The sequence below is a fragment of the Virgibacillus sp. Bac330 genome, assembly GCF_003667845.1.
Taxonomy (GTDB): Bacteria; Bacillota; Bacilli; order Bacillales; family Amphibacillaceae; genus Virgibacillus; species Virgibacillus chiguensis.
The window spans coordinates 3,344,940-3,460,282 of record NZ_CP033048.1 but is presented as its reverse complement, the minus strand read 5'-3'; the positions used below and the strand labels follow the sequence as shown (position 1 = coordinate 3,460,282).

General features: G+C 37.7%; 104 protein-coding genes, 3 pseudogenes and 1 other annotated feature (2 of these 108 cut by a window edge). Of the genes and pseudogenes, 69 read left to right on the top strand and 38 right to left on the bottom strand.

All coding sequences use genetic code 11. The annotated features are described in order from the left end of the window. Nucleotides 1-366 carry the final stretch of a phospho-sugar mutase gene (locus D9780_RS16125; RefSeq protein ID WP_121640797.1) on the top strand. It extends 1,368 nt beyond the left edge of the window, so the window shows 366 of its 1,734 coding nt (coding positions 1,369-1,734); its start codon lies beyond the left edge, outside the window; its stop codon occupies nt 364-366. A gap of 376 nt (nt 367-742) precedes the next feature. Beyond that, complete coding sequence (locus tag D9780_RS16120; protein ID WP_073006924.1) at nt 743-1,531, top strand: TerC family protein; 789 nt, start codon at nt 743-745, stop codon at nt 1,529-1,531. Nucleotides 1,532-1,677: 146 nt separating this feature from the next. Here the strand turns inward: D9780_RS16120 and D9780_RS21210 are convergent, their stop codons facing one another. Next, nucleotides 1,678-1,842, bottom strand: coding sequence for a hypothetical protein (locus D9780_RS21210; RefSeq protein ID WP_162985905.1), 165 nt, complete (start codon nt 1,840-1,842; stop codon nt 1,678-1,680). A 528-nt stretch (nt 1,843-2,370) separates the two neighbouring features. Beyond that, nucleotides 2,371-3,069, bottom strand: coding sequence for a Na-translocating system protein MpsC family protein (locus tag D9780_RS16115; protein WP_240458711.1), 699 nt, complete (start codon nt 3,067-3,069; stop codon nt 2,371-2,373). A gap of 274 nt (nt 3,070-3,343) precedes the next feature. Between D9780_RS16115 and chrA the strand changes: the two genes are divergently transcribed. The 3 genes from chrA (at nt 3,344) to D9780_RS16100 (ending at nt 8,476) form a co-directional block, all read left to right on the top strand. Next, entirely contained in the window at nt 3,344-4,522 is a 1,179-nt protein-coding gene (gene chrA, locus D9780_RS16110; RefSeq protein ID WP_121640796.1) for a chromate efflux transporter, read from the top strand. Nucleotides 4,523-5,203: 681 nt separating this feature from the next. Next, nucleotides 5,204-6,595: an L-cystine transporter gene (locus D9780_RS16105; protein ID WP_077702335.1), complete on the top strand. Its 1,392-nt coding sequence runs from the start codon at nt 5,204-5,206 to the stop codon at nt 6,593-6,595. Nucleotides 6,596-7,435: 840 nt separating this feature from the next. After that, nucleotides 7,436-8,476, top strand: a complete 1,041-nt coding sequence (locus D9780_RS16100; protein ID WP_073006932.1) for an ion channel — start codon at nt 7,436-7,438, stop codon at nt 8,474-8,476. A 133-nt stretch (nt 8,477-8,609) separates the two neighbouring features. On the opposite strand, the gene ligD is transcribed toward D9780_RS16100, so the two are convergent. Then, nucleotides 8,610-10,409 (bottom strand): DNA ligase D, encoded by a 1,800-nt coding sequence (ligD, locus tag D9780_RS16095; RefSeq protein WP_121640795.1) that lies wholly within the window; start codon nt 10,407-10,409, stop codon nt 8,610-8,612. A gap of 300 nt (nt 10,410-10,709) precedes the next feature. Between ligD and D9780_RS16090 the strand changes: the two genes are divergently transcribed. The 25 genes from D9780_RS16090 (at nt 10,710) to D9780_RS15975 (ending at nt 36,331) form a co-directional block, all read left to right on the top strand. Beyond that, entirely contained in the window at nt 10,710-11,561 is an 852-nt protein-coding gene (locus tag D9780_RS16090) for a non-homologous end joining protein Ku (RefSeq protein WP_116277632.1), read from the top strand. A gap of 1,541 nt (nt 11,562-13,102) precedes the next feature. Next, on the top strand, nt 13,103-13,261 hold the full coding sequence (locus tag D9780_RS21205; RefSeq protein WP_162985904.1) for a hypothetical protein: 159 nt from the start codon (nt 13,103-13,105) through the stop codon (nt 13,259-13,261). A 111-nt stretch (nt 13,262-13,372) separates the two neighbouring features. After that, complete coding sequence (locus D9780_RS16085; RefSeq protein WP_073006937.1) at nt 13,373-13,846, top strand: GreA/GreB family elongation factor; 474 nt, start codon at nt 13,373-13,375, stop codon at nt 13,844-13,846. A 441-nt stretch (nt 13,847-14,287) separates the two neighbouring features. Next, complete coding sequence (locus D9780_RS16080; RefSeq protein WP_116277636.1) at nt 14,288-14,707, top strand: DUF5391 family protein; 420 nt, start codon at nt 14,288-14,290, stop codon at nt 14,705-14,707. A gap of 163 nt (nt 14,708-14,870) precedes the next feature. Beyond that, a complete protein-coding gene (locus D9780_RS16075; RefSeq protein WP_121640794.1) occupies nt 14,871-15,761 on the top strand; it encodes a LysR family transcriptional regulator in 891 nt (296 codons plus the stop codon). 796 nt (nt 15,762-16,557) lie between these two features. Next, nucleotides 16,558-17,286: a 3-oxoacyl-ACP reductase FabG gene (gene fabG / locus D9780_RS16070; protein WP_240458710.1), complete on the top strand. Its 729-nt coding sequence runs from the start codon at nt 16,558-16,560 to the stop codon at nt 17,284-17,286. Between the two features lie 17 nt (nt 17,287-17,303). Next, nucleotides 17,304-18,515 (top strand): acetyl-CoA C-acetyltransferase, encoded by a 1,212-nt coding sequence (locus tag D9780_RS16065; protein ID WP_121640793.1) that lies wholly within the window; start codon nt 17,304-17,306, stop codon nt 18,513-18,515. A 339-nt stretch (nt 18,516-18,854) separates the two neighbouring features. After that, complete coding sequence (locus tag D9780_RS16060) at nt 18,855-20,465, top strand: acyl CoA:acetate/3-ketoacid CoA transferase (protein WP_205601093.1); 1,611 nt, start codon at nt 18,855-18,857, stop codon at nt 20,463-20,465. Nucleotides 20,466-20,482: 17 nt separating this feature from the next. Then, nucleotides 20,483-21,703 (top strand): MFS transporter, encoded by a 1,221-nt coding sequence (locus D9780_RS16055; protein WP_205601092.1) that lies wholly within the window; start codon nt 20,483-20,485, stop codon nt 21,701-21,703. Nucleotides 21,704-21,735: 32 nt separating this feature from the next. Continuing rightward, nucleotides 21,736-22,848: an alpha/beta fold hydrolase gene (locus D9780_RS16050; RefSeq protein ID WP_121641525.1), complete on the top strand. Its 1,113-nt coding sequence runs from the start codon at nt 21,736-21,738 to the stop codon at nt 22,846-22,848. Between the two features lie 326 nt (nt 22,849-23,174). After that, nucleotides 23,175-24,176 (top strand): GTP 3',8-cyclase MoaA, encoded by a 1,002-nt coding sequence (gene moaA / locus D9780_RS16045; protein WP_240458837.1) that lies wholly within the window; start codon nt 23,175-23,177, stop codon nt 24,174-24,176. A gap of 119 nt (nt 24,177-24,295) precedes the next feature. Continuing rightward, the gene (gene moaD, locus D9780_RS16040; RefSeq protein ID WP_121640791.1) at nt 24,296-24,529 is read left to right on the top strand and encodes a molybdopterin converting factor subunit 1; all 234 of its coding nucleotides are present in this window, start codon (nt 24,296-24,298) and stop codon (nt 24,527-24,529) included. A 249-nt stretch (nt 24,530-24,778) separates the two neighbouring features. Further along, entirely contained in the window at nt 24,779-25,372 is a 594-nt protein-coding gene (locus D9780_RS16035) for a molybdenum cofactor guanylyltransferase (protein ID WP_121640790.1), read from the top strand. 13 nt (nt 25,373-25,385) lie between these two features. Next, a complete protein-coding gene (locus tag D9780_RS16030; RefSeq protein ID WP_121640789.1) occupies nt 25,386-25,898 on the top strand; it encodes a MogA/MoaB family molybdenum cofactor biosynthesis protein in 513 nt (170 codons plus the stop codon). Nucleotides 25,899-26,015: 117 nt separating this feature from the next. Then, complete coding sequence (gene modA, locus D9780_RS16025) at nt 26,016-26,822, top strand: molybdate ABC transporter substrate-binding protein (RefSeq protein WP_121640788.1); 807 nt, start codon at nt 26,016-26,018, stop codon at nt 26,820-26,822. Further along, a complete protein-coding gene (gene modB, locus D9780_RS16020; RefSeq protein ID WP_121640787.1) occupies nt 26,819-27,487 on the top strand; it encodes a molybdate ABC transporter permease subunit in 669 nt (222 codons plus the stop codon). Before modA ends, modB begins: the two co-directional genes overlap by 4 nt. A 267-nt stretch (nt 27,488-27,754) precedes the next feature. Then, entirely contained in the window at nt 27,755-28,822 is a 1,068-nt protein-coding gene (locus D9780_RS16015; protein WP_121640786.1) for an amidase, read from the top strand. Nucleotides 28,823-28,852: 30 nt separating this feature from the next. Continuing rightward, on the top strand, nt 28,853-29,785 hold the full coding sequence (yhfZ, locus tag D9780_RS16010; protein ID WP_073006964.1) for a GntR family transcriptional regulator YhfZ: 933 nt from the start codon (nt 28,853-28,855) through the stop codon (nt 29,783-29,785). Nucleotides 29,786-29,813: 28 nt separating this feature from the next. After that, nucleotides 29,814-30,191: a PRD domain-containing protein gene (locus D9780_RS16005; RefSeq protein WP_121640785.1), complete on the top strand. Its 378-nt coding sequence runs from the start codon at nt 29,814-29,816 to the stop codon at nt 30,189-30,191. Nucleotide 30,192: 1 nt separating this feature from the next. After that, complete coding sequence (locus tag D9780_RS16000; protein ID WP_121640784.1) at nt 30,193-30,549, top strand: DUF2620 domain-containing protein; 357 nt, start codon at nt 30,193-30,195, stop codon at nt 30,547-30,549. Nucleotides 30,550-30,571: 22 nt separating this feature from the next. After that, nucleotides 30,572-31,864, top strand: coding sequence for a YhfT family protein (locus tag D9780_RS15995; RefSeq protein WP_121640783.1), 1,293 nt, complete (start codon nt 30,572-30,574; stop codon nt 31,862-31,864). Nucleotides 31,865-31,891: 27 nt separating this feature from the next. Continuing rightward, the gene (locus tag D9780_RS15990; protein ID WP_121640782.1) at nt 31,892-32,809 is read left to right on the top strand and encodes a phosphotriesterase family protein; all 918 of its coding nucleotides are present in this window, start codon (nt 31,892-31,894) and stop codon (nt 32,807-32,809) included. Beyond that, the gene (locus D9780_RS15985; RefSeq protein ID WP_116278482.1) at nt 32,806-33,933 is read left to right on the top strand and encodes an aminotransferase class V-fold PLP-dependent enzyme; all 1,128 of its coding nucleotides are present in this window, start codon (nt 32,806-32,808) and stop codon (nt 33,931-33,933) included. Before D9780_RS15990 ends, D9780_RS15985 begins: the two co-directional genes overlap by 4 nt. 33 nt (nt 33,934-33,966) lie before the next feature. Then, nucleotides 33,967-35,127, top strand: coding sequence for a YhfX family PLP-dependent enzyme (locus D9780_RS15980; protein WP_121640781.1), 1,161 nt, complete (start codon nt 33,967-33,969; stop codon nt 35,125-35,127). Between the two features lie 4 nt (nt 35,128-35,131). Then, nucleotides 35,132-36,331, top strand: a complete 1,200-nt coding sequence (locus D9780_RS15975; RefSeq protein WP_121640780.1) for a phosphopentomutase — start codon at nt 35,132-35,134, stop codon at nt 36,329-36,331. A 403-nt stretch (nt 36,332-36,734) separates the two neighbouring features. On the opposite strand, the gene moaC is transcribed toward D9780_RS15975, so the two are convergent. Next, a complete protein-coding gene (gene moaC / locus D9780_RS15970; RefSeq protein WP_121640779.1) occupies nt 36,735-37,229 on the bottom strand; it encodes a cyclic pyranopterin monophosphate synthase MoaC in 495 nt (164 codons plus the stop codon). Between the two features lie 152 nt (nt 37,230-37,381). Here moaC and D9780_RS15965 point away from each other — a divergent pair, with 152 nt between their 5' ends. The 6 genes from D9780_RS15965 to D9780_RS15940 all read left to right on the top strand — a co-directional run bounded on the left by D9780_RS15965 (nt 37,382) and on the right by D9780_RS15940 (nt 42,820). After that, complete coding sequence (locus tag D9780_RS15965) at nt 37,382-38,146, top strand: MerR family transcriptional regulator (protein WP_121640778.1); 765 nt, start codon at nt 37,382-37,384, stop codon at nt 38,144-38,146. Next, entirely contained in the window at nt 38,140-38,799 is a 660-nt protein-coding gene (locus tag D9780_RS15960; protein ID WP_121640777.1) for a hypothetical protein, read from the top strand. Before D9780_RS15965 ends, D9780_RS15960 begins: the two co-directional genes overlap by 7 nt. Further along, complete coding sequence (locus D9780_RS15955) at nt 38,771-39,199, top strand: N-acetyltransferase (RefSeq protein ID WP_073006983.1); 429 nt, start codon at nt 38,771-38,773, stop codon at nt 39,197-39,199. The genes D9780_RS15960 and D9780_RS15955 overlap by 29 nt, the downstream gene beginning before the upstream one ends. A 322-nt stretch (nt 39,200-39,521) precedes the next feature. Then, nucleotides 39,522-40,805, top strand: a complete 1,284-nt coding sequence (locus D9780_RS15950; RefSeq protein ID WP_121639338.1) for an IS110 family RNA-guided transposase — start codon at nt 39,522-39,524, stop codon at nt 40,803-40,805. Nucleotides 40,806-41,403: 598 nt separating this feature from the next. Continuing rightward, entirely contained in the window at nt 41,404-42,153 is a 750-nt protein-coding gene (locus D9780_RS15945; protein ID WP_121640776.1) for a MerR family transcriptional regulator, read from the top strand. A gap of 199 nt (nt 42,154-42,352) precedes the next feature. Continuing rightward, on the top strand, nt 42,353-42,820 hold the full coding sequence (locus D9780_RS15940) for a hypothetical protein (RefSeq protein ID WP_371413750.1): 468 nt from the start codon (nt 42,353-42,355) through the stop codon (nt 42,818-42,820). 730 nt (nt 42,821-43,550) lie between these two features. On the opposite strand, the gene D9780_RS15935 is transcribed toward D9780_RS15940, so the two are convergent. From D9780_RS15935 to D9780_RS15920, 4 genes are all read right to left on the bottom strand, one after another. Continuing rightward, the gene (locus D9780_RS15935; protein WP_116278491.1) at nt 43,551-44,141 is read right to left on the bottom strand and encodes a cupin domain-containing protein; all 591 of its coding nucleotides are present in this window, start codon (nt 44,139-44,141) and stop codon (nt 43,551-43,553) included. Between the two features lie 423 nt (nt 44,142-44,564). Then, nucleotides 44,565-46,094 carry an alkyl hydroperoxide reductase subunit F gene (gene ahpF, locus D9780_RS15930; protein WP_121640774.1) on the bottom strand — a complete coding sequence of 510 codons (1,530 nt, stop codon included), beginning with the start codon at nt 46,092-46,094 and terminating at the stop codon, nt 44,565-44,567. Between the two features lie 12 nt (nt 46,095-46,106). Then, on the bottom strand, nt 46,107-46,670 hold the full coding sequence (gene ahpC, locus D9780_RS15925; RefSeq protein WP_073006991.1) for an alkyl hydroperoxide reductase subunit C: 564 nt from the start codon (nt 46,668-46,670) through the stop codon (nt 46,107-46,109). Nucleotides 46,671-47,194: 524 nt separating this feature from the next. Then, nucleotides 47,195-48,676 (bottom strand): alanine/glycine:cation symporter family protein, encoded by a 1,482-nt coding sequence (locus D9780_RS15920; protein ID WP_121640773.1) that lies wholly within the window; start codon nt 48,674-48,676, stop codon nt 47,195-47,197. Between the two features lie 313 nt (nt 48,677-48,989). Between D9780_RS15920 and D9780_RS15915 the strand changes: the two genes are divergently transcribed. After that, nucleotides 48,990-50,639, top strand: coding sequence for a M20/M25/M40 family metallo-hydrolase (locus D9780_RS15915; RefSeq protein ID WP_121640772.1), 1,650 nt, complete (start codon nt 48,990-48,992; stop codon nt 50,637-50,639). A gap of 118 nt (nt 50,640-50,757) precedes the next feature. On the opposite strand, the gene D9780_RS15910 is transcribed toward D9780_RS15915, so the two are convergent. The 7 genes from D9780_RS15910 to D9780_RS15880 form a co-directional block, all read right to left on the bottom strand. Further along, nucleotides 50,758-51,912, bottom strand: coding sequence for an iron-containing alcohol dehydrogenase (locus D9780_RS15910; protein ID WP_077702379.1), 1,155 nt, complete (start codon nt 51,910-51,912; stop codon nt 50,758-50,760). A gap of 464 nt (nt 51,913-52,376) precedes the next feature. Continuing rightward, nucleotides 52,377-53,777, bottom strand: coding sequence for a glycoside hydrolase family 1 protein (locus tag D9780_RS15905; protein ID WP_121640771.1), 1,401 nt, complete (start codon nt 53,775-53,777; stop codon nt 52,377-52,379). 15 nt (nt 53,778-53,792) lie between these two features. Then, entirely contained in the window at nt 53,793-54,689 is an 897-nt protein-coding gene (locus tag D9780_RS15900; protein ID WP_121640770.1) for an ROK family protein, read from the bottom strand. Nucleotides 54,690-54,958: 269 nt separating this feature from the next. Beyond that, complete coding sequence (locus D9780_RS15895) at nt 54,959-55,783, bottom strand: MurR/RpiR family transcriptional regulator (RefSeq protein WP_162985903.1); 825 nt, start codon at nt 55,781-55,783, stop codon at nt 54,959-54,961. A gap of 464 nt (nt 55,784-56,247) precedes the next feature. Continuing rightward, nucleotides 56,248-58,896, bottom strand: a complete 2,649-nt coding sequence (locus D9780_RS15890; protein WP_121640768.1) for a glycoside hydrolase family 38 N-terminal domain-containing protein — start codon at nt 58,894-58,896, stop codon at nt 56,248-56,250. 20 nt (nt 58,897-58,916) lie between these two features. Continuing rightward, complete coding sequence (locus D9780_RS15885) at nt 58,917-59,381, bottom strand: PTS sugar transporter subunit IIA (RefSeq protein WP_121640767.1); 465 nt, start codon at nt 59,379-59,381, stop codon at nt 58,917-58,919. Nucleotides 59,382-59,384: 3 nt separating this feature from the next. Beyond that, nucleotides 59,385-60,851 carry a PTS fructose transporter subunit IIC gene (locus D9780_RS15880; protein ID WP_116278504.1) on the bottom strand — a complete coding sequence of 489 codons (1,467 nt, stop codon included), beginning with the start codon at nt 60,849-60,851 and terminating at the stop codon, nt 59,385-59,387. Nucleotides 60,852-61,519: 668 nt separating this feature from the next. Here D9780_RS15880 and D9780_RS15875 point away from each other — a divergent pair. The 5 genes and pseudogenes from D9780_RS15875 to D9780_RS15855 all read left to right on the top strand — a co-directional run bounded on the left by D9780_RS15875 (nt 61,520) and on the right by D9780_RS15855 (nt 65,491). Next, on the top strand, nt 61,520-62,299 hold the full coding sequence (locus D9780_RS15875; RefSeq protein WP_205601091.1) for an ABC transporter ATP-binding protein: 780 nt from the start codon (nt 61,520-61,522) through the stop codon (nt 62,297-62,299). Next, the gene (locus D9780_RS15870; RefSeq protein ID WP_121640765.1) at nt 62,296-64,029 is read left to right on the top strand and encodes a putative ABC transporter permease subunit; all 1,734 of its coding nucleotides are present in this window, start codon (nt 62,296-62,298) and stop codon (nt 64,027-64,029) included. The genes D9780_RS15875 and D9780_RS15870 overlap by 4 nt, the downstream gene beginning before the upstream one ends. Before the next feature lie 73 nt (nt 64,030-64,102). After that, entirely contained in the window at nt 64,103-64,666 is a 564-nt protein-coding gene (locus tag D9780_RS15865; RefSeq protein WP_077701823.1) for a helix-turn-helix domain-containing protein, read from the top strand. Then, nucleotides 64,627-65,277, top strand: a pseudogene (locus D9780_RS15860) (IS3 family transposase); the annotation flags it as partial. The gene D9780_RS15865 and the pseudogene D9780_RS15860, both read left to right, overlap by 40 nt. After that, nucleotides 65,234-65,491: an IS3 family transposase gene (locus D9780_RS15855; protein WP_240458709.1), complete on the top strand. Its 258-nt coding sequence runs from the start codon at nt 65,234-65,236 to the stop codon at nt 65,489-65,491. The pseudogene D9780_RS15860 and the gene D9780_RS15855, both read left to right, overlap by 44 nt. Before the next feature lie 184 nt (nt 65,492-65,675). Here D9780_RS15855 and D9780_RS15850 read toward each other — a convergent pair whose 3' ends face one another. Continuing rightward, a complete protein-coding gene (locus tag D9780_RS15850) occupies nt 65,676-66,035 on the bottom strand; it encodes a winged helix-turn-helix transcriptional regulator (protein ID WP_121640762.1) in 360 nt (119 codons plus the stop codon). Between the two features lie 395 nt (nt 66,036-66,430). On the opposite strand from D9780_RS15850, the gene D9780_RS15845 reads away from it, so the two are divergent. Further along, entirely contained in the window at nt 66,431-67,456 is a 1,026-nt protein-coding gene (locus D9780_RS15845) for a zinc-binding alcohol dehydrogenase family protein (RefSeq protein ID WP_121640761.1), read from the top strand. Between the two features lie 503 nt (nt 67,457-67,959). Here D9780_RS15845 and D9780_RS15840 read toward each other — a convergent pair. Continuing rightward, a complete protein-coding gene (locus tag D9780_RS15840) occupies nt 67,960-68,550 on the bottom strand; it encodes an ankyrin repeat domain-containing protein (protein ID WP_073007199.1) in 591 nt (196 codons plus the stop codon). A gap of 358 nt (nt 68,551-68,908) precedes the next feature. Here D9780_RS15840 and D9780_RS15835 point away from each other — a divergent pair, with 358 nt between their 5' ends. Together D9780_RS15835 and D9780_RS15830 are read left to right on the top strand one after the other, a co-directional pair. Next, the gene (locus tag D9780_RS15835) at nt 68,909-69,364 is read left to right on the top strand and encodes a GNAT family N-acetyltransferase (protein WP_121640760.1); all 456 of its coding nucleotides are present in this window, start codon (nt 68,909-68,911) and stop codon (nt 69,362-69,364) included. A 96-nt stretch (nt 69,365-69,460) separates the two neighbouring features. After that, nucleotides 69,461-69,916: a nucleoside deaminase gene (locus D9780_RS15830; RefSeq protein WP_121640759.1), complete on the top strand. Its 456-nt coding sequence runs from the start codon at nt 69,461-69,463 to the stop codon at nt 69,914-69,916. Between the two features lie 191 nt (nt 69,917-70,107). On the opposite strand, the gene D9780_RS15825 is transcribed toward D9780_RS15830, so the two are convergent. The 9 genes from D9780_RS15825 to D9780_RS15785 all read right to left on the bottom strand — a co-directional run bounded on the left by D9780_RS15825 (nt 70,108) and on the right by D9780_RS15785 (nt 78,539). Continuing rightward, a complete protein-coding gene (locus tag D9780_RS15825; RefSeq protein WP_121640758.1) occupies nt 70,108-70,959 on the bottom strand; it encodes a class II fructose-bisphosphate aldolase in 852 nt (283 codons plus the stop codon). 88 nt (nt 70,960-71,047) lie between these two features. Next, entirely contained in the window at nt 71,048-71,581 is a 534-nt protein-coding gene (locus tag D9780_RS15820; protein WP_121640757.1) for a YjbQ family protein, read from the bottom strand. A 16-nt stretch (nt 71,582-71,597) separates the two neighbouring features. After that, entirely contained in the window at nt 71,598-72,272 is a 675-nt protein-coding gene (locus D9780_RS15815; protein WP_121640756.1) for a triose-phosphate isomerase, read from the bottom strand. 44 nt (nt 72,273-72,316) lie between these two features. Beyond that, nucleotides 72,317-72,604, bottom strand: a complete 288-nt coding sequence (locus D9780_RS15810; RefSeq protein WP_077702395.1) for a PTS sugar transporter subunit IIB — start codon at nt 72,602-72,604, stop codon at nt 72,317-72,319. 74 nt (nt 72,605-72,678) lie between these two features. After that, nucleotides 72,679-74,016: a PTS galactitol transporter subunit IIC gene (locus tag D9780_RS15805; protein WP_205601090.1), complete on the bottom strand. Its 1,338-nt coding sequence runs from the start codon at nt 74,014-74,016 to the stop codon at nt 72,679-72,681. 26 nt (nt 74,017-74,042) lie between these two features. After that, nucleotides 74,043-74,501 carry a PTS sugar transporter subunit IIA gene (locus D9780_RS15800; protein WP_121640755.1) on the bottom strand — a complete coding sequence of 153 codons (459 nt, stop codon included), beginning with the start codon at nt 74,499-74,501 and terminating at the stop codon, nt 74,043-74,045. 22 nt (nt 74,502-74,523) lie between these two features. Next, a complete protein-coding gene (locus D9780_RS15795; protein ID WP_240458836.1) occupies nt 74,524-74,955 on the bottom strand; it encodes a PTS sugar transporter subunit IIA in 432 nt (143 codons plus the stop codon). A 5-nt stretch (nt 74,956-74,960) separates the two neighbouring features. Next, nucleotides 74,961-76,439, bottom strand: coding sequence for a BglG family transcription antiterminator (locus D9780_RS15790; RefSeq protein WP_121640753.1), 1,479 nt, complete (start codon nt 76,437-76,439; stop codon nt 74,961-74,963). A gap of 504 nt (nt 76,440-76,943) precedes the next feature. Then, nucleotides 76,944-78,539, bottom strand: a complete 1,596-nt coding sequence (locus tag D9780_RS15785; RefSeq protein WP_121640752.1) for a fatty acyl-CoA synthetase — start codon at nt 78,537-78,539, stop codon at nt 76,944-76,946. A 396-nt stretch (nt 78,540-78,935) separates the two neighbouring features. On the opposite strand from D9780_RS15785, the gene D9780_RS15780 reads away from it, so the two are divergent. The 7 genes from D9780_RS15780 (at nt 78,936) to D9780_RS15750 (ending at nt 85,306) form a co-directional block, all read left to right on the top strand. Beyond that, nucleotides 78,936-79,361 (top strand): hypothetical protein, encoded by a 426-nt coding sequence (locus D9780_RS15780; RefSeq protein WP_121640751.1) that lies wholly within the window; start codon nt 78,936-78,938, stop codon nt 79,359-79,361. A gap of 52 nt (nt 79,362-79,413) precedes the next feature. After that, nucleotides 79,414-80,196, top strand: a complete 783-nt coding sequence (locus tag D9780_RS15775; RefSeq protein ID WP_121640750.1) for a hypothetical protein — start codon at nt 79,414-79,416, stop codon at nt 80,194-80,196. A 33-nt stretch (nt 80,197-80,229) separates the two neighbouring features. After that, nucleotides 80,230-80,730: a hypothetical protein gene (locus D9780_RS15770; RefSeq protein ID WP_121640749.1), complete on the top strand. Its 501-nt coding sequence runs from the start codon at nt 80,230-80,232 to the stop codon at nt 80,728-80,730. 388 nt (nt 80,731-81,118) lie between these two features. Further along, on the top strand, nt 81,119-82,018 hold the full coding sequence (locus tag D9780_RS15765) for a hypothetical protein (RefSeq protein WP_162985901.1): 900 nt from the start codon (nt 81,119-81,121) through the stop codon (nt 82,016-82,018). 16 nt (nt 82,019-82,034) lie between these two features. After that, on the top strand, nt 82,035-82,847 hold the full coding sequence (locus D9780_RS15760; RefSeq protein ID WP_121640747.1) for an ETX/MTX2 family pore-forming toxin: 813 nt from the start codon (nt 82,035-82,037) through the stop codon (nt 82,845-82,847). 431 nt (nt 82,848-83,278) lie between these two features. Next, complete coding sequence (locus D9780_RS15755) at nt 83,279-84,097, top strand: ETX/MTX2 family pore-forming toxin (RefSeq protein ID WP_121640746.1); 819 nt, start codon at nt 83,279-83,281, stop codon at nt 84,095-84,097. Between the two features lie 645 nt (nt 84,098-84,742). Beyond that, the gene (locus D9780_RS15750) at nt 84,743-85,306 is read left to right on the top strand and encodes a sigma-70 family RNA polymerase sigma factor (RefSeq protein ID WP_240458708.1); all 564 of its coding nucleotides are present in this window, start codon (nt 84,743-84,745) and stop codon (nt 85,304-85,306) included. Nucleotides 85,307-85,629: 323 nt separating this feature from the next. Here D9780_RS15750 and D9780_RS15745 read toward each other — a convergent pair whose 3' ends face one another. Next, entirely contained in the window at nt 85,630-86,049 is a 420-nt protein-coding gene (locus tag D9780_RS15745; protein ID WP_240458707.1) for a helix-turn-helix domain-containing protein, read from the bottom strand. Nucleotides 86,050-86,314: 265 nt separating this feature from the next. Here D9780_RS15745 and D9780_RS15740 point away from each other — a divergent pair, with 265 nt between their 5' ends. The 3 genes from D9780_RS15740 to D9780_RS15730 all read left to right on the top strand — a co-directional run bounded on the left by D9780_RS15740 (nt 86,315) and on the right by D9780_RS15730 (nt 87,908). Further along, on the top strand, nt 86,315-86,650 hold the full coding sequence (locus D9780_RS15740) for a hypothetical protein (RefSeq protein ID WP_121640744.1): 336 nt from the start codon (nt 86,315-86,317) through the stop codon (nt 86,648-86,650). A gap of 24 nt (nt 86,651-86,674) precedes the next feature. Then, on the top strand, nt 86,675-87,283 hold the full coding sequence (locus D9780_RS15735) for a hypothetical protein (protein ID WP_121640743.1): 609 nt from the start codon (nt 86,675-86,677) through the stop codon (nt 87,281-87,283). A gap of 112 nt (nt 87,284-87,395) precedes the next feature. Next, nucleotides 87,396-87,908, top strand: a complete 513-nt coding sequence (locus D9780_RS15730) for a hypothetical protein (RefSeq protein ID WP_121640742.1) — start codon at nt 87,396-87,398, stop codon at nt 87,906-87,908. 64 nt (nt 87,909-87,972) lie between these two features. Here D9780_RS15730 and ucpA read toward each other — a convergent pair whose 3' ends face one another. Then, nucleotides 87,973-88,755: an SDR family oxidoreductase UcpA gene (gene ucpA / locus D9780_RS15725; protein ID WP_240458835.1), complete on the bottom strand. Its 783-nt coding sequence runs from the start codon at nt 88,753-88,755 to the stop codon at nt 87,973-87,975. A 515-nt stretch (nt 88,756-89,270) separates the two neighbouring features. Between ucpA and cyoE the strand changes: the two genes are divergently transcribed. The 5 genes and pseudogenes from cyoE (at nt 89,271) to D9780_RS21460 (ending at nt 96,274) form a co-directional block, all read left to right on the top strand. Continuing rightward, a complete protein-coding gene (gene cyoE / locus D9780_RS15720; protein WP_121640740.1) occupies nt 89,271-90,191 on the top strand; it encodes a heme o synthase in 921 nt (306 codons plus the stop codon). A 425-nt stretch (nt 90,192-90,616) separates the two neighbouring features. Then, nucleotides 90,617-91,954, top strand: coding sequence for a hemolysin family protein (locus D9780_RS15715; protein WP_121640739.1), 1,338 nt, complete (start codon nt 90,617-90,619; stop codon nt 91,952-91,954). A 52-nt stretch (nt 91,955-92,006) separates the two neighbouring features. After that, the gene (locus D9780_RS15710) at nt 92,007-94,643 is read left to right on the top strand and encodes a cation-translocating P-type ATPase (RefSeq protein WP_121640738.1); all 2,637 of its coding nucleotides are present in this window, start codon (nt 92,007-92,009) and stop codon (nt 94,641-94,643) included. A 220-nt stretch (nt 94,644-94,863) separates the two neighbouring features. Further along, nucleotides 94,864-95,643, top strand: a pseudogene (locus tag D9780_RS15705) (MBL fold metallo-hydrolase); the annotation flags it as partial. Then, on the top strand, nt 95,615-96,274 hold the full coding sequence (locus tag D9780_RS21460; protein ID WP_240458846.1) for a hypothetical protein: 660 nt from the start codon (nt 95,615-95,617) through the stop codon (nt 96,272-96,274). The pseudogene D9780_RS15705 and the gene D9780_RS21460, both read left to right, overlap by 29 nt. Before the next feature lie 513 nt (nt 96,275-96,787). Here the strand turns inward: D9780_RS21460 and D9780_RS21690 are convergent. Beyond that, a complete protein-coding gene (locus tag D9780_RS21690; RefSeq protein ID WP_371413748.1) occupies nt 96,788-96,865 on the bottom strand; it encodes a putative holin-like toxin in 78 nt (25 codons plus the stop codon). Nucleotides 96,866-97,054: 189 nt separating this feature from the next. Between D9780_RS21690 and D9780_RS15700 the strand changes: the two genes are divergently transcribed. From D9780_RS15700 to D9780_RS15675, 6 genes are all read left to right on the top strand, one after another. Beyond that, nucleotides 97,055-97,834: a class I SAM-dependent methyltransferase gene (locus tag D9780_RS15700; RefSeq protein ID WP_121640736.1), complete on the top strand. Its 780-nt coding sequence runs from the start codon at nt 97,055-97,057 to the stop codon at nt 97,832-97,834. A 947-nt stretch (nt 97,835-98,781) separates the two neighbouring features. Further along, the gene (locus D9780_RS15695) at nt 98,782-100,659 is read left to right on the top strand and encodes an anaerobic ribonucleoside triphosphate reductase (protein WP_121640735.1); all 1,878 of its coding nucleotides are present in this window, start codon (nt 98,782-98,784) and stop codon (nt 100,657-100,659) included. After that, on the top strand, nt 100,659-101,144 hold the full coding sequence (gene nrdG / locus D9780_RS15690) for an anaerobic ribonucleoside-triphosphate reductase activating protein (protein ID WP_121640734.1): 486 nt from the start codon (nt 100,659-100,661) through the stop codon (nt 101,142-101,144). The genes D9780_RS15695 and nrdG overlap by 1 nt, the downstream gene beginning before the upstream one ends. 588 nt (nt 101,145-101,732) lie before the next feature. After that, nucleotides 101,733-101,918 (top strand): hypothetical protein, encoded by a 186-nt coding sequence (locus tag D9780_RS15685; RefSeq protein ID WP_073007055.1) that lies wholly within the window; start codon nt 101,733-101,735, stop codon nt 101,916-101,918. Between the two features lie 10 nt (nt 101,919-101,928). After that, complete coding sequence (locus D9780_RS15680; RefSeq protein WP_121640733.1) at nt 101,929-102,183, top strand: spore coat protein; 255 nt, start codon at nt 101,929-101,931, stop codon at nt 102,181-102,183. Nucleotides 102,184-102,432: 249 nt separating this feature from the next. Beyond that, nucleotides 102,433-103,290 (top strand): DUF72 domain-containing protein, encoded by an 858-nt coding sequence (locus D9780_RS15675; RefSeq protein ID WP_121640732.1) that lies wholly within the window; start codon nt 102,433-102,435, stop codon nt 103,288-103,290. A 109-nt stretch (nt 103,291-103,399) separates the two neighbouring features. On the opposite strand, the pseudogene D9780_RS15670 reads toward D9780_RS15675, so the two are convergent. The 3 genes and pseudogenes from D9780_RS15670 to D9780_RS21685 all read right to left on the bottom strand — a co-directional run. Beyond that, nucleotides 103,400-103,501, bottom strand: a pseudogene (locus D9780_RS15670) (transposase); the annotation flags it as partial. A gap of 250 nt (nt 103,502-103,751) precedes the next feature. Continuing rightward, on the bottom strand, nt 103,752-104,336 hold the full coding sequence (locus tag D9780_RS15665) for a sporulation delaying protein family toxin (protein WP_121640730.1): 585 nt from the start codon (nt 104,334-104,336) through the stop codon (nt 103,752-103,754). Between the two features lie 6 nt (nt 104,337-104,342). Next, nucleotides 104,343-104,663 (bottom strand): DUF3784 domain-containing protein, encoded by a 321-nt coding sequence (locus tag D9780_RS21685; protein ID WP_162985900.1) that lies wholly within the window; start codon nt 104,661-104,663, stop codon nt 104,343-104,345. Nucleotides 104,664-104,908: 245 nt separating this feature from the next. On the opposite strand from D9780_RS21685, the gene D9780_RS21200 reads away from it, so the two are divergent. Then, nucleotides 104,909-105,076, top strand: a complete 168-nt coding sequence (locus tag D9780_RS21200; RefSeq protein WP_162985899.1) for a hypothetical protein — start codon at nt 104,909-104,911, stop codon at nt 105,074-105,076. A 6-nt stretch (nt 105,077-105,082) separates the two neighbouring features. Here the strand turns inward: D9780_RS21200 and D9780_RS15655 are convergent, their stop codons facing one another. From D9780_RS15655 to D9780_RS15630, 6 genes are all read right to left on the bottom strand, one after another. Beyond that, nucleotides 105,083-105,814, bottom strand: coding sequence for a tryptophan-rich sensory protein (locus D9780_RS15655; RefSeq protein WP_121640728.1), 732 nt, complete (start codon nt 105,812-105,814; stop codon nt 105,083-105,085). Nucleotides 105,815-106,046: 232 nt separating this feature from the next. Next, nucleotides 106,047-106,865: a carbohydrate ABC transporter permease gene (locus D9780_RS15650; RefSeq protein ID WP_121640727.1), complete on the bottom strand. Its 819-nt coding sequence runs from the start codon at nt 106,863-106,865 to the stop codon at nt 106,047-106,049. Next, nucleotides 106,862-107,725, bottom strand: coding sequence for a carbohydrate ABC transporter permease (locus D9780_RS15645; protein WP_121640726.1), 864 nt, complete (start codon nt 107,723-107,725; stop codon nt 106,862-106,864). The genes D9780_RS15650 and D9780_RS15645 overlap by 4 nt, the downstream gene beginning before the upstream one ends. A 13-nt stretch (nt 107,726-107,738) precedes the next feature. After that, nucleotides 107,739-108,971, bottom strand: coding sequence for an ABC transporter substrate-binding protein (locus D9780_RS15640; RefSeq protein WP_121640725.1), 1,233 nt, complete (start codon nt 108,969-108,971; stop codon nt 107,739-107,741). 17 nt (nt 108,972-108,988) lie between these two features. Beyond that, nucleotides 108,989-110,668 (bottom strand): glycoside hydrolase family 13 protein, encoded by a 1,680-nt coding sequence (locus D9780_RS15635; protein WP_121640724.1) that lies wholly within the window; start codon nt 110,666-110,668, stop codon nt 108,989-108,991. Nucleotides 110,669-110,994: 326 nt separating this feature from the next. Further along, nucleotides 110,995-112,020 (bottom strand): substrate-binding domain-containing protein, encoded by a 1,026-nt coding sequence (locus tag D9780_RS15630; RefSeq protein ID WP_121640723.1) that lies wholly within the window; start codon nt 112,018-112,020, stop codon nt 110,995-110,997. A 1,065-nt stretch (nt 112,021-113,085) separates the two neighbouring features. Here D9780_RS15630 and D9780_RS15625 point away from each other — a divergent pair. Both D9780_RS15625 and thrS read left to right on the top strand, forming a co-directional pair. Continuing rightward, entirely contained in the window at nt 113,086-113,814 is a 729-nt protein-coding gene (locus D9780_RS15625) for a hypothetical protein (RefSeq protein ID WP_121640722.1), read from the top strand. Between the two features lie 237 nt (nt 113,815-114,051). Further along, nucleotides 114,052-114,277: a binding site (T-box leader), on the top strand. 294 nt (nt 114,278-114,571) lie between these two features. After that, nucleotides 114,572-115,343: the 5' end (the start) of a threonine--tRNA ligase gene (gene thrS / locus D9780_RS15620; RefSeq protein ID WP_121641522.1), read on the top strand. Its footprint extends 1,145 nt past the window's final position; only the first 772 of its 1,917 coding nucleotides appear in the window; its start codon is at nt 114,572-114,574; its stop codon lies beyond the right edge, outside the window.

Here is a 115,343-nt window from a genome sequence, read left to right as displayed (position 1 = left end):
CACATGCAATCGATTACTCTAAAAGGAAAAGAAGGCTCAGAAAAAATTGGTTTTATTATGGATGATGTTCGCAGAGAGCCTGTAGAGCAAATCGGTGGGTTGAAAGTAGTGCAAATGGAGGATTATCTAGCTGGTAAAAGAACATGTAGAGACGGGAATGTTGAAACAATCGAGCTACCAAAAGAGAATATGGTGAAATATAAGTTGGAACAGGATTGTTGGATTTGTTTACGCCCTTCTGGAACGGAACCAAAAATTAAATGTTATTTTGGTGTTCGCGGTACGAGTGAAGAGGATAGTAAAAATAAATTAGCCACTCTACAGGAATCAATGAATCAAATTTTACAAGGAACGATAGAAGTATAGCATATAAAGTGGTTGACATTTTTCTCTGAAACATGTTTAATTAAATAGTAATTTTGTTCCTATAATCAAATGTCATAAAAACAATAGCTTCTATACTAGAGGAAATCGTTTTTATGGACATGCTTTTATAAAGGGGAGTAGCTGTACAATTTTAGTCGTCATTACGAGATCATTCTCCGGCTGAATTGGCAACGATCGTTGTTAGCGAGACCTTTACCAAACTTGGTAAGGGTCTATTTCTTTTTTGATTCTTACCAATTGGTAGGAATCTTTTTTCATTGTTAAGAAGACCTGCTACATTGTTTTGTAAAACATTGGAAACTGTTTTCTGAACAAAAAAATTTCGATCGCCATAAGCGGAAGGAGAAGATAAGGAATGGGCGTTGATTTACTCATCGAATATTTATGGGTTTTAGTTGTGCTTATTGGTTTAGAGGGATTGTTAGCGGCAGATAATGCACTTGTGCTAGCAATTATGGTCCGACATTTGCCAGAAAAACAACGTAAAAGAGCGTTGTTTTATGGATTAGCTGGTGCTTTTGTTCTGCGGTTTGGGTCCTTATTTGTTATCTCGTTTTTAGTAGATGTTTGGCAGGTACAAGCCCTTGGTGCGCTGTACTTACTATTTATATGTGGGAAACATTTATATGATCGATTTAAACCGAGAAAAGAAGTAGAAGAAGGAGCGAACGTAACAGAAAAAAAGGGAAGCGGCTTTTGGATGACTGTGTTAAAAGTAGAGTTTGCTGACCTTGCATTTGCGGTTGACTCTATTTTAGCTGCTGTAGCATTAGCAGTTGCATTGCCAGCAACAGGGTTAGGCCATATAGGAAGCCTCGATACGGGACAGTTTTTCGTCGTGTTTGCTGGTGGAATGATCGGTCTCATTGTTATGCGATTTGCTGCAAATATATTTGTAGAATTGTTAAATAAACGACCTGGGCTTGAAGTCGCGGCTTTCGTTATTGTTGGTTGGGTTGGCGTGAAGCTAAGTTTAATTGTACTTGCCCATGAGGATATCGCATTCATACCACATGATTTTCCACATTCTACGTTATGGAAGATTATCTTCTATGTAGTGCTTGTGGGAATTGCTGTCACTGGTTGGTTCTCATCCAGTAAGAATGAAATAGAGGATGTAAAAGTAAACAAATTAGAAGGTTAACCTAAATATAAAAGTAAAGCTATTTTGCTTTTGCCCTATGCTTCCATTCCATTCAAAATGAATGGAATGGAAGCATTTTATGTATATGGTTATCATGCAAAGTAAACTTCAATTAGAGGGATTTTCAAAAGATAATTTCTAAACAGTTATTGTTTCTCAATCTTTAAATTGTAGTTGTCAGGCAAAATCAATATATCTTTTGCTTCTAGAAGATATTTTTCTGCTTCTTGGTAAGTATCAAAAATCATCTCCTGTTCATTCATGGCTATAATTGCCCGTACATTATTGCTAATTGCAACGATTCGGTACATCTGATCTCTCCTTTTTCTTGTTGACACAGCTTCAATTCACTTTAGCTTCTCTGACATATATAGACAGTAATCGATTTTTATACACTTTAGGAAAGTGCAGAATGATATGTTATATCGCCATAAGACTTGGCGACAAGTCAAGTTTTTCTAACACTATAGGAAAGTATAAAGCTTATTGCTATGACGTAACCAAACAACTGAACGGGCTCCGTCCGGCTTCAGCGCCCAGCAACTAGGCGACTTCACTTCATTGCCCTAAGCTAAGTCATCATCGGTTCCGTTCTAAATAGGAAGGCCGACTAAAAACGGCTTGCTGGAGGACGCCGGTATACTCCTGTTGCAGGAGCATGATTCCTAAAACTTTCGTTGATTCGTTCCAGTTGCTACGTTACTAAACGGGCGCCCCGAGCCTTTGTTCAAATCTTACATATATAGGGCTCGTGAATGAAACTGTTAATAAAAAAGCCGAAAAGGGTTCATCCTTTTCGGCTTATGTCTTAGCGCTATTGTCCAGACATTCCTACCAATTTATTTTTCGGCTTGCAGTATGAATACGACATAACCGATGTCTTGTTGAAAATCCCAATCCACGAACAGATCTTCAATCCCTTGCTTTAAAATGGATTCTAAATACGACCTGTTGATAATGTTTTTCTCTAATTTTCTTTTAGAAAGCCTTAATTGCTCTTCAAAGCCAGAAGAAATAAGTTCTTTTTCAATGCTAACGAGAATGTCCTCTCGCTTTGATATAATGGTTCGTTCATTTAATCGAACAGACGCTATATTACGAGGAGCTTTTTGTGCTTTTTCAGTAAATCGTTTTATTTCTTGATGAATCTTTGCTTCCTGTTCGCTAGAAAGAGCGCTGAAATGCTTTGTTAATTGTGCTCCCTTTAAGTCAGCAAATATAACACCTGTCTTATTTGCTAAGTTCCAATCATAATAAATATGTTGTGCCTGTATTCCAAACTCGTTATGCCACATTGCTTTTAGTTCAGGCATACATTTTTCCATGACGATGTCTCGTGTTTCTTCTATTTTCAAAGCTTGTTTTTGCTTAAGTAAGACACTTTCCATCGGTGTAATAAAGTCTTTCAAATAGATGATTAAATAAGAATGGGCTAAAGATACATATAATGCTCCAGGCCCTTTACCAAAATAGCTTCTTAATAGTTTACCAGTTGCACTAGCAATGGAAGCTTCGGTTGATTTGGCTTTCGCTTTCACGTTTTCATTCATCCTTTTTTGAAGGAACACACCTAGTATTGCATTCCCTTTTTTTAGTATATCATTACCCCATAAACAGTGACAAGAAACATCTCTATTACAGTTATGTAAAAAACATTAACATACGATGCAAATTATGATACATTATCAGTAATCTTGCGTAGAAGCTCTTATTTCTAGATTGTGAGCGACTTTGCTTGATTTGTTCACCGAACAAGACCGTAGGGAGGGAAGCCCCCTTGATAGATATAGATTTACTTATTAGGAGGCGATTATGACTAAGAATCAATCCTTATTAGACATATTACGAACTTCATTAAAGTTGGGGTTAACATCGTTTGGTGGCCCAGTGGCTCATTTAGGGTATTTTAAAACGGAGTATGTTGATAAGCGTAAATGGTTAGATGATAAAACATATGCCGATATTATTGCTTTGTGCCAATTTTTACCGGGGCCTGCTAGTTCACAAGTAGGAATAGCTATTGGTATGTTACGAGGTGGATTTTTAGGTGGTGTTGTCTCCTGGTTTGGGTTCACATTACCTTCTGTGTTTGTGCTCGTGTTGTTTGCTCTATTCTATCAATCTTTCACACTTGGTGATGCGAATTGGATTGCTAGTTTAAAGATTGTCGCTGTTGCCGTAGTAGCTCATGCCGTACTTGGTTTGGGTAAAAAGCTGACACCAGATAAACCGCGGATTGCAATTGCTTTGGGAGCAGCATTGATGATGCTTCTTTTTCCATCTGCATTCGTGCAAATTATCATTATTTTCATTGGGGCAGGTATTGGTTACTTTTTGTATAAGAATAAAGCACAACCGAAGCTTTCTTCTTTTACTGTCTCGATTTCGAAAAAACAAGGAATGCTTGCACTATCCATATTAGTGGCAATGTTAATTGGACTTCCCATTTTGGCAAGTGCGTTTTCTCATATGTACATACAAATTGCAGATACGTTCTTTCGTGTCGGTTCGTTCGTGTTTGGAGGTGGACATGTTGTGCTACCGATGCTAGAGCAGGAAATTGTTCCGACAGGCTTCTTAACGAACGATGAGTTTTTAGCTGGTTATGGGATGGCACAAGCAGTTCCTGGGCCATTATTTACCTTTAGTTCTTATGTAGGAACAATGATGAGTGGAATAGTTGGTGCTGTCATTGCTACAATGGCTATTTTTTTACCTTCCTTTTTACTTATTGTAGGTACATTGCCATTTTTAAGTGAACTGCGTAAACGTTCTAGCTTTCAAGGTGTTTTAACGGGAGTAAATGCAAGCGTTGTTGGCTTATTAATTGCGGCTTTCTATGACCCTGTTTTTACAAGCTCTATTTTAAATGGAGCAGATTTTGGCTTAGCGGTTATTTTATTTGCGTTATTGCATTTTTGGAAGGTTCCAGCTTGGCTCATTGTTATTATCGGAGTTATTGGTGGAGAGATTGTCCATTTAATCGGGTGACATCTAATTTAAAAACGAGTAAGCAGACAATTTTCAATATAAAAATTGGAAATTGTCTTTTTTTGCACTATAGGAGAGTATAAAACTTTAAGGATTATAGTTTAAGAAAAACAAAGGCTTTCCTAATAAGAATTTGCGACTAGCCTTGTTTTTCAAACACTTTAGAATGTTACAGGTGTATAGACCAAACTAGAAATTTGAATAAGCCAAGCTTATCTAATATGATAGGAAAATGTAAATACTATAGAAATCCTTTTTAGGCGTTAAGCAAAATTTTTTACATTATAGGAAAGTAGTTTATAGTATAAATAAAATGGTGGCAATTTTTTTCATAGCGATTTGGCAATAGGCCAACTTTCTAAAATAATTTTGAATTTGTATAATTTTCGAGACGTCATGCCATGCTTAAAATAGCCTCTCACAGTGAGATGATGAAGGTCATATGTCATAGAGTTTAAGTGTACATCATTTAAGCAAAATGGCGGTTTTCATTGTAAAGAAATAGCGTTATTTAAACGAGCAAAGAATGAAATTATTTTCTTGACAGACATGCGGAAAAAATGTAATCTAAGTAAAGTCTTAGTATTTTTATCGGATTAATACAATATGCATGTATCATGTTGGGTTAAAAGCGCATAAAATAAGTTCAACTAGATGCAAACAATAAAAGGAGGTAAGCTAATGGGCATGTATACGATACTGAATGTGGCAATATTAGCTGTACTTATAGGAATTCTTATTTGGATGCAAAAGAAACACTTTTCGTTTACAAAGCGTGTTTTTACAGGCTTAGGTGCTGGAATCATTTTAGGAGCCATTCTCCAATGGGCTTATGGGGCTGGGTCTGATGTATTAATAGAGACAACGGATTGGTACAGTATTGTTGGAAGTGGGTATATTCGCTTTCTAATGATGATTGTTATTCCGCTTGTGTTAGTTTCCATCATTCAATCCATTATTAACTTAGAAAAATCGGCCGAATTAGGGAAAATGGCTAGTTGGATCATTGGAATTTTAATCTCAACTACGATGATTGCTGCTTTAGTTGGCATCGTTACGGCTACGGTGTTTGATTTAAATGCAGAACAAATTGAAGCAGGGCAAGCAGAGAATGAACGAGGAACGATACTAGAGTCAACTTTAGAAGAGGTGGAAGAGCAAACAGCTGCACAAAAAATTGTTAGTTTTATTCCATCAAATATCTTCTTGGATATGACAGGAGATCGGTCTACGTCTGTTATCGCTGTCGTTATTTTCTCGGTTATTGTAGGTATCGCTGTTTTGGGAGTCCGAAGAAAAAACCCTGAACAGGCGGAAATGTTCACCAAAATGATTAATGCGCTGTATGCAGTCGTTATGCGGATAGTGACACTTATCCTTCGATTAACACCGTATGGAATTTTAGCTTTAATGGCAAACACAGTGGCGAGTACTGATTTTGCAGGTATATTAGAATTAGGGAAGTTTGTAGCTGCTTCTTATGTTGCGATAATAACGATGTTTGTAATTCATTTAATTCTTGTCGGTTTATTTGGTCTAAATCCGTTCATGTATTTACGTAAAGCTATTCCAGTGCTTGGCTTTGCATTTACGTCCCGTTCTAGCGCTGGAACAATTCCGTTGAACATCCAAGCTCAACAGCATGCTTTAGGTGTTGATCAAGGAGTAGCGAATATGTCAGCATCCTTTGGTGCAACAATGGGGCAAAATGGGTGTGCGGGTATTTATCCAGCGATGCTTGCGGTAATGATCGCTCCAACAATGGGAATTGATCCACTATCACCAGGCTTTATTTTACAGCTTGTGTTAATTATCGGCGTCAGCTCATTTGGAATAGCAGGAGTAGGCGGTGGAGCCACTTTTGCAGCGTTAATCGTTTTATCTTCTATGAACATGCCGGTTGCTTTAGCTGGGTTATTAATTTCCATCGAAGCATTTATTGATATGGGTAGAACGGCATTGAATGTCAATGGTTCTATGGTAACTGGAACAATTACAGCAAGAATTTTAAATAAGCTCAACGTAAAAACGTTTCAAGATAAAACGGCAATACAAGAAGCAACGGACATCTAGAAGGAATAACAGATGATGGTAGTCATCCATGGTATGCTAATATAGTGATAAACTTTAGGTAGATCAGGATGAAAACTGCGCTTCAGCAATCCTTTGAGATAACCGGTAAAGTAGAGGTTAAACAACGCATGTATTTAGAATGGAAATGGTGCTTACTTCTTTAGTTTGGAAGTAAGTGCCATTTTTTTGCTTTAAATTATAGGAAAGCATAGAAGTTTAAAGGTTTATAGTATAAGAAAAACTACAGTTTTCACCATAACACTTGACGTCAAGCCAAGTTTTTTCTAAAAAGATAAGAAATCATAAAATTTGATGCTATGGCGTAACCAAATAACCGAATGGATCCCGTCCAGCTTCAGCTCCTAGCAACTAGACAACTTCACTTCATTGCCCTAAGCTAAGTGATCATCGGTTCGTTCCTCACCGTGATATATATAGTGAATCTTTCATTCTGTTGTGTTTTGCTTCCTTATCGACTAGCCATGGAACAAATCGATATGTATCTGTTATTACTAGCTTGCATTTTTCATTTTTTGAAATTGGATACACGTCTCTATAACCTGTATAGAAGTTTTTTCAGACAAAATCTCATGTTTGTACATTTTATCCTATTATAAACCTGTTGTGGTCCGCATGGAGATAGTTACTGTTTTTAAGAAACGCACTTAGCAAATTTCAGCATGCAAAAGCGTCGTTTTTCTATCCATTTCGCGATAATTTGAACCTATAATTTTAAAAAGAAGCGTTATAGATTTAATACCGTATGTATGCCGGATGCAGTTAAAATATGTTACTATTTTAATAGCTTTAGGATTGGAAGAAGTGAAAGAGGAGGAGCATATGATATTTTTTAGACAATTATTTGTTAAAGTTATCAAATTAAATAATTGGTTTTTGCTTTTTGCCACACTTACTTTAGTATTTGCCAGCAGTTATTTTATCTATTACTTAGAACCTGATACATTTGCAAGTCCGTTTGAAGGGCTCTGGTGGACGATGACGACCGTTACTACAGTTGGATATGGAGATATCTCACCAACGACTGTAGGCGGGAAGCTTTTTGCCATGTTCCTATATATTGTGGGGATTGGTTTAATGACTATTTTTATTGGCAAAGCGATTGATTTTTTGAGCATTCGAAAGCGGTTGAAGGAGGAAGGTAAATTGACAATTACTACAGAGGAGCATATCATTCTCATTAATTGGACGAAGAAAGCAAGCATTACATTAGATGAAATTTTACATACATTTGATGATGTTCGTATAGTAATCATTGATGAGAAAATTGAAAAAACACCATTGATTCATGAACAGGTAGAGTTTGTTCACGGTAATCCAGCGAATCGAGATGTACTACTAAAGGCAAATTTGCTTAAAAGTAAATCTGTGATGGTTTTTGCTTCTGAAGATGGGGTAGCAACTTCTCAAGCTGATGGTCAAACATTACTCATTGCGACAACCTTAGAAAGTATTGGAGAGGAATATTCACAGAATATTTATACGATTTGTGAAGTGTTGGAATCGACACATATTCCAGCCTTTAAGCACGCAGCTGTTGAAGAATTTATTACGGCGAATGATACAGCAGCCCACTTGGCGGCCCGTTCTATTTTATTTAATGGATCAAGCGAGATTATTCGTCAACTAACGAGTCATCGAGGTTATGATCTTTATTCCATAGGTAAAAAGGCAGAATGGGATACATATGAGCATGCTCGGACAGAATTAGCATCACAAGGGGCTATTTTACTTTCTAACCGTAATGATTTATCAATTATTAACCAATTAAAAGATTCGATCCCCCAAGGCGCGAAATTGTTTATTATTTGTGATGAAGATGCATATGCTAATTTGCTTCATCAAGGTGTTCCAGCTAGTTAATGTTTTTTTCATTTCTGGAGAAATTTGTTTAAGCGGCACTTGACGTATCGCCAAGTGCCGCTTGTTGTATCCTAGTTAAGAAAAACCGAAAATGACTCCTTATGAAGAAGTCTATTTCTGTGATTGGTACGTTCTAAGTTCCTAAAAAAGTCAAAATTTCTGTTAGATTTTGGCTTTTTTTAACTGCCTTATAATTTCGCCATGGACATCCGCGTTGTTTGACAAGCTCCACAGCATTTTTTATCGTAAAGCTTTTTGGAGAAAGGTCGTTCGTTAGTTCCTCCCAGTATAAAGGCATTGCGATGGTAGCTTCTGCGGTTTTTCTCGGTGAATACGGTGCTATGATCGTTTTCCCTTTGCCATGCTGTACATAGTCAATATATAGCCTACCTTTTCGTTTTTCCTTAAGACGCTCGGTTGTGAACAGTGCTGGAAACGCATTTTCTAACGTACGTGCTATCGCTTCTGTAAACAAAGCAGTCTGTTTATAAGTCATGCTACCAGAGGGGATAGGGATGTAGATTTGCAACCCTTTATTACCAGACGTTTTAACAAAGGATGTTAGCTGTAACTCATCAAAGACATGCTTCATGTTTAAAGCTGCATGGATAGCTAAATCAAAACGGTCTCTATTTGGCGGGTCTAAATCAAAGACGATTTCTTCTGGTGTACGTGCTGTAAGGCTTTGAAATGGTGTATGGAATTCGATTGTTCCGTGATTGGTTAACCAAATAAGATCTTTTAAGGTCTCGCAAGTAATGATTTCTTTTCCTTGATGTGTTTGTCTTGCCATGAATGGAGGCGCGTAACTTGGTAAGTGCTTTTGGAAGAAATGTTCTCCTTCTACCCCATCAGGTGCACGAATAATGGTGAGCGCTCGTTGCTGTAAAAATGGCAACATATATGGTGCTATTTGGCGTATATGAAGTAATAAGTCTGCTTTTGTATAGTCTAGCCCTTTCCAAAATAGTTTGTCCTCATTTGTTATGTCAATTTCCTTTGGAAACATAGCTTGAGCAAACTCAAGCTTCTTCCACGTCATTTCTTCTGGACGTGCATGGGCAAGTATTTTCTGAAATGCTGGTTCACGTAGTTCTTGTTTGTATAAATCAAGGCTATGAATCGTAGCACAAATGGCAGGTGGGAGTGTATACGTTTTGTTTTCGAGTTTTCCTTTTGTTTGAAACAGTTGTTTGACGGTCGAAAAATCTTTTTGCGATAAACCATGCTTACATTTACCAATCGAAATAATGTGATTATTTTTATACACGCCAACTTGGAAATAATCATTATCCCCATCATACGCAGTTAAAAACCCACTTATTGAGCGCCAATTTTTAATTTTATACCAGTCCTGGTGCTGCTTTCCTTGCTTATATGTGCTATGTTTGCGTTTGGCAATCATTCCTTCTCCTAAGTGTGTGAAAATTTTTTCCCAAAGCGGATCCGGATCACTATAGCTAGGCACATACATTATTTTGTCTTTGAATAGTTGGTGTGATAGCCGCGTTTTTAAAATATTTTTGCGTTCCTCTAATGGAGTGGATAACAAAGCATTTCCCTGTTCCTGTAAAATATCAAAAGCCATTAAACAAGCAGAGCGTTCTTTGGAAGCGCTTCGAATACTAGCTTCTGTTTGCATTCGTGCGCGTTTTTGCATCCAATCAAAATTAGCTTGATAAGGTTGGTTTAAGATGACAAGTTCACCATCTAACATCAGTGGTAAATAAGACTCCATTTGATCTTGGACTTGTAAACAAGCTGTTATAATTTCTGGAAACTGCTTGCTTAAATCGTTATGATTTTTACTTCGCAATTGAATACTTTCTTTCTGCCATTGTAGTGTACAACGGTAACCGTCATACTTTACCTCATATAACCATCCTTTACCTCGAGGTATATCTCTTGTAGGTATAGGTTTCATGACTTCCATGCTTATTCTCCTCGTATATGAATTTCGTTTATTAACGGTGAATTTTATCTTTGCGTAATTAAAAAGGAAAGCTTTTGTAACATAGGAAAGGCGTTTTTCCTATATAGAGTTGGCGATAAGCCTAGTGCTTTTAAATCCAAACGATTGCTTACACTAAAAGGCAATGTTAATAAGAGTTAATAAGTCTATATCTTCTATTATCGTTCGTCTTCCCTCACTTAGTTTTTGCCAAAGTGTATATATTACTCAGATGGATAAAAATGAATTGCTTTGGAAAACTAAGCCTAAGGAGGAATGAGAATGCATACGATGTGGAAAGGAACGATTAGCTTTGGGCTTGTAAATATTCCTGTGAAAATGCATGCGGCAACTGAAAATAAAGATATTAAATTAAGGCAATTGCATAAGGAGTGTCAATCACCGATTAAATATGAACGGTCATGTCCGGTATGTGACCGGCCAGTAGAGAATGAAGAAATTGTGAAAGCATATGAATATGCAAAGAATAAGTTCGTTGTGTTAGATGAGGAAGAGTTAGAAGCATTAAAGCAAGAACAGGCAGATAAAGCAGTCGAAATCATGGACTTTGTGCAGTTGGCTGAAGTGGATCCAATTTATTATGAGAAAAGTTATTTTTTATCGCCGAATGAAGGTGGAGCGAAAGCTTACGGGCTTTTACGAAAGGCTTTGAAAGAAACTGGAAAAATTGGCATTGCGAAAATGATGATTCGTTCTAAAGAACAGTTGGCCATTATTCGTGTCTATGAGGACACACTAGTTGTGGAAACCATACATTATCCAGATGAAGTGCGTCGTGTTGAAGATGTACCTAACATACCAAAGGAAGTGGAAACAGATCCTCAAGCATTAGATACAGCAAAGATGCTCATTGATCAGTTATCAACGACGTTTGAACCGACAAAATACAAAGACGAGTATCGTCATGCATTGTTAGATTTAATTGAACAAAAGAAAAATGATGAGCAAACAGCAACAGCACAAGATAAGCCTTCCCCTGATGCAGCTACAAACTTAATGGATGCTTTACAAGCTTCGTTAGAGCGTGCAAAACAAGAAAAGCCAAAACCAAAACAACCGTCGCTAACCAAAGAAAAGGAAAAAAAGATAAAGAAGAAGAAAACAGGCACATAATGACGAGGTACGCAGGCGGCTTGGACAAGCCGCCTGCACTCGCTCTAGCTGTAAGTAAAGTTGCTCATCACTGCTGGAAAGTCGACCTAACCGAGTAAGATTCGCTCATCCGGAGCAAGAATACGCTCGCCCCAAGTAGTAATTCGCTCATTCCAAGCAAGTTTTCGCTCGTCTCGAGCAGAACTTCGCTCATCCCGATCAAGAATCCGCTCATCCTGAGTAAGATTCGCTCATCCTGAGTAAGAATCCGCTCGTCCTGATCAAGATTCGCTCATCTCGATCAAGAATCCGCTCATCCTGAGTAAGATTCGCTCATCCCGATCAAGAATCCGCTCATCCTGAGTAAGATTCGCTCATCCCGATCAAGAATCCGCTCATCCTGAGTAAGATTCGCTCACTCCGATCAAGAATCCGCACACCCTGAGCAGAACTTCGCTCACCCCGATTAAGAATCCGCTCATCCTGAGCAAGATTCGCTCGCCCCGATCAAGAATCCGCTCATCCTGAGTAAGATTCGCTCATCCCGATCAAGAATCCGCTCATCCTGAGTAAGATTCGCTCATCCCGATCAAGAATCCGCTCACCCCGATCAAGAATCCGCACACCCTGAGCAGAACTTCGCTCACCCCGATTAAAAATCCGCTCATCCTGAGCAAGATTCGCTCACTCCGATCAAGAATCCGCTCACCCCGATCAAGAATCCGCTCATCCTGATCAAGATTCGCTCACTCCGATCAAGAATCCGCACACCCTGAGCAAGATTCGCTCGCCCCGATCAAGAATCCGCTCACCCCGAGCAGAACTTCGCTCACTCCGATCAAGAATCCGCTCATCCTGAGTAAGATTCGCTCGCCCCGATCAAGAATTGGCTCATCCCGATCAAGAATCCGCTCATCCTGAGTAAGATTCGCTCGCCCCGATCAAGAATTGGCTCATCCCGATCAAGAATCCGCTCATCCTGAGTAAGATTCGCTCGCCCCGATCAAGAATTGGCTCATCCCGATCAAGAATCCGCTCATCCTGAGCAAGATTCGCTCGCCCCGATCAAGAATCCGCTCGTCCTGAGTAAGATTCGCTCACTCCGATCAAGAATCCGCTCATCCTGAGTAAGATTCGCTCGCCCCGATCAAGAATCCGCTCATCCTGAGCAAGATTCGCTCACCCCGATCAAGAATCCGCACACCCTGAGTAAGATTCGCTCACCCCGATCAAGAATCCGCTCATCCTGAGCAAGATTCGCTCACTCCGATCAAGAATCCGCTCACCCTGAGCAGAACTTCGCTCGTCCGATCAAGAATCCGCTCGGACCAAGTAGTAATTCGCTCATTCCAAGCAAGTTTTCGCTCGTCTCGAGCAGAAATTCGCTCACTCCGATCAAGAATCCGCACACCCTGAGCAGAACTTCGCTCGCCCCGATCAAGAATCCGCACACCCCGTGATCAAAAGTTAATCCTATAGTTCTATGTTAGGAATATATGGGAAATGTTAGAATAATGATAAGAGGGCACGCTTTAACATTTATTTTTTATAGGGGGGTATGGATGGCTAAGCAATTCGTAGCGATGATGGGAGGGCTTATACTCACAATGGTCATTATTTCTATAATCGTTGATAAGTTATTATGGGGCAGTTTAATCGGTTTTGGAGTTGGTGTGGGTCTAATGTATCTCTTTTTAAAGATAATGAAAAGAAAATTGTAAGCGACTGTATACTTCTAATACACGGAGTTCAGTTGTTCGCTCGTTTTCCTAAAATTATAGTATGCTTGGGTTTAAGGGAATTGAATTGCTACGATCGTGGAGGAAAATGATATGAAAAAAACAATACCTGTAACAAAAGCAGGTTATGAAGAACTACAAGAGAAATGGAATACGTTAAAGGAAGAAAAATTGGTTGAGGCAAATAAACAAGTGAAGGCAGGCCGGGCATTTTGCGATTTTCATGAAGATCCTGAATTCGATAGATCTTTAGATGAGTTAAACAAAATACAGGAGCAAATCTCAGAATTAGAATCTATTCTTGCTCGTGCAGAAATAATTGGAGAAGCAAATAGCGACGTGGTTCAACATGGGGCGTTGGTGACGTTTAAAGAATACCCAGATGGCGAAGAAGAAACTTTTCAGGTTGTTAGTGCTGCAGAAGTAGATGCGAAAAAATTACAGATCTCTGATAATTCCCCAATAGGGAGGGCATTACTTGGAAGGAAAATAAATGAGGAAGTGTCTGTAGAAACCCCTGCAGGAACGGTGAAGTTGCTTATAACCAAAGTGCAATACAAGGTGTAAAACTGTTGCAAAAGTGACCTGTAAATATAGTACCGAAAGATGTATAAACAAGCAACGATGGTTAACTCCTCAGATATGCTGGCAGTCTATTGGAAGTGAGAAACTACCATTTTCGTTATAATAGTTTATATATAGTTGTTGAAAAATTAATCTTTTTTAACGGTCTTTACGTTTTCTGATTCTACTATTTTTGTGTTCTAGGAAAGTACAAAAATTTAAAGGTCTATAGTATAAGAAAAATGATGCCATTCGCCATAAGACTTGGCGACAAGCTAGTTTTTCTAAAAAGAAAGTCTTTCTAATGTGCGATGAGTAATCTTCTTTTAGTGGCTTAAAAACATAGTTGACATAAGTAAACGTTCAATGCACTGGAAAGGATAATGGTTAATGAAAAGGTTCAGTAACTGGCTTTGCTAATATAAATAGATAGGAAGCGTTTTTATGAAGAACAAAAAATATATCATTGCTTTAACGGTTTTATCGGCATTTTTATTTAGTGCGTTAATTATCGCAGGTTCGTTGTCGCCTTTATCGGAAATGGGGGACAATGCAAATCAATTTAACTCAGTAGGCATGTGGCTTTCTATTGCTATGATACTTTTTTTCTACCTTATTCCAGTAATACTATATGCAATCGGATTAAATTGGATCAAGATAATAATGGCTATATTTTGTGTCATCGGCATTGTTATATTGTTATCAACAATTGTTATCGTACTTATAATTGGATTAGTCAATCATAACATGTTGCAACTAAGTAGTGTTCTTATTGTGAGTATCCTAGGTGTTATCATAAACATTGTGTGGCTTATTGTTGCGTTTTGGAAAAATGCAGGTAAGGCTTCGGGCTTGTCTTCTTGATAAATAAGTAAAGGTGAATTTTATTCCGGATATATTTCATTGTGCTTTTATTGCTAAATTTTAAAGACAGATACATGCTAGAATAAGTTAAAATATTATCAAGTATTCTCATTTAGTGCCGTCTGCTTTAAATTTTGGTTAAACAGAGGAGAAGATAATATTAATGGATATTCGTGAGTTGAAATATTTTATAGAAATTGTAAAAAAGAAGAACTTTACGTTAGCTGCAAAAAATCTTCATATATCCCAACCAGCCTTGAGCAAAACAATGAAAAACTTGGAGTCTGAATTAGAAGTACAGTTGTTAGATCGATCAGATAAAGAAATAAAACTAACTGAAATTGGCCAACTATTTTTTGTCCAGGCGGAAGCTGTTTTAAATGCTTTTGATTCATTGAAGGCATCTCTTTATGACCAAAGCAAGTTGAATAAAGGAGAAGTGATTGTCGGGCTACCACCCGTAATAGGGTCTAGTATATTTGTCAAAGTGTTAACAACATTTAAAGAAAGTTTTCCTGATATCAAATTGCATATTATAGAAAATGGCGCGAAGATGGTCGAGCATAATTTATATAACGGCAAAATTGATCTAGGGGTAGTGATAGCCCCTGTGGACGAAAACCAGTTTGAATATATACCAATTATGGAGGATGAAAGTGTTTTAGTTGTCCATCATCATCATCCTTTTGCGCAGAGAGAAGCTGTTTCCATTGCAGACTTAAAAGAAGAAGAATTCCTTCTTTTGGATAAAACGTTTATGCTCCATCACCATGTTGTTCAGTATTGTCAGGACGCAGGGTTTAAGCCTAATATTTTATTTGAAAGCTCTCAGTGGGATTTTCTTGTGGAACTTGTTGCGCAAAATCAAGGGGTTACTATCCTCCCTCGACCAATTTTGTCGCGGGTGGAAAACAGACAAATACACATTATACCTATCCGTCCTAATTGTTTAAAGTGGAAAGTGGGATTCCTCTTAAATAGAGAGCAATATGTTACACATGTAATGAAAGTTTTTATTAATCATACTGTTCGTACAGTTGCAACATGTGAATGAAAAAGTATAGTAATTGCGTATAAAAGAGCAGTTTAAAAAGTCTAAGATTTGCTTCCTACCACAGTGCTGTCATACTGTGGTTTTTTACGTCCTAAGAAATATGATCATTCTTATTCAAGTTCCCCATTGTTTTATATGAAAATATATCCTTAAGTTAAGGAGAGAACCTTTGGATAAATACAGCGCTACATTATTATAGTGGTTATGGTATAAGCAAAAAAAGATAGCCTTCTTCTCAAGGCTTAGCTCAATAATCTAAGCTTTTTTATAAAATTTAGCAGCTGTGGATAAACTTACTAAGTTATTTAGCCACGTCCGGCTCCGGCGCCAGCAACTAGGCGACTTCACTCCATTGCCTAAGCTAAGTCATCATCGGTTCGATCTAAATAGGAAGGCCGACTAAAGACGGGCTTGCCGGAGGGCGCCGGCATACTCCTGTTACAGGAGCATGATTCCTAAAACTTTCGTTGATTCGTTCCACTCGCTACGTTGCTAACCGGCGCCCTGAGCCTTTGTTATACTATAGGAACTACAGCTTTCGCCATAAGCCTAGTTTTTCTAAAGATGGATAGTGCGGTTATTTCTACCTGTATAGGAAAATCATCACTGTCTATAACTATTAGTTATTACCCCAAGAACTTTTATGTATTATACAACGGGTTTATTTAGGATTATGATTATAAATAGTTCATATTAATTATTTGTAAACGCATTCAAAATGGAAATCTTGTTGTTTTTTATAACCAATAATTATAGTTGGGTATGAAAAGTGAAAGTAGAAAGGAAGAGGTGTTAGATGATGAAACAATTAAAAGACAAAGTCGTCGTGGTAACTGGGGGAGCACAAGGATTAGGTAAGGCGATGTGTGAGCGATTTGCTTATGAAGGAGCTGAAGTTGTTTATTCGTTAGATTTACAAAAAGGGAATCTCACAGCAGATAATGTAAAACATCAGGAGTTAGATGTTACAAACATAGCGGAGATTGACTCTTTTATTCAATCGGTCAAAGAAGCGTACGGTCGCATCGATGTTTTAGTCAATAATGCAGGGGTCACTCGTGATGCATTGACACAGAAAATGGATGATAATAAATGGGAATCAGTAATGGATATCAACTTAAAGGGTGTTTTTCATATGACGAAGGCGATTGCTCCCATTATGATGGAGAACGGGTCTGGTTCTATTATTAATATTTCGTCCATTGTAGGTCTTTATGGAAATATTGGCCAAGCAAACTATGCTGCTACGAAGGCAGGAGTCATAGGAATGAGCTATACATGGGCAAAAGAATTTACGCGTAAAGGTGCTGCTGTACGTACGAATGTGATTGCTCCCGGTTTTATTGAAACGGATATGATGAAAACGGTTCCGGAAAAGGTGTTGCAGCCGCTTCGTGATCAAACACCATTAAAAAGATTAGGACGTCCTGAGGAAGTGGCAAATGCGGCGTTATTCTTAGCGAGTGATGAGTCGAGTTATGTAAATGGTCATGTGCTTTCCGTAGATGGTGGATTAAGGCTGTAAAATAGGAGGTTTACGTTATGACAAAAGTATATGTAATAGATGCTAGACGAAGTGCGATTGGATCTTTTTTAGGTACAATTGCTTCTGTACCGCCCAGTGATTTAGCTGCTCAAGTAATGAAAAGTATCATTCAGCACCATCAACTAAATGGTAGTGAAATAGACGAGGTAGTTATTGGAAATGTGTTATCTGCGGGGCAGGGGCAAAACATTGCTAGACAAGCAAGTATAAAAGCTGGAATACCTGTATCCGTTCCGGCTTATACAATGAATATGGTTTGTGGCAGTGGCATGAAATCTTTAATGACTGCTTATAGTAGCATTTTAGCTAATATGGCTGATCTTATGTTAGTTGGTGGCGTTGAAGTGATGTCACAGGCTCCTTTCGTAACAACGGCAGAAGTTAGAACTGGTAAGAAGCTTGGGAACCTTCAATTGCATGACAGTATGGTTCAAGATGGTTTAACCGATGCATTTCATCATTATCATATGGGGATAACTGCTGAGAATATTGCTGTAAGATATCATATAACCAGAGAAGAGCAGGACAGATTTGCTCTAACATCGCAGCAACGAGCTATCAAAGCAAAGGATAGTGGTCGTTTTGAAGCTGAAATTGTACCTGTGGAGTTTATGGATCGTAAAAAGCATCTTATGACATTTAAAGAAGATGAATATCTCAATTACTCTACTACTTTTGATAAGCTCGCCCGTTTAAGACCAGCGTTTAAGAAGGATGGGACGGTTACTGCTGGAAATGCTTCTGGCATTAATGATGGAGCAGCTATCCTCTTAGTAGCTTCTGAAGCTGCAGTAATGAAATATCAGCTTGAGCCAATTGCTGAGATTGTTGCGGTTGGACAAGGTGGAATAGACCCAGCTGTTATGGGGTTAGGTCCTGTAAAAGCAATTCAACATCTATTTAGTAAAACAGATGTGAATCCAGAACAGGTGGAGCTAATAGAGTTAAATGAAGCATTTGCTTCTCAATCTATCGGAGTAATCAAGGAGCTTCAGGAAATGTATGGCTGGACGAAAGAATGGATCGAATCAACTGTAAATGTTAATGGTGGAGCTATCGCGCTAGGTCATCCTTTAGGGGCTTCCGGTGCGCGGATTATTACTACACTTGTACATGAAATGCAAAAGCGAACGATAACATATGGGCTCGCATCTCTTTGTATTGGTGGAGGAATGGGTACAGCTACACTATTAAAATCGATAGAGTAGTCCGTATCTGAAATTGGGCGTTGAGATTGTGTGAGATTGTCCTGCATTAAAGTGCTGTAAGTTTCCTGGTTTAAATGAAGGGGTCACATACACGTTTTTTAGTACAGATAACAGCACCTAAATACCCAATTTGACTTAGAGGCCTTTAGGTGCTGTCTAAGTAGTATGAACAATTAGTGGGAGAAAAAAGCAACACGTAAGCGCGAAGAAGGAACAGTTTTTCGTAAATCACTGAGAACAGTTATGAAAGCGCATTCTGTTTTGCTCTGGCGAATAGTTTCCGGACTTGAAATAGTTTCAAGTTATGTAAAGATCATGAAACATAAAGGTGTGAAAGAGATGAAAGATAACTTACAATTTATGTCTGCTCAAGAAGCAGTACATTTGATTAACACAGGTGATAGAGTTGGAATAGGGGGATTTATTGGTACCGGAGTTGCTGAGGAAATTCATATGGCAATTGAAAATAAATACATCGAAACGAATACACCACAGAACCTAACGTTAATCTATGCCGCTGGTATAGGGGATGGAAATGGTGCATCCAAGGGGCTTAATCACTACGCTCATGAAGGATTAATTAAACGAGTAATAGGAGGGCATTGGGGAATGGCTCCTCGTCTCGCTCCACTCGTCGCAGAGAATAAGTTAGAAGCATATAATTTGCCGCAAGGGGTTATTACACAGCTCATTCGTGAAAGTGCAGCAGGTCATCCGCGTTTAATCTCCCATGTCGGTTTAGGGACTTTTGTTGATCCTGATTTGGACGGCGGTAAGTTAAATGCAGTTACCTCGGAGGATATTGTTGAAAAAATTCAATTTGATGGTCAAGATTATTTAGCGTATAAAACACTGCCGATAGATGTTGCTATTTTAAAAGGTACAACTGCTGATGAAAAAGGAAATATAAGTTTAGAAGATGAACCACTAACTTTAAATGTTCTATCCTTTGCTATGAATGCCAGAAACAATGGCGGAAAAGTAATTGTTCAAGTTGAAAAGGTTGTACGGGAATCTTCACTAAATCCTAAAAATGTTCACATTCCTCATGTCTTAGTTGATGCTATCGTCGTTGTAGAAAATAAAGAAAACCATATGCAAACATTCGGCACACAATACAATGAAGCTTTTATACGTAGTGATTTGATTGTTGATGATAAAAAATCTATCTATCCATTAAATATACGCAAAGTAATCGCAAGACGCAGTGCGAAGACCTTAACCCAATCAATGAAAGTAATTAATTATGGGATTGGTGTTCCAGAAGTGGTAGCTAATGTATTAAGTGAAGAAGGACAGGAAGACCATTTTATCCCCACGATTGAACCAGGCATATTTGGGGGAACTCCAGTTGGCGGACTTGATTTTGGATGCTCCGTAAACCCGGACGCGATTATTGATGAATCGTATATGTTTGATTACTACGATGGAGGAGGACTAGATATAGCCTTTTTAGGATTAGCTCAATGTGATGATAAAGGTAATGTAAACGTTTCAAAATTCGGACCTAAAATTGCGGGCTGTGGTGGATTTATTAACATTACACAAAATGCCAAAAAGCTTGTCTTTTGTGGGACATTTACAGCTGGCGGGTTAAAAATGGAAGTATGTGATGGAAGGTTAGTAATCGTACAGGAAGGAAAAGTGAAAAAATTCACCAGCGATGTAGAGCAAATTACCTTCAGTGGAAAAGTAGCGAAACAAAATGAAAAACCTGTTTTGTATGTAACGGAGAGAGCTGTGTTTGAACTACGTAAAAATGGATTGACATTAATAGAAATAGCTCCAGGAATCGATTTAGAAAGAGATGTTTTGGCACAAATGGAATTTACACCACTGATTAGCAAGGACTTAACATTAATGGATAAAGCAATTTTTAAAGAAGGTCCTATGGGGCTCATATTTCATCAGAGTAAGCAAGATATGGGTAGTGATTTTCTCACAAAATAAAGATTGGGGATAGCACGATGAATGAAGCGATTCAGAAAAATGGCGTTAGGGCATATATCATGGAAACGATTATGTTTTTTACGTATGCATTTTTTGCGGTTAGCTGGATTGCGGGGACGACACTGACCCCGCAAATTATGGAGCATTTTAAGTTGACAGATTTTGCTTCCGCGACATTTATTTCAAATGCAATTACGGTTGCTAAAATTATAGGTAATCTACTAGCAGCATGGTTTTTGGTTAAACTACAACCGAAAAAAGCAATTGCTTTTGCTTCGTTGTTAATTGTACTCGGAAGTGGTTTAGGTGTGTTCGTAACGGAATATTGGATGTTTGTTGTAACAAGGTTTATTACTGGTTTTGGGGGAGCCCTATATATTGTATATTTTGCACCAATTGTTATTCGTTATTTTGATCCAAAACGACGCTCTACTATTAATGGGATTAATGCAGCAGCTTATAATGTGGGAAGTATTATTGCTATGGTTGTTGTAACACCTGTTTTTACGTGGCTAGTAACTTGGCAAAATAGTATCCTGTTTTTTACAGCCTGTAGCCTTGTGTTATTCGTATTATGGCTCATATTTGGGGAAGATTTTGAACTAAATCAAACCTCTAACGATCAAAAAACGGTGAAAGCATACACATTTAAAGATGGTTTAAAGGATAAGTTTAATTATGTCTTTCCGTTTACTTATGCTGGCTTGTTATTGTTATATATCGTTATTCTTACAATTTTCCCAGTTTCAGATAGTGCTGCAATCAATCCAAAAACGCTGAGTACAGTAGTAGCGATCGCCGGAGTAGTCGGAACGATATTTGGAATTATGGTAACGAAGCGATTTGCTCGCCGTTTGCCAGTACTTCGTTGGTCAGGGCTAGCGATGACGGTATCAGCTGTAATCATGGTCATGACAACATCGGGTGCATTGGCGTTAGCTATGGCAGCACTGGTCGGATTCTTCATGTTCTTGCCAATGACAGCATTGGTTACGATTCCACAAGAGCTTCCTGATATGACACCAAGCAAATTAACGTTAATCATGGGATTTTTCTGGTCGTTTGCTTATATGTTTGAAACGGTTGCCTATTATTTGGTTGGAGTGTTAATTGATGTATCTGGCTTCCAGGCTGGATTATATTGTGCGATTCTATTAAGCTTATCATTTTTTATTGGTTCCTTCTTACTACCAGAAACAGGAGGGAAGACAGAAGATCAAAAGCAAGCAATCAGCTAAAGAAATGATGAAAGGGAGGCTTTACGATGGATATGAATCATGTTGAAAAAAAGCAATTTTCGTTAGACAGTTATACATTGGAATGCGGGAAAGCGATCCCTGTAACTTTAGGGTATGAGACATACGGGGAATTAAACAAAGACAAATCAAATGTAGTGGTAGTGGCACATTATTTTAGCGCTTCTAGCCATGCGGCAGGAAAGTATTCTCCTGAGGATGAGACAAGCGGCTATTGGGACTCTTTGATCGGCCCAGGTAAAGCAGTTGATACGAATAAATTCTTTGTTATTAGTACAGATAATTTGGCGAATGTACAAGCTTATCATCCGAAGGTAATTACAACAGGCCCAAGAACAATTAACCCAGAGACAGGGCAAATATGGGGGATGGATTTTCCGCCATTTACATTTCGTGATATGGCGGGTATACAGCATGATTTTATTACGAAACAGCTAGGTATTAAGAAACTACATGCTGTCATGGGGGCTTCAGCTGGTGGGTTTATTTCATTAAATTGGGCAGTCCACTATCCAGACATGGTAGAACGTATAATTGGAGTAATAACCAATCCACAAAATCCAGTCATAACATCGTTTAATGTGCTACAACATGCCATGCGAGCAATTGAACTAGATTCGAACTGGAACAATGGTAATTATGTGGACGATCAAGGACCTGAAGAAGGCTTGCACTTAGCTATTCAAATGATGAATGCAGGTGCGTTTACACCAGAGCTGTATGAAGATACATATCAGCGAAATAGTGATGAACAAGCTCCTTACGAATATCTTCATATGAAAACAGGTTACGAGCAACAGTTGTATGATGCTGTGAAAGCGGGAATGCCAGTTATGGATGCTAGTCATTGGTATTATACTTGTCGAGCAACGATGATGCATGATATCGCCCACGGTATAGGTTCATTAGAAGAAGCGTTAGACAGAATACAGGCTAACGTGTTAATGATTTCTTGCACGCGTGATTTACTCCAGCCGACCATTTATAATCGTCGTATGGTTGATATGTTGTTGAAATTAGGCAAAGAAGCAGAATTAGTAGAAATTGAGAGCTTAAAAGGGCATATGGCAGGCGTATTAGATGGGCATTTGTTCAGTGATGATATCCGAAAGATGCTACAAAAATAGCGTTGTAAGTGCATGAACGAAGTATAAACTTGCCTTAAAGAAAAATGCTTTGAGCTTTCTTTGTCTTTCTAAAATGAGGTATGGATTATACAGAATACATGAATGTATAATTTGTTCAATGGTTTGTAGACTATTCTTGGAGTAATAGCAAGGAGTGGAGGGTGAATAAACCTCCACTCCTTGTGCTTACTTTACCCCTCTAAATTGCTTTTGTGCTATACAGCTTCTTTATTCTAACAATTCACGATTTTGTAAGGTTTTTAAAGATTAATTCTGTTAGAATGGACGTAAGAAGAAAGGGAAAAGGAGGGGGTTACTTGTCTGAAATGAAAGATAAATTTGGACGTCCTTTACATGACTTGCGGATTTCTGTGACAGATCGTTGTAATTTTCGTTGTAGATATTGTATGCCAAAGGAAATGTTTGGAAACGATTTTTCGTTTATGAAAAGAGAGCAGTTGCTTTCATTTGAAGAGATAGAGCGAGTGGTGAAGATTTTTGTTCCATTAGGAATAAGGAAAATTCGCTTAACGGGTGGAGAGCCTTTGTTGCGTAAAGGTTTACCAGTGTTAATTGATAAGCTAGTGTCTATTCATGGATTAGAAGATGTTGCATTGACAACGAACGCCTCATTATTGGAGCGTATGGCTCCTCGTTTGAAGGAGGCAGGTTTGCATAGGGTGAATGTGAGCTTAGATGCCATAAACGACGATGTTTTTATGACAATTAATGATGCCGCTTACAAAACAGAAATGATTTTAAGGGGGATTGATAAGGCTAAAGAAGTCGGGTTAGGCGTTAAGGTCAATATGGTAGTAAAAAAAGGAATGAATGATCATCAAGTAATTCCAATGGCTACTTATTTTAAGAAACGTGGAATTACGTTGAGATTTATTGAATTTATGGACGTTGGTACAGCGAACGGTTGGAACTTTCGTCAAGTGATGACAAAAAAAGAACTTTATGATGAATTATTCAAGCATTTTGCTTTAGAAGCCGTAAATCCTGCTTATGTTGGTGAAGTTGCGAAAAGGTATCGTTATGTCGGAACGAATACAGAAGTTGGCTTTATTACCTCTGTTTCCGAGTCTTTTTGTTCTACTTGCACAAGAGCAAGAGTTGCGGCTGATGGGAAGCTATATACATGCCTCTTTGCATCTAATGGGTTAGATTTAAAAAGTATACTACGTTCTAATTCTGGTGATGAAGCTGTGCGTGCAGCGATTGTATCGACGTGGCAGAACAGAACGGATCGGTACTCGGATGAACGAACAGAAGAGTCGGCAAAGAATAAGACAAAAATTGAAATGTCTTATATAGGTGGCTAAGTTTCAAGCAATAGATGCGTAGATAAATAGAGTGAATCGATGCAAATTCACTTTGCTAAGGACTAATCAAACGATAAATATTATATTTCAAGTGTCATTTAATAGAAGGAGGGGTATGCATGGTAGAGGTTTTATTATTTGCACAGCTTCGAGAAGACATAGGAACAGACCGTTTACAAGTAGAGGCTGAAGAAATGACTATTCATGAATTGAAAAAGCAACTTCAGGAAAGCTATTCGTTATCGCAAATGGAAACAATAATGACAGCAATTAATGAGGAATATGTAATGGATTCAGAAGTTATAAAAGCTGGGGATACAATTGCTTTTATTCCTCCTGTAAGCGGAGGGTAATTTTATCTTGAATACCACTTTAATAATCGGAAAATGCAAGTCTAAGCGGAGATAACAACACCTAAATAATCTTTGAAAGATTTATGTTATATCAATGGGATACTAAACAATTCATGTGGGATAAAATCCTCACTGTATCTCTATTGGTGACCTCTTGAAATTTCCACCACTAAAGTCGTCGGTCTTTCACTTTACAGTGTAATGGGTGATTTCTCATAACTTTAAATAGCTCTACAAAGGAGGGCTTCCATGGAGCAGGATATAACTGGAGCCGTCATTGCGGGAGGGGCGTCAAGAAGATTTGGCTCCCCAAAAGCATTTGCTAAAAAAGACGGAAAAGCTTTTTATCAAATTTCCATCGCTGTATTGCGTCCGTTTGTTAAAAAGATTTTTTTGGTAACTAGTCCCGCTTTAGCGGCTTGCTTTAGGCATGATGATACGGATGTGAAAATCATAGAGGATGTCCCGCATTATCAAGGGGATGGTCCGCTTGCAGGAATTTACTCCGCAATGACGTCTTGTGAAACAGAGTGGTTGCTCACCTTGCCTGTCGATGTGCCGTTTATGAAGTCAGACGTACTAGAGGCTTTGTTGCGGGAGATGGGAGATGAGATAGAAGCCGTTATTCCCATAGTAGATGAAAAAATGCAAGTCCTTGTGGGGTTATTTCGTTGTACTATAAAAGACAAGATTAAAACGCAGCTTGATCAAGAAGAACGGAAGGTTGATCACTTATTGGAAAAAATAGCTACACGTTATGTGAAAATAGATGATACCAAAGCATTTTTTAATATAAATCGACAGTCCGAATATCACAAATATGTGGCTAATATAGAACATTAAGGGGGCTACACGATTGTTACAAGACCATCGAAAGGCATCACCAAACGCTGTTACATGTGCTATTTTAACCATCAGTGATACAAGAAATAAGGAAACCGATAAAAGTGGAAGATTCATTCAATCCTTTTTGGGAGAGGAAGGTCATGCTGTTTCTGCTTACGATGTAATCCCAGATGAAAAAGGCATGATTGAAATGCATATAAACAGCTATGGAACAGACATAGAAGCTGTGATTATAAATGGAGGTACAGGCATTTCCAAACGCGATGTCACCATTGAAGCTGTCAAGCCATTATTAGATAAAGAATTACCTGGCTTTGGTGAGTTATTTCGTATGCTTAGTTACCAATTGGACATCGGTTCAGCAAGCATGTTATCAAGAGCAGTCGCCGGCGTTTCGCAAAATCGTGTTATTTTTGCCATACCAGGTTCTAGTGGGGCGGTAAAACTAGCGATGGAAAAGTTAATCTTGCCTGAATTGGGACATCTTGTCATGGAAGTTAGCAAAGATTTAGAGCAAGGTTAAACAGGAAAATGATGAAAGAGGCTCGTATTATAAGACGTAAGTTTGAAGCGAGTCAATCACTTTTATTGAATGAAATAAAGTGGCAACAATAAGATACGTATAAAAGGATGGAGCAATGTGAAAAAACAAACCATACTCATACTTGTAGCTGTGCTCATCATTATAACTGCTTGTGGAAATGCATCTAACTCTAACTCAAATGCCAAAGGCTCCATAGAACTTACGATTTCTGCGGCTTCCAGCATGATGGACGTATTAACAGAAATAAAAGAAAACTTCGAGAAGGAAAACCCAAATATGGAAGTAACATTTAATTTTGGAGGGACAGGGGCGCTACGGAAGCAAGTAGAACAAGGGGCACCTATTGATGTCTTTTTTTCTGCTTCTAAAAAAGATTACGATCTGTTATTAGAGGGAGGGTATATTGAACAGGGCGAGGAATTGTTACATAATCAATTAGTTGCTATCCAGCCACAAGGTGGTCCTGTTTCAACGCTACAAAATGTTGTTAACACGAATCAAAAATTTGCTCTTGGTACACCGGAATCCGTACCAGCAGGCTTCTATGCACAAGAAGCATTACAAAAAATGGGTTTTTGGGATGAGTTGCAAGGACGAATGGTATTTGCTAAAGACGTATCTCATGTCTTGCAATTAGTAAAAGATAAAGCGGTGTCTGCTGGTATAGTCTATAGCAGTGATCTCCATCGTGTAAACGAAGTAGATATTATAGAGAAAATAGATGGCGCATTACATACCCCAATATCCTATTATGTAGCGGTCATTGAAAATGGTAATGAACGTTCTCAAGAAAAGCAAGCAGCGGCAGAACAGTTTTATAACTATGCGCAAAATGAAACGAGTAAAGCGCTATTTGAAGCTTACGGATTTGTCATTCGTGATAAGCTGGTGGAGGATACATGATGTGGTCTTGGCACCCTGTTCAACTTTCGTTAGTCGTAGCCAGTATCGCAACAGGGATAGTATTTGTATTTGCTATAATCGTTGCGTATTGGATGACCGAAAAAAATGTGAAAGGACGCGCCATTTTAGAGACGGTTGTCTTCCTTCCTCTTGTTTTGCCGCCAACCGTCATTGGTTTTTTATTAATTATTATTTTTGGTAATAACAGCTTTGTTGGGCAAGCTATCTCCTGGCTAACCGGACAACCCCTGTTGTTTACCGTCACTGCAGCGGTTATAGCTGCAAGTGTAGTTGCTTTCCCGCTTATGTATCAATCACTGAAAACCGGTTTTCAAATGGTTGATGATACTATTCGTGGTGCGGCCAAAGTAGATGGAGCATCTAATTGGAAGCTGCTATTTCTAATTACCATTCCGTTATCCTATCGGTCAATTGCCACGGGATTTATTTTAAGTTTTACACGGGCGTTTGGTGAATTTGGAGCAACCTTAATGTTTGCCGGGAATATTCCAGGAAAGACGCAAACCATTCCAACAGCCATTTATCTTGCTATTGAATCTGGGCAAACAAAAATTGCTACCTATTATGCGCTCATTAGCATTGGTTTTTCGTTTGTGTTGTTGTTTATGATGAACAGATTGACGAGGGTGGACGTTAAAAAATAGGAGGGTTGGGAGAAATCATTAAGACAGTATCCCACAGTGATGAAAGGAAAAATTACATTAGCAGACTAGATAGCCACTTTATTGTGAAAAGGTGGCTTTTAATGTATTTATGATAGTTTTTTTGTATAAATTACCTGCAAATTTTAACATAATTTAAAAAGTATGTTGAAATTAGAATGTGAAAGCGCTATAATTACAACATACAATATTTTGTATATTGTATGTTGTAATTAAGTGATCATACAATAAAGATTGGAAGTTTTAAAATTGATAGCAAAAAATAAGCTCGCTTTAGCAGAAAGAGAGTTAGGAAGATCTGTGGTAGCTATTAATTATGACTGGAACACAGAGAGAATAAGTAAAGGTCAAGGTGCTTTGTTTTTTGGAGTGAAAGACACGAATCAGATACCGAATCATGTATTAGACAAGCTAGATAGTGATCAAAATATGATTTGGCTAACAGTGGATAAAGCGGCAAGCAAGGGAAGAGCGATAGATACGGATTTGCATAACCCAATAACTTACCGATTAATGACAGGTTCTTCTAGCGGCGGACCAATTAACATTTTAAAAGGAATAAATGATTTCGCAATTGGAACAGATGGTGGAGGTTCCACCCTTGGTCCCGCAATGAGTTGTCAACTTCCTTCTGTGATAGGTTCAGGGATCGGGTTACATGTACAGCAAAAAAAGACATCAACTGATGGAATAGATTTTACTGGAAGTGTTGGCGTAATTGCCAAAGACATGTGGACATTAGCTTCAATTATAGAAACTTTAATTAACGAGGAACTTGAGCTAGTGGAAGAACCGAAGTTGAAAATCGCCATTCCAAAAAAAGGAACGATTACATGCCCAGATCAAATGGATATGCATGAAAAAGTTATATATTACTTATCAAAAATGGATTGTTCGCATATTTCCTTCTTAGAAGTAGACATGGCAGGGATTGATAATCGAGCTAGAGGTATAAACATTATTCAAGAAATTTTAGGTGAAAACGAAGCCGATTTAATTTTAACCTGTGAAGGACCGATTGATGTGTATGGTTATGGTGAAACAATTCCGCAACAGTTTGGGCAAGTTGGTCAAGAATTAACGAAGCATCATGGGAAATATCTTCTACGTTCAGCAAACATGTGCAACACAACAGCTATTACGGTTCCAACTGAAAACCTTGCAACTGGATTAGTCATTGTTGCTAAAGAGGGGGTTGGAAACTGCAAAAATGCATTTAATTTAGCCAAGAAGTTAGAAAAGGGAATCAATCTTCCAGATGTTTGGAAACGTTACTTTCTTGATAATGAACAAGAATTTAATGGTTTTCAGTTATAAAAAGGTAGATTGATTGGAAAGGAGTAAAGAATGAGTAGAATATGGGAAAGTTTATTTTCGAAAAATGGTTTGGCAGCAAAAGGCATTGCTAAAGAGCTCATTGATGTCAATGAGGGAGACAGAATTCCTAGAGTAGAAGATTTTGTTCAGAAATTATCTTTTGGACGGGGAACTATTCAAGGTGGATTAAATGTATTGGAGAGATTGCATGCAATTACGTTGGAATCTAGAGGGCATTTAGGAACCTTTTTAATGAATAAAGATATTCACATATTAAAAGAAATTGCAGGAATAGGTTCTTTAATGGGCGCAATGCCATTACCTTATTCCACACGTTATGAAGGCTTAGCAACAGGATTAATTGAGGTATCAGATGTGATGCATAAACGTTTGGATTTGGCATACATGAGAGGATCTAAGCAGCGTTTGGAAGGGTTAAAGTCACGTAGATATGACTTCGTTGTCATGTCTAAGTTAGCTGCTGAAGAAGAAATGAAGCATAATGATAACCTACAAGTAGCTATTAATTTTGGCCCCAAAACATACGTAACGGCACATGAAATTTTTTTAGCAGACCCTTCCAACAATCAAATCAAAGATGGCATGCGGGTTGGAATAGACTTTTCATCTATTGATCAATCCAAGATTACTCTATTGGAATGTGACAAGATTAATGTGGAATTAGTACCAATCAATTACATGCAACTATTTGAGAATCTGCAAAATGGGAGTTTGGATGCGGCAGTATGGAATGCAGATGAAAGGAGAACAAACAAAACTTTCAAAAAAGTAGGCTTTCGAACAAAAGAAGCAAATATGCTTTCGGAAAAAGCTTCCACATCCGTTATTTTAATTGAAAAAGATCGAACTGACGTACATGATTTTCTCTTAGGATTGGAAACAAGAAAAATTATTGAAATACAAGAGCTAGTAGTTAATAAGAAAAAACTACCACATTACTAAATTTATTAAGGTAAGGGGATAGCGTGATATGAACGTACAAGATCTCAAAGACAGATTAAACTTGTTGTTGGAAAAATGCTTAATAAAACAAAAGGAATATGATATTGCTACTATTGCATTTGAAAGGTTATTAAAAATGCTTAACAAGCATGATATCGAGCAAGCAGAGATGCTTTTTACTCATTTACCGATGGCTTTAAGTCGTATTGAAAAAGGAGAAGAAGTAGAAAAACCTGCAGTTGAGTTAATGAAAGAAGTAAAAAATTCCAATTACTTTCCGTTGGCAAAGGAGCACGTTTTCTTTATTGAAAACAGATGGGGGGCGCCTTTGCCAGAAGGAGAGAAGGAGTTTTTATATATGCATTACACAAATGTAATCAATTTAAATTCACAAGGAGGACAATAAAATGAAAATTGTTATCGGTGGTCAAGTAGAAAAAAAGACAATAGAGTCACTAATAAAGGAAATGGATTCATCCATTGAAACGGTAATTAAATCAGATTTAGATGCTGCAATGGCTATAAAGTCAAACCAAGCAGATTATTATGTGGGTGCTTGTCATACTGGTGGTGGCGGTGCATTGGCTATGGCTATCGCCTTACTTGGAAGAGATCAATGTGAAACAGTTTCCATGCCTGGTAGGAAGCCAAATAATGATAATATTATCGAAGCGGTTAACAGCGGTAGAAAAGCATTTGGTTTTACTGCAGATCATGTCGATGCTGCGGTACCAATGATTATTAATGCATTAAGAAATAAATAGTAAAGGAGGTGCTTTGTAAGCTATGGAGACTTTATTTATTGTGTTAATTGGAGCGATGGCGGCCATTTTAGCAAACCAAAATATTGCAGTGTTTAACGATGGTTTAAGACCAGTCGTCGGAGAACATATTGAAGGAAGGCTAAAGCGTAGAGAATTAGGAGTAACGGCTTTTGCAATGAGCTTTGGATTAGTCATTGGGTTTGGTATCCCTTTTACATTATCAGCTAGTATTATTTTGATTCATAGCATTTTACTAGGTACAGATATTATCGGTTTAATCACACCAAAGAATAAATGGGGAACCCCTCTAGCAGCTGCCGTTGGAGGATTATACGGATGGGCATTATTAGCAGGTTTAGAAAGCTTTGTGAAGCTCTTTGATTATTTACCTGTTAATTTTTTAGAACCATTAGGAGAAGTGGGAACTCCTGTTGTAGTAACGTTCATGGCTTTTCCAGCTTTAGCAGTTGCTATGCAATTTAGTATTAAAAAAGGTATTCTAACATTTGTTTTAGCAGCTTTGGTACGGCAGCTTACCGTATTTGTTAATGAAAGCGGATTCCTTTCCATTGGTGAAAATGTTATTCAATTAAATCAAGAAGGTATGGCACTCATTGTTGGAATGATCTTTCTATTTTTCTATGCAATGAAAGAAAAAGGGGATGAAGGATCTTCTGTTGATTTGGCTGCCATGTTTAGTGAAAAGGTTAAATCTATTAAAAATAATGTCATATATTTTGTCATTATAGGGGCTCTCATTGCAGGAGCGACAAATTTATTAATCATGGCTGGTGATCCAATTTCTCTCAATCTAATTGCAGAAGGAAAAATTACAGATGCTGGGATTGCAGCTGCAGCTAGAGCAATTGGATTTATTCCACTAGTAGCTAGTACTGCGATTGCGACAGGTGTTTATAGTCCGGTTGGGTTTACATTAATTTTTGTTGTCGGCTTATTTTCGCCAAATGTTTGGGTTGCTGTAATTGTTGGTGGAATAATCAGTTTTCTAGAAGTTATGTTACTAAGTTCAATTGCAAGATTTTTAGACAAATATCCTGGTGTGAGAAACTCTGGTGAAAATATTCGTAGTGCTATGACAAAACTATTAGAAGTCGCTTTATTAATTGGCGGTGCGAATGCATCTAATATGATTGCACCTGGGTTCGGCTTCTTCTTTATTGCTGGTTTTTATCTATTAAATGAAGTAGCTGGTCGTCCGATTGTCCGTATGGCAGTAGGTCCTGTTGGCGCAATTGCAGTCGGTATTATCGCTAACATCTTAGTCGCTTTAGGCCTAATGAGTATTCCACAATAAAATGAATGAAACCACAGGAGTGATGATATGATACAAACTGTAAGAGGTAGGATTACTACAGATGACTTTGGGGTATGCGCAGCGCATGAACATTTATCCATTGATCTATCAAAAGTGAAAAATGATCCAGACACTATATTAGATGATGAAGAAAGTATGATTTCTGAGTTGAATCATTTTTATCGTGCGGGTGGCAGATCGCTAATAGAATTAACAAATGATGGAATGGGTAGAAATGTTTCACGTTTAAAAACGTTAAGTGAGAAATCAAATGTTCACATTGTAACTTGTACAGGATTTTATAAAAATCCCTTTATTCCTGATTTTGCTAACAGCTGGGACCGTCATCAGTTTGCAACGCATTTTATTCGTGAAATAGAAGAGGGAATAGGAGATAGCGGAATATTTCCGGGGATAATAGGTGAAGTTGGAACAAGCTTAAATGAGATGAAGCCAGTAGAAAAAGAACTAATTATCGGTGCTGGAAAAGCAGCTTTAGCAACGGGATTAACGGTTAGTACACATACGACGTTAGGAACAATGGGGCGTGAGCAAGTAGAAATGCTTTTTAACGTTGGCTTGGATAAAGATCAAATTATTATTGGTCACCAAGACCTCAATCCGAATAAAAATGAAGTGCTAGAGGTGCTTCGTTCTGGAGTTTATATTGGATTCGATACAATTGGAAAAAATAACTATAGGCCAGATGAAGAACGTTTATCGTACTTGATCGATTTTATTGAACGAGGTTTTCAAAAACAAATTTTACTTTCCGCTGATTTAACTAGGAAATCTCATTGGAAAAAGCATGGTGGTCCTGGATATGATTTAGTACTTAATAAGTTTGTACCAATTCTACGGGAGCAGGGCGTCTCTAATCATGTTATAGATGATTTGCTGATTCATAATCCTGCGAACGCCTTATCGATAAAGGAGCGTTTATAGTGGCTTATGATAAATCAACATTAAAGTACGCCGATTCTGTTATTCCAACTTTAACCGTTAAAGAAGCGCAACAATTACAGTTTAAATTAGTTGATTGTATGAGTGAGCATTTTTCTGGCGATCAGTTTTTATCAATGGGAGATTTAGGAGTTGCTCCACAATATAAAAAGCCAGAACAAACAAAAAGGGTTGAACGAACACTTGCTACATTTTTTGGTGTAGAGGATGCTTCACTAGTGCGAGGGGCTGGCACTGGCGCAATTCGTACTATACTAAGTACATTGATGTCAGCAGGAGATCAAATGTTCATTCACGATGCCCCAGTATATACAACGACTCAGGATACCATTCAAATGCTGGGAATTAAAACAAAGAAAGTAAATTATAATGATGTGGAAGCTGTTAAAAGAGCAGTAACAGCAGAGGATACTTGTAAAGTTTTTTATGTTCAACATGCACGCCAAACACCTACTGATATCTATGATTTAAAGACAGTTATTCAAATGGTTAAACAGGAACGACCAGATATCGCCATTGTTGTTGATGATAATTATTGCGCTATGAAGGCGTATGGGATTGGTGTTGAGTTTGGGGCGGATTATTCCACTTTTTCTGGATTTAAAGTACTTGGACCAGAAGGAATTGGGATAATTGTTGGTAAGAGTGAAGCGATCAACTTACTTCAAGAAAGAAATTATTCAGGCGGTGGCCAGATTCAAGGATATGAAGCAATGGAACTGTTGCGCATGATGACCTTTGCGCCTGTAGCTCTTGCTACGCAAAATGAACAGGTGGAAGAAGTTTGTAAGCACTTAAATGAAGGTATAATTGAAGGAATTGATCATGCATATATGGTAAATGCACAATCAAAAGTGATTATTGTAGAACTGCGACAGCCAATTGCTCAAGCAGTTATTAAAGTGAGCAATCAATTGGGGGCAGCAACACACCCGGTGGGGGCAGAGTCTAAGTATGAAATTATACCAATGATCTATCGTGTTTCAGGCAGTTTTATTGCCGCCGAGCCAAAGTTAAAAGAGTATGGCTTACGAATTAACCCAATGAAATCTGGATCTTCAACGGTTTTAAGCATTTTAGATAAAGCAATAAAATCAGTACAATAAATACAGTTTTCAACAGAAAGCAGGAGGATGCCCATGTTTTTGGACGTAACCAAACGTAGAAATCCACAACTAATAAAGACTGGTGTTACTTTTCATCAATCTGGGGAAATCCCGCCGAACACATATATAATAGATGTGGACATACTAAAAGAGAATACACGAATGATGGCAAAAACGGCTAATGATCATCATTTTAATCTTTATTTTATGACAAAACAACTTGGGCGAATTCCCGAGTTGGCGAAAATTTTTACAGACAATGGTATTGAAAAAGCTGTTGCCGTAGATTTTGATGAAGGTAAAGTTTTGGCTGAAAATGGAGTAGCTATTGGAAATATTGGTCATCTAGTTCAACCAGGGAAAATGCAGTGGAATGAAGTATTAAGCTGGGAGCCAGAGGTAGTTACGATATTTTCCTATGAAAGAGCCAAGCAATTATCAGAAAGTGCAGTGAAGCTTGGAATGAAGCAAAATATCTTACTCAAGGTCTATGGTTCAAATGATAAAATGTATAGTTCCCAGGAAGGCGGAATCCCCTTAGAGCATCTTTCTAAGACAGTTGCCGAAATTCGAAAATTATCAGGTGTAAATATTGTTGGCGTTACTACGTTTCCCAACTTGGAAATAAACCAAACAGAGACGAAAATGGTTCCTACAACTAATATGCATACGTTAATGCAGGCGAGAGCCATTTTAGAGAATGAAGGAATTGAAATAAAGCAAGTCAATGGCCCAGGGGGAACTAGCTGTCAAACAATACCTCATCTAGCCTTACAAGGTGTTACACACGGTGAGCCGGGGCATGGGTTAACAGGTACAACCCCATTACATGCATATTGTGATTTACCTGAAAAGCCAGCTATTATTTATGTTTCTGAGGTATCGCACAGGTTCAAAGAGCAATATCAAGTAATAGCGGGAGGGTATTATGGACGTTCTAATATGGAAGGCTGTTTTGTAGGACATGAGGAACAAAGTATATTGAAACGATACGTTCGTGCTTATAACAACAGCCCAGAATCTATCGACTACTATGGTTCTATAGATAAATCGGATAACTTTCAAATAGAAATTGGAGATACAGCTATTTTTGCCTTTCGCACCCAAATATTTGTAACACGAGCGCATGTAGCACTAATAGAAGGAATACAAACTGGTAATCCGAGACTTATTCATTTAGAAAGGAAGTGGTGACATCATGCCTAAAATGATGTTACTTGTCATTGATAGTTTTGGTATAGGGGCGATGGATGATTGTGCTGCATATATACCTTCTGATTGTAATGCAAACACTTATAAACATATTCGAGAGGAAAAACAATACGAGCTGGATATACCGAAGATGTACGAGATGGGCTTAGGAACACTTGTAGATGGTAGACCTGTGCCAGAAAATGCGTATGGCTACTCCAAATTGGCGCACCATGGAGCAGATACCTATCTAGGGCATCAAGAAATTGCTGGAAGCTGTCCGAAAAAGTCTTATAAAAGATTAATGAAAGATATTCATGCTCAACTAAAGCAAGCTCTGGAAGAAAAAGGATATAAGGTCACATATCCAATTGATTCTTGTCCTATTCTTCTAGTTGACAACGCCGTAGTTGTTGGGGATAACTTAGAGTCTGAGGTTGGTAACATTATTAATGTGACAGCAGATTTTAAAAAAATGCCGTTCAACAAAGTTAAAAAACTAGGAGAAGTCATTCGTGCCAATGTAGATACAACGAGAGTTATTGCATTCGGTGGTCCATACACTTCCATTGACCATATATTGTCTTGTGTGAAGGAAAAAAATAAAGGGCAGTGGGGTGTGGACACACCCAAGGCGAAAGTTTATGGAGAAGGGTACGATGTTTATCATATGGGGTATGGTGTAGAAATTAACAAACAATTCCCTATGATTGCTGCAAAACATGGGCTAAAAGTTTATCGCTTAGGAAAAACGGCGGATGTCTTGCATGGTGAAGGCCCCGCTGAGCCTATTGTGAACACGACCCAATTATTAAAAAAAGTTGATGAAGCGTACCAAAAAGAAAAAAACGATGCAGCATTTTTGGTAAATGTGCAAGAAACGGATTTAGCAGGGCATGCCGAAAATGTAGATTGGTATTGTGAATTGTTAAATGAAACGGATCAATGGTTACAAAAGTTCATTCCTAAATTGGCTGAAGATGACATTTTAATTATTATGGCTGACCATGGGAATGATCCAACCATCGGACATTCTAATCATACACGAGAGTATGTTCCAATTATGGTGGTAGGCAAAAAGGTGAAAAAAGTGAATATTGGTATGAGGGAAACTATGTCTGATGTTGGTGCAACCTTCTGTGAATTTTTTCATTTACCTGCTACAGCAGAAGGTGTAAGCTTTCTTCAAGAGATTATAGAAGAGTAATATCCGCCAGATTTTATTAATCATATTTTTAGAAAAGCTTGCTTGTCGCCAAGTCTTATGGCGCAAAAGTCCCGTCGTTTTTCTATAGTTTAAGATAGAATAATGCGCTTAAAACGTAGGCTTATCCTGTGAATACTTTCTTGTGTGCACAGGATTTTTTTAATTTGTGGTATTGAATTGTATATGAATAGGTAAAGTAGTTTTTATAAAAAGTATAGTATTAAATTTCAACATGATTTTAAGACTACTTAAATAGTAAACCTTTGTTTTTGCGATACTATTGGAGCGAAATGAATGGTATAAAAATAGCAGGGTATACCCCCTGCTATTTAAAGAAAATCACGCTGTCATGTTGCCATAATGAAAGATTTAAGGGGCGAGTTTATTAGAAAACAGCTAAAAGCTAGTTTGTCTCCCGATGGTAATCACCGTTTTTTCCTCCGCTTTTCTCTTGTAAAAAAGTTGGTCCAATCGTCATTCCTTTGTCGATTGCCTTACACATGTCATATACCGTCAAAGCTGCTGTGGCAGCTGCAGTCAATGCTTCCATTTCTACTCCAGTAGACCCGACTGTTTTCACTTCAGCTTCAATCACTAACTGATACATATCGTACGCCTCTAGTTCCACCCAAGTAAAGGAAAGATCTACACTGCTAATGGGAATCGGATGGCACATCGGAATAATGGATGATGTTTGCTTCGCGCCCATAATACCAGCTATTTGAGCAACACCTAGCACATCGCCCTTTTTGTTTTTTTGTTCAACAATATTTTCATAAACTAATTTATTCATGTTGACACTTGATCGGGCAATGGCTTTTCGCTCACTTTCATGTTTGTCGGATATATCAACCATTTTAGCCCTGCCATGTTCATTAAAATGGGAGAAATCTGCCATGCTGTCACCTGCTTTCTTTATTCAGAAGAGAGATTCTATAACTCTATTTTACCATTGGATAGCGGTTAAACAAAATAAGTTTTCCTTGCCTATGACGTTACGTCATAAGTTAAACTAAGGAGGGAGAGAAGAGCAAGGGGAGGAGATTGGGCATGACTGAAACGAATTTTACAGTGAAGCAGTTTGCAAACATGATTGGTATAACGGAGCGTACGTTACAATACTATGATCGAAAAGGAATATTAAAGCCAACCAGTTACACGGATCACGGTCATCGCTTGTATACGTATGAGGATATATTTACCGCACAAAAAATCATTACATTCAAATATTTAGGGTTTTCGTTAAAAGAGATTAAAGCACACCTTTATGAGAACGCTGCGAAAAACATGCAGGAAACGTTAAAAGAGCAAAAAAAATTACTTGAAGAAAAACGAGATCACCTTATTCATGTCATTCGCACTATTTCAAGAGTAGAGAAGATGGCAGACATGAGCGAAATAAATAAAGATTTGTTATTAGCAATTATTCATGCAACGCAGGCAGAAGAAAATGTGGAGCAATGGCTAGCCAATCATTTGTCTCCATCTGCCATGGAGAAAATTTTCATGCGCCATTTGTCTGAAGAAGAAAGGCTGGAAATAGAACGCAAGACGATGGTATATGTACATCATTTACAACAACTATATCATCAAGGTCTCTCTCCAGAGCATGCTGACGTGCAAATGGAAGTAGCACAATTGCTAGAATACATTGGGAATTTATGGGGAGAGGATATTTTTGAACAAATAAATGCGTTAGAAATAGAAGGTGATGCTCTATATCACTTTACTTTCCTACCAAAAGAAGTAGAATCGTTTATTAGTCAAGCTATTGACGTCTATATGGAACAGATGGAGTTCGAGGAGGAATGTTAAAGCAGATAGGTTTGATGTATATGCGTTTGTGGTATTATGGCGTAGTCGTTTGGTTGAAAAAACATCCAGCACCTGCTAGGGATGAAAATGTGTATACGTATCATCAAACGTCACAAATGAAGGTAATTACAATAGTTTTCAGTATGCTAACGATTTTAGAAGGAGGTCTGTTGCATTTCCTTCTGCATTTTTGGAATGAAACCATTGCTTGGATTACCACCATCATACATGTACATGCGCTCGTTTATTGCATGGCGCTGTTTCAATCAGCAAAACATAAGCCTCATGTAATAGAAGGGAATAAGGTTAACATACAATTTGGCTTTCAAAGTAATCTAGAATTAGATATTCGTAATATAAGCGAGATTGTAGCTGCACAACCCATTTCCTTTGAAACGAAAATACCAAAGCATACTTATGTTTCGCACATGCAGTGGGATGATCCACATTATACGTTCATACTTAAACAAGCTGTGCCATTGAAAAAGATCTTTGGCAAAACAAGATCTATCACATCTGTTGTGTTAAGAGCTGATGATATGGAAGGGATGATTGCTAGAATAAAAGATTTCCCATATAATATAGACGAGCAGTTGCTCAAGGAAGATGAAAAGGTGAAAAAACATGAACATAAGGAAGTATCATCCAGATGAACTGGATCAATTAGTGGATATTTGGTATCAAGGCTCCCTGTATGCGCACAATTTTATCGAGCAAGCGTACTGGGAGTCACAACGAAAAGCGATGAAGGAAACGTATTTGCCAATGGCGGAAACGCATGTTATTTTGGCGGACAGCGAGATAGTAGGTTTTATTGCAATGGTTGACAATTATTTAGCAGCTGTATTTGTGAAAGTTGCTTGTCAAGGAAAAGGCTACGGTAAAGAACTATTGCAATTTGTTAAAGCAAACCGCAATCACATACAATTAAAAGTCTATCAGAAAAACAAGCAGGCGGTCGGTTTTTACCTCAAGCAGGCTTTTGCAATTTGTGAAGAATTGGTAGATGAACCTACAGGGGAAAAGGAATATTTGCTGGAATGGAAAAAATAATTGCTTGCATTTCTTTGTTCGAAGGAAGCGGTTTAAAGCGTGAAGAAGTTAACAACTTTAAAGGAATTTTTTCTTCGTTGACTATTTTTCAGAATGTGTAACATAAATGGATATGGATGTGAAGCGTTTCTGCGTCAGTTTCATCTATAAGTGGAAGGAAAGAAAGGGTACCATGAGGTATCCTTTTTTTTACACTATAGGAAAGCATTCCTGTAATAAAGCAAAATGAGGATTGAACTAAAAAAGCCCCCTTGGTATGATACGAGGTGTCCAATGCTGTTGAGCAAAACTGGACCCTTAAAATGAACCAAGGAGGACTAACATGAATTATAAACAAAATGAGAAGATATTACAACTGACAGACAAATCTTTAATTATTGGGGTCGACATCGCCAAGAATAAACATGTTGCTCGCGCACAAGATTTCCGCGGGGTTCAATTTGGAAAGCCGCTATACTTTGAAAACGCGTTGGAAGGCTTCCAAACGTTCATTCATTGGATGGATGAATTAGCCATACAACAAGAGAAATCCGATTTTATTATTGGTATGGAGCCAACGGGGCACTATTGGCTTCCTTTGGCCTATTGGCTAATGGAAAAGCAACTGAAAGTAGTCGTAGTAAATCCAGCACATGTAAAAAAATCAAAAGAGCTGGATGACAATTCCCCAACAAAAAATGATGTAAAAGATGCCAGAGTCATTTCACGCTTAATTCAAGATGGACGTTATTCTGAACCGCATCTACCAGAAGGGATCTATGCAGATCTCCGAGAAGGCATGAATATGTATGACCAATTACGAAAAGACCTGCAGGCAGTACAAGGACGCGTCCACCAATGGATAGACAGGTATTTTCCAGAATACACGACTGTCTTTACGAACTGGGAAGGGCAATCTTCTTTACAGGTTTTAAAAATGGGTTTGTTTCCAGATGAAATCTCTCAAAAAGATGAAATGGAAATCCTGTCAGAAATTCGAAAAGAGGTAAAAAGAGGAGTTGGCTTAAAAAAAGTAAGACAATTGAAAGAAGCTGCTCGCCATTCCATTGGTATCCAAGAAGGAAAAACCATGGCGAAACTAAAGATTCAAACATTAATGGATCAGTATACGCTCCTTCATGAAAAGATAAATGAATTGTGGGAAATGATAGAGGGGCTTACGAGTAGGATTCCTGGTGTACAGGAAATGGCAGCTATAAAAGGCGTAGGTGACGTCACAATCGCTGCATTTCTGGCAGAAGTCGGCGATCTCCATAATTATAGCCATCCGGAGCAAATTATTAAATTAGCAGGTTTAAATCTCAAACTAGCAACATCAGGAAAGTGGCAAGGAAAAACGGTCATTACCAAGAGGGGCCGACCAAAGCTACGCGCTCTGTTGTTTAAAGTGATCCTGCCATTGGTAAATCACAATCCTGCATTTAAAGCAATGCATGCGTATTTTACAACAAGGAAAGAAAACCCGCTGAAGAAGAAACAATCATTAATAGCACTGTGTTGTAAATTAATTCGAATATTATTTAAAGTAGGTAAACAACAAGTAGCCTTTAGTCCAGAAAAAATGTTACGTGATATTCCGCATTTTCGCTTACAGAATGCAGCTTAACTAAGTAATAACGAAACCTCCGTTTAGACGTTTTTTAAGAAGTTCATTTTATACAAATACGAGATAACAATGGAAGCACGGAGCAGCCGGCAATTTTTATACAATCGGGCAATGACCCTGTAGGAAAGCAACGCCGGCCCCACTTCATGGATAGACCGAACGAAGGAATGTATGCGCGAAGACGCTGTGAGATGTGGGAGGGTTTGTCACCATGAGTATTGTGGGATGAGAAGGTGCGATCATAGCAGTGAAAATTCCCATTTTTTTCAAAAAGAGAAGGATGGCTTATTAAGTGCACCCTTCTACATTAAAAATTATGCTTACACGGTCTTAAATATCGTTAATGAGTAAAAAATAAAATGAAATTCTAAGAAAAACAAAGAAAACAAGAGAAAACGTTAGTATATAGAGGGAGTATAAAGTCTATAGATTTATAGTATAAGAAAAACAACGCCATTCGCCATAAGACTTGGCGACAAGACAAGTTTTTCTAAAATGAAATAATAAATTTCCCTATAAATGGTGAAATGCTTGAAAGTGACGTTACGTCATTTTGTATACTTACTATAACGTAGGAAAAGTGGGGGGAGAGTTTGTAGTGATTTCTATAAAAGAAATAACCAAACAGACGGGAATAACGGTACGAACGATGCGATACTATGACCAAATCAATTTACTTTCACCAGCCGACAAGACGGAAGGCGGGCATAGACTGTATGGAGAGAAAGAGCTAATAAAATTACAAGAAATTCAGTTTTTGAAAACGTTAGGATTTAGTCTGCAAGCTATTAAGGATATGCTGGAGAATGAAAACCATGATTGGTTTAGTGGTTTGCAAAATCAATTGAATTACATTTTAAAAGAAAAAGAAAAGCTAGGGGAAATGGAAAGCATCCTACGTGGGTTGTTACATGAAATGGTACTGGAAGAGCAAGTTGATTTGCTTCAATTACAAAAACTCATTCAAATTTACCAGAAAGATTTTCATAAAAGGGAAGCGTATTTAAAACAAATGTTTGATCAAGAAGAAAGAAAACTGTTGGATATGCTTCCAAATATTAATCACGGTGATCCAGATACAATGGAATGGATCGCGCTAATGGCCCAATTAAAACAGCATATGCTAAAAGGAGTCTCTGCACCAGAAGTGCAACGAATTATTAGACGGATGGATGAAAAAACGGTGGAGGTTTACGGTGATTGTCCAGAATTTATAGATAAGTTATGGGAAATAAGAAAATCACCTGAAAAATCACAGGAAGCTGGTTTTTATCCAGTGGATCAAGAGCTATTAGAGTTTGTAGAAAAAGCGTTTGTTATTTTTCAAAACAATAGAAAGGAAGCTTGATTACATCTTTTCATAAGGGGTTGATCATCTGAGTTTTTTTGTAACGTATAGCTGGGAAATATTTATCGTCGCCGAAGTGTTATCCCTCCTTTCATTACTACTATTCGGCCTGTTCCGATACTTTTTCAATAAGACGAAAACGAGCGCATTATTTATCTGCTTGTTTTTCATACTATTAGTTGCAGAAGCCTTATTGGGTATGTATGTATATCAGCATACGGGAGAGATTTCAAATTTTCTTATCGTAATTACGATTTTTGTCATCTATGCTTGTACATTTGGTATCTTTGATTTCATAAGGTTAGACCGTTGGATGCGGAATAAGATTGGAAATTGGCGTGGCGTAGAATTGCTAACGGATAAAGATTATATCATTATGGACAGAAATAAAAATCCTAAATACATTGCCAAGAAGTATCGTATCTCTTCTATAATTCATATTGTATTGTTTATTCTAGCGCAAACCATTTTCTGGTCATTAGGAACAGACAGTTGGGAGGAAATGAAAGCATATCTGACTGATTTATCATGGGTAGAGCAAGGAGACTTTACACAGTCACCATACCCGAATAAGACACTTTTTTCTATTGGAATGCTATGGGGGATTGTATTTGTAGTCGATCTCATATATTCATGGTCGTACACGCTTTTTCCAAGTAAAAGATGAGTTTTTCTTTCTGCTGAAGCGATCATAAACGGGTAAAGGAAGCTGTTTTCTAGGAAAGGATTTTAACCTACATAGAAAATGGTGGAGATAGGTCATGAACAGATGTTTCGGTTTTTAAAACGAATGAGAATAACTAATGAAAAATTTTAACGTTTTTAGCCAAGAAGTCTCCATCTTCAAGCGTGTGAAGGGTGAAATTCCAGCGGTAAGGTGGAGATGAATTGGCTTTCGGTCAAGTACGTCTTTAGACGTGCTAATTGACCGAACGCATGTTACCATAAGAGCATGAAGTGTTCTTTGAAAACTGGATATATGAGGTTGCATGGAGAAACTAATAATGCGAAAACCAAGCGAATCCTTCCATGCGTAAAATATCCAAGGTACGAAAGAAACTCCGATTCGTCGGACATCTAGGGCAGGAACTTCCCGAAGTAACGCTCATGGAGACGAAAGGTTGCTTTCGTCGTGGAAATGAGAAGCTCCCACTTCAAGCGAAGCTAAGTGGGGAGTAGTTCACAGCTACATCCAACAATTAAAAACATAGGGAACCTTCAATAGGAAAAATAGTATAAAAAGGTCTAAGTTTTATAATAATATGCGACTTAGACCTTGAAAGAATAAAAATATCTTCTAAGAACATGTTCCAGTGGTATAAAGCGCACCTACTGCATTTGTGTATATTCTGTCCGTAAAGTTAAATTCCATGGAATAGTATTAAGCTCATACGATATTAATGATAATGCTCTTCCATCTCCATGGCCTCTTCCTGTGTTCGATGTACCGTTCCAAATGGGTGGTTTGGCGGTCCGTAAATAGAATAAAGCTTCAATGGTTTATCGCCTGTATTTGTTATGTTATGCCATGTGCCAGCAGGAACCATAATGGCATAGTCATCATAGACGTTACGCTGAAAAGTGAGATTATCTTTTGTATTGCCCATTTGTGTTATTCCTTCCCCTTCTTCAATGCGTAAAAACTGGTCTACGTTTGGGTGAACCTCTAATCCAACATCTCCACCTACGGGAATACTCATGACGGTTACTTGTAAATGATCTCCCGTCCAAATGGCTGTGCGAAATGTTTCATTTTCCTCTGTAGCTTCCTCAATATTTACCACATATGGTTTTCCGCCGTAGTCTTTCAAGTGTGAACGATCGTCTACTTGGTAAAAGGGATTTGGATAAGCCGGATAGGCATAAGCAAAATTTTGATAAGCTAGAGGTGCACCATCCATATTTGCATGCATAGGTGCATACCTACTATAGTAATTTGGATTGTTCATATAGTAAGGATAAGGATTTACATACGGATAATAATACATATTGTTCCATCCTTTCTAATCATAATTACCATATCCTATGCAGAAGGATGGGCGAATGTACATATTTGACACTACAGGAAAGTGAAAATTTTTTAAGCCTGAAGGTATAAGCGAAACAACGACGGTTTATCGCCAAAAGGACTGGGGATAGCTAAATTTTTCTAAAAGGATAAGAAAGTATGATATTGTTGCTTTGGGATATCGATTTAACGGAAGAGACACGTTCGGCTCCAGCGTCCAATAGCTAGACGACGTCACGAAATCGTCCTACGATAAGTCATCAATCACAAGTATTGCATCCACGCAACGGAGGAGAACCCGTGAAGCAAGCTAATCTTGCGCGTCGGAATCTCTTGCTGTATAAAAAAGCCGCTATACTACCCCTGATAGGTAGTATAGCGGATTTGTACACAAAGGTATTATTTAATTACGAATCAAGTAGTCAAATGCGCCTAGAGCAGCAGTTGCGCCTGATCCCATAGAAATGATAATTTGGTTATAAGCGCTATCGGTACAATCTCCTGCGGCAAACAAGCCAGGGACGTTTGTTTGTCCTTGTTTGTCTACAAGGATTTCGCCCATGCGGTTGCGTTCCACAGTGCCATCAAGCCATTCTGTATTTGGAACGAGTCCAATTTGTACGAATACGCCTTGAAGTTCAATGTGTTTTTCTTCTTTTGTTTCGCGATCGACATAGGTAATGCCATTTACACTGTCTGTACCAGTAATTTCTTTTGTTTGTGCATTTTTAATGACTGTTACGTTTGGTAAGCTGTACAAGCGTTTTTGTAGCACTTCGTCAGCTTTTAGTTCTGACGCGAACTCAAGTACCGTGACATGCTTCACAATTCCAGCGAGGTCGATAGCTGCTTCAATTCCAGAATTACCTCCGCCGATAACAGCGACGTCTTTTCCTTCGAACAATGGACCGTCACAGTGTGGGCAATATGCTACACCGTTGTTTTTAAATTCTTGTTCGCCAGGAACGCCAATGTTTCGCCAACGAGCGCCTGTAGAAATAATGACACTTTTACTTTTTAGTACAGCGCCATTTTCAAGTTCAAGCTCAAACATATCTTTCTTTTCGAGGTTTTTGGCGCGTTGAGAGTTCATGACATCAATGTTGTAATCATTGACATGTTCTTCTAGGTTAGCAACTAGCTTTGGTCCTTCCGTACGCTTGACGCTAATAAAGTTTTCGATACTAAGTGTATCTTGAACTTGACCGCCAAAGCGTTCAGCAACGATACCAGTACGGATTCCTTTACGAGCAGCATATATAGCGGAGCTAGCACCTGCTGGACCACCGCCCACGACAAGAACGTCAAAGGGCTCTTTTTCAGAAAGCTCAGAGGCATCTACACCATGTCCGATTTTTTCTAGTAACTCTTCAAGGGTGATTCGCCCACCATTAAAGAATTCTCCATTTAAATAGACAGCCGGAACTGCCATAATGTTCTTGCTTTCTACTTCGTCTTTAAACGCTGCACCGTCAATCATCGTATGCGAAATATTTGGATTGAGTACGCTCATCATATTTAACGCTTGAACCACGTCAGGACAGTTGTTACAGCTTAGACTAACATATGTTTCAAAGTGATATTCTTCTGTAATGCTTTTAATTTGGTCAATCATTTTTTGATCTAATTTTGGCGGTCTGCCACTCACCTGTAAGAGAGCTAAGACGAGTGAATTAAATTCATGCCCAAGTGGAAGACCAGCAAACGCAATGCCTGAGTCCTCCCCGACACGATTAATACTAAAGCTTGGTGTTTTCGCTAGCTTTGTATGTTCAACTGTTATTTTATTGGACATATTAGCTAGCTCATCTGTAAGAGCTAGCATGTCCTTTGATATTTTATCGTCTCCAGTGCTTACTTTGAGCACTAGATCGTTTTCTAATAGTTCAAGATATTGTTGTAATTGTGACTTGATCTCTGGGTCTAGTACCATTTATAGCACTCCTTAGATTTTACCTACTAGGTCAAGGCTTGGTTTAAGTGTTTCTTCGCCTTCTTTCCATTTTGCAGGACATACTTCACCTGGGTTGTTACGTACATACTGTGCAGCTTTGATTTTATCAGCTAATGAGCTAGCATCACGGCCGATACCATCCGCATTGATTTCTACAGTTTGGACAACGCCATCTGGATCAATAATGAACGTTCCACGATCAGCAAGACCAGATTCTTCATTTAACACATCAAACATACGCGTAAGTGTTTGTGCAGGATCGCCAATCATTCCGTATTCAATTTTATTAATTTTATCAGACGCATCGTGCCAACCTTTGTGTACGAAGTGTGTGTCTGTAGAACAAGAATACACTTCAGCACCTAGTTTTTTCAAATTTTCATATTCGTTTTGTAAATCTTCTAATTCTGTTGGGCATACGAATGAGAAGTCTGCTGGGTAAAAGCAAAGCACTGTCCATTGCCCTTTAAAATTTTCCTCTGTAACATCGATAAATTCACCTTGCTTAAAGGCTTTTGCAGAGAATGGTTGTACTTCGGTTCCTATTAAAGACATAATTATCTTCCTCCTAGAAGTATTTTGATGTATGAGCTAAAAAGCAAAAGCTTTAGCTATAATAATTCTAATCACACATCTATTATTAATTAGTAGTTGTTTTTTGTCAAGCATTTACCTTTTTACTGAAAATGACAGTGTTTGTTAGGTAAGCTATGGTTACACATATAAAAAATAGTTATTTGAACAAAGTAATTGAAAATGATATTCAATGATAATGAGGAAATTTGTAAAGTAGCTGAAGTTCATCATCATTTCGCTTGAGTTTTATGGAAAGTCGCTGAAGTTCACAAGATAGTTACTCGAAGTTCACAATAAAGTCGCTGAAGTTCACAACTATCCGCAAGTCGTTACACTTGAAAGCCATATAAAAACAGTAGCGTTTTATAATTGCTACTGTTTTTTGGTTATTCTTGCCGCACGACGTCGGCATCCCTCCTGATTTTAGTGGCATGATTCCTCAATCTTTCGTTGATGCTTTCTACTCGCTGTGTTGTTAAGCTGGCGATCCGAGCATTGTTTACCTAAGGAACGTTTTTTAAAGTAGATGATGGAGGATGCTCGTCTTCATAAAACAGATGTACCGTTGGATCGATTTTCCCAATTCCTAAATATCTTGCTTTATAGTCGTGAAGTAAGGTGAAAAATTTTTTGCTTAAGAGTAAAATCACCATAACATTAATAAACGTAGGAATAGCAGAAGCGATATCGGCAAAATACCAGACCGTTTGACCTGTTAAACCATAGCTTACGGCATAGATGACTAAAACCGTTCCTGGTATAGGGTAAAACCAATTGTAAAACGTCAAAACGCCTTTTTTAAAAGCGCGCTTTTGATTTCGTAATAGGTGACGCAGTAGCACTTCATAATAGACAAACCAACCTGTTAATGTTGTTAATCCAAATAAGAAAATCGAAATCGTGATGACAACTCTTCCAGTGTCGCCTATGCCCATTTCAAAAGCCGATAATGTTAATGCAGCACCTGACATGCCGGAAGACCATTTACCTGTAATAATGATGACAAAAGCAGTGAGGGAACAAACCACAATCGTATCAACAAATACTTCAAACGCGCCCCAAAGCCCTTGTTTAACGGGGTGATTTACTTTAGCAGTTGAATGAACCATCGGGGAAGTCCCCCAACCAGCTTCATTACTATAGACGGATCTTGCCATCCCCATACTAATTGCTTGTGTTACTGCTGCGCCAGTAAACCCGCCTACAGCAGCTGTCCCGCCAAACGCACCTTGAAAGATAATGGAAAACACGTCGCCAATTTGGGTGATGTGGGTCAAAATAATATACAAACCAGACAGAATGTAAAATAGTACCATAATGGGAACGAGTCTCGCTGCAAACTTCCCAATATGCTTTAAACCACCATAGATGACGTAATATGTAACTACCATAAGTGTTAAAGAGACAGGGATCATGCCAATATTAAATGTAGAGCTAACTGCTTCGGAGATCGTGTAGTTTTGCAATGTAAAAAAGAAGGTGCCAAAAATACCGCAACCAAATAGAATAGCAGGAATCATCCAGTAGCGGAATTTATTCTCTTCTCCAAGTCCTTTTTCCATATAATAGGTTGGACCGCCATATGGTTCGCCATTTTCATCTGTGCTGCGATAATGAACAGACAAGGTTACTTCCACGGTTTTTATAATCATACCAAAGAGGGCGCAAATCCAAAGCCAAAATACAGCACCTGGCCCGCCGACGGCAATTGCAGTGGAGGCTCCGCCAATGTTGGCAACACCAACAGAACCGCCAATAGCTGTACTAACAGCTTCAAAGGAGGAAATAATCCCTTTGGAGGACGGATCATCATTAGTGGCCTTCTTTTTAAAGATACTTAGCAATGTTTTATTCAGAATATGTGGCAAATAAAGAAATTGAAAAAATTTACTCCGTACGGAAAAATACACGCCGGTAAAGAGAATAGCAATAAGAAGAGGCAGTCCCCATAGAAACTCTGAAATAGATTGCAGAATAACTTGCATACGTTTGCTCCTTTTCATTTTTTGCTTAAATAGAGAGGAAATTTAAAGTTGTTAATTTTTTAATAATAACAAAAATTATCTCGATATTCAAATTGGTGTAGCACCACATAAAGGGGGGGGTGCTGTTCCCAAAACATTAATATGGTGCAGTAGCATTAACTATTTAGTATCAAGAATGACTCCATCATCTCATTTAGAAGAGAGGCTAAATTTCTCGTGACAGCGATCTTAAAATTGCTGCCAAAAAGATGTTAAAAATTTGTTATCATAATAGTATTACTTTTTGTACAATAGTGTTAAGGAGGTTGATATGATGTTACATTCTAGAGAGGAAATAGTGCATATAACCAAACAATTAGTACACATGGAAAGCGTGGTAAATACAGATGGGGAAAAAACGATAGCATCTTCATTGTATTCCATTATTTCCAATTACCCCTATTTCAGAGGGCATGCTGATCATGTACTTTTACAACCGACAGCAAATGATTCTATGGAAAGATATAATGTGCTTGCGTTTGTAAAAGGGACAAAAGGAAACAGTAATCGAACGGTCATTCTTATGGGACATTTGGATACAGTTGATACATTTGATTTTCAACATTTACAGCATGTAGCTTGTTCTCCCGAGGAGTTGATGGAACACCTAAAAGAGGAGCAATTGCCATCTACGGTAAAAGCAGACTTAGAATCAGGGGATTGGTTGTTTGGTCGGGGAGCTTTAGATATGAAAAGCGGCCTTGCTAGTCATTTATATTTGTTGAAATATTATGCCAACCACCCCGAGGAGCTGGAAGGGAATTTGTTATTTTTAGCAGCTTGCGATGAAGAAGATAGTTCGCATGGTATTTTATCCGCGATACCGCTATTAAAATCATGGAAAAGGGAAAAAGGCTTTGAATATGTAGCAGCTATTAATTCTGACTTTGTTGCACCAGCATTTGCTGGAGATGAGAACCGCTACATATATAAAGGTACCGTGGGGAAATTGCTTCCGACATTTCTTGTTCTAGGAGCAGAAACGCATGTTGGCTCGTGCTTCGAAGGGCTTGATCCGAATTTTATAGTTGCCGAGTTAACAAATCACATCAATTATAACCCACATCTTTGTGATGAAGCACATGGAGAAATGACGCATCCACCTGTTTCTTTAAAGCAAACCGATTTAAAGCCAGCTTATACCACGCAAACTGCTCTGGCTGCTTATGTATACTATAATTTTTTTACCCATTCCTGGTCGCCGGCAGAGGTTTTGGAAACATTAAAAGGGGAGGCTTACATTGCTTTTGAGCGGGCGATTGAGAAATTACAACAGCGCTATCAGCAATTTGGTCAACTTCGAGGAAAATCGCCTGCACCGCTTGGATGGAAGCCAAGAGTGCTAACATATGAGGAAATGGAAAATAGGCTAAAAGAGGAGCATGGTGAACCTTTTATACAGCATATGCAAGCGTTTAAAGAGTTTCTTTTGCAACAAGAAAATTTGGATACCCGATTATTTTCTGTTTATGTTGTGGAGGAGGCTTGGAAATGGATGACAGATAAAACACCAGCAATTATTTTATTTTATGCTTCTCTTTACTCACCAAGAGTGGACTTATCGGAGGACAATGAAAAAGAAGCGACACTCATTAAAGCTTTGGAGAAGGCGGTCACCGAAATACAACCAAACTATTCGCATCCTTTAGTAACAAGAAATTTCTTTCCACATATTTCAGATATGAGCTTTGTGGCGATTAGAGATTCACAAGCAGATATTCAAGCTGTTACCCAGAACAGCCCAAGTTGGGGGAGCAAACATGTTGTTCCTTATGAGGATATACGGGATTTAAATATACCTGTCATCAACATCGGCCCGTACGGTATGGATGCGCATAAGCGTTTGGAACGAGTAGAGATGACATACTCTTTTGAAATCGTGCCAAACTTAACAAAGCGTGTGATTGAATTACTGGGAATGTGACGTAGAAAAACTACCTGCTGAGAAGCAGGTAGTGGGAGTTAGTTTGTATTTGTTTTCATATTTTTAAAAAATAATAGCTATTAAAACGTTACTTTTAGAAATTTTTTTTAAATGCTACTTACATCGCTTTACGAATGATTGCTTGAACTTCTTCTAATTTTGGCTTCCTAGGGTTGGTTGCAGCCGTAGCATCCTTCATAGCGTTTTCTGCTAGGGTAGGGATGTCTTCTTCTTTTGCACCAAGCTCTTTAAAGCCAGATGGAATGTTTAAGTCTCTCGATAAACGCTCAATGGCAGCGATTGCTTTTTCAGCTGCTTCACGTTTGCTTAATCCGTCTACATTTTCTCCTAAATAGGCTGCCATCTTAGCAAAACGATCTTCACGGCCTACAAGGTTGTAATGGCACACATGTGGTAAAAGGATGGCGTTACATACACCGTGTGGCAAGTTATAGAACCCGCCCATTTGGTGAGCAATTGCATGCACATACCCTAACGAAGCGTTGTTAAATGCCATGCCGGCTAAGAATTGTGCGTAAACCATTTTTTCACGCGCTTCGATATCTTGTCCATTGGCAAATGCTCGTGGTAAATATTCAGGAATAAGTTCAAATACTTTTTCAGCAGCTGAATCTGTCATTGGAGTTGCCGCTGTTGATACGTAAGCTTCTACAGCATGAGTTAAAGCGTCTAATCCTGTAGCAGCAGTTAGTGCTGGTGGTAGACCAACCATTAAATCTGGATCGTTAATGGATACTAAAGGCGTTACATGCTTATCAATAATAGCCATTTTTACGTGACGCTTTACATCAGTTATGATCGTAAACTTCGTCATTTCACTTGCTGTTCCAGCTGTTGTGTTAATGGCGATTAATGGAACTAATGGGTTCTCTGATTTATCTACACCCTCATAGTCGTGGATCGTTCCACCGTTAGAAACAACAAGTCCAATACCTTTAGCGGCGTCATGTGAAGATCCTCCTCCTAATGATACAAGAGAGTCACAATTAGCAGCTTTATAAGCTTCTACACCATCTGCTACGTTTTTGTCTGTAGGGTTTGGCTCAGCTTTTGGATAAACTTCTACTTCTAGCCCAGCTTCTTTAATAATGTTCGCAATTTTGTCTGCGATACCTAATTTAAATAGTCCCTCATCTGTTACTAATAATGCTTTCTTCGCATTTACATCTTTTAAACGGGAACCCGTTTCTTGAATGCTTCCGGAACCAAATAAATTAATGGAAGGCATTGAAAATTGACTTTGCGCTGTCATGTTTTTCATCTCCTTATTAAAACTATTTTTGTAATTAGCAGAAAAGTCCTGTAATCTGCTATATATTTCCACTTCTCCTTCAATATAGCATAATGGCAGTAATATTCAACAAAAAAGGTCAAAAAACGACAAATATCCGCAAAATCTTTTTATGTGTGAACATATGAAGGTAAAAACACGCTTATACGCTTTAATGCTCGTGATTTCACAAAATGTTGTTACTTATTTCACAAACAAGAATCATTTTTATCTGAAAGGGGAAAGTTGGCTTTAGGCAACGGTCTTTATTGTAGGAAACAATGAAGTTTTGCACGGGGGTAATTAGCAATAGAAACAAGTTAGCAACATATAGAGATATTAACGAATATCTTTTAAAACCATTCATAGAGGAATACCAAGCTTAGAAAAATAGGATGAAACAAATAAGCCATGAGACAATGCCCACGGCTTAATACCTTAACATCTTATGCTTCTGTAAAAAAGCCATTGTTCGTAGCGACATCTTTAAACCAATAACCACTCTTCTTAATAGAACGTTTCGCGTTATTATTTAAATCAACGGAAACTAAGCCGTAGCGATTTTTATAGGCATTCATCCAAGACCAATTATCCATAAATGTCCATACGTGATACCCTTTTACGTTAGCCCCTTCTTCTAATGCCTTGTGAACCCATTTTAAATGGTCTTTGTAAAAATCAATTCGATAATCATCTTGAATGATTCCGGAGTCATCTTTAAATCGCTGTTCATTTTCTACACCCATACCATTTTCAGAAATGAAACATTCTACATTATTATAGTTATCTTTTAAATTAATTAGAATATCATAAATGCCTTTTTCATATATTTCCCAACCACGATAGGGGTTCATTTTTCTGCCTGGCATGTCATAAGCGTCAAAAAAATGCTCAGGCATTAATGGTGCATCTGGATGAGTGGCATATTCTTTTGCTTTTACTCGACGGGGCTGGTAATAGTTTACCCCTAAAAGGTCAATCGTATATGTTGAGAAAATGACGCGATCCTCCGTTTGAGTGACTGGTAACAGATCATGTTTTTCTAGTAATTGGATAAGTTCTTCTGGAAAATCGCCTTTTACAGAGACATCTAAAAAAGAGCGGTTAAAAAATAAATCTGCAATTTTCGCAGCTTTTACGTCAGCTGGATGACTGCTTCTTGGATAAGATGGGGTTACATTTAAAATGATACCTATCTTTCCTTGTTGCCCTTCTTCTTTATAGGCTTGGATTGCTTTCGCACTAGCTAAAGCAGAATGATACCCTACTTGAACAGCTCGTTTGAAATCAACGACATTTGGATAGTGCATATCATATAAATAGCCAGCCTCTACGGGAACAATGGGTTCATTCTGTGTAAACCATTTGCTCACTTTAGAACCAAATAATTGGAAACAAGTACGAGCATATGCTTGAAAGGCTTCGACAACATCGCGGTTTTCCCAGCCACCTATCTGTTGCATAGCTAGCGGCATATCAAAATGATAGAGGTTTACAAAAGGCTCAATCCCTGCATTGATTAGCTCATCCAGTACGTGATGGTAAAAATCCACCGCAGCTGGATTCACCTCTCCTGTACCATTTGGCATAAGGCGTGACCAGGAGATAGACATACGAAAGGAATTATGACCTAATTTTTTCATTAAGGCAATATCTGCTTGATAGGCTTCATAAAAACGGGACGCTTCACTGGGGCCGACTTGTTGGAAAAAACGATTCGGTTCTTGTTCATACCAATAATCCCAAATGTTTTTTCCTTTACCGTCCATTGCTGCAGCACCTTCCGTTTGCGTAGCTGAAGCAGCGCTTCCCCACCAAAAGTCGTTAGGAAATGTGTATTGTGACATAGTTACCACCTTTTCTTATGATTTAGATTGAAGGAAATGATAGGTTGCCCCGATAAGATTCGCCTGTTGTAAAAAGGTACAAGTAGTTACTTTTCCGTGCGGGTTTCCTATTCCCATTGACTGTTGAACATCCTGTATGCTAGTAGAAAGGGAAGACATAAAATCTTGTCTTGCACTAATGCCCCCACCGATCAAAATAAGTTCAGGATCATATATATGCTGTAAGTTGTATATGCCTGTTGCTAAAACAAAATAAAATTCTTCGATAGCTTGCTGACAAATCTCATCTCCATTTTTAGCCATGGCAAAAATGTTTTCTCCAGAGAGCGACTTTGCTGACATCCCTTTTTGTTCGGCGACTTTTCTTACGATGGCAGAAGTAGAGCCCATCTGACTCCAATAATCGATTCGTTTGCTTTTTGGGTCGGCAAACAAAATAGCGTAGCCGAACTCTCCGCCATAAAGATGTGCCCCACGGTATAATGCACCATTAGAAATGATAGCACCACCAATACCTGTGCCAATGACAATGACCAATACATCTTGCAGTCCAACAGCGCCGCCTTTCCATAACTCCGCAAGAGCTGCACAGTTTGCGTCATTTTCCACTGCGACTGGCATACCTGTCGCCTCATGCAGTACTTTTTTTAAAGCGATGTCCTGTAAATAAGGGATGGCACTTGTTCCTTGTACTTCACCATCAGCTGTAATCGTTCCTGGACAACTAACAGCCAGCCCGTGAATGTTTGTCTTTTGTTTTACTTGCTGCACCGTTTGTTGGATAAAATCCAGTAAATCTTGTAAATGATCGGGAGTTGGGGTTTTGTCTTCTAAAGAAATGTTTGCTTCTTCATCGATTACCGCGTATTTGACATACGTTCCGCCAAAGTCAAATGCAAGGTATTGTTTCATTAGTATAGCCTCTTTTCTTTTACCTTGTAGCTCATTAGATCTTGTGTTTATTTACACGATCGTAAAGTAGAAAATGCTTAGCTGTTATAGCACTATAGGAAAGCATCAGATTTTTTGGTTTATAGTATAAGAAAAACTACGCCTTTCGCCATAAGACTTGGCGACAAGTCAAGTTTTTCTAACCGCAAAAGTTTCTTTTCAAAAACCTTTGTTGAAACACAGTAGTAGGCTTATTTAGTGGCGAACTTTAAGCCCTGAGTAATTTATGTTTAGAATCGCTTATTCTTCATGTTGTGACCCTGTCTATAAGCGTGTTCCGTATGAATCCACTTGCTTATATTTTCTCTGTACATGCTAATGTACTGCGAATAAATCATATCAATAATAATGAGCAGCGGGATCTGTACCGAGATTTGTCCAACTTCATTTGTATTTTGTAAACTTGAAGTTAGTAAAGTAACATTTGCCAGTTCTTTTATTTCTTCTGAATGATTTGAAGTGATCATAACAATCGATGTCCCTTGTTGTTTAAGCTGTTGTAGGGAGTCAAGAACATATTGGTTTTCTGCTCGTAACGACAAACAAATAACTAAATTATCTTCATTTAAAAGGGAAGAAACCATCTCGATGGAATTATGATCTTGCACTACTTCAATAAATTTACCAATCCTAGTAAAACGAAATTTGAAATCAGCTCCAGCAATTGCGCTTAATCCTAAGCCGTACACATGAATGATCTTATGATTGTAAATATATTCGCATACCGTTTGAATATCTTGTATATCTATATTGTTATCAATCGTATTAATCAATTCTTTATAACGAAATTTAAGATTATGTGTCACATTGTTTTTATCAATGGTGTGTTCTTCTAACGCATTTCGATAGGCATAGATAAATTCCTTATAGTTTTCAAAGCCTATTTTCTGACAAAACCTTGTAATAGAAGCAGTAGATACATTTATTTTTTTTGCAATTGCCGACTGCTTGAGAGGAGGATTTCCTTCTAAGAAATAAGCAGCAATTTGCTCATCTACTACTGTGAATTTTAATCTAGAACTTTCAATTAATAAAAATAGATCACTGTTAATCAACCGTATCACCCGCTTTATTTAGACCTTATTATCATGTATTGATTGATTCCATTATAATATATTCTTACGACCTAGCGTCTATACAGTAATTCGTCTCACGCTTTTTTTAAGGGATAAGAAAGTATAAAAATTGGATGCTATGGAATAACCAAATAACCGAATGAGCCACGTCCGGCTCCATCGCCCAGCAACTAGGCGACTTCACGAATTGCCTTACGATAAGTCATCATCGGTTCGTTCTAAATAGGAAGGTCGACTAAAGACGGGCTTGCCGGAGGGCGCCGGCATACTCCTGTTGCAGGAGCATAATTCCTAAAACTTCAGTTGATTCGCTCCACTCGCTACGTTGCTAAACGGGCGCCCCGAGCCATTGTTCATTCGTTTGTACATTTAAAGAGAGGAGAAAATATCCCTCTCTAAATAGATGATAAAAAGGTCCGCACAAGCTAGATAGTTCTATATGATTATTTAAATTCGATATATATTGTTTTAACTTCTTTTGGCTTAAAGCTTCCTAAATGAATGGTTTGGCTACTTCTTTGGTTAGCTTTATCCAGTTTCTCTTCCATCGTTGTAAACTGCCAAAAGCGGACGTTTTCTTTGCAGGTTAGCTCGCCACCATCTTCCATAGCTTGGTTTGTCGGGTTGAAAAAGCGTAAGATTATTCCTTTACTTTGACGTGCTTTCTTACATGAACTAAATACAACTTGTTTCACATTTGTCGCATCCACCAACGAATAGGTTTCTGGTACTTGAAAAGGGAGTGGTTGCATCACAAAGTATTTTAGCGTATTCGTAAATTGGTTTAAGCTTTGCTGTTGATAGTAAGGAATCGATATGGCATATTTTTGGTAATCTGCAAATGCACAAGCTTCATGACACGTACGCCCAATGCGAATAGAGACCTTAAATGTTAATGATTTAAGCAATTGGCTATCAGGTGTTTCGATATATTTGAACTGATTACCAGAAGCCACTCCTGGTCGCCGTTTCAAATCAGGTTTACCAAGATAGCCTACTGCACGAAATAGCGTGAGTGCTATATCTTTTTCTTTAGAACCGATAATTTCGTATTCTTTAATCCCTTTTGTAAAGGCGGTCACGCTTTTTTGTTGGTCATGCAATTGAACAAAGCTAAGCATCGGATAAATACCTGTTGGCTCTTCTTTCCAGCCCTTTTCCTGCCAATGTTTGAAGTTAGGGTCAGTTACAGGACGAGATATAGTCCCAAAAGGTGTATCAGCAATACTTTCCTCTGTATTTACTCCACCATTTATTAGTAAGCGCATGCGATGATCCATTGCTTGATTATTTATTTTCAAATGAATATCTACAGCCTGCTTATGCGCTTCTAACCCAATAGTGCAGGTGTAAGGAATCAATGCTGTAGCAGTTCCTTGTTCGCGTTCGTGCTGGTTTTTAGGAACAACAAAATTTCCGTTCAGTTTCAGTGTGCTTTTCCAAGTTCCTGGATTGCTAGAAACACTAGCTGTGTCAAATTTAAATTGTAATTTCCAGTCATTTTCTGGTTGCGAGTAGTCGTAGTTATCCCCGTCATCACCAGCATCTTCAACAAGTAAGAAATCAGGATATAAGGTGTTACTTTCTTTGTCGAGAACGTGAACACTGCCATTCTTAACTTGAACTTGATAATATTCATTTTCAATCGTATTTGCAGTGACCTCTTGCTTCTCGGAAGCAGGAACTGTTTCCATACGATCTTCTTCCAATACAATATCAAGCACTTCATAGCCAAGCGGTTGTAATTTTACAGGCAAGGCAATTTCGATTTCGTAATAATACGATGCAGGAGCAGGATCAATTGTTTTACGAATTGGTGCATTGGAATGCTTCGTTATATTTCGGATGTCATAATCCAATTTTTGCTCTCCATGGTATATAGAAAAGCTCGTCACTGGTAATGATAAAGCAATGGTAATAACTTGCTCTCTGATTATTGGTAACGTGTTAAAAATAGTCACTTGATTATTTTTTACATTATTCCTTGATTCACTGATTTTTCGTGTTAAGTAATCAACGACAGAGTAGGAAAGTTGGTCAGCTTCAATAAAGCGTTGTAAAATGGCTTGGTTTGTTTTATCGCTATTACAGCCACCAGCACTATCATGAGCGTGATTACGTAATGTTAATTTCCAAATTTTATCTATAAGCGCTTGTTTATATGGAATTCCTAGCTGGTCTGCTAGGCTCATTAATGGCTCAATTTGAAAAATTAATCGACGTTCTATTTTATCGTTCAAATATTTGTGATCATAGCGAGATGAGTAAATAGAACGATGAATTTTAGAAACCTCAGCATTCAATAATTCTCCTTGGACAGTTGGTAAAGTCCTAGCTTCGTTCTCCATGGCTGCAAATAGATGATCGTAGTTACTTTCGATGAAGTGATCATCTGTAAGTTGTTCGTTATAGTGAGCAATCCGTTCTTTTAAATTAAAATCGACATATCGTTGATCCCCACCCACCGGTAGAGCAATATGAGATGAGGTGGTATTCTGTTTTATTTGCTCTAATAAAGGCTTTGCATAGTCTACTTCAATGAGTTGTACACCGACAAAGTAACCATCTTTTATATTGTAGGTTAATAGATTAGACCCATCCTCTGATTGCCAGTAGAATTCTCTAGTGTTTAATTGGTCAGAGGACAACCCACGCCAAAAGACAGCTTTATCAATCGCAAATTGTGAGAAAATCTTTGGCATATCAATGGATTGTCCGAACGCATCTGGGATATACCCTAATCGATCTACTCCACCTAATGCATCTCCAGATTCAATACCAAGCTGCAAATTGCGGACGATCGATTCACCACGAATAATCATTTGATCGGATTGTGTGTACCAAGGACCAACTTTTAATTTTCCAGCCGCGATGAGTGATTGTAATGTTTGTTGTTTATCTGGGTGTACCTCCAGGTAATCTTCCACAATACTCATTTGTCCGTCCAGCATATAGTAGTCGAGGACACCATCTTCTAACGCTTTGATTACCTCATCTACATGGTAGCAAAGCTGGATAAATGATTCGCTACTTGTAAAATACCACTCATAGTCCCAATGTGTATGAGCGATCACATGAATTTTCGTTTTCATTTCAACAACACCCTAATCTGTTAGTCACTTTGAGCAAGTAATTTATTTTGAATAGTCGCATGTAATTCCTCAGCTGTTGCAGCTTCTATAATCGATTTTGTAAATGTCTCATCAATTAATGCCCGAGAAATTGTACTGAGTAATGTGAGATGCTCTTGATTTTTCCCTTCAGGAATCGCAAGGGCGAACGTCATATGAACAGGTTGATGATCCATCGATTCCCACTCAATTGGGTTCGTAAATTTCACTAACATTAGTGCAGGTTTCTTCACTGTTTTATGCTTACAGTGAGGAATAGCAATGGAGCTCTTAAAACCTGTCGTAACCTCTTGCTCACGTTTTTTTAGACCTTTATAATATGCTTTAGCCGATTTAACAATCTCTTTTTCTTTGGCAAAATCAGCAATAAATTGTAAAGCTTCATCTTTTGTCGTTACGGAAGAATCAAAAGTAATATGTTGTATATCTAAAATCGATGTCTCCATGATTTATTCCACCTTTTTCTTTGTGAATCCAATAATAACGGCTGTAACGAGTACCCCTGTCAGGACACTGAAAATCCATGTAACAAAAGGAATAGGCTGTTCAATATAACCGACAAATGTACCAAGCGGAGAGCCAATACCGCCGTAAAATTTGGCGCCTAATCCTGCTGCAAGTCCTCCAGCAACTGCTGAACCAGCAACAAAGGCAGGGATCATTCGAATGGGGTCTTGTGCCGCAAAAGGTATAGCACCTTCTGTTACACCAACCATCCCCATACCAAATGCACTATGTGCAGATACTTTTTCGGTTGGTGAAAATTTCTTTTTAAAGAGTATAGAGGCAAGCCATATTCCAAGTGGAGCAACGGAAATTGCTGCTTGAGTTGCTGTCTGTGGTACAAAGTTAGCACCTTCAATGCCATATTTAGCAACGGTGTCCGTAAAGACTGCTGTACCAAAAACAAGGGCTGTTTTATTAATTGGTCCACCAAGGTCAAAGCCGACCATTGCGCCAATAATAATACCTACAATTACTGGTGCTGCTGCATAATTTTCATTTAAAGTCGTTAACCCTTCATATAAGAAGTCCATCATCGAGGCCATTGGATTTCCAATTACGTATAGGACAAAAATAGAAATAAGTAATGTACTTACTAATGGTAGTAGCATAATTGGTACGATAGGCTGAATAATTTTTGGATACGGAATTTTTTTAAGCCCTTTGACGAGATAACCAGCTGCAAAGGCAACTAGAATAGCTGCTAAAAATCCTCCTCCGGCTTCAGCGCCAAGCATTTCTGCATCATTGGCAATATAGGTTCCAATCATGGCAGCTGCAATCGCTGGCTTTCCGGCAATAGAGTTCGCAACAAATCCAGCAAACAAAGGGATCATTAATAGGAAACCGACTTGCCCAACACTGAACAAGTTGGACATTAAATCGCCCATAAATGTAGAAGTATCAAAACCCCAGTTGACAATTCTTCCTGCATCATCTTTTTGGAATGCGTATACATTGGCAATAGCTAAAATAAGTCCGGAAGCAATAACCATTGGGATCATGTAGGAAATACCTGCCATAATATGCTGGAAGAAACCGCCTTCTTCTGTTTTGCCCATCTTTGCTACTCCCGCTTTTGTTCCCTTTTCTCCGTAAATAGGAGCCTCATTTAAAGCCTTTTCAATTAAAGCCTCAGGATTTTTAATTGCTTCTGCTGCTCGTACTCTTAATACACGCTTACCTGCAAAACGTGTCATATCGATATTAATTTCTACAGCTAGTATTACTACGTCAGCTGCTTCAATTTCCTGAGCAGTTAGTTTGTTTTCGACACCGATGGAACCTTGTGTTTCCACTTTAATGTCGTAACCTTTAGCAACGCCAGCCTTTTCTAAAGATTCGGCGGCCATATACGTATGGGCTATTCCGGCTGAACAAGCTGTAACACCAACAATTTTCTTTTTAGACATGGTAGCTCACCTTTCTGTAGTTGTTTTCTTTAAATAAAGATTGGGAAAGGAATACAATTAGTCATGCTCCCTTTCATTGTTTTTCATGTATCTAGATACAATAAGAATGCGAATAGATCTTGGCTAATTAGCTATGGTTTCATTATATGTGTGTCTTTATGTAATGTATATATCTACAAGTAATTCTGTATAAAGTATCTTTTTTATGCGTTTTCATGAAAATACTTTCAAAGTAAGTAGCCTTTCTACCTCCAATAGAGGAAAATAAAAAGTGTCGGATGCTTATACTAGTATTTTTAGCTTATTTTCCTTCTTTCCATCCTTTTTCATTTTTTCGGCACTAATTCTAGAGGGGGCGAATATTGCAGGTGAAATCATGCTATCTTTAAAAAATATCATGTCCAGATGAATATGGATTTGTTATACTATAGGAAATTATTATGGCTCATATTTGCTGAGCAACCTTTTTAATATGTAAATAAGTTCGTATTTTAAAATATAGGAAAGAAAATGTGTCGTAAAAGAAAAGCGATGTATCTTGGTATAAAGATTTGGCGATAGCTAAGTTTTTCTAAAACAAGCTTAAACTTTATCGCCCGCTAAAAGTGAAGCGATAAGTCAAGCTTTTCAATAGAAAAATAACTTCAAAAATGAAAGGAGAGACGATAATGGAAGCGATAAAGTTAACGAACGTAGCAAAGACTTACCGCAAGCATAAGGCTGTTCAGGATATTTCATTAGAAGTGAGAAAGGGAGAGCTATTTGGATTCCTTGGTCCAAATGGAGCTGGGAAAACGACAACGATTAAGATGTTAACTGGATTGTTAGAGCCCTCCAGCGGTATAGCGCGAATTGTTGGAATTGATATTTGGAAAAATCCGCTTGAAGCAAAGAAACATATCGCTTATGTGCCTGACCAGCCTAATATTTATCCGAAGTTGACGGGGTGGGATTATCTTGAATTTATTGCCTCGGTATACCGCATGCCAAAAAGCGATTTCCAAGTTGAAGCGAAGAAGCTATTAGAGATGTTTGGTCTAACGGAACGTGCAAATGATTTAATTGAAAGCTACTCTCACGGAATGAAGCAAAAGATTGCTATGTGTGGTGCCTTCGTACACCGCCCTGACGTGTTGTTTTTAGATGAGCCGACAGTTGGTTTAGACCCGAAAAGTGCTAGAGCGTTGAAAAATCTATTACGCCAACGATGCGATCAAGGCATGACGGCATTTTTATCCACACATATATTGGAGATCGCTGAGCAAATGTGTGATCGTATCGGTATAATATTTGAAGGTAATATAATAGCTTTAGGAACGATGGAAGAATTGAGAAGCAGAGGCGAATATGCCAATAAGAGTTTAGAGGATATTTTCCTAGAGTTAACAGGTGGGGAGGATCATCAGAAAGTTATTCAAGGATTAACAAATCAAGGTGACAGCCAATGATGAGCGTCTTACTAGCTAATCAATGGAAAATATTTATGAATACGATGAAATCACAACCGACTAAAACATACGCTGTTTATGTTATTAGCTTCTTAGTAATTGGTTTTTTCATCGCTTGGATAACGAAGGGTGTTATTCAAATTAGTGGTTCATTAACGGGGGCTGTTTTTGAAGGAGTACTTGCATATGGCATGTTAGCAATGATTGGTTTTCTTATACTGTTTGGCTTACCGCAAGTATTTAAGCAATTATATGCAGCAACAGACTTAAATTTATTGTTCACGATGCCGATTCCAACAACCTATATTTTTTGGACCAAATATTTGCAAAGCCTTGCAGGTACACCACTTATGTTATGTATCTGCGTTATCGTTCCGTTGTTTACTTATGGAGCAACAGTTGGGGTAAGTCTATTATTTTATCCAGTTACGCTTCTTGTCTTGCTCGCAGTGATGATGATCGGGTTATCCGTTGCTTATTTAATCAATTTGCTATTAATTCAAATTATCCCGGGTAGTCGAGCGAATGAGTTTATGACTGTGATGAGTATGTTTTCTGGTTTATTTGTCTATTTGCTTATTATGTTGCCAGACATGTTGTCAGAGCGTTCGCTGTCGGAATTAATGTTAGCTGGGCTGCCATTATTTCCGGATTGGGTTCCGCTTACATGGGCAAGCAGAGCTGTATCGGAAGCAAGCATAGGGTCGTTTTCTTTTGTATTACCTTTAGGTTTGACTCTAGCATTGGCTATCATTTCGGTTTTAATCGCTTCTGTTTTTGTTGAAAAAGGATTTCGTACAGGTTGGATTAAATTAAGTGAAGGTGGAGGAAAAAGGAAGAAGAAAGAGACGTTTAAAACATCTGCGGCTGAACCCCACCATCCAATCATTGCCGTCGGTAAAAAAGAATGGTATGTAATGAAGCGTGATTTGAGGGAATGGCTCGTGTTTATGCCGCTACTTTTCTTCTTTGTTGGTTATCTATTTGCTGTTATAGCTGGGGGTGGAAGTTTAAGCGAATTTCGCGGATCTGCGGAAATAACATGGCCAATTGCGCAAGTTTTACTTTTGCTTCTTTATGCGATGTTGAATGGTCAAATAGCCAGTTCTTCTATAGCTAGAGAAGGGAAAAATCTTTGGATCTTGCAAATCCTTCCTTTGTCAGGTCGAGAAATAGCAATAGGGAAATTATGGATTAGTTGGCTTATACCATTTGTTGTATTGACCGTGGTGGAGATTATACTCGGTGTGTTACTAGGATGGTCTTTGTTGCCATTTGTTGGAGGTATTGCTTTAAAAGCTGTATTATCCATTGGTATTAGCGGCATCGGCTTATGGTTTGGTGCAATTGGAGCAAAATATAATCCAGAAAATCCACAGAATCGTTTAAAGTTTGGCACTGCGCTCATTTTATTTGTCGCTTCCTATATGTATCTATTTTTAGCGCTTATACCATACGTTCTATTATTACTTCCTATAGAAGCAAAAGCATTTATTCAGGAAATAGCAAGCGACAATACCGGTGTCGTAAACGTGGTAGCAAACTTTGTTCATACGGTGTTAATATGGAAAGAGGCGAGTCCGATTCTAGTCACGATGGCAGGTATTGTAGTAATGGTCGTTGTTTCTGGAGGAGTTGGAGCAATTTTTACATCTCTTAGCGCTCGTAGGATGGAGCGAGGAATAGAAATTGAGATGGTTCAACAGTCAAAATCCATACCAAAGCTATAACAAGAAAGAGGGCAGATCTTGGTGCCGCACCCCAAAAGTTAGAGTGAAAATCTGACTTTTGGGGTGTTTTTATATGGCTAAATATAGTTATGAATTTAAATTGATGATTGTAAAAGAATATCTTGAAAATTCCTTGGGCTATGGATTGCTAGCGAAAAAACATGGTATTCCAAGCCAATCACCAATTGAGAGGTGGGTTCGTGCTTATAAAGAATTTGGTGAGGACGGGCTACGCAGGAAGCATTCTAAACAAGTTTATCCTGTTCAATTTAAGTTAGATGTATTAAACTTTATGAAAAGGACAGGCGCTTCTTATCAAGATACCGCGATTGTTTTTAAGATGAACAATCCCACATTAATTGCGAACTGGTACAGAATTTTCTGGAATGAAGGTATAGAGGGCCTGCAAGATAAATCGAAAGGACGGCCTCCTATGTCTAAAAATCATAAAGCGAAACCAGCGAAACAAGAAAAAGAGTTATCTCGTGAAGAACTGTTAGAACGCGAAAATGAACTTCTGCGCTTAGAGAATGCCTATTTAAAAAAGTTAAAAGCTTTTCAGGAGAATCCGAACGCCTTCCTCGAAAAGCACAAGCAGCGTTGGCGTTCGAACTCAAAGAAGAAGGATTCAAATTAAAAGATGTGTTAGAAATTGTGGGTATTCCAGAGGCGACTTATCATTACCATATGAAGCAATTACAGAAAGAAGATCCAGATAAAGAGTGGAAAGAAATCATCCTTGAGCTTTTTCAAAAGCACGAGGGTAAATACGGATATCGTCGTATTTATTTAGAGTTAAAAAGCCAAGGTTATGTAATAAATCATAAAAAAGTCCAGCGAATTATGAATGAAATGGGTTTAAGGTGCGTGAAATTCACACGTAAATCTCGCTATAAATCGTATAAAGGTAAGGTTGGAAAAGTGGCTAAAAATCGCTTGAACCGTAGATTTAATACATCCATTCGCCTTCAAAAACTAGTGACAGACGTGACTGAGTTTAAATGTACCGAAGATCAAAAACTGTATTTAAGTCCAATAATGGATTTATATAATGGTGAAATTATATCCTATGGTATTTCTAACAGTCCAACATTAGATTTCGTTATAGCACCGTTAAATCAAGCACTAAAAATTATTAAAAATGAAGCTGAATATCGAACAACGATTCATTCTGATCAAGGTTGGCACTATCAACATAACAAGGATGAAAACATTAAAGAAAAACAAAATCTTTCAAAGTATGTCTAGAAAAGCAACATGTGCGGATAATGCGGCAAAGGAAAATTTTTTTGGCGTTCTAAAGCAAGAAATGTATTATGGGGAAAAAATAGTGTCTTATGAAGAGCTAAAGCGAAAAATTGAGGATTACATTGATTACTACAATAATGAACGTATAAAGTTAAAATTGGCTGGTTTAAGTCCAGTACAATACCGAACTCAAACCAGCCAAACAGCTGCATAATAAAAACTCTAACTTTGTGGGGTCACCACCCTTGTATGCTCTCTTTCTCTTTTTGCACTGTAAAATAAAATGTAAAGGATTATAGCTTGAGGGAAATTACATATTTTTCTATAAAACGTGGCAATCAGCCGAATGTCTCAAATACTATAGGAATGCTAAATTATGTCCAGTTTGCTCTCTATAGTCACTGCCTTTTTTGCTTATTTTCTAACATGTTTGCTTTATATTGATCTCCCCATTTTTTCATTTGCGTAATAATGGGTTCTAATGTTGTACCAAATTCTGTCATAGCGTATTCAACACGTGGAGGCACTTCTGGAAACACTGTACGACTGATGACACCGTCTTGTTCTAACTCACTTAATTGCAAGGATAGCATCCGTTGGGTTATACCTGGAATGAAGCGACGTAATTCGTTGAAACGCTTTTTACCATCTAGCAAATGATATAAGATGACACCTTTCCATTTTCCGCCAATAACATCTAACGTGGCTTCTACTGGACAGCCTTCAGGACACCCGTATCCACTTTTTCTGTTTCTCATCTTTACCCACCACCTAATTCGGATTTTAATTTCAAGGGGAAAAACCCCGTGCGTATACTCTCGTTATTTAGTTTCTAAAAGCATGTTTTTCACACGAAAAGGTTATAGTATAAAAAAGCAACAACTTTTTTCTATAATATCCGCTTTTAAAGCATCATATATGTCGGCTAGTGATAAGGTATAAAATTAGCACATATATTTGGATAAGACTAACAGCCTTTGAAGGAAAGCACCTTATAAAAACATGCATAGGTTACATTAATGTTACTATACAACATTTATGTGCCTTCTTACATTATTTTGCGTTTACTCTTATACTATAGTAAACCATAAAGTTTAAGGTTATACGACAAGTATTTCTTATTCTAAAATAAAAACCCAAGGAGATGATTGATATGAAAGCAGTGGGCTTGCTAGAGTATTTACCAATTGAGCGAGAAGATAGTTTATTTGATTTTAAAGCAACGAAACCGACAGCAACAGGAAAAGATTTGTTAGTTAAAATAAACGCTATTTCCATTAATCCAGTAGACGTGAAGGTGCGTGCGCCCAAAGAAAAGAAAGAAGAGACACCGAAAGTATTAGGCTGGGATGCGAGTGGCGTCGTTGTCGAAGTTGGGGAAGATTGTGAACTATTCCAACCTGGCGATGAAGTGTTTTATGCTGGTGCAATTAATAGACCCGGTACGTATAGCGAGTATCATCTTGTGGACGAGCGAATTGTTGGGAAGAAGCCGACATCATTATCTTTTGCTGAAGCTGCTGCAATGCCGTTAACGACGATAACTGCTTGGGAAGCATTATTCGAACGACTAGCTATTCATCCAGAAAATAAACAGGAAAATAATGCTATGAGCATTTTAATCATTGGCGGAGCTGGTGGCGTAGGATCAATAGCAATTCAACTTGCAAAATGGGCGGGGTTAGAAGTCATTGCTACTGCTTCCAGATCAGAAACAGAAAATTGGGTAAAGCAGCTCGGTGCAGATCATATCATAAACCATTATGAACCGTTAAAAGAACAATTAGCCACGAAGCAGTTACTTGAAGTAGATTATATCCTATGTCTAAATAATACAGATCAACATTGGGAAGCGATGGGCGAAGTGATTAAACCTCAAGGCAAGATATGTTCCATTGTGGAAAATGAACAGCCGCTTGATTTAAATGTGCTTAAAAGTAAAAGTGCTACTTTTGTATGGGAGTTTATGTTCACCAAATCGTTATACACAACGCCAGATATAATGAACCAACATGTTTTATTAAATAAAGCGAGTGAAATGATGGACCAAAATGTGATTAAAACAACGTTGCAAGAAAAATTATCCCCAATTTGTGCAGAGACGTTGCGAAAAGCACATGCGAAAGTAGAATCAGGAAAAATGATTGGGAAATTAGTCGTTGAAGGGTTTGCAGACTAATAAGATAGAAACGGGCTTGGCGATGAAGCCAAGCCTCTATAAAAATTATTAGGAAATCGTATGATTTTTTCACGATAGGATCTGCAAAAACGTCATTTTAAGGAAGGCATTCATTCTTAACTTTAACGTTTTTAGCCAAGAAGTCTCCATCTTCAAGCGTGTGAAGGGTGAAATCCCAGCGGTAAGGTGGAGATGAATTGGCTTTCGGTCAAGTACGTCTTTAGACGTGCTAATTGACCGAACGCATGTTACCATAAGAGCATGAAGTGTTCTTTGAAAACTGGATATATGAGGTTGCATGGAGAAACTAATAATGCGAAAACCAAGCGAATCCTTCCATGCGTAAAATATCCAAGGTACGAAAGAAACTCCGATTCGTCGGACATCTAGGGCAGGAACTTCCCGAAGTAACGCTCATGGAGACGAAAGGTTGCTTTCGTCGTGGAAATGAGAAGCTCCCACTTCAAGCGAAGCTAAGTGGTGAGTAGTTCACACATGTGTGTTTACGCCTCCGCTGCTTCTAATAGCTTTACAATGTTATGGAATCCCTTATTTTTCGCGTGCTCTAACGGAGTTACGCCATCTTTGTCTGCAATGGTTACATCTGCACCGTATTTAATAAGTAATTGAATAATTTCTTGGTGGGCTTTACCGCCGTCACTAAGTACAACTGCTTCCATTAATGCCGTCCAATGTAGATTGTTAATATGGTTAACATCCGTATCTGAGTTGGTGAGCAATTCTTTTACTACATCCACATGCCCCCGTTCTGCTGCAGGAATCAGCGCTGTTCCACCAAAGCGGTTTGTAAGTGATGTGTCCGCGTTTGCTTCTAACGCTAATTTTACAATATCTAATAAGCCTTCTGCACCTGCATAAAGTAGTACATTATCCAACCGATTGTCCTGCTTGTTTATGTCTGCCCCTTTCTCAATGAGCAATCTGACTGTTTCTACTTCATTGCTATATGTGGCAGCAAGTACAGCTGTTGTTCCTTGATCGTCGGTTGCATTTATACTTGCGCCTTCATGAAGCAATTGCTTTACTTTTGCTTTTTCTCCTCGTTCCGCAGCTTGAATTAGCTCTTGATTCAAAGCGCTCTCCTCCTTACTATTCATTTGTTTGTTATCTGCATTTGGTGCATGATTGTTCTCGCATCCAACCATGGAAAGCAAGATAACCGATAGTAGTACTAAAAAGAACCGTAATGGCATACCGTTCAACCGACCTCCTAATACATCAAGTTTATCTCATGTTGATGTCGCTCTGTATGTCATAGAATGTGGAAGTGAAGTATAAGGAAAATTGAAAAGGGTATTGTTTTCTATTTAACCTTGCTAAAAGTTTATCATGAAATCAATTATCAGAAAATGAATTTTTTTCTACTTTCGCTTGTGTTATAGTGAGTGCAAAGATGAGTAATTCCAAATAAAGTTAAAGGAGAATAGAAAGATGAAGGTTCGACCATTACGAGTGAATGAAGCGCCACCGTTCGATTTATTATTAGAAGCAGATCCGGAAATAGATCTGGTAAAAGCATATCTTCCTAGGGGGGATTGTTATATTGCAGAAGTTCAAGAAAAAAGAATCGGTGTATATGTTTTACTTCCAACTAGACCGAGTACCGCTGAGTTGGTGAATATATCTGTAGCGAAATCTGAGCAGGGAAAAGGATATGGTAAGAAACTTGTTGCGGATGCTATTCAAAAAGCGAAAGAAAAGCGATATAAAACATTGGAAATTGGTACAGGTAATTCGAGTATCAATCAGTTAGCTCTGTACCAAAAATGTGGTTTTCGAATAACTGGCGTAGACAAAGATTTTTTTGTACGTCATTATTCTGAACCTATTTTTGAAAATGGCATTCCGTGTGTTGATATGGTACGTTTATCTATGGATCTTGTATAAAGGAACATAGCCATAGAACTTGATGCCATATTTGTGTAACTATTATGAAGAAGTAGGCTCTAAACATGTATTAGGATGACAATGGAGGTGCAGGAAATGGATATGTTTATGGAACGCGCGGTAGAGTTAGCACTGTCAAATGTGAAGCATGGTGGACAGCCGTTTGGTGCGGTATTGGTCAAAGATGGGGAAGTGGTTGCTGAGGGGGTAAATGAGCTTCACCACACCTATGATATTAGTGCTCATGCGGAACTCGTAGCGATTCGACAAGCGCAGCAAAAATTACAAACGAATGACTTGTCCGGTTACACGATGTATGCAAGTGGTGAGCCTTGCCCCATGTGTTTAACAGCAATGTATTTTGCATCCATTGACAAGGTGTATTACTGTGCATCGGTTGAAGATGCGGCGGAAGTAGGCTTAACAACTTCGGAAAAAATATATGAAGACTTGCAAAAACCGAAGGCAGAACGTTCATTACCTACCGTTCAAATGCCGCTACGTGAAGGGCAAGAGGATCCGATGAAGCTTTGGGAAGCGGGGAACAGATAACATCGTTCTATTAGAGTGCTACCATTTAAAGCATGTTTTTCATATACATACATTTTGCGTGTGTGTGAACATATATTTCGTCCTATGTATAGCCGCTCATTAAAGGTTCTCTGTATCTACAAGAATGGCGTTACCAAAGAAATATTTGCAACTATAAAAACTGTAAGTTGCAAATATTTCTTATCTTAATCTCACTCTGTTATACTTTTAAAAACATCTATTATTTGTTGAAAGTCCTTTTCCATAGCATCTTGAGCATAGCGTGATATCTCGGAAAATAAAACGGCATCATGATTATTCATACAATTTTTAGTTGCATCGGCGCCTACTTTAGCTCCATAAGTATAATAATTAATCTTTTTTACGCCATTTTTAATAGATAGTTTATATTCTTTTGAACTTAGACCAGATCCACCATGCATTACTAACGGTAAGTTAGTTAACTTTGCAATTTCTTTGATTCTTTTATAATCTAAATTTGGTTTATGTCTATAGAATCCATGAACTGTGCCAAATGAAGCTGCAAGTGCGTCTATGTTTGTTTCTTTCACAAATTTATATGCTAACTGTGGGTCTGTATAATTATCTTCTTCGTTAACTTCTTGTGTGTGTTCGCCTATTTCATTTCCTATCATAATTCCTAATTCACCTTCTACACTTGCTCCAAATGCATTTGCTAACCTTACTGCCTCTCTCGTTTTTTGTACATTTTCTTCATAAGGTAATCTTGAGCCATCATACATGATGGATGAAAAGCCGAGCTGCAAACCTTTTTCTAAATAATCTATAGATTCCCCATGGTCAATATGCGCACAAATTGGTATGGTTGCATGTTTGGCTAGTGTGATCATAGCAGGTCCAATTGTTTCTATCTGATTAATGTACTCATGGCTTTGGGCATGCTGTATGATAATAGGAGTAGTATTTTTCTCTGCTGCGTTTATTGCAGCAACTAAACTTTCAAATGTTGGTGTGTTTATTGCGGCAACACCACAGTTTCTTTTTTCTGCTATCTCCATGACTTCATTTAACGTAACTAACATGAAATCTAATCTCCTTTAATATGGGGTGAATGAATACAGCTTTATTACTAGGCAGTTGCTCAAATACGGTTCAATTGTGTAGCAATATTCATTGACCAATAATTTGAACCTTACATTGCCTATTTCTCACTCTATTTTGGTCCCAGTCTACAAAATAAATGTAACCTACTTTACCAATTTGCAGCTCCTTGTTTTCGATGATAAAGGTCTCACTGGAGCCGATGAAGGTCCCTTTAATATGTGCCTCCGTATTTAATAGAGATCTTTTATCTGGTACTAAATCTGTTCCTTCTGTACGCATTTTTTCTTTTGGCAGTTCTACGCCGAATTTGGTATGTTCAGGTCCAGGGTGGTAATACTGTCCCTCAGATAGGCATCTAGGTACCACTTTTTCTAAAACATTATTTAAATCAACTTGAAGGTATTCATCACCTGCGTAGTTTTTATCATGCGAATATTCTTCAAAGAAAACAGAACAAGTTGTATGCGGTGAAGCCACTACGCATAAACCATCTTTCACTGCACTTTGTTCAACAATTTCTCTGATTCTTTCCGTAATATCATGATAAGATACCCGATTTCCTGCTGAAGTAATGGTTAACGTTTGGTTATAAATAATCATTTTTTGTTCCTCCGTTTCAAATAAAGCAACTTATCATTTCTTCTAATTTAGTTTCCCAGTTGGGTGCATTAATAATGCCGCTTGTTCCACCAGTGCCGTCTGCTCCTTCTTGCAGAACCTTTCTTACGTCTTCTCCCGTACTTACACCTGCTGCTTGTAAAACTAATATCTCTGAATGAATCTCTTTAATTGCAGTTGTAGTTTCCTTTCGATAAGATGATGCACTCGTTGCCCCACTTCCAATTAATTCCGTTGGCTCACAAATAATCATATGAGGTTCTAATTCTGCAACTGCTTTACATTGTTTTACGGTGTCAGCACAAGCAATTGTTATTATGCCTAATTCGTTAGCTCTTCGAATCGTTTTATCCAGTTCGGATAACGTGAGAGGATTCTCTGCATGATTTAAGACAACCGCTTTTACTCCCTTGTTTTTTAAAGCATCAGGTAGAACATGTCCCATGCCTCTTCCTGGAACTAAATAATCCATGTGTTGAGCGGTAACGATTACATGTTTGGTTTCTTCGATTACCTGTTGCAAATCTATTAATTGACCTGTAAAAAAAACGTCGACAGCATATTTTTCTGCTAAGCTATCTGTAATTTTTGCCAGTTTTAACAAATCACTTCCGTAAAGATAGGATTTAGGATTTACAATAAAAACGGGTTTTTTATATTGATAGGTAAACATGTAAACAATTCCTTTCTACTTTTCAAAAATTGGTGTAAAACAGGTTATTTGGTCAGTTTTTCTTTTAATTGAAGAAACACTTCCTCTTTCCTTACACCAGTCAATAAAGGTACTCCATTAATTACCTTCTCTTTTAGATTATCAGGAACAATGGTTGTGCTTATTACTACATCATAATTATCTAGGTTATTTACTTCGTCTGAGATTTTACTTTGGAATAAAGTTACTTGATTATCTAATTGGTTATCCTGAAGCCATTCTTTTATTTTCCCTGTAACAACAGTTGATGTAGCAACACCAGTTCCACATATAATTAGTAGTTTCTTTTTCATTTCAATTCCTCCAGTAGTTAAAGATATTTTTTCTAATTACATAATTACACGTTGTGCAATAGCTGATATTTTTTTTATTTCTTTCTGGCTTGCCTCTTACCTTGGTAAATCAATGCGCACAATACAACAATAAAAACGAAGCCTATTCCTAACCAAGCTAAATTTTCTGCTAGACCACCAAATAAAATAGTTGTCCATGCACCACCATCACTTAATACGCTAATAGAGGAATTTCCTCCTAAGTCGAAATTGGATGCTATTGCAGACTTGGTTATTAAAGGAGCTGCCCAAGATGCAACATAAAGTGCTGTGGCGATGTATATTGCTCCTCCTATTACGGTACGAAGTATGTCTCCTCGAAATACAGCAGCCATTAAACAAATCATAAAAGGAACGGTAGCTAAATCTCCTAAAGGTAGTACCGTATTTCCTGGTAAAATAACTGCTAGTAGAAGTGCGATTGGCACTAGTAATAGAGAAGCAGATAAAACAGATGATTGTCCCACAGCTAATGCACTATCCATTCCGATAAATAATTCTTTACCAGGAAACCTTTTCTGAACCCAACTACTTGCGGCTTCAGAGATAGGGGTAAGCCCTTCCATTAATAAGGAAACCATTCTTGGCATCAACAACATCACAGCACCTGTTGCAACACCTAGGTTTAAAGTGTTATTCAAATCATAACTAGCTAATAATCCGATAATTACTCCAATGATAAATCCTAAAACTGTTGTATCTCCGAAAACTCCAAATCTTTTCTGTACGGATTCAGCGCTAATATTTATCTTATTTAAACCAGGTATTCGATCAAAAACCCAGTTTAATGGTAGAGCTAAAAGAAAACCTGGTGTAGAAGCCCCATGTGGGAATGACATATTTGGTAGCTGATAGTATTCTTCAACATACTTTGCGCTTTTATCTGCCAAGAAGTAGAGAAGCATGGAATGTGTAATCATCGTAAAAACACCTAAAGCAAAGTTTGCTGTTGCTGCATACACGATAGATCCTGAAAATGCGATGTGCCAAAAGTTCCAAATATCTACATTTAATGTTCTTGTTAATCCAAATACGAGTAAAATAACATTTACTAAGATCCCTACAACGATTGCCATACTACCCAAAAGGGTGCCGTATGCAATTGCCGATGCTGCGGGCCATCCTACATCAATTGTTTGGAGGGATAGATTGTAATTATCAACCATTGCTTCAGCAGCTGGACCTAAATTATTCGTTAAAAGACCAATTACTAAGTTCAATCCGATAAAGCCAATTCCAATGGTTAAAGCAGATTTAAAAGCCTTCCCTGGCTTTATTCCTAAAATCAAACCAAATACGAAGAAAATAACGGGGAGCATGACACTGGCTCCTAAATCAACAAACCATTGCATGACCTCTTGAAAGACTTGCATGGGAAATCCTCCTTTTTTAAATTGCCTTATTCAATGCCGGCGTTTTTCATTATGCTTTTAAATTCAATAAGTGATGTGCATTCTTTTAATTGTTTTACCATACTTTCATTTTGGAAAAGGTTCACAAGCTTTTGTAGCATAGACAATTGCTGATCAGATTGTTTTAACGCTAGCATAAAAATGAGTGATACTTCTATTTCATTATCTTTGTTTGCCATTTCTTTGAATGTTACAGGTTGTTTTAAAGACATAAATCCGATTTGTGCTTGTTTTACTTTTTCAGAATCAGTATGCGGTATTGCAATCCCTGTATCATTCATCCATAAACCTGTTGGAAAGCTTAATTCTCTAGAGATAATGGATGCATAAAAGTCTTGCGTAACGAGATCGTTTTCAATAAATTCTGCTGACAAATGGCTTAGAACTTGTTCTTTGGAATGTCCTTCAAAATTAAACGTAATTATCTCTTTATTAAAAAACATCATTAAAAATCCTTCTTTCCTAAAGTTAATCGTTCTCAAATAGCATAACGATCTTCTCCTTATCGTTAGTATTTTTTAACTTGTTTACGAAGTTTTCATCTCCAATTGCTTGTATATATCTTTTGTAATTTACTTTTTCTATTTGATTTATGTTTGGATGGATGGCAAATAATGCTATAACATGTACGGCATATCCATCCCAATGGATTGGTAGTCTACTTTTTAAGATAACCAAGCAATTTGTCTTCACACTTTTTGATTCCCCGTGTGGGATTGCTACATTATTTCCTATATATGTTGAACCTGCCTTTTCTCTTTCCATAACTTTTTTAATAAAATCCTTTTTATGATGGATATAATTTTTTTTATATAATAATGAAGCTATTTTTGTTATTATCCGTTCCTTATTGTTCATATTTTCACAAAAAATGATTAAATCCTTGTTTAATGTAAGCATGTAAATCACGTTTGCCTTTCTTTTTTTATGAACGTATTTACTATCTCTTTATCTCTATCACCGAAAACAGGGCTTACTAATAATATAGGCACTTCTTTTGTGAACGATTCCAAGATTACGGTGGTAAGAACAAAATCAATAGCATTATATTTATGAAATTGATTCATAAAATCTGTAGTTGAAAGAACATCCACTATTTCTATATTTGGAAATGCTTTTTTGACCTTTACTTTAAGTAATTCAGAAGTGCCGATGCCGCTAGAGCAAATAATTATTATCCTCTTTGTATCAAACATTTGCTCCAAATATTTTGCAAAGTATATCGTTAAATAGCCGTTCTCATGTTCGGTAATTTTCCCCAAATTAAAAGTATGTTCTGCATTTTTTGATATCATTGTAATGATATGAAATAGTTCTTCGTACTCTACCTTAATTTCTTCTAACAAGTTGTTCTTTATATGAATATTATTGTTTATGCGATTAATCATTGGTCGTATGTGATTGATTAATTCTTCCCAGACCATTTCTTTATTAAAGTTCTTGCCTAACACTTTACCGCTTTCTTTTATATAAAATTCGGTTATTTCTTTCTCTATGCCGTGTTTAACCTGTTCAACTTCTTTTTTGCTATTGTTTACTAATCGTGATGATAATAAATACTGGAACAGGTACCACACTTCCGTATCTGGTAAGTTTTTATTTAAGTAATTGGAAAAGTGATTAATGATATTTTTGGCTTGCTGAAAAATGTCCTTGTTTTCTTGAATCAAATTGGTGTATGGCTGTTTAAGTTTATCAACTACTTTGCTCACGTCTACTTTCCCACTTCTAAATCTATTGATTAATATGTATAGATGAGAAAAGATATTAATATTATATGGATAAGGAATGGTGATATTTAGTTGACTTTCCAATCTATTCATATGATCAATAATAAATTCCGTGTCATTATGATTAAGCTCTTCTTTAGATAATAGATTATCTAAGTTAAAAATATTAATCGTGTTAATTAATACTTTCCTAATATCTACTTCATTTCCAATTATAGAAATAAATTTTCTATTTCTGTCAATGTTTAAGTTGTGTTTTTTTAACCTCTTATTGAGTATTGTTATATCCGTATATATAACGGTTTCACTGATGAAATATTTATCATAAATATCTGTTGTTCTAATAGGGTTTGGTGCTTTAAACAGTAAATCGATGAGAATTTGATTCCTTCGCTCTACAGGAGTATAATTCTTCAGAAAACTTTCCTTAGCGGATTTTTTCCTTATATATTCCTCATAGTTAAGTCTAAACCCTTCGCCAAGCTTGGATTCAATTAATGGTTTAGTAGCAGGATTTTCATTTAGTTTATTGATCGTTCGATAAACGGTCTTTTTAGAAACGTCTAATTGCTTGGCAATTTTTGAAGCAGGGACATAGAACTTATATTGCATTAATATATCAATAATACTTTGTTCTCTCTCATTGAAATGCATCTTAAATGATCTACCCTCCCTTCTTTATGTTTATTCTATCACATAGAGGTGCGCGATTTTTTCTTTTAAGTGTCCATTGTAACGGACATTTCACTTAGTTCCATTGCCAAATTTTCATATATATTTACCTATATCTACAGTCCATTTACGAAAAGTATTTGATTAATTTCACCATTTAGAAAAAGTGTTTTTAAATTTATAGAGAGGGAGTAATGTTAGCGAATGAAGGATAATACACAGACAAAAAGAATATAAAAAGAATTAGAAAATAAACATTTTGTAATAGAGGAGGTGCCACGGAGAAACTTTAATAGATTTATATGGAAAGTGAAAAATAAGAAGCGGGTTATTAGGGCAATGTATACCATTGTATGCCCTATAACTATGAAACAGTCGACGTTCAGTCGTTATAAGATGCTATCTGAACAAAGGCTAAGCGAGAAATAACAGCACTTAAAAAAACATGGAGTGGGGTATAAAAGGACCCCCTCCATCATGAAAAATTCACATTCCCCCTATCTTATCCTCATATTGCTCACGTAAAGCTCGCTTGAGTACTTTACCGCTAGGATTTTTCGGCAACGTATTTGAAAAAATAATATATTTAGGAACTTTGAATTTGGATAGTCTATCTTTACAAAATGCTTTCACTTCTTCCGCTATTAATGGTGTGTCTTGTTTAGGGACAATAATAGCTGTAACAGCTTCAATCCAATAAGGGTCTGGTATACTAATGACAGCAACTTCCGACACGCCTGCTAGCTGATAAATGACTTCCTCTACTTCACGACTAGATACGTTTACTCCTCCAGTATTAATCATATCCTTTTTACGATCAACCACCGTTATATAGCCCTCTTCATCCATTACACCTAAATCCCCGCTATGAAACCAACCATTGCGAAACACCTCTGCTGTTTTGTCTGGATCATGAAGGTAACCTTTCATGGCATGTGGAGTGCGATGTACGATTTCACCTACTTTCCCACGAGCTACCTCAACATCATTTTCATCCACAATTTTTGTTTGTACATTTAACGAAGGGACTCCTGCAGAGCCGAGTTTTCGAAGCTGATCCTGTGGTTTTAGAACGGTAGCAAGTGGAGCAACTTCTGTTTGCCCGTAAAAGTTCCAAAAACCTGCATTGGGTAGGCGTTCTGTTAACTCTTTAAGTATTTCTCTAGGCATAATTGCTGCGCCATAATAGCATTTCTGTAAACTGGATAAATCTCTCTTTGCAAAATCGGGGTGACGCAATAAAGCAATCCATATGGTTGGCGGACAGAAAAGTTGGGTAACTTTTTTCTCTTCGACTGTTTTTAACATCGTTTCTGGATTAGCTCCATCAAGAATGATTCCACTAGCACCAACATACATACTCGGGCCTAAAAACACATGAAGTTGAGCGCTGTGATATAGTGGCAGCGCATGAATGATAATATCTTCAGGCTGCATATTGCCATCTACAATACAACTTACGTATTCACTAATAATGCTTTTGTGAGTGAGCATAACGCCTTTGGGTCGTGATTCTGTCCCACTCGTATATAAAACATGACATAGATCATCTTCTTCCACATCAACATCAACGAGAGATGTAGGTTGATCTTGTCTCACATCATCTAATCGTTTCCATTTCTCATTGGTCGCTTTGCTATTTGTCTCCATGACGTAGCGATATGGAATATCCATGTTTAATTCTGCTTCATCTAGTAAATGTATATATTCTTCAGCAACGATGAGCCCTGTAACTGCAGCATGATCCACAATATAGGTGATATCTTCTACATGCAACATATAATTGATTGGAATCATGACAGCCCCTATTCGAGCTAGAGCAAAGTTTACAATGACAAACTCTAAGCTGTTTTTGGACATAACAGAAATCCGATCTCCTTTTTTCATTCCGTCTGCTAAGAAAGCATGTGCGGTTTGATTTACGAGCTGATCTAATTCCTTATACGTTACTTCGATATTTTTGTAAGCGATTGCGATTTGGTTAGGCTTTCGTTCGCTTGTTCGGGAGAGTATATCTCCTAATGTATTTCTTCTGGCGCGTTGCAACGCTTTAATGACATCACAATTTGCTTCTACGCTCATGAACACACTCCTTTAGATTTGCTAATAATATTCTTTTAATTATTTTAATTCAGATAATTATTAAAAGCAAGTTTGGCGGAGGGGCGTGTAAACCGATTTTGCTCTTATGCAACGAGCCGATATTTGTTGTGAAATAGGCTAAAAGTTTGATAGATAATAGACAAATAATAAGTGAATTTATCATGAATTATGATGAAAATTCTGATTTATGTATGAGAAACTGCCTACAATCCTAAATTTCTTGTAGATTTGTGTATGATTGCAAAACTATTAACCTATATGAAAAATGATATAATATTCTGATTTTAAAATCGAATCACTCTGCTATGATAGTCCCAAAGGGAGAAATGAAGGTGATGTCATAGATAATACGTCGTACTACGAAGGTGATTTAAATTGAAAAAACGGTTGATTTTGAGCGTTAGTTTGTTACTAGTAGTCATTGGTACAAGCTTGCAAGTGAATAGGATTGCAGCAGATATACAAAGCTGGAACTTACAGCAAATCCCCAAAATAGAAATAGTTTCCAACTGGATGAACACGTATTTGAATCAAATAGGAAAAGATGCATTAGAGCATCAAGAACTGCTACGGATCGAACAGCAAAAGAAATTAAAACAGGCAGGAGAGCGAGCTCGTAGAAAAGGAAAAGCGAAAATAGAAGACTATCAGAATAGTTATTCGGAGCGCATCGTAAAGGCGAAGGAAACGTTTCGCGTAGCAGATAAATTTCACCATTATTCTAATGAGAAGAAAGCAGACATTCACGAGCAACTAAATGAAGGGGTAACAGCAGAAATTGCATCTTGGGTAGATGAATAGGACTTCACTTATTAGTCCTTTCAAATAATAGAACAAAGGGGAGTAAGTGCTTATGAAGTGGGGATTAAAAACAATGAAAGGGAAAGTGGTTGCTGGAATGGTAGGAGTAGGTATTTTGACGGGAGCCGGTGTTGTCTTAGCCGGTTCAGGGGCAGGTGATCATTTACGTGAATGGTATGAAGGTATGTTTGGAAATTCTGTTGCTACCATAGAAGATGACGTTACGGCATATGGGGAAAGTAAACTGCCAGAGTTAGAGGCGGAATATGAACAGTTAAAAAACGATGCGTCGCTGGATATTGATTTAATGAGAGACAGGCTAACAAGCGAATCATTAGAAGAAATTGTTGCAGCGAAAATAGAGCATCTGGAGTCTCTTGATGGTGAATCGAGGGAAATTTTAGATCAAATGGGTTTGGAATTTTATCATGTGTTTTTAGATGGCTATGGAGAAATTCAACGTTTAAGTGACGAAGGGTTAAATTATGCTTCCGAAGACTTAACGCATTATACTGGTGAATTAGGGCAAGAGGCGAGAAATCAAATAACGAGTGATTTGACTGCTGCCAAACAGGAAGCGGTAACAGAGTTGGAAACGGCGATTCAAAATGCTCAAGACCAAATAGAGGTAGAGCTTCGTAATCAGGAAGAAATAACGACACGTAACTTAAAAAATCAAATTGATTGGGCAGTAGAAGATGTAAGGCAGGTAGTAACGGCATTGCTTGCAGACTTAATGGAAGAGCAGCAGACAATCATTACCCAAACAGCGCAAATATTAGAGGATGAAGCAAAAGAAGCGCTTGATGATGTTGTTTCCGGTATCAATGAATAGTAGGCACTTCTGTGTAGGAAGGAGAAATAGCTTTTGGGCATCAGAAAAGAAACCTACAGGCGAAGAAGGTGCTCCAATCTAAAAAAAATAATTATTGTTTCTTTGCTATGTATGTTAATAGTAGTTGGAAGTTTCTATCCTGTTTTTGCTGATGAAGATATAGGTGGTATGGTAACAGATTGGTTACAGCAGAAAACAGATGAAGCGATACAAAAAGTGGATGAGGCTATTTTAGAAGAAGAGAAGGAACAAACAGAACGTTTGCGAAAAGCGTTACGAGTGAAAAAGCAGGAAGCAGAACAAAAACTAAATCACACAGCAGATGAAGAGATCACAGCCCGAACGGAGGAGCTAGAGCATTATGCTGATGAACTAATAAAATCACTGAATAAGAAACAAACAGAGGAAAATCAGGCAGCAATAAAGAAAGAGTTCGAAGCAATTGTAAAAGAAGCAAAAGGGAAGATGGAAGATGCCTCTGTCTTACATGACGAACACGAGGAGTTCGGTAATCAAGAAAATAATGAGAGATAATTTTATGTTGAACATAAATGGTGGTAGAAGTTAGATAAATGTAAGGAGAAGGACAACGTCTAATCCATTTCGTCCAATGAACATGCATTGCGATTTGTGAGAAATTACCACAACGGATTCGCTATGTAGACTGTTTTATATAATTAAAAGCATATTGCAAAAAGACTTGGCTAATTAGCCAAGTCTTTTTGCAGTGTGCTTGTGCATGCACATGTAGAAGCATAATTTGAAAGAGGTAATAATGACAAGTAAAAAACGATATGTCTACAGCGACATAATTTAAAAGAACAATTTATCGCACAAATAAATCAATTTGCAAAAAGTCCTTTTAATCCCCCACTCCTTTTCTTTTAAACATTATAAGCTAATTAATATACGAGAAAGGAGAATGATGATGGTTAATAATGAGTGTAATTTTTATCCAATGGCAGATGCAGTAGATCTTATTGAAGTGTACTCAAACTATGCTAATTGTTGGACAAAACGCTATCAAGGAGGAGACTATACGATTTTTTCACTCCCAAACGTTGATGATCAACAAGGAGTGCGTATTTCTTCTACTTTTAGAACAAGTTATTCAGACCCTGAGTTGACAGAAGGGGCGTTAGAAACTGCAGGAACAACACAGCTAGAAAACAATTCGGATGCACCTGTAATGAAACCGGTACAGTTTAATGTGGCAACACCCGTAGAAGAGTCGTGGCGATTAACAGAAGCAGTAGCTCCAGGAGGGAATAATTTTTATTTGATAAATAAGCCACTTGACTTAGGGGCCCAATCAACTACTTTACCTGAACCGCAGCCAATTATTCGAAATATAGCACCTAGTGTTGAACCGGAACAAGTTAATCCACAATTGCAAATAAACCTTAGTGAAACAGTAACGTTATCAGATGTTCAAAATTGGAATATAGCACAGGAGTTACGTTTACCACCACAATCGAGAACAACGGTAAGCTTACGCACAAAGCCAATGGATGTAAAGCGGACATTTGAATTTAAGTTTCTTGTTACGGGGACGTTAGGGATTACGACATCACAACCAATTTTTGGAAAGACAGAACACTATATCCCGGTTACGGATATCGATTGGTATGATTATCCGCAAATCGAAGTAGATAAAACATTTAATTTACTTCGTTGTACGAATCTCGGTGAATATACAGCGAGTTATCATATGGATCCGTCCTTGCTAATTGAAACAGTAAGTATGACGGATGGTACGCCTATTTCGACTGTAGTCATTTATCTTGCCACGGGAGAAATGGAAACATTACTAGGTTGCTAAGAAAGGAGAGAGTGTAGTGGCTATTTTAGATTTACGGCAAGCTATCACGGAAGCATCAAAGGTTTTTGCAGAAGCAAATGGTCTTGTATTTCGGAAAATAAACCAACTTGATTTTGAAGATAGTCGCCTCGAATTACCAGACGATGTCTTAATTGTCGACACACCTGGAAGGTCCATTGTAGCTAGGAAGGAAATTATTAATCGAACATCTAAACCTACTCAACCACAAACCATTCACTTTGAAAGAAAAACAGAAGATACGGTTAGCACCAAAACAACAGAAGGTTTTGAGTTTGGTGTCGAAACGGAAGTGTCTACGAATATTGATGTGTTTTTTGGGAGTGTTGATGTCTCTGTTTCAACTAGCTTTAAGTATAGCTCGTCTACAGAGAGGACGTATGAATCTAAAGAGACAATTAGTTGGTCAGAGGATATACCTGTTATTGTTCCACCAAAAACGAAAACGATTGTTGACTATATTATTACTATTGGCGAATTTAATGCTCCAGTGTCTTTTTTTGCTACTGTTCGGGGGGTAGTTATGGTTGACTATAAAAATACTCCTTATTATACGTTGGTTCCATTAACGTACAGAGGGGTAACTGGAGAGTCTATTGCAAGCATTATGGCGCGGCTTTACAATATAACGGCGCAAACGAACCCAAATGATGCGTATTTGCTGGATTTAGAAGGGGAATTGACTCTGCAGGGAGCGTTAGGCATACAATCTAGTACGGAAATTAGGAATGAACCGTTACCAGGTAATCCTTCATCCGGTAGTGTACAAACATTACCAGGAGAGACGAGGAATCAAGCAGTGTTTTTTTAAGTAAACAGTAACGTTATCAGATGTTCAAAATTGGAATATAGCACAGGAGTTACGTTTACCACCACAATCGAGAACAACGGTAAGCTTACGCACAAAACCAATGGATGTAAATCGGACATTTGAATTTAAGTTTCTTGTTACGGAAACGTTAGGGATTACGACATCCTAACCAATTTTTGGAAAGGCAGAACACTATATCCCAGTTACGGATATCAATTGGTATGATTATCTGCAAATCGAAGTAGATGAAACATTTAATTTACTTCGTTGTACGAATCTCGTTGAATATACAGCGAGTTATCATATGGATCCGTCCTTGCTAATTGAAACAGTAAGTATGACGGATGGTACGCCTATTTCTACTGTAGTCATTTATCTTGCCACGAGAGAAATGGAAACATTATTAGGTTGCTAGGAAAGGAGAGAGTGTAGTGGCTATTTTAAATTTACGGGAAGCTATCACCGAAGCGTCAAAAGTATTTGCCCAGCAAAATAATCTTACTTTTGAAAGTATTGCTCCAGATTTGCAATTTGTTAGTTCCCATCTTGCTTTGCCAAGTGATATATTAACAATTAAATCACCAGGAAATAGCATTGTAGTACGAAGAATTTTAATTAATGAAACAGATACACCGACAGAGCCACAGACTGTTAGCTTTGAAAGGAAAACTGTAAATAATCTTACTGCTAGAACGATAGATGGGTTTAGATATGGTATTCAACCAGATATGGTTACTGATGTTCATTTCTTTTTTGAGGTGCCGAATATTAATTTAATTACAAGCTTTAAGTATAATATTTCTACGCAAACAAGTTACCAAGCAACAGATACAGTTAGTTGGTTAAATCAAGTTAGAGTTGTCGTCCCGCCAAAAACAAAGACAATCATTGATTTTATTATTACTATTGGTAATTTTAATGAGCTTGTTTCTTATATCGCTAGCCTTTCTGGAAGGGTTGTTTTTAGTTATAACACAAACCCTGAGCGAATAACGTATCTTCCATTAACGTATGATGGAGCAACTGGGCAATCGATCGGCGACATTATGGCGAATTTATATAAGGTTAACGCACAGGATAATCCATCAGATGTAAACCTACTTGATTTAGAAGGAACAATGAGGTTACAAGGTGGAATTGGTCTACAATCTCGAATAGATATTACAAATCAACCTTTACCAGGGAATCCTTTGCCAGAAAATGTACAGACCATTCCTGGGCAAACAGCAGCGCAAGCCGTGTTTTTTTAAAGAGATAAGAAGTATAAAAATTTGATGTATGGGAAAACCAAATAATCGAATGAGCCACGTCCGGCTCCAGCGTCCAGCAACTAGGCGACTTCCCTCCATTGCCCTAAGCTAAGTCATCATCGGTTCGTTCTAAATAGGAAGGCTGACTTAAAGACGAGCTTGCCGGAGGGCATCGGCATACTCCTGTTGCAGGAGCATGATTCCTAAAACTTTCGTTGCTTCGTTCCAGTCGTTACGTTGCTAAACGGATACTTGCGCCTTTGTTAAGAGAAATTCTATTTTTTGAAAGAATTATTGATTTAGGAGGAGGCTTTTTTCTTCTCCTTTTCTCTTTGTAGTAATTAGCTGACTAATTACTACAAAGAACCCTCTTTACAAATAAGAACGTTTGTTCTATTATGGTATCAAGTTGAAAAAATTGGAACCAATACTACTTTTAGCAGACTGGGTTCGAATATAAGTATAAAGTGAACCTTATCCGTGTGGGTGATGCTCTCATCTTCTACTAATTGTTAGGTGAATGAATTGGGAATTTAGGTGCTGTTATCTTTGACTTAGACTTGTCCAACTTGCATCTTCCAATTCTTGAATGATCGTCTTACAGTACCTTATATACGGGATAAATACAGTTTTGAGGGGGATTTCATGGAGAAGCAGAAAAAAGCTGTGTCAATGACATTTGATGAAATTGTAAAACAAAACGAGCGCAGAATATATTACCATTTGCATAAATTAAACATCCGTGATCCGCATCATGAATTTTACCAAGAGGGGTTGGTGGCGATGTGGAATGCGTATGAAAAATATCAGCCAGATAAAGGTCCGCTTGCTACGTATTTTAATTATACGATTCGTAATCGGTTAATTGACGTCGTACGAAAGGAAGCAAGGGAAAAGGAAAAAATAATTGCGTATAAACAATATCAAGGGGTAAAAGAAAAGACTGGTAATTATTACAAATCTGGCGGGAATGCCTATCCGATAAAATATGCAGAAGGCCCTAATCTGGAAGCCGAAGAACTTCTACAGGTTGCAAAGGCGATTTTAAGTAAGAATCAATGGACATGGTTGAAACTTTTCGTTATAGAAGATATGACGACAAAGACCATCGCTGAAAGAGAGGGCGTATCTGTAGATGCAGTAAAAAGTTGGGGGAAAGAGGCGAGGAAGAAGTTACAAAAGCTGTATGCTTACGGAGAGGGGATATGAAGCCTCTGATGATTCTGCTAAAGTAAATTTTCGTCATGCTAGAATCCACCCTTATACCATAAGATGGAGTGCTTGCGACTTTAGACGCGGGAGACAGTCTCAATCTTTACCGTATTCACGACAGGATGATAGAGACATAATAGTAGGTGTATTTCACTAAATAAATTTTGTATGCGAAAAAAATATAAAAAAGCGCTGTTGCATATGCTCTCATAATTGTTACACTAAATAAATTTTAAGGTTTATCGTATAAGAAAACTACTCTCCCACCAGAAGAATTGACGATAAGCTCTGTTTTCAAAGTAACTAAAGATCCTTACTATCTAGCTTTTAAACAGATTTTTCAACGATTGTATAGTATCAGTAAAAAAAACTATCGTAATAAGACCAATGAACAAGAAGGTATTTGTTAAAGGACCATCAAAAATTAACACGCCTACTAGTATTAGAATTATTCCTATATAAAAACCAGGGTCAGACAATTCATCAAATAGTTCATCATCGTCAATGCTAATCGTTTTTTGCATTTGTTTATCTCCACGAATCAACTCATCAATTGTTATGTTAAACAGATCACTAATACGTATTAAATTCTGGATGTCGGGGTAGCTTTTATTTGTTTCCCATTTATAGACGGCTTGGCGAGAAACATGTAACTCTGTAGCCAACTTTTCTTGTGACCAATCTCGTTCCATCCTACATTGTTTTAGCTGCTCTCCAAAAGTGTTTGCTTGTTCTTCCATGTCCATTCACCTCTCTTACTTCTAGTATAAATGATGAATGGATAATAAGGAAGAAACCTATGGTTGAAAGCTGTTAACTTAAAGTTTACAGAAGGGGAAAATGCGGTTTTCATGATGCATATGTTCGTATGCATGTTTGATATGAAACGCTATAATGAAATAGCATGTTAGGCAGTTTATCATTACAATTTTTACTAATAATTCATTTCCTTCGTAGTGACTAATCCGTTATAATTTAGGAGAACAAGTTTTGTAGGAGGTTAACATGTTGGAATGTTGTTGTAAAGCTGGAGAGGCAAGAGAGTTAGTATTAGAAGCGGATATGGCAGACCCTATCTGGTGTAAGGGTTGTCGCTGTAATTTAGATATGGAGGATTTATCTCTTTCTAAGGAGCTACAAAACGAATTAGAAACATGGGCTTCCAATTATGGAACGTGGATAAATTGGGAAAAAGATACATTACTATCAAATGCTAAAAAACAAGTAATGATGTATAATGAAACAGGATATCGCTTATTGTGTAAACTACAATCTGAGCTACCTTCTCATTATTCCATTCAATTTATCCCTTCGACGGTAGAAGAATATGAAACCCTATAAAAGTTTACAAAGGGGGGTGTTTTCATGGAAACATTATTCATGATTTTCGTATTATTAGCGCTTGTCTATTATATTTTTCGGATCATCCAAGTGATTGTGAAATTAAAACAAGCGCATGTTTTTCCATTAACGAATGAAGAAAGAAGAACGATTCGGAAGCATCCGCAAAAAATAACTGCTCCACCAACTGTTGAAGGACAGAAATTAGGTTTATTAGCTAATGTGGCGTTCTTGTTTTTTATCGCTTCCATGTTTAGCATTGTTTATATTACAGATGTATTCTCCTGGCATCAATATTTGTTTATGTTATTTTTTTTAATATATGCTTATTTCATGTTGCCATTAAATCTAGTTGCGGTGAAACAGGATGGCATATTAATTGGTACACGTTTTCTTTCATGGAAGCATATTCATTTTATAAAAGCCGTAGCAATATATAAAAATCACAAGTTTTATGGCTATTCTTCAGATGTTAATATAGGTTTTGTGGTGAAAATAAAATACAAATTTGGTTTTACTTCCTTTGTCGTTACATCGGAAAAAACATTGAAACAATTATTAAAAATTTGCCAAGAGCACGTTACAGTAGAAGATGAGATACATACATCTGAAAGTGAATTTAAAATAAAGTGATCCGCTGCTTATATCTTTCATTTTCAGCAAGGTATGTAAGGGTATATCTACGATGTATAATGCTATAAACTAGATTACCTATGATGCATCGATCAAGACTTGGAGGAATTGTATGAACATAGCTATCTCCATAGTTGGAGCTATATTTATACTGTCTTTTCTGCTTTTTTCTGTTTGGATATTTATTGCTGAGAGAAAAGACGAAAGTTCTGAAAAAAAGAATGTTATTATCATGTTTTTCGTGTCATTTTTTTTAGCTCTCATAGTAACGCTCGTCTTTGGAGCTGGTATATTTTTATTACTTGGCTCCATTAAAATGACAAATACATTTTTGGATTTGGATTTAACTATAAAGCAAATAGGTTTTATATTTATCGGATACCTTATCTTTCTATTTACAATTGATAATGTAATCGAGTTAGTAGTTAAAGCGATCGTTGGGAAAAATTTAGCTAATCCTGTACTTCTTCTACTCATTCGTATTTTCGCTTTCCATATAATTGGTCTTTTTATTGGCATTCATCAAACGAGTAGTTTCCTTATTGCTACTGTAGTCGCTCTGTTTATTTTCTTAATTGAAATTTATGTTTTTTTACGCGAACAGGATAAGAATGAAGCTACTTAATATTCTATGCAAAAAAAGGCCATGTAGGAAATTGTTTTTCCTTACATGGCCTATATTGAAAAATTTAGCTCCCAACCGAAACGGTTTCTGGTAATGTGCTACCACCATCAATAACAATTTGTGTACCTGTAATATAGCTGGATTCGTCAGAAGCTAAGAATGCTGCAAGTTCACCGACTTCTTCAATTTTACCAAGACGTCCTAAAGGCACTCCGCTTGCTATGCCGTCAATGACTTCTTGCGGATTATCTGGATTCGTTTCTTTTGCCATTTGTTCTGCCATAGGAGTTAACACATAGCCTGGTAAAATAGCATTCACAGTAATATTATCAGGAGCTACCTCTCGAGCTAGCGATTTTGTAAAACCAAGAATGGCTGCCTTTGTTGTTGCATATGCGGTTTCACCAGGATCAGCTACCATCGTTCCTGTTACAGAGGATAGATTGACAATTCTACCTTGCTTTGCTTTTTTCATATGCGGCAAAGTAGCTTTCGTTACATTCCAAACGCCGTTAATATTAATATTAAAATGAAAATCTCTTGTTTCATCGTCCATATCTTCAAAGTTTGCTAATCGAACAACACCTGCATTGTTAATGAGAGCATCTATACGCTCATATTTTTCTATAACTTTATCAATTCCAGCTTTTACATCTTCGTTATTTGTAACATCCACTTCTAAAGCCATCGTTTCAAAGCCACGTTCTGTTAATTCTTTCGCAGTATCATGCACTTGCTTGGAGACATCTAACAAAATAGTAGTAGCACCATGTTTGGCTAGAACTTCAGCAATACCTTTTCCATTCCCCATTGCTGCACCTGTAATAATTGCTATTTTATCTTCCATTTTATTCAAAATAATTACCTCCCCATTAGGATGATTGCGTCAATACCTTCAGTATAGCAAATATTAGGAAGGGTACTTGGCTTAATTCTTAAAGATTTGTTAACGTTTTCTTGTTATATATATGGAAAGAGAAGATTTTATGATGAACAATAAGAATCAATGAAGGGGTTCACATATCTTTCACATGCTTAATAGTAATTGTTATCGTATAATAGTATTGGGGCATTGGATTTAATTCATGCGTTTGTATATTGAAGGAAACCTTAATCTAGGTGCGTGAACGTGCATTACAATCTGTAAGGATGTATGAATAGCCTATACAAAGACTTGTAAGGGATATGCAATGTTCTATGTTTAAGAGAACCATCAGTTTGAAATTAAGAAACAGGTAACATATATTATTTGTATTATAGGAGAATTTGAATTTTTTAGGTTTTATAGTAGAAACAAAAAGACAGCCATTGTCATAATGGTTTGGCGATAGCCAAGTTTTTCTAAAGGGGAAGAGAGTTATCATGATTTTGGAAAATAAGCAGGAAAGATCAAGGCAAAATTGGGCAAGCATTTTGTCAAAAACGATAAAAACTGGGATTATTCGTTCCAATCTGATCCCGATGTTTGCTGGTTTTACTTTGGCTTTATATACGTATCAAATTAGTTTTATGGAAAAGTTGCCGGAAGTTATTTTTGCTTTACTTGGTGCAGCCTTAGTTATTGGAGCTGCGGGTGCTTTTAACAATTTATATGATCGAGATATTGATGCAATTATGGAAAGAACCAAGCGAAGACCTACTGTAACAGGGGAAATAAAACCAGCCATTGTACTGTTGCTGAGTGTGGTTATGGCGATCAGCGGAATTGCATTATTGGCGTTAACAACGTGGTTAGCTGCACTATTAGCTTTCTTGGGGCTGTTTTTTTATGTCGTTCCATATACGATATGGAGCAAACGAAAAACGGTATATAATACAGAAATAGGCAGTATTTCCGGTGGGATGCCTCCACTCATTGGATGGGCCGCTGTCTATCCAGATATTACACACCCCGCCATCATCGGTTTATTTATTGTAATGATTATTTGGCAAATGCCGCATTTTTATGCAATTGCCATTCGGAATCATAAACAATATAAAGCTGCAAAAATTCCAATGCTTCCTGTTGTTAAGGGTGTGCAACGCACCTACATTCAAACGAACGTTTATTTAATTATTATGATTGTAATTAGTTTTCTATTTGGTACATTGAGTATTGGGTTAATGTTAGTAGCACTTTTATTAAGTGTAGGCTGGTTAGCGCTTAGTGTGTATCGCTATAACAAAGTGGATTCAGAGAAGTGGGCAACTTCCATGTTCCTGTATTCCTTAATCCATATGACAGTGCTTTTTTCTACCATTATTATTTATTCGTTAATGGGGATTGTGTTTGAACTTTATTAAATGTTTGAGATCCGATGAAGGAAAAAGGGCGGTTTATATCTATTATAAATGATGTGGTTTCTAGTATAAAAGCATTGATGTATAAAGGCATAATTAAAAATCGACTGATTATAAAAGGTCAGTTGTTTATACCTCTGTTGTACAGTCACGTGTTAGTAAACAGACGACAAGTCACTGTATCACTATTTCCAAGCGATTATAATCTTCAGCTTGGATTTTTTGTACGATCGGAAACTATTGAATGATAAATTCCACGATGTCATATGAAATTTTATCGAAGCATTGGAAATAAAAGCTTAATTACAGGTAATAATGGGAATATGTACTATACTGTGGCAAAATATATATAAAGACATTGCAGACACTTTTAGTATAGATAGCTGCCTTCCCCAAATGAAGGCAGATGAAAAAGGAAAGGTGTAGAAATGGATAATTTGGCTGTATCGATCATTATTCTTCTCGTTTTAATTATTGCAAATGGTATCTTTGCAATGACGGAAATTGGAGTTGTTACATCAAGGAAAATAAGATTAGAACAAAAAGTGAAGGAGGGGAATAGCAAAGCTAAAACAGCCCTTTATTTAGCGGAAAACTCTAGTGAGCTTCTATCTACCATTCAGATAGGGATTACATTGATTGGAATTATATCTGGTGCCTTTGGTGGTGCCGCCATTGCGGATGATGTGAGTGTTTATTTGAGCGAAATTTCTTTTTTAGCACCTTGGAGCACGGAGATTAGTATGGTACTTGTCGTTACATTGACAACTTTTTTAACGCTCGTTATCGGTGAACTAACACCAAAGCAAATTGGCTTAACAAACCCGGAGAAAGTAGCACTTGCAGTGGCAAAACCGATGTATTTCTTTTCAAAAGTTGCCAAACCGTTAATCTGGATACTAGACCAGTCCACAAAACTCGCCCTCAAGACACTTGGAATTAAAACAACCAATGAACCAGATGTAACAGAAGAAGAAATTCAACAAATGATTGAGCAAGGTGTTCATAGTGGGAGTATTGAGGAAATTGAGCACGAGATGGTCGATCAAATTTTTTATATGGGCGATCAGCGTCTGAGTGATATATTAACACCGCGAACGCAATTAACGTGGATAGATATAGAAAGTAGTTTTGAAGAAAATATGGAAATCATTAGTCAAAGTGAGTTTTCACGCTTTCCTGTTGGGAAAGGGAGCTTAGATCACTTTTTAGGTATTATACATACAAAAAAAGTGTTTTCAAAATTACAATCCGGAGAAGCATTCTCGATTGATGACTGTATTGAAAAAGCGTTGATTCTACCGGAACATGTAAAAGTCTTTAAGGCTTTGGAAACATTAAAAGAATCAGGATACCATCAGGCTGTCGTTGTAGATGAGTATGGAGGTGTCGAAGGTTTTGTAACGTTAAATGATATTATGCAAGTTATTGTTGGTGAAATACAGACAGAAGGCAGTAGGGAAAGGGCTACAATTATGCAGCGTGATAATGATTCATGGCTTGCAGACGGTCAAGTGCCATTTGATACATTTTTGCGTTATTTCGATTTAGAAGATGAAATTGATGATGATGTTATGAAAGATACATCCTTCCAAACACTAGGTGGTTTTATCACGAGCGAAATAGGTAATACTCCAATAGAAGGGGATAGTGTTTTTATCGCTAATTTGAAATTAGAAGTAGTCGATATGGATAGTGTACTTGTCGATAAACTCTTAATTACTCGACTAGAAGAAATAGAAGTAAAAGAAGAAGATAACGTATAATACATTTTTGACAATATAACTGCAAAACTGAACAAGCAAGGAGAATTTGGAGATGGAATTTTACCAAAGGCAAGCAGAAGATGTTCTAAAAGCAGTAGCGTCCACGGAACAAGGTTTATCTCAACAAGAAGCGAATGCACGCCTGAAACGGGACGGATATAATGAAATAGAAGATAAAGAAAAAGTTCCTACGTGGAAATTATTTTTAGAAACCTTTAAGGATCCAATGGTTATTGTATTATTAGCGGCAGCTGGTGTGCAAATGTTACTGGGAGAATGGGTGGAGTCACTCATTATTTTCCTTGTATTATTAATCAATTCTGTCATTAGTGTTGTGCAAACACGTAAGGCGGAAAGCTCCTTAGAAGCGCTTCGAGATATGTCTGCGCCTGAAGCAAAAGTCATACGAGATGGTACGAAGCAGACGATTGCTGCTAAAGAACTCGTCCAGGGAGATATTGTTTATTTAGAAGCGGGGGATTACGTTCCTGCTGATGGTCGGGTATTGGAAAGTGGCTCTTTGAAAGTAAATGAAGGAATGCTCACCGGCGAATCAGAGGCTGTTGATAAATCGATCGAAGCAATTGAAGAAGAAGCTGCGCTTGGTGATCGTCGAAACATGGTGTTTAGTAGTTCTTTAGTTGTATATGGTCGGGGTACGTTTGTCGTAACTGGTACGGGAACGAAAACCGAGGTTGGAAAAATTGCCGATATGCTTTCGACAGCAGAGCAAAAAGAAACCCCACTACAACAGAAATTAAATAGTTTTAGCAAAAAGTTAGGTATCGGTATTTTAATTCTTTGTATTGTTATTTTTGTGGTTCAAGCTGCGCGTATTTGGTTTGGTGATAGTAATGTAGATACAACAACTGCATTATTAAATGCTTTAATGTTTTCTGTAGCAATTGCTGTGGCTGCGATTCCAGAAGCACTCCAATCGATTGTTACCATTGTCTTGTCAGTTGGAACAAATAAAATGGCAAAACAGCATGCGATTATTCGTAAACTTCCTGCTGTTGAAACATTAGGCTCCACCAGTATTATTTGTACGGACAAAACAGGGACATTGACGCAAAATAAAATGACGGTTACCGATCATTATTTACCTTTTAATAAGCATGAACGTTTGCCTGAAGATCCAAGTAATTGGCATGAGGCAGAGCGTTTACTAGTTTATATTGCGGCGCTTTGTAATGATTCGTACATCAATCAGGACAAGCAGGAGGTTGGTGATCCAACTGAAATAGCTTTAATTAACTTTGCGAACAAACATGCACACAATTACGAAGCGCTACGAGAAAGATTTCCACGAGAAGCCGAGTTGCCATTTGATTCAGACCGGAAATTAATGTCAACCGTAAACACGATTGATGGGACAAAGCTGCTGTTGGCAAAGGGCGGCCCTGATGTCATGTTTCAGCGGGCTGGCTATGTGTTCGTAAATGGCGAAGAACAGCCGATAACAGATGATTTACGCGAACGATTTGAAGGGGCAAATGAAGAGTTTTCTAATCAGGCGTTACGTGTGCTAGCCTATGGGTATAAACGTTTACCTGATACAAAAACCGAAGTCACTCATGATGATGAGTATGATTTTGTGCTTGTCGGTTTAACGGCAATGATGGATCCACCTCGAGAAGCTGTATATAGTTCCATTGAAGAATCCAAAGCTGCAGGTATTCGAACAATAATGATTACTGGTGACCATAAAACTACAGCACAAGCAATTGGACGAGATATCGGTTTAATGGGTGACGATGATATAGCCATTACTGGCAAAGAGCTCGACAACATGTCGGATGACGAGCTAGAAGGAAAAATTGAACACATTTCTGTATATGCTCGCGTGTCGCCAGAGAATAAGATTAGAATTGTACGTGCATGGCAGCGGAAAGGTGCTGTTACTGCAATGACAGGTGACGGTGTCAATGATGCGCCAGCTTTAAAACAAGCCGATATTGGCGTAGCTATGGGAAGTGGTACGGATGTTTCAAAAGATGCTGCGGCAATGATTTTAACGGATGATAATTTCGTATCTATTGTTAATGCTGTACAGGTGGGAAGAACGGTGTTTGATAACATTAAAAAGGCAATTGGTTATTTGTTTGCTGGTAATTTAGGAGCGATTATTGCCATTTTGTATGCCGTCATTTTTAACTTACCAAACCCATTTACAGCTTTACAATTGTTATTTATCAATTTAGTAAACGACTCCTTGCCAGCAATCGCTTTAGGTGTGGAAAAATCAGAACCAAATGTAATGAAACGTAAGCCACGACCGACAGATGAAGGTATATTTGCTGGAGGAACATTGCAAACTGTAATAACGAGAGGAATATTGATTGCTGTCGCAGTTGTTATTTCCTTCTATATAGGATTAGATCATTCGAATGAAATGGGCGTTGCTATGGCGTTTACTACATTAATCATTTCTCGTACGTTGCAAACTTTTCCAGCTCGTTCCAATACGGAGACGTCAATAAAAATGGGCTTTTTCTCCAATAAATATGTAATTGGCGCTGTATTGTTAGGTTTTGTTTTGTATGGAATAACAGTGCTTCCTTTTGCAAGAGATGTATTTAACATCCCTGATGCATTTGGCTTTAGTGATTGGGCCATCGCTACAGGGTTAGCAGCCGCTGCAGTAATTTGTATGGAAATAGCGAAAAAAATGTTTAGAAGAGCTTAAGATTTCGATGAATACAGCTATGCTTGCTAGTCTGATCACTGTAAAGATAGATAAAAACAGCTGGGGTATGAAAAAATATGTCAGCTGTTTTTTTATGATGCTCATAGTATAATGGATCCATAGTTTTTAAAGCTTGCGTGCAACAAATAAGAATGTAGCATTTGGGTTTATAAACTAGCTGAGAATATTATTGAATAAACAAGAAAAAGGGGGTTACCCATTGATACAGGATGCTTGGTTTACCGTACAAAAAATAGCTGACAATACATTTGCCATTAGTGAATACGGCCATTGGGAAAAAGTTCACTCTTTTTTAGTCATAGGTGAGCATAAGGCTGCTTTAATCGACACGGGTTTAGGAATTGATAATATAAAAAGAATGACTGATCAATTAACAAGTAAACCGATTGAAGTAGTTACAACGCATGTTCATGCAGATCATATTGGGAGCCATGGAGAATATGATACCATTCACGTTCATGAAGCAGATCAAGACTGGCTCATACATGGAATTGAGGGGTTGACATTAGCACAAATAAGAATAGATATAGCAAGGGATATAAGCCTTCCAACCCCGGCAACGTTTCATCCAGATACGTATACACCATTTCAAGGCTATCCTACCAATGTTCTGAAGGACGGAGACAGGATAGAATTGGGGAATAGACAATTAATTATCTATCATACGCCTGGCCATTCGCCTGGTCATATCGTCTTATATGATACAACACAGGGGTATTTATTTACGGGAGATTTACTTTATGATCAAACACCAATCTACGCTTTTTATCCATCCACTAACCCAGTTGATTTAGTTATGTCTTTAGAAAAAATATCGAACATAGATGGAGTAAAGAAAGTCTTTGGCTCACATAATACACTCGGGCTAGACGCATCAATTTTACAAGAAGTGAAGCAAGCAGTTACGTATTTGCGAGAGAACAGCCTTGCAAAGTTTGGAACTGGTGTACATGAGTTCAACGGTTTCCGCATCAATTTTAATAAGATCGCTCATCAACAGAGGAAATCGTTCGCACTCGTCGGAAGATCGCTCATCAACGCGAAGAAATCGCTCGCACTCGTCGGAAGATCGCTCATCAACGCAAGAAATCGCTCGCACTCGTCGGAAGATAGCTCATCAACGTAAGAAATCACTCGCTCACATCGAAAGATCGCTCGTCAACGCAAGAAATCGCTCGCACTCGTCGGAAGATCGCTCATCAACGCAAGAAATCGCTCGCTCACATCGAAAGATTGCTCATCAACGCGAAGAAATCGCTCGCTCACATCGAAAGATCGCTCATCAACGCGAAGAAATCGCTCGCACTCGTCGGAAGATCGCTCATCAACGCGAAGAAATCGCTCGCACTCGTCGGAAAATCGCTCGTCAACGCAAGAAATCGCTCGCACTCGTCGGAAGATCGCTCACCAACGCAAGAAATCGCTCGCTCACATCGGAAGATCGCTCATCAACGCGAAGAAATCGCTCGCACTTGTCGGAAGATCGCTCATCAACGCGAAGAAGTCGCTCGCACTCGTCGAAAGATCGCTCATCAACGCAAGAAATCGCTCGCACTCGTCGGAAGATCGCTCATCAACGCAAGAAATCGCTCGCACTCGTCGCAAAATAGCTCGTCAACGCAAAGAAATCGCTCGCACTCGTCGGAAGATAGCTCATCAACGCGAAGAAATCGCTCGCACTCGTCGGAAAATCGCTCATCAACGCAAGAAATCGCTCGCACTTGTCGGAAGATCGCTCATCAACGCGAAGAAATCGCTCGCACTCGTCGGAAGATCGCTCATCAACGCAAGAAATCGCTCGCACTTGTCGGAAGATCGCTCATCAACGCGAAGAAATCGCTCGCACTCATCGGAAGATAGCTCATCAACGCAACTAATCCGCCCGGTCTCAAAAGCCTCGCCGCAAAAAAAACAATTGCCTACTTCATAACAAGAGTTGCGCACAAGTTTTGGAACGAATATGCGGTTTTCATTTGATGTATTATCAGGTATACTATATATAGATAGTCAAACGAATAAAACCGCTTGGTGCTGGAACACCAAACGGTTTGTGCATAGCCCTTAAAGGGGGCGACTCACATTTTGAGAAAAGTAACCATGAAATGCTCGTCAGGCTAGGGTGGTTACTTTTTTTGTGACAGAATTGCTGCTATGAGCGTTCCGAACGAGATCATTAAGACCAATCCTTCGAAAACTGTCATATAGGCCTCACCCCCTTTCATAAAGGGATGAGCCACCACCCATGAAAGCCTTATGCACTTAGTCGCATTATATCATACAATGGTTTTATAACTAAAGGGTCAGAAGGCTTAGTTAGTTGAGTGTTGGCACCGTTGATCGATCGTTTCAAGTGCTCTATAGATAAATGTTTAGAATGGGGAGAGGAAAAGGTGGATATTGGGGAGCAAAATCGTTTTGCGTGGGACAAGAAAGTGGAAGACAGGGCAGTTTATACGCAGGAAGCATCTAGCGATGTAATTAAAAAAAGTAAAGCGGGAAATTGGGAAATAACCGTCACGACGAATAGACCTGTTCCGAGAAGCTGGTTTCCTGCATCTCTTACAGGGAAGAAAATCTTGTGCTTAGCTTCTGGTGGGGGACAGCAAGGGCCTATTTTAGCTACAACTGGAGCTGACGTTACAGTATTTGATATATCTAATCGGCAACTGGAAAAAGATTCGCTCGTCGCTGAACGTGAAGGATTAAATCTAAAAACTGTACAAGGTGACATGACGGATTTATCTTGTTTTCAGGATGAAACGTTTGATATCATTGTTCATCCTGTTGCAAATTTGTTTGTGAAAGATATTTCCCATGTTTGGCATGAAGCGGCTCGGGTGTTAAAAACGAACGGTACACTTATTTCTGGTTTTACGAATCCTGTGTTATTTATTTTTGATGATGAAGAAGATCGAAAAGGAAATTTAGTTGTAAAGCATACAATTCCTTTTCATTCTTTACAAGACCTTTGTGAAGAAGAAGTAGAGACGTATTTAAAAGCAAATCACACGATTGAATTTGGTCATACTTTAGAAGACCAAATTCAAGGGCAGGTGGATGCAGGCTTTGTGATTGCAGGTTTTTTTGAAGACGATTTTGGGGGCAAAAGACCGATAGATCAACATTTAAAATGCTTTATCGCAACAAAAGCAATAAAGGCATCTATTTAGGAAGGTTTGTGAAATGCGTATTAGTAACGAGTTATATTTTAAGATAAAGTGCTTGTAAGACTCCTACTTAGAAGATGTGCGCTGAGCAAGCACTACAGCATTTAAAGCCTTTTTATACTATAAAAAAGTATAAGGTTTTTTGGTTTATCGTAATAAACAAAACTAGAGCTATAGACTTGCCAACAAGCCAAGTTTTTCTAAAAAGATAGGAATGTATAAAATTAGGGGCTTATGTATACAAAATAACCGAATAAGCTACGTTCGGCTCCATCGCCCAGCAACTAGGCGACTTCACGAATCGTCCTAAGCTAAGTCATCATCAGTTCGTGCTAAATGGGAGACTAAAAACGGGCTTGCTTTAGTGCGGCGGCATAATCCTGTTGCAGGAGCATGATTCCTAAAACTTTAGCTGATTTGCTCTACTCGCTACGCTACTAACCAGGCTCCCCGAGACTTTGGTTTATAGTATAAGAAAAACTATGTCATTCGCCATAAGACGTGGCGGCAAGCCAAACTTTTCTAATGAAAAAGTAAACAATATCCTTTTAGAAAATGTCAAGTTGATTTTAAGGCAAAACCCGAACGTTGCTTTTTTTACATCAAAAAGTCATAAAATATCCATTTGAAATTTAATACGAAGTGGTCTATTATATAACTATATATAGTGTTTGTTTTATTTTCCCGACACTATATATAGTTATTTGTGTATGTAAATGCTTTATGTTTTTCATTCAATTAAAACTCTAAACATGATCTTATTACATAAATAGAAAAAAACATATTTCGTTCGCAAGGTGTCCTTTTTATTTTCGAGAAGGTTTTACCAACCGCAAAATAATTTCACGGGAAAATAACACCTACACTCTTATTTAGAGGGTTCAGGTCGTGCCTTATAGGTAGTAGGAAAGAGTAATTCCTACAATGGAAAGAATGGAGGAAGAAGAAAAATGATTGAAACAAAAAACACTCCCAAAAACATAGGTGAAGACTTGATGCTGGCTTTTCAAGACATTGTGTCAAGCTCTAATCAAGATTTAATTCAAGAAAATGCCAATGTTGATGGCAGATCGCCATGTGGACAGATGAATAAATTTGCCAATGAAAGTGCGAAGTTCTATGCAAAGCAACAAATGTTAAGCGAAGAAGCTAACCAAGCTGTAGCAGAAAACTATATTCATATTCATGATTTAGACTATATGCCGACAGGAACGGCTACTTGTTGCCAAGTTCCTTTAGGAAAATTATTGGAAAAAGGATTCAACACGGGACATGGTCATATGCGCTCCCCACAAACGATTTTAAGTGCGATGGCGTTAGCGGCGATTATTTTTCAAAGCAATCAAAACCAACAACACGGAGGCCAAAGTTTTCCAGCATTTGATTATGATTTAGCACCGTTTGTTAAACGTTCCTATGAAAAACGTTTACGGAAATTAAAACAGTACCCGCTTGCGCTTTCTAAACAGGAATTGGAGGAATTAGCGTGGTCGGAGACAGATCATGAATGCTACCAAGCATGCGAGGCGTTTATTCATAATTTAAACAGCCTTCATTCTCGAAGTGGTGGTCAAGTTCCGTTTACGTCCATTAATTATGGTACAGATACAAGCAGAGAAGGTAGAATGATTGTAAAAAATTTATTGTTAGCTACGCAAGCAGGTTTAGGTAAGGGAGAAACGCCAATCTTTCCTATTCAAATTTTTAAAATGAAAAAAGGCATTAATTTCTATAAAGAAGATCCAAACCATGATTTGTATCAACTAGCGCTTAAAACGACAGCAAAACGACTGTTCCCTAATTTTAGCTTTATTGATGCACCTTTTAATTTACACTATTATGAACCTGATAACCCATACTCAGAAGTAGCTTATATGGGATGTCGCACACGAATAATGGCTAATCGTCACGGAAAAGAAAATAGTCTTGGCAGAGGCAACTTGTCATTTACAAGTATCAACTTAGTGAAATTAGCACTTACTACACAATCTTTTGAAGCTTTTATACAAAAATTAGATGAATACGCAGATATTGTTATACGTCAATTGTATGATCGTTATTTATTTCAGGCGCGTAAACTTGTGAAAGATTTCACCTTTTTGCATGGGCAAGGAGTATGGGAAGGAAGTTCACAATTAGGCCCTGAGGATAGATTAGAAAAAGTGTTAAAACAAGGAAGCTTAAGCGTTGGTTTTATCGGCTTAGCAGAATGCTTAGTAGCCTTAACAGGCAAGCACCACGGCGAATCTGATGAAGCACAGAGTACTGGGGAAGAAATTGTTGCGTTTTTACGTAGCAAATGTGATCAGGCTTGTGACCAATATGATTTAAATTATTCCTTAATAGCAACTCCTGCTGAAGGTTTAAGCGGTCGGTTTACCAAGCAAGATCAAAAGGAATTTGGCAGAATACCAGGCGTTACTGACAGAGATTATTATACAAATTCGTTTCATATCCCAGTATACTATCCAATTTGTGCTATGGAAAAAATAAAACGAGAAGCAATATATCATCCATATACGAATGCTGGCCATATTACGTACATTGAAGTAGACGGCGATGTAAGTAAAAATTTAAAGGCGATGGATACACTTGTGAAAACAATGGCAGAAAGTGGTATTGGTTATGGAAGTGTGAATCATCCAGTAGATCGATGTAAAAACTGTGGTTATACAGGGATGATAGATAATGAATGCCCTAAATGCCAAATAACGGATGAAAAACAAATCGACCGCATTCGCCGGATTACAGGTTATCTTGTAGGAACGATGGATAAATGGAATACGGCAAAAGCCTCGGAAGAACATGATCGGGTGCGGCATGTGTAATGGATACAGCAAGCGTGTTATCTATTTATCATGATTCGGTTGTCGATGGAGAAGGATTACGTGCTGTTATCTTTTTTGCAGGTTGCCCTCATTTCTGCAAAGGATGCCATAACCCGAAGTCATGGAATTTGCGAAATGGCAAAGCAATGCATGTAAATCAAATTGTAGAAGAAGCGCTGAACCCATTAAATGATATTACATTAAGTGGTGGCGATCCGTTTTACCAAGCAGAGGCTGTAGCTAAAGTAGCTAAACAACTTAAAGAGCATGGTAAAAACATATGGGCTTATACGGGATGGACATTAGAACAATTATTAGAGAATAAAGATCCGCACCAGTTAGAGTTACTGCAATATGTGGACGTACTTGTAGATGGTCCATTTATTCTAGCAGAACGTGATTTAACGTTAACGTTTCGTGGAAGTAAAAATCAACGTATCATTGATATGAAAACAATGCAGAATCATTCCATTATGGATGACTAATATACAAACCAAGAATATAGTGCATTTTTACACTATAGAAAAATATAACGCTTAAAGTTCTCGCCCAAAAAGGTCATGGGATCATTTGACGCACGACATATACAGTTATTCAACAAACCACGATATAAAGTGTTTTTTGCAAGTGTGATTTTTAAAAACCTACCTTTTTGGGAATTACCCAGCTTCAAGATGTATTCTAAGAAAACTACGCTTGCGCCATAAAGATTTGGCGGTAAGCCGAGTTGCTCTAAATTGGATGAAAAAACCAGGCTAGTGCGAATCAGCACTAGCCTAGTTTCGTGGTTTAATTTATCCAATTAAAAGTTAAGTTTTAGTCCCAGCGCTTTGAATTAGATTTATATAAAATGTTGAGGTTTGTAGGTGCTTATAAGGATTTCATTTTTATAAATGAAAGATGCTAGCTGGAAAACGTCTAAGCAGGAAATAACAGAGCCTGCACCTAACAATCTGTGAAAGATAAGGTTGAAGCTGAAATTCAAATTAACAGGCAAACAACATTTTTACTATGTATATCCTTTCTAAAAACGCATAAAATATGCTTGAACTTTTCTGAAAGGAGTTTGTGCCATGAATCAGTTAACGCAAACCGAATTAGAGAACTTGCGTAAGATTATTGGAGGTCATGGGATGATCGCTAATAAATTGGAAACTTACGCACAATCCGCCACAGATCAAGAGCTGAAATCTATTTTGCTTCAAGATGCACAAGCTGCTAGACAAGCGCAGCAACAGTTATTACCATTTTTACAATAGGAGGGTTCTCATGTTACAAGATAAAGACATTGTGAATGATTATCTAAATGGATTAAATTCGAGTTTAAAGAACTATGCCGATTATATAGCTCAAGCCAATAATGCACAGCTAAGACAAACGCTCATAAATTTGCGTAATGGGGATGAATCTCGCCAACGATCGCTTTATAGTTATGCCTCGCAAAAGGGATTTTATAAGCCAGCCATGCCCGCATCGCAACAAGAAGTACAACAAGTGAAAACGGAATTGTCTTCCGGTCAATAAAAGCACTCACTTCAATAACATGTATACGTTTGGATGTAAGTACTTTTCTTATTCATGGTGCCCCGCCCCCATTGTAAGCCATGGCGGTAGCATTCTTGCATGCTTTACTGATTCTCCCGAGCTATGCAGATGCAATTAAAAATGATTCCAAGTCTTAAGTACAATATTCTTCAATAGAAGTTAGTCATATTTTTTTCTTTATGTAAAAACCTTCCTATGCTATGATATTTTTAAATAGGAGGGTTTTTCTTGATCTATATTGGATTGACAGGGTGGGGAGATCATTACTCCTTATATGCTGAGCAAATTAAAGCAAAAGATAAATTAGCAGAATATAGTAGCCATTTTCTTGTTGTGGAAGTGGATGCATCATTTTACGCAATTCAGCCAGTGAAGAATGCAGAAAAATGGGTAAGAGAAACACCTGCTAATTTCCAATTTGTCGTAAAAGCGTACCAAGGGATGACGGGACATAAACGGAAAGAAGAGGATCCGCCTTTTGAGACGAAAAAAGAGATGTTTAACTCATTTATAGCATCGTTACAGCCGTATCAAGAGGCGGATAAGTTAGCAATGGTTTTATTTCAATTTCCACCTTGGTTTGATTGTACGAAACAAAATGTGACCTACTTACGCTACTGCAAGCAAATGATGGGAGATATTCCCGTTGCTTTAGAATTTAGAAATCAAACTTGGTTCAGCGATCGTTTTCGCCAAAGCACATTGTCATTCATGAAACAAGAAGGCTGGGTTCATTCGATTGTAGATGAACCACAGGCAGGAGAAGGTTCTATCCCGACGGTTCCAGTAGTAACCAATGAAGCGCAGACGCTTATCCGTTTTCATGGTAGAAATGCTGTTGGTTGGAATAAACCGACGAGCATTGATACAAATTGGCGTGATGTACGTTATTTATATAAGTATAATCAAGAAGAGCTTATAGAATGGAAAAAAGTGATACAGAGATTAGAAAAAGAAACGAAGGACATTGTTGTGTTATTTAACAACAACTCAGGTGGTGATGCTGCCGAAAACGCCAAGCAATTTCAAGAACTTTTAGGCATTGAATATGAAGGACTCGCTCCGAAGCAGTTGGGATTGTTTTGAGCTAATTTCGGCTCTTCGGTATTAGTATTGAAAAACAAGATTATTTTTCATATTCCAATCTATTATTCCTTATTTACTGTTACATAGATCGTTGCAATAAAGTGATTGCCGTACGATATCCTCTAGCTTTTCTTTTGGCAGTTTGTATTAAACTGTTCGATTCTTCTAGTAGCCTATTTGTCATTTTGGTTTCAAACCACCTAAAAATACCGCTTTTATGCTTTTTTAACTTTTACCATAGGATTTAGTTGGAAACGAACGACTCAGTTATACCATTCATCAAAATATATCTCAGAAAGGATGGTATCTGGTCCTTTTTGTAAGGACAATTTAATACGATATGCGCGAACTGTTGCCAAATCCAAATCCTTTGAAGTTATTTTTTTAGCCATATACACCAGTTGTATGTATATTTTGGAACTTGGGTGACTCTGAGAAACAGAGCCACCCAAGTTTTTACTTTAGTTCAAATCTTTTGCAATACTGTCTACATACATTTCTCTAGTTAAAAGGTTTTTCTTTTCTACAGAACTAGGACCAATAAATTTATGTCCAACCGCAACATAAGTTAAAACAAACGCACCTGCAATATGCGTTACACCCGCATAGGAATACGCTATAGAAAGTGCAAATCCGGGTTTAAGTGAAAAGGACTGAGCTTCTTCATCTGATATAGGCTGTCTGGAAATGGCTTGTTCAATTTCTTTATGAAATATATCTGCTAAAGCTTTTTCAGTTTCAATAATTGTTTCCTCAATTACAATCTGATCCCCACTTTCAATTCCTTCTTTAAATTCAATAAAAAATTGAGAGTCGTAATCTTCTAATTGTTTTTCAATGTATTGAATTTTTTTGCTCTCTTCTTCAGAATAAGTATAACCATCTAGTGCTGGTTCCCAAAAATCTGAAAGTGCATTACCTACTTCGCCAATTCCGAAAAACACTCCTTCAAAAAGTTCTTGACCAGTGTAATTTTGTTCCTGTGACTCAGTAGCCTTTGCATTTACGGTTGCAAAAATAAAATAATTTATCCTACCAATTACCAAAAAACTTCAATCTGTATTTTGAAAATTAATCTTTATTAAAATGAATGTTGTAAGTATAACAATTAAACTTACTAACACCCATACAGTCCATTCGAATAAATACTTAATAGTTATTGGTAATATCAAAATAATTAGGCCTATCACTATAGAAAATATCCCTACGTCTTTTGATAGTTTTTTTTTGTTACCACTAAATTCAGTTTCTTTGTATCCAGCTATTAAATTTCTTTTTTGCTTTCTCCAAATTAATAATCCACTTATAATAAAGTAGACCCCAATGAAAATAGAAATTATTATTGCGGTTTTTAAGTCGGTATTTAAAGACAATATTAATCTTCTCCTTCATAATTTCCCAGACATTTAGGTGATTCATAACTTTTTCTGGATTTCTCATATATATTTAAATAGAACAATGTAAAGTACTATTGATATAAAAGTGCTAACTATTACCAAAGATTACCACTATATATTATAACTTAATTGTGGATTAGTATATCAAAATTAATGTTAAAATCAATAAAATTTTCTAATTTTTGAGTGATAGTGTTACCTAAAGGTTATTAGGAATCGTAATGACCATTTTTTCTTCTGTGTTAGGTTCCTTTTTTATACCAGATGATGGCGCATGGTTTAAGCCTTTTGGTAGAGATGTAGCAATTATAATAACAGCAATTACTTATTTATTTGGGCAGTTTGTCGTTAGGTGGATAAGGAGAGGGAGTCCTTCTGAAAAAAAGTAGTACAGTTCATTTAACGAATTTTTTCATCTTCCTAATAGCAATGAACACGAAGCAAACAACAAGCACAAGGCAACATAGAAGTAAAGTAAACTGTAATAGTTGTTGTTGATCTTTTACGTAAATGGCGATAAATGTCCATATATAAACAAGTGGTAAGAAAAGGTCTTGATTACGAAGGGTAATTCGAGCCGCTATTCCTGCCACTAACAAGATGACAATGACCGTCCAAATGAACTCACTTAACCCTAAAAATGAAGTTATTCCTTCACTTTTTGCATAAGTGAATAGGTTAACTACACTAGCTAAGGATACCCATCCAAAATAAATCGAAAATGGAATGCGGTCAAGTAAGCGACTGAAAGAAATTGTCCATACGACACGGTACATCCAAATAAGCGTACCTAATAATAAGAGGATAATAATCGTTGATAGTAGTATGTTGTCACGAGTGAATGTTAAAATCCACAAACTATTTAAAACAAAATTAATGGGAAGAACAAATTGAAACTCTTTGTATAAAGTAGCTTTGTCCCCTTGAATAAAGAATCCTCGAATAATCCAAATAAACAAAAATAAGTAGATAACACCCCAAATAGCAAAGGCATATCCAGCTGGCTGAATAAGCGTTTCATACTGATTGGCTATTTGTCCTACATTGCTCCCAGCGAAATAATTAATCCCAACCATCATAGCAAAGAAAATAAGATACATCATTATAATATATTTCGAAGTTTTCATGGTATAACCTCCTCCTTAAGGTCATCATATACCAATGTATTTCCTTTTATGCTATCGCTGTAAACAAATTTAAAAAATAGTGCGTTGTCTTGTCTCGAAATGAAGTATAATTGACTCTCCTGATATTTTTTATAAAGGATTAGAAAAACTTGGCTTACGTCAAATCTTTATGACAGAAAAACGTTATTGTTTTCCTTATAGTATAAAAAAACAGTGGGGAAAACCCCACTGACTATTTTACCGCACCACGTGTTACGTTACCAATGATCCATTTTTGAGCGATGAGATAAACGATGATCATTGGCAATAAGGCAAGTAAATAAGAAGCAAATGCTAAGTTATAGTTTGTACTAAATTCCGATTGGAAAATATATTGCACTAGCGGCAACGTAGCATCTTCTGGGTCTGTCAGGATGACCAATGGAAGCATGAAGTCGTTCCATGCATATAATGCAGTAAGAATGGCTACAGTTGCATTCATTGGTGAAAGCAGTGGGAAAATCACTTTCCAGAAAATTTTCCAAGAACTTGCGCCATCCATGACAGCTGCTTCTTCCAAAGCAACTGGAATTGATTTGATATAGCCTACATAGATAAATACGTTAAAGGAGAGCTGAAATACGATATACAGAAAGATCAGTCCGATTAGGTTATCCATGCCAGCAATAGCTGTTTGCCGCACTAATGGCAACATAATGATTGGAAACGGTACAAACATAGCACTTACAAAGTAATAGAATAAACCTTTATAAAATTTCTTATGCATATTCCTAGCGATCGCATAGGACACAAGGGAATTAGTTAACACCGTTAAGATAACGACGCAAAATGTAACGAGGAAGCTATTGGATAATGCATGAAAGAAATTGGTCATTTCTATGGCATCAAGGAAGTTTTGAAAACGCCACTCATTTGGTAAGGAAAGGAGTGGTTCTACCATCTCTTCTGGTGTTTTCAAAGCAATATTGATCGTTAAATATAACGGGAAAAAGATGAGTAACGTTCCTATAATCAAAAGGCTAGTAACAAGCCAATTTTTTCTCTTTTTCATTGTTGCACCTCCCGTTTTTGTAAGAATCTAAGTTGAATAATGGAAAGGACAACAATGACAATAAAGTAAATGACTGCGTTAGCAGATTGGTAGCCAAATTGTCCGCCTTCAAATCCACCTCGATAAATGAGTACGGAAATAGATTCCGTTGCATAACCTGGTCCGCCACCAGTTAAAGCAATAATGTGGTCAAATACCATTAAGAACGTTTTTAATGCAAGTACCATATTAATGGTAAAAAATGGTGCGATTAATGGGAAGGTAATTTTCCAAAATCTTTTCCATGGAGAAGCTCCGTCAATCGATGCGGCTTCATAGACATCTCCCGGTACTGTCTGTAAGCCAGCTAAATAGAGAATCGTATTAAATGCTGTCGCTTGCCATACCGCCATAATAACAACGCCGACCCACGCATAATCTGGACTACCTAAAATATTTGTTGCTAGCGCTTGAATACCAAGTGCCTCGGAAAATTGCGGTAAGAAAATCGTGAAAATAAATTGAAATATAAACCCAACGATAAGAATACTTAATATATTGGGTAAAAAATAAATGGCACGTAATGTTTTTTGAAATTTAATATTCGCATTTAAACCAAGGGCAATGAGTAAACTGAACATATTTACTAATATGGTTGATACAATAGCGAATTGAAAGGTAAAACCATATGCATTTAATGCACGCATATCTTGAAATACGTTAATATAATTAGAAAAACCAATAAAATCCCAGTCACCATAACCTCGCCAATTAGTAAAACTGTAAAATATTCCTTGTAGAAGAGGAAAGGTGTGAAAGATAAAAAACAAAATAACGGCAGGGATGGTCATAAATAAAAATGCTCGTTGTCGACTTTTCAATTCATTCACTTCCTTAATATCTTAATTGGATTTGGTCCCACTCACGATCCAAGTCTTTCAACAATTTGGAAGTGTTACCTTGGTAGAGAAATTCCTGTATCATATTTTGAGCGCCCATTCCAGCCGGATAGAAATGGTCAGGAAAGCTACTAATTTTTCCTTCTGTAAAGTTTTCTTGAATGCCTTTCATAATGGGATCATTCGATATGACGTCTGTACGAACCGAAAACGCAGATTGTTCATCCATATACTGTTGCTGTTGTTGTTCCTCTGTCATAAAAGAAATGAATTTTTTCGCTTCTTCTGGATGCTTGGATTCTTTTAACGTTGCAAAAAGAACATCAATTCCGGAAACTAAATTATTTTCTGCCGGATCATTTGTAACTGGCAACGCAAATACACCGAGATCAAGTTCAGGATTTAACTTGAGCAACTCCGGAATTGCCCAGTTTCCTTGTGAATAGAAGATACCTTTTCCTTGTGAAAATTCACGGTTTCCATCGTTATAACCAATTCCAAACATACGATCATGTCCATATTCTTTTAATTGTAACAATTTTTTCGCTACTTCTTGATGTGTATTTTGAAATGTGACTTCTTTATTTGATTTTTTTTCGGCAAATTGTTTTGGTTGTAAGTTTCCTGCTAATGAATTCCATGCTGGCAACGTTGTCCATGAATCTTGGAAAGTAAAGTAGATGGGAATTTCGCCTGTTGTTTTTGCTTTTTCAAGCACTTGAATAAAGGCATCCCATGTTTTTGGAACATCTTCCCCCAGCTCTTTTAACTTAGTCTTATTGTAAATCATCGTATTGGCGTTAGCGGCAAAGGGAACGCCATGAACGCCTTCTTTTTCAGAGCCTTCTAAATCAGAAATAGTTTGTAAATAAGCGGGTTGAATCTGATCGAGCATCGGTTCTCCTTCATAGTTGACTAACATATCAACATTTACTAATTCCCTGTATAAAGCATTTCCGCCGATAGCTAGCATATCTGGCATATCATCTTTAACAAGTCTTGTTCGTAATAACGTTTCCGCATCTGGCGGAGCATATAATTTAATTCGAATATTCGGATGCTGTTCTTCAAAACGTTTAATCATAGATTCATATGTGGATATGTTTTCTGCTTTATTTGAAAATAATTCTAGTTCTACAACATCTTCTTTTGGGGAAGAAGTGTCGCTACAGCCGACGAGTAAGAGGGCTGCAGCGAGTGAGATGGCTAGAGAAGTGATCATTCTCATTAAAAATCTCCTTCTTTCTAAGCAAGCCTGTATATAAAGGCTTCATATGGTTTAAGAGTAAATTGGCGAACGGAATGCATCGTTTTTGTTGGCTCGTTCGTAATTAAGATTTCTTGGCCTTCTGGCACGTTTGGTAGTTCACATGTCTGTTGCTGATCTGTAAAGTTACATACGACGAGCAAAGTGTCTTCTTGATGTGTTCTCGTGTAAGCAAATATTTCTTCGTTATCTTCAAGTAATAAATCAAATTTTCCGTGGATGATGGTCGGTTCTTGTTTCCGCAAGGCAATTAATTGCTGATAATAATAGAATATAGAGTTAGGATCAGCAAGAGCTGCTTCTGTATTTATTGTCGTGTAATTTGGATTTACGTTTAACCAAGGTTGTCCTGTTGTAAATCCTGCATGTGGCTTGTCACTCCATTGCATTGGTGTTCTAGCGTTATCACGACCAATAGCATAAATAGCTTGCATTAAGTCCTCTTTATGATGCCCTTGTGCCAAGCGTTCATGATACCAATTAATCAGTTCGATATCTTCATAATCATCAATGGAAGGGAATTGGACGTTCGTCATACCAATTTCTTCTCCCTGATAGATATAAGGTGTTCCTTTCATGCCGTGGAGGAGAGTGGCGAGCATTTTAGCTGATTTCTCACGGTATTCTTTATCATTGCCAAAACGAGAAACGACTCTCGGTTGGTCATGGTTATTCCAGTACAAACTATTCCAGCCTTCATGTTCTAGACCGTACTGCCATTTACTTAGAATTTTTTTTAAATCGGTAAGCTTCCAAGGCATGTTGGACCATTTCCCATCTGGTCCATTCCAAAGTCCCATATGTTCAAAATGAAATACCATATTCAGTTCTTCACGTTCTTCCCCAGTGTAAAGCTTCGCATCCTCGACGGTTACACCTGGCATTTCTCCAACTGTTAAAATATCATAATCAGCGAGCACTTTTTGATTCATTTCATGTAAAAATTCATGAATACGCGGTCCATTCATATGAAATTCAAATGCGGAAACAAGTTCTTTACCTGGATCTGGTTCGCGTTCAGGCATGGTTTGATCTTTCGATATTAAGTTGATCACATCCATACGAAAACCATCTATTCCTTTATCTAACCACCAGCGCATCATTTGGTACACGTCATTACGGACATCTGGGTTTTCCCAATTTAAATCAGGTTGCTTTTCGCTAAACATATGCAGAAAATATTCATCCGTTGTCTCATCATATTTCCATGCAGAGCCGCTAAATGCGGATTCCCAATTCGTCGGTGGTTGCCCATTTTCTTTTCCTTTTTTCCAAATATAATAATCTCTTTTTGAATGGTTTTTACTTGATCTTGACTCGACAAACCAAGCATGTTCATCGGATGTGTGATTCACTACAAGATCCATTACGATTTTAAGACCGCGTTGATGTGCTTCTTCAAGCAATGTATCAAAGTCTTCCATCGTTCCGAATTCATCCATGATTTTTTGGTAATCACGAATATCATAACCATTATCATCATTTGGGGAATCGTACACAGGGGATAGCCAAATGACATCGATTCCAAGCTTTCTCAAGTAGTCTAGTTTTTGAATAATTCCTTGTATATCTCCAATTCCATCACCGTTGCTATCATGAAAGCTACGTGGATAGATTTGATAAACGACGCTTTCTTTCCACCAATTATTTTGTGTCATGAAAACCTTCCTTTTCTGTTTGAGGTTAAACGTTTACTCTACTGCTAGTAAACTTGGCTTGTCGCCAAACCTTATGGCGAAAGCCTTCGTTAAAAAGAAAAGATGAACTTGTTATATTTAAAGATAGAGTAACTTGTGTAGGTATAATAACTGAATAGCCACATCCAGCGCATTCGCCCAGCAACTAGGCGACTTTTAAGTTATCATCGGTTCATGGCTAAGGGGAAGGCTGACTAAAAACGGGTTTGCCGAACGATGTCGGTATACCACTTGTTTTGTGGCATGAATCCGATATCTTTCATTGGTTCGTTCCAGTCGCTACGTTGCTAAACTATGCCCCGAGCCTTTGTCTTTTTCACCGATTCTCTTTCAATTATTTTGTGTTCCATGATAATCGAATCCATATCTTCCCCCGTAATACACTGGCATAGCAACTCGCCAGCACGATACCCCATCACGTCGAACTCTTGAGATACAGTAGTTAATGAAGGAACAGTCATTGTAGCTAACTTCGTATTATCATAGCCAATAACGGATACATCTTCAGGGACACGTATTCCTTGTGCATTTGCTTCAGAAATAACACCAGCCGCCATTTCATCGCTTGCTGCAACAATTGCAGTAATCTCTGGGTGGCTTTTCATAATGGAACGAAATGCATGTTTGCCATCTTCAAAATAGAAGGCGCTACTCCAACTAATCTGTGATGATTTACAAGGAAGGTTTGCATCATTTAATGCTTGCTTAAAGCCCTCCATCCGAGGCGTACCTGCAATTAAGTCATGAGGCGGTCCACTAACCATAGCGAGTTTTGTGTGCCCATGCTTGATTAAATAATTCGTAGCATCATAGGTAGCTTTTAGATCATCGACTTTTATTTCCGGTATGTTCTTTAAATCAGATATTCCCGATAAAGTGACAAAAGGAACATTCATTTGCTTAACAATTTTTTGGAAATTTTTCGTCAGCCTTCCACTTGCAAATATAACGCCCTCCACCTGTTTTTCATAAAGTAATTGTAAATAGTGCTTTGTTTTATCAGGGTCGGACAATGTATTACAAACAAATACACTCTTTCCGTAAACTTGCGCAGCCGCTTCTATGCCATGTAGCATTTCTGCACTGACCATTCCAGACACCGCAGGAAACAGCACTCCAATTGTTCCGCTTTCATTATTAATTAAACTACGGGCAATAGCATTAGGGAAGTACCCCATCTGTTCAATCGTTTGCATTACATGCTGCTTTGTTTTGTCAGAGTAGCCCTTTCCCGTATTATTTAAAATCCGAGATACTGTCGCAATAGACACATTTGCTTCTCTAGCAACATCTTTTATCGTTGATTTTTTCATGTTATCTTCCTTATAGAGTAAACGTTTACTTTATTTTAGCGGATACGAGGGAGGATGTCAATAAGAATGAGGTGCAACGGAGAAAGTTGCTAGTTCCAGCTTGGAAGTCGCTCATGATTACTGTAAAAACACTCGCCCGCGTCCGGTAATCGCTCATGAACGAAGAAAAGCGCTCGCGCCCGTCCAGGAATCGCTCATGAACGAAGAAAAGCGCTCGCTCGCGTCTAGGAATCGCTCATGAACGAAGAAAAGCGCTCACGCCCGTTCAGGAATCGCTCATGATCAAAGAAAAGCGCTCGTTCGCGTCTGAAAATCGCTCATGAACGAAGAAAAGAGCTCGCTCGCGTCTAGGAATCGCTCATGATCAAAGAAAAGCGCTCGTTCGCGTCCGGTAATCGCTCATGAACGAAGAAAAGCGCTCACGCCCGTCCGGTAATCGCTCATGAACGAAGAAAAGCGCTCGCTCGCGTCTGAAAATCGCTCATGATCGAGGAAAAGCGCTCGCTCGCGCCCGGTAATCGCTCATGAACGAAGAAAAGAGCTCGCTCGCGTCCGGTAATCGCTCATGAACGAAGAAAAGCGCTCGCTCGCGTCCGGTAATCGCTCATGAACGAAGAAAAGAGCTCGCTCGCGTCTAGGAATCGCTCATGAACGAAGAAAAGCGCTCGCTCGCGTCTGAAAATCGCTCATGAACGAAGAAAAGCGCTCGCCCGCGTCCGGTAATCGCTCATGAACGAAGAAAAGAGCTCGCTCGCGTCTAGGAATCGCTCATGATCAAAGAAAAGCGCTCGCTCGCGTCCGGTAATCGCTCATGAACGAAGAAAAGCGCTCACTCGCGTCCGAAAATCGCTCATCCCCGTACAGAAAGTCGCAACTTCACATGCTTAGTCTATACATGCTTACAATATCCTTCAAAAAGCTTTGCAAAATGTTCGTCGAAAGCTTATTTATAACCCAATCTCTACTAGATGATTAACCCTAATGTCCAATCACTCCGTATGTCTCGTTAATAGTATAATCTTGTAAAGAATAAAATATTTGCCTTAAGAAAGGAGGAAGGATGTAATGTCCTCTAAAAAACGTTTCGGTAGCGTTGTAATGACTGGTAACCAATGCAAAAAACAAAATCTTAATAAAAAGCATGATTGCTATAAAAATGATTTTAAACAGGATTGTTGCAAACAAGCAAGTTGTAATTGTAATTTTAAAAAGCAAGAACTTAAAGCAACAAAGCTAGATAGCGATTGTTTTCTAGTCAATTCTTTGGTCGGTACGAAAACGGTTCAAAAAGTAGCGGAAACATCTCTACCACTCACCTTGTTTGAAGGAGTAAGTACGACAAATATTCTTTCTATAAATGTTGTACCTAATTTAAATGCAATCACACAAAATGTTACAGTAATCAAAGATAAAGTCGTTAATATAGGCATAGTACCTGCAGATATTAGTATAACAACGACAGACGGGGATGTAGTTGGTATTATTGGCGGCGTAGTAAACATTCCATTTCAAGCGCATACCGATTTTCCAGGCGCTTGTCCGGAAGATATGGTACAGGAAACGCCATTAGAAATTGAAGGAATTTTCATTCAAGAAGGTATATCATTGGTTGCTTCAACTGGTGAGGCACTCGTAGCTGGCATTTTAGTGAAAATTATATTACGCACTACTATTACAGTTACCCGCCCAGTGATTAAGGATGCTGAAGGGAATTTTTGTGATGTAAATCAGAATCGTTGTAAAGCAATAGGTACTCCACCATCATTTACTTTTCCGCCATCAGGTAATGGGTAACTAAGGTAGGCGATAAAATAAATTTTATCGTTGAATCGGCACACTTCCTAAAAGTGTTGCCGATTTGTGTTAAGACGTTTTTTTAAAAGTGCATACTTAACCGACCACCGGACCAAGAAAGTCACCTATATCGTCTTTTCAACTTATTATTTTTCGAGCTTTATTAATGTAATTTTCCAACATCACCTATTGCATTATTTTACATTTTGGTGTAGCATTATTAAAAATTAAGAGATCATAAAAGCAATGAAGAGGATACGCATTATTTTTACAGCTAGCAGAGAGGGAAGAGTAGGTGAGAGCTTCCTAGACATGGAAAATAGTGTACCACCTCATGAGCTGTGTTGGGGAAATACGAGTAACCAACGCCGTATTGCTACGTTACAGCAGATGGAGTCAAGCATTACCGGTCGATGCTTGGGAAATTAGGTGGAACCACGGATAAAACACATTCGTCCTTATGTAGAGGATGCGTGTGTTTTTTTATTTGCGCTTTGTGGTTTACTGCACAAGAAATATCTCCGTAACGGGGTGAAAAAAATAGAGTCAATCTTTGTCCCACTATAGGAAAGTATAAAAGTTTTAAGGGTTATAGTATAAGGAAAAACTATACCATTTGCCATAACAAGCCAAGTTTTTCTAAAAGCAAGATAAATCTAATCACAATGCTAATCTTGAAGTTAATTAAGCTGGTATATAAAAGCCCACATAAGGGTTTAATTTAAAAATGTTTATCCATTCAAGGAGGTTTATAATGATGAAATCACCTATTCAAGTACAATTAAAAGATGGGAAAGTAAAAGCATGTACACAAGGTATTACTGTGAAGGAGGTTGCTACATCGATTGGTTCCAGTTTAGGTAAAAGGACAATTGGAGCTAAAGTAAATGGAATGATGGTAGATGTTAGCTATGAATTGATGAACGATGCTATCGTTGAATTTTATACGTTGGAAACAAAAGAGGGTGTTGAAGTATTACGACACACTACGGCACATGTGCTAGCACATGCGGTGAAAAGATTGTATCCAAACGTAAAGCTCGGCATTGGACCAGCGATCGAGCACGGTTTTTATTATGATTTTAAGTTAGAAGAGACGTGGAACGAAAATGATTTACAACGAATTGAAGGGGAAATGCGTTCAATTATACATGAAAATTTACCAATAGAAAAAGAAATCATAACATATGAAGAGGCAGTGGATCTATTTACAAAGCGAAATGAACCATTAAAGTTGGAACTTATAGAAGATATTCATGGACAAGAAGCGCTCACCATTTACCGTCAGGGAGAGTTTGTTGATCTTTGCCGTGGTCCTCATCTGCCAAGTACAGGATATATAAAGGCATTTCAACTATCACATGTTTCTGGAGCATACTGGCGTGGCGATAATAATCAAAAGATGCTTCAGCGAATATATGGTTATGCATTTCCGAAGCAAAGTCAATTAAAAGCACATCTTGCCTTTTTAGAGGAGGCTAGGAAACGGGATCATCGTAAATTAGGCAAACAATTACAGTTGTTTATGT

What these genes read in the sequence shown, in the direction of transcription:
- D9780_RS16120 (WP_073006924.1), top strand. Translation starts at nt 743, where the DNA reads ATGGGCGTTGATTTACTCATCGAATATTTATGGGTTTTAGTTGTGCTT.
- D9780_RS21210 (WP_162985905.1), bottom strand. Translation starts at nt 1,842, where the DNA reads ATGTACCGAATCGTTGCAATTAGCAATAATGTACGGGCAATTATAGCC.
- chrA (WP_121640796.1), top strand. Translation starts at nt 3,344, where the DNA reads ATGACTAAGAATCAATCCTTATTAGACATATTACGAACTTCATTAAAG.
- D9780_RS16105 (WP_077702335.1), top strand. Translation starts at nt 5,204, where the DNA reads ATGGGCATGTATACGATACTGAATGTGGCAATATTAGCTGTACTTATA.
- D9780_RS16100 (WP_073006932.1), top strand. Translation starts at nt 7,436, where the DNA reads ATGATATTTTTTAGACAATTATTTGTTAAAGTTATCAAATTAAATAAT.
- ligD (WP_121640795.1), bottom strand. Translation starts at nt 10,409, where the DNA reads ATGGAAGTCATGAAACCTATACCTACAAGAGATATACCTCGAGGTAAA.
- D9780_RS16090 (WP_116277632.1), top strand. Translation starts at nt 10,710, where the DNA reads ATGCATACGATGTGGAAAGGAACGATTAGCTTTGGGCTTGTAAATATT.
- D9780_RS21205 (WP_162985904.1), top strand. Translation starts at nt 13,103, where the DNA reads ATGGCTAAGCAATTCGTAGCGATGATGGGAGGGCTTATACTCACAATG.
- D9780_RS16085 (WP_073006937.1), top strand. Translation starts at nt 13,373, where the DNA reads ATGAAAAAAACAATACCTGTAACAAAAGCAGGTTATGAAGAACTACAA.
- D9780_RS16080 (WP_116277636.1), top strand. Translation starts at nt 14,288, where the DNA reads ATGAAGAACAAAAAATATATCATTGCTTTAACGGTTTTATCGGCATTT.
- D9780_RS16075 (WP_121640794.1), top strand. Translation starts at nt 14,871, where the DNA reads ATGGATATTCGTGAGTTGAAATATTTTATAGAAATTGTAAAAAAGAAG.
- fabG (WP_240458710.1), top strand. Translation starts at nt 16,558, where the DNA reads ATGATGAAACAATTAAAAGACAAAGTCGTCGTGGTAACTGGGGGAGCA.
- D9780_RS16065 (WP_121640793.1), top strand. Translation starts at nt 17,304, where the DNA reads ATGACAAAAGTATATGTAATAGATGCTAGACGAAGTGCGATTGGATCT.
- D9780_RS16060 (WP_205601093.1), top strand. Translation starts at nt 18,855, where the DNA reads ATGAAAGATAACTTACAATTTATGTCTGCTCAAGAAGCAGTACATTTG.
- D9780_RS16055 (WP_205601092.1), top strand. Translation starts at nt 20,483, where the DNA reads ATGAATGAAGCGATTCAGAAAAATGGCGTTAGGGCATATATCATGGAA.
- D9780_RS16050 (WP_121641525.1), top strand. Translation starts at nt 21,736, where the DNA reads ATGAATCATGTTGAAAAAAAGCAATTTTCGTTAGACAGTTATACATTG.
- moaA (WP_240458837.1), top strand. Translation starts at nt 23,175, where the DNA reads ATGAAAGATAAATTTGGACGTCCTTTACATGACTTGCGGATTTCTGTG.
- moaD (WP_121640791.1), top strand. Translation starts at nt 24,296, where the DNA reads ATGGTAGAGGTTTTATTATTTGCACAGCTTCGAGAAGACATAGGAACA.
- D9780_RS16035 (WP_121640790.1), top strand. Translation starts at nt 24,779, where the DNA reads ATGGAGCAGGATATAACTGGAGCCGTCATTGCGGGAGGGGCGTCAAGA.
- modB (WP_121640787.1), top strand. Translation starts at nt 26,819, where the DNA reads ATGATGTGGTCTTGGCACCCTGTTCAACTTTCGTTAGTCGTAGCCAGT.
- yhfZ (WP_073006964.1), top strand. Translation starts at nt 28,853, where the DNA reads ATGAGTAGAATATGGGAAAGTTTATTTTCGAAAAATGGTTTGGCAGCA.
- D9780_RS16005 (WP_121640785.1), top strand. Translation starts at nt 29,814, where the DNA reads ATGAACGTACAAGATCTCAAAGACAGATTAAACTTGTTGTTGGAAAAA.
- D9780_RS16000 (WP_121640784.1), top strand. Translation starts at nt 30,193, where the DNA reads ATGAAAATTGTTATCGGTGGTCAAGTAGAAAAAAAGACAATAGAGTCA.
- D9780_RS15995 (WP_121640783.1), top strand. Translation starts at nt 30,572, where the DNA reads ATGGAGACTTTATTTATTGTGTTAATTGGAGCGATGGCGGCCATTTTA.
- D9780_RS15990 (WP_121640782.1), top strand. Translation starts at nt 31,892, where the DNA reads ATGATACAAACTGTAAGAGGTAGGATTACTACAGATGACTTTGGGGTA.
- D9780_RS15980 (WP_121640781.1), top strand. Translation starts at nt 33,967, where the DNA reads ATGTTTTTGGACGTAACCAAACGTAGAAATCCACAACTAATAAAGACT.
- D9780_RS15975 (WP_121640780.1), top strand. Translation starts at nt 35,132, where the DNA reads ATGCCTAAAATGATGTTACTTGTCATTGATAGTTTTGGTATAGGGGCG.
- moaC (WP_121640779.1), bottom strand. Translation starts at nt 37,229, where the DNA reads ATGGCAGATTTCTCCCATTTTAATGAACATGGCAGGGCTAAAATGGTT.
- D9780_RS15965 (WP_121640778.1), top strand. Translation starts at nt 37,382, where the DNA reads ATGACTGAAACGAATTTTACAGTGAAGCAGTTTGCAAACATGATTGGT.
- D9780_RS15960 (WP_121640777.1), top strand. Translation starts at nt 38,140, where the DNA reads ATGTTAAAGCAGATAGGTTTGATGTATATGCGTTTGTGGTATTATGGC.
- D9780_RS15955 (WP_073006983.1), top strand. Translation starts at nt 38,771, where the DNA reads ATGAACATAAGGAAGTATCATCCAGATGAACTGGATCAATTAGTGGAT.
- D9780_RS15950 (WP_121639338.1), top strand. Translation starts at nt 39,522, where the DNA reads ATGAATTATAAACAAAATGAGAAGATATTACAACTGACAGACAAATCT.
- D9780_RS15940 (WP_371413750.1), top strand. Translation starts at nt 42,353, where the DNA reads ATGTATGTATATCAGCATACGGGAGAGATTTCAAATTTTCTTATCGTA.
- D9780_RS15935 (WP_116278491.1), bottom strand. Translation starts at nt 44,141, where the DNA reads ATGTATTATTATCCGTATGTAAATCCTTATCCTTACTATATGAACAAT.
- ahpF (WP_121640774.1), bottom strand. Translation starts at nt 46,094, where the DNA reads ATGGTACTAGACCCAGAGATCAAGTCACAATTACAACAATATCTTGAA.
- ahpC (WP_073006991.1), bottom strand. Translation starts at nt 46,670, where the DNA reads ATGTCTTTAATAGGAACCGAAGTACAACCATTCTCTGCAAAAGCCTTT.
- D9780_RS15920 (WP_121640773.1), bottom strand. Translation starts at nt 48,676, where the DNA reads ATGCAAGTTATTCTGCAATCTATTTCAGAGTTTCTATGGGGACTGCCT.
- D9780_RS15915 (WP_121640772.1), top strand. Translation starts at nt 48,990, where the DNA reads ATGTTACATTCTAGAGAGGAAATAGTGCATATAACCAAACAATTAGTA.
- D9780_RS15910 (WP_077702379.1), bottom strand. Translation starts at nt 51,912, where the DNA reads ATGACAGCGCAAAGTCAATTTTCAATGCCTTCCATTAATTTATTTGGT.
- D9780_RS15905 (WP_121640771.1), bottom strand. Translation starts at nt 53,777, where the DNA reads ATGTCACAATACACATTTCCTAACGACTTTTGGTGGGGAAGCGCTGCT.
- D9780_RS15900 (WP_121640770.1), bottom strand. Translation starts at nt 54,689, where the DNA reads ATGAAACAATACCTTGCATTTGACTTTGGCGGAACGTATGTCAAATAC.
- D9780_RS15890 (WP_121640768.1), bottom strand. Translation starts at nt 58,896, where the DNA reads ATGAAAACGAAAATTCATGTGATCGCTCATACACATTGGGACTATGAG.
- D9780_RS15885 (WP_121640767.1), bottom strand. Translation starts at nt 59,381, where the DNA reads ATGGAGACATCGATTTTAGATATACAACATATTACTTTTGATTCTTCC.
- D9780_RS15880 (WP_116278504.1), bottom strand. Translation starts at nt 60,851, where the DNA reads ATGTCTAAAAAGAAAATTGTTGGTGTTACAGCTTGTTCAGCCGGAATA.
- D9780_RS15875 (WP_205601091.1), top strand. Translation starts at nt 61,520, where the DNA reads ATGGAAGCGATAAAGTTAACGAACGTAGCAAAGACTTACCGCAAGCAT.
- D9780_RS15870 (WP_121640765.1), top strand. Translation starts at nt 62,296, where the DNA reads ATGATGAGCGTCTTACTAGCTAATCAATGGAAAATATTTATGAATACG.
- D9780_RS15865 (WP_077701823.1), top strand. Translation starts at nt 64,103, where the DNA reads ATGGCTAAATATAGTTATGAATTTAAATTGATGATTGTAAAAGAATAT.
- D9780_RS15855 (WP_240458709.1), top strand. Translation starts at nt 65,234, where the DNA reads ATGAAAACATTAAAGAAAAACAAAATCTTTCAAAGTATGTCTAGAAAA.
- D9780_RS15850 (WP_121640762.1), bottom strand. Translation starts at nt 66,035, where the DNA reads ATGAGAAACAGAAAAAGTGGATACGGGTGTCCTGAAGGCTGTCCAGTA.
- D9780_RS15845 (WP_121640761.1), top strand. Translation starts at nt 66,431, where the DNA reads ATGAAAGCAGTGGGCTTGCTAGAGTATTTACCAATTGAGCGAGAAGAT.
- D9780_RS15835 (WP_121640760.1), top strand. Translation starts at nt 68,909, where the DNA reads ATGAAGGTTCGACCATTACGAGTGAATGAAGCGCCACCGTTCGATTTA.
- D9780_RS15830 (WP_121640759.1), top strand. Translation starts at nt 69,461, where the DNA reads ATGGATATGTTTATGGAACGCGCGGTAGAGTTAGCACTGTCAAATGTG.
- D9780_RS15825 (WP_121640758.1), bottom strand. Translation starts at nt 70,959, where the DNA reads ATGTTAGTTACGTTAAATGAAGTCATGGAGATAGCAGAAAAAAGAAAC.
- D9780_RS15820 (WP_121640757.1), bottom strand. Translation starts at nt 71,581, where the DNA reads ATGATTATTTATAACCAAACGTTAACCATTACTTCAGCAGGAAATCGG.
- D9780_RS15815 (WP_121640756.1), bottom strand. Translation starts at nt 72,272, where the DNA reads ATGTTTACCTATCAATATAAAAAACCCGTTTTTATTGTAAATCCTAAA.
- D9780_RS15810 (WP_077702395.1), bottom strand. Translation starts at nt 72,604, where the DNA reads ATGAAAAAGAAACTACTAATTATATGTGGAACTGGTGTTGCTACATCA.
- D9780_RS15805 (WP_205601090.1), bottom strand. Translation starts at nt 74,016, where the DNA reads ATGCAAGTCTTTCAAGAGGTCATGCAATGGTTTGTTGATTTAGGAGCC.
- D9780_RS15800 (WP_121640755.1), bottom strand. Translation starts at nt 74,501, where the DNA reads ATGATGTTTTTTAATAAAGAGATAATTACGTTTAATTTTGAAGGACAT.
- D9780_RS15795 (WP_240458836.1), bottom strand. Translation starts at nt 74,955, where the DNA reads ATGCTTACATTAAACAAGGATTTAATCATTTTTTGTGAAAATATGAAC.
- D9780_RS15790 (WP_121640753.1), bottom strand. Translation starts at nt 76,439, where the DNA reads ATGCATTTCAATGAGAGAGAACAAAGTATTATTGATATATTAATGCAA.
- D9780_RS15785 (WP_121640752.1), bottom strand. Translation starts at nt 78,539, where the DNA reads ATGAGCGTAGAAGCAAATTGTGATGTCATTAAAGCGTTGCAACGCGCC.
- D9780_RS15775 (WP_121640750.1), top strand. Translation starts at nt 79,414, where the DNA reads ATGAAGTGGGGATTAAAAACAATGAAAGGGAAAGTGGTTGCTGGAATG.
- D9780_RS15765 (WP_162985901.1), top strand. Translation starts at nt 81,119, where the DNA reads ATGATGATGGTTAATAATGAGTGTAATTTTTATCCAATGGCAGATGCA.
- D9780_RS15750 (WP_240458708.1), top strand. Translation starts at nt 84,743, where the DNA reads ATGGAGAAGCAGAAAAAAGCTGTGTCAATGACATTTGATGAAATTGTA.
- D9780_RS15745 (WP_240458707.1), bottom strand. Translation starts at nt 86,049, where the DNA reads ATGGAAGAACAAGCAAACACTTTTGGAGAGCAGCTAAAACAATGTAGG.
- D9780_RS15740 (WP_121640744.1), top strand. Translation starts at nt 86,315, where the DNA reads ATGTTGGAATGTTGTTGTAAAGCTGGAGAGGCAAGAGAGTTAGTATTA.
- D9780_RS15735 (WP_121640743.1), top strand. Translation starts at nt 86,675, where the DNA reads ATGGAAACATTATTCATGATTTTCGTATTATTAGCGCTTGTCTATTAT.
- D9780_RS15730 (WP_121640742.1), top strand. Translation starts at nt 87,396, where the DNA reads ATGAACATAGCTATCTCCATAGTTGGAGCTATATTTATACTGTCTTTT.
- ucpA (WP_240458835.1), bottom strand. Translation starts at nt 88,755, where the DNA reads ATGGAAGATAAAATAGCAATTATTACAGGTGCAGCAATGGGGAATGGA.
- cyoE (WP_121640740.1), top strand. Translation starts at nt 89,271, where the DNA reads ATGATTTTGGAAAATAAGCAGGAAAGATCAAGGCAAAATTGGGCAAGC.
- D9780_RS15715 (WP_121640739.1), top strand. Translation starts at nt 90,617, where the DNA reads ATGGATAATTTGGCTGTATCGATCATTATTCTTCTCGTTTTAATTATT.
- D9780_RS15710 (WP_121640738.1), top strand. Translation starts at nt 92,007, where the DNA reads ATGGAATTTTACCAAAGGCAAGCAGAAGATGTTCTAAAAGCAGTAGCG.
- D9780_RS21460 (WP_240458846.1), top strand. Translation starts at nt 95,615, where the DNA reads ATGAGTTCAACGGTTTCCGCATCAATTTTAATAAGATCGCTCATCAAC.
- D9780_RS21690 (WP_371413748.1), bottom strand. Translation starts at nt 96,865, where the DNA reads ATGACAGTTTTCGAAGGATTGGTCTTAATGATCTCGTTCGGAACGCTC.
- D9780_RS15695 (WP_121640735.1), top strand. Translation starts at nt 98,782, where the DNA reads ATGATTGAAACAAAAAACACTCCCAAAAACATAGGTGAAGACTTGATG.
- nrdG (WP_121640734.1), top strand. Translation starts at nt 100,659, where the DNA reads ATGGATACAGCAAGCGTGTTATCTATTTATCATGATTCGGTTGTCGAT.
- D9780_RS15685 (WP_073007055.1), top strand. Translation starts at nt 101,733, where the DNA reads ATGAATCAGTTAACGCAAACCGAATTAGAGAACTTGCGTAAGATTATT.
- D9780_RS15680 (WP_121640733.1), top strand. Translation starts at nt 101,929, where the DNA reads ATGTTACAAGATAAAGACATTGTGAATGATTATCTAAATGGATTAAAT.
- D9780_RS21200 (WP_162985899.1), top strand. Translation starts at nt 104,909, where the DNA reads ATGACCATTTTTTCTTCTGTGTTAGGTTCCTTTTTTATACCAGATGAT.
- D9780_RS15655 (WP_121640728.1), bottom strand. Translation starts at nt 105,814, where the DNA reads ATGAAAACTTCGAAATATATTATAATGATGTATCTTATTTTCTTTGCT.
- D9780_RS15650 (WP_121640727.1), bottom strand. Translation starts at nt 106,865, where the DNA reads ATGAAAAAGAGAAAAAATTGGCTTGTTACTAGCCTTTTGATTATAGGA.
- D9780_RS15640 (WP_121640725.1), bottom strand. Translation starts at nt 108,971, where the DNA reads ATGAGAATGATCACTTCTCTAGCCATCTCACTCGCTGCAGCCCTCTTA.
- D9780_RS15635 (WP_121640724.1), bottom strand. Translation starts at nt 110,668, where the DNA reads ATGACACAAAATAATTGGTGGAAAGAAAGCGTCGTTTATCAAATCTAT.
- D9780_RS15630 (WP_121640723.1), bottom strand. Translation starts at nt 112,020, where the DNA reads ATGAAAAAATCAACGATAAAAGATGTTGCTAGAGAAGCAAATGTGTCT.
- D9780_RS15625 (WP_121640722.1), top strand. Translation starts at nt 113,086, where the DNA reads ATGTCCTCTAAAAAACGTTTCGGTAGCGTTGTAATGACTGGTAACCAA.